General features: G+C 61.9%; 127 protein-coding genes, 1 tRNA gene and 1 pseudogene (1 of these 129 only partly in view). 72 read left to right on the top strand and 57 right to left on the bottom strand.

Annotation, left to right across the window (positions count from 1 at the left end):
* From BLS51_RS00620 to BLS51_RS00590, 7 genes are all read left to right on the top strand, one after another.
* Positions 1-438: the 3' end of a methyl-accepting chemotaxis protein gene (locus BLS51_RS00620; protein WP_090180044.1), read on the top strand. 1,182 nt of this gene lie to the left of the window's left edge; 438 of the gene's 1,620 nt are visible here — the last part of the coding sequence; the start codon falls outside the window, past its left edge; its stop codon occupies positions 436-438.
* Positions 439-567: 129 nt separating this feature from the next.
* A complete protein-coding gene (locus BLS51_RS00615; RefSeq protein ID WP_090180047.1) occupies positions 568-3,546 on the top strand; it encodes a sensor histidine kinase in 2,979 nt (992 codons plus the stop codon).
* Between the two features lie 2 nt (positions 3,547-3,548).
* Complete coding sequence (locus BLS51_RS00610; RefSeq protein ID WP_175472478.1) at positions 3,549-4,235, top strand: CPBP family intramembrane glutamic endopeptidase; 687 nt, start codon at positions 3,549-3,551, stop codon at positions 4,233-4,235.
* A gap of 76 nt (positions 4,236-4,311) precedes the next feature.
* Entirely contained in the window at positions 4,312-5,775 is a 1,464-nt protein-coding gene (locus BLS51_RS00605) for an alkaline phosphatase (RefSeq protein ID WP_090180053.1), read from the top strand.
* Positions 5,776-5,806: 31 nt separating this feature from the next.
* On the top strand, positions 5,807-7,198 hold the full coding sequence (locus BLS51_RS00600; protein ID WP_090180056.1) for an alkaline phosphatase: 1,392 nt from the start codon (positions 5,807-5,809) through the stop codon (positions 7,196-7,198).
* Between the two features lie 49 nt (positions 7,199-7,247).
* Positions 7,248-7,907, top strand: a complete 660-nt coding sequence (locus BLS51_RS00595; RefSeq protein WP_090180059.1) for a hypothetical protein — start codon at positions 7,248-7,250, stop codon at positions 7,905-7,907.
* 85 nt (positions 7,908-7,992) lie between these two features.
* Positions 7,993-9,339 carry an MATE family efflux transporter gene (locus BLS51_RS00590; RefSeq protein WP_090180064.1) on the top strand — a complete coding sequence of 449 codons (1,347 nt, stop codon included), beginning with the start codon at positions 7,993-7,995 and terminating at the stop codon, positions 9,337-9,339.
* On the opposite strand, the gene BLS51_RS00585 is transcribed toward BLS51_RS00590, so the two are convergent.
* From BLS51_RS00585 to BLS51_RS00570, 4 genes are all read right to left on the bottom strand, one after another.
* A complete protein-coding gene (locus BLS51_RS00585; RefSeq protein ID WP_090180068.1) occupies positions 9,336-9,746 on the bottom strand; it encodes a hemerythrin domain-containing protein in 411 nt (136 codons plus the stop codon). The genes BLS51_RS00590 and BLS51_RS00585 overlap by 4 nt on opposite strands.
* 16 nt (positions 9,747-9,762) lie before the next feature.
* Positions 9,763-10,044, bottom strand: coding sequence for a TehB family protein (locus BLS51_RS00580; protein ID WP_090180073.1), 282 nt, complete (start codon positions 10,042-10,044; stop codon positions 9,763-9,765).
* Positions 10,045-10,055: 11 nt separating this feature from the next.
* On the bottom strand, positions 10,056-10,436 hold the full coding sequence (locus tag BLS51_RS00575) for a group III truncated hemoglobin (RefSeq protein ID WP_090180079.1): 381 nt from the start codon (positions 10,434-10,436) through the stop codon (positions 10,056-10,058).
* Positions 10,437-10,509: 73 nt separating this feature from the next.
* Positions 10,510-14,040: a CHASE domain-containing protein gene (locus BLS51_RS00570; protein WP_090180082.1), complete on the bottom strand. Its 3,531-nt coding sequence runs from the start codon at positions 14,038-14,040 to the stop codon at positions 10,510-10,512.
* Between the two features lie 117 nt (positions 14,041-14,157).
* Between BLS51_RS00570 and BLS51_RS00565 the strand changes: the two genes are divergently transcribed.
* The 5 genes from BLS51_RS00565 to BLS51_RS00545 all read left to right on the top strand — a co-directional run bounded on the left by BLS51_RS00565 (position 14,158) and on the right by BLS51_RS00545 (position 19,777).
* Positions 14,158-15,867: a PAS domain-containing hybrid sensor histidine kinase/response regulator gene (locus tag BLS51_RS00565; protein ID WP_229207446.1), complete on the top strand. Its 1,710-nt coding sequence runs from the start codon at positions 14,158-14,160 to the stop codon at positions 15,865-15,867.
* Positions 15,868-15,951: 84 nt separating this feature from the next.
* Positions 15,952-16,359 carry a DUF2141 domain-containing protein gene (locus tag BLS51_RS00560; RefSeq protein WP_090180088.1) on the top strand — a complete coding sequence of 136 codons (408 nt, stop codon included), beginning with the start codon at positions 15,952-15,954 and terminating at the stop codon, positions 16,357-16,359.
* Positions 16,360-16,371: 12 nt separating this feature from the next.
* On the top strand, positions 16,372-17,841 hold the full coding sequence (locus BLS51_RS00555; protein WP_090180095.1) for a carotenoid oxygenase family protein: 1,470 nt from the start codon (positions 16,372-16,374) through the stop codon (positions 17,839-17,841).
* Positions 17,838-19,004, top strand: a complete 1,167-nt coding sequence (locus tag BLS51_RS00550; RefSeq protein ID WP_090180099.1) for a sensor histidine kinase — start codon at positions 17,838-17,840, stop codon at positions 19,002-19,004. Before BLS51_RS00555 ends, BLS51_RS00550 begins: the two co-directional genes overlap by 4 nt.
* A 44-nt stretch (positions 19,005-19,048) precedes the next feature.
* Complete coding sequence (locus BLS51_RS00545; protein ID WP_229207447.1) at positions 19,049-19,777, top strand: LytR/AlgR family response regulator transcription factor; 729 nt, start codon at positions 19,049-19,051, stop codon at positions 19,775-19,777.
* A 15-nt stretch (positions 19,778-19,792) separates the two neighbouring features.
* Here the strand turns inward: BLS51_RS00545 and purT are convergent, their stop codons facing one another.
* Positions 19,793-21,004, bottom strand: a complete 1,212-nt coding sequence (purT, locus tag BLS51_RS00540) for a formate-dependent phosphoribosylglycinamide formyltransferase (RefSeq protein WP_090180105.1) — start codon at positions 21,002-21,004, stop codon at positions 19,793-19,795.
* Between the two features lie 16 nt (positions 21,005-21,020).
* Positions 21,021-21,785, bottom strand: coding sequence for a DUF481 domain-containing protein (locus BLS51_RS00535; protein ID WP_090180108.1), 765 nt, complete (start codon positions 21,783-21,785; stop codon positions 21,021-21,023).
* A gap of 174 nt (positions 21,786-21,959) precedes the next feature.
* Here BLS51_RS00535 and BLS51_RS00530 point away from each other — a divergent pair, with 174 nt between their 5' ends.
* Positions 21,960-22,304: a DUF4124 domain-containing protein gene (locus BLS51_RS00530; protein ID WP_090180111.1), complete on the top strand. Its 345-nt coding sequence runs from the start codon at positions 21,960-21,962 to the stop codon at positions 22,302-22,304.
* On the opposite strand, the gene BLS51_RS00525 is transcribed toward BLS51_RS00530, so the two are convergent.
* Positions 22,291-23,196: a LysR family transcriptional regulator gene (locus BLS51_RS00525; protein ID WP_090180115.1), complete on the bottom strand. Its 906-nt coding sequence runs from the start codon at positions 23,194-23,196 to the stop codon at positions 22,291-22,293. The two genes, BLS51_RS00530 and BLS51_RS00525, sit on opposite strands and share 14 nt — an antisense overlap.
* A 92-nt stretch (positions 23,197-23,288) precedes the next feature.
* Here BLS51_RS00525 and BLS51_RS00520 point away from each other — a divergent pair, with 92 nt between their 5' ends.
* Positions 23,289-24,254, top strand: a complete 966-nt coding sequence (locus tag BLS51_RS00520; RefSeq protein WP_090180119.1) for an NAD(P)H-binding protein — start codon at positions 23,289-23,291, stop codon at positions 24,252-24,254.
* Here BLS51_RS00520 and BLS51_RS00515 read toward each other — a convergent pair.
* The 8 genes from BLS51_RS00515 to BLS51_RS00480 all read right to left on the bottom strand — a co-directional run bounded on the left by BLS51_RS00515 (position 24,216) and on the right by BLS51_RS00480 (position 31,825).
* Positions 24,216-24,566 carry a DUF3325 domain-containing protein gene (locus tag BLS51_RS00515; RefSeq protein WP_090180123.1) on the bottom strand — a complete coding sequence of 117 codons (351 nt, stop codon included), beginning with the start codon at positions 24,564-24,566 and terminating at the stop codon, positions 24,216-24,218. The genes BLS51_RS00520 and BLS51_RS00515 overlap by 39 nt on opposite strands.
* Positions 24,563-26,155 carry a PepSY-associated TM helix domain-containing protein gene (locus tag BLS51_RS00510; protein ID WP_090180127.1) on the bottom strand — a complete coding sequence of 531 codons (1,593 nt, stop codon included), beginning with the start codon at positions 26,153-26,155 and terminating at the stop codon, positions 24,563-24,565. The genes BLS51_RS00515 and BLS51_RS00510 overlap by 4 nt, the downstream gene beginning before the upstream one ends.
* Positions 26,152-26,400: a hypothetical protein gene (locus BLS51_RS00505; protein WP_090180131.1), complete on the bottom strand. Its 249-nt coding sequence runs from the start codon at positions 26,398-26,400 to the stop codon at positions 26,152-26,154. The genes BLS51_RS00510 and BLS51_RS00505 overlap by 4 nt, the downstream gene beginning before the upstream one ends.
* 18 nt (positions 26,401-26,418) lie before the next feature.
* Entirely contained in the window at positions 26,419-28,866 is a 2,448-nt protein-coding gene (locus BLS51_RS00500) for a TonB-dependent siderophore receptor (RefSeq protein ID WP_090180136.1), read from the bottom strand.
* Positions 28,867-28,957: 91 nt separating this feature from the next.
* Entirely contained in the window at positions 28,958-29,911 is a 954-nt protein-coding gene (locus tag BLS51_RS00495) for a FecR domain-containing protein (RefSeq protein ID WP_229207448.1), read from the bottom strand.
* Positions 29,908-30,417, bottom strand: a complete 510-nt coding sequence (locus BLS51_RS00490) for a sigma-70 family RNA polymerase sigma factor (protein WP_090180142.1) — start codon at positions 30,415-30,417, stop codon at positions 29,908-29,910. Before BLS51_RS00490 ends, BLS51_RS00495 begins: the two co-directional genes overlap by 4 nt.
* Before the next feature lie 69 nt (positions 30,418-30,486).
* The gene (locus BLS51_RS30490; RefSeq protein ID WP_090180145.1) at positions 30,487-31,290 is read right to left on the bottom strand and encodes a beta/gamma crystallin-related protein; all 804 of its coding nucleotides are present in this window, start codon (positions 31,288-31,290) and stop codon (positions 30,487-30,489) included.
* 76 nt (positions 31,291-31,366) lie between these two features.
* Positions 31,367-31,825, bottom strand: coding sequence for an Lrp/AsnC family transcriptional regulator (locus BLS51_RS00480; RefSeq protein WP_090180151.1), 459 nt, complete (start codon positions 31,823-31,825; stop codon positions 31,367-31,369).
* Between the two features lie 119 nt (positions 31,826-31,944).
* Here BLS51_RS00480 and BLS51_RS00475 point away from each other — a divergent pair, with 119 nt between their 5' ends.
* A complete protein-coding gene (locus BLS51_RS00475; RefSeq protein ID WP_090180156.1) occupies positions 31,945-32,229 on the top strand; it encodes a hypothetical protein in 285 nt (94 codons plus the stop codon).
* Here BLS51_RS00475 and BLS51_RS00470 read toward each other — a convergent pair.
* Positions 32,214-33,512: an NCS2 family permease gene (locus BLS51_RS00470; protein ID WP_090180161.1), complete on the bottom strand. Its 1,299-nt coding sequence runs from the start codon at positions 33,510-33,512 to the stop codon at positions 32,214-32,216. The two genes, BLS51_RS00475 and BLS51_RS00470, sit on opposite strands and share 16 nt — an antisense overlap.
* A 152-nt stretch (positions 33,513-33,664) precedes the next feature.
* Between BLS51_RS00470 and BLS51_RS00465 the strand changes: the two genes are divergently transcribed.
* Both BLS51_RS00465 and BLS51_RS00460 read left to right on the top strand, forming a co-directional pair.
* Complete coding sequence (locus BLS51_RS00465) at positions 33,665-34,633, top strand: MBL fold metallo-hydrolase (protein WP_090180166.1); 969 nt, start codon at positions 33,665-33,667, stop codon at positions 34,631-34,633.
* 39 nt (positions 34,634-34,672) lie between these two features.
* The gene (locus BLS51_RS00460; RefSeq protein WP_090180174.1) at positions 34,673-35,311 is read left to right on the top strand and encodes an FABP family protein; all 639 of its coding nucleotides are present in this window, start codon (positions 34,673-34,675) and stop codon (positions 35,309-35,311) included.
* Here BLS51_RS00460 and BLS51_RS00455 read toward each other — a convergent pair.
* Positions 35,308-38,043, bottom strand: a complete 2,736-nt coding sequence (locus BLS51_RS00455) for a PAS domain S-box protein (protein ID WP_139168623.1) — start codon at positions 38,041-38,043, stop codon at positions 35,308-35,310. The two genes, BLS51_RS00460 and BLS51_RS00455, sit on opposite strands and share 4 nt — an antisense overlap.
* A gap of 113 nt (positions 38,044-38,156) precedes the next feature.
* Here BLS51_RS00455 and BLS51_RS00450 point away from each other — a divergent pair, with 113 nt between their 5' ends.
* Both BLS51_RS00450 and BLS51_RS00445 read left to right on the top strand, forming a co-directional pair.
* Complete coding sequence (locus BLS51_RS00450) at positions 38,157-38,807, top strand: HAD family hydrolase (protein WP_090180182.1); 651 nt, start codon at positions 38,157-38,159, stop codon at positions 38,805-38,807.
* Between the two features lies 1 nt (position 38,808).
* Positions 38,809-39,981, top strand: coding sequence for a glycosyltransferase (locus BLS51_RS00445; protein WP_090180186.1), 1,173 nt, complete (start codon positions 38,809-38,811; stop codon positions 39,979-39,981).
* Here the strand turns inward: BLS51_RS00445 and BLS51_RS30485 are convergent.
* Positions 39,923-41,536: a methyl-accepting chemotaxis protein gene (locus BLS51_RS30485; protein ID WP_090285640.1), complete on the bottom strand. Its 1,614-nt coding sequence runs from the start codon at positions 41,534-41,536 to the stop codon at positions 39,923-39,925. The two genes, BLS51_RS00445 and BLS51_RS30485, sit on opposite strands and share 59 nt — an antisense overlap.
* Positions 41,537-41,829: 293 nt before the next feature.
* Here BLS51_RS30485 and BLS51_RS00435 point away from each other — a divergent pair, with 293 nt between their 5' ends.
* From BLS51_RS00435 to BLS51_RS00425, 3 genes are all read left to right on the top strand, one after another.
* Positions 41,830-42,612: a DNA/RNA non-specific endonuclease gene (locus BLS51_RS00435; protein WP_090180190.1), complete on the top strand. Its 783-nt coding sequence runs from the start codon at positions 41,830-41,832 to the stop codon at positions 42,610-42,612.
* The gene (locus BLS51_RS00430; protein WP_090180195.1) at positions 42,609-42,857 is read left to right on the top strand and encodes a hypothetical protein; all 249 of its coding nucleotides are present in this window, start codon (positions 42,609-42,611) and stop codon (positions 42,855-42,857) included. Before BLS51_RS00435 ends, BLS51_RS00430 begins: the two co-directional genes overlap by 4 nt.
* Before the next feature lie 101 nt (positions 42,858-42,958).
* Positions 42,959-44,671 carry a DUF4214 domain-containing protein gene (locus BLS51_RS00425; protein ID WP_090180199.1) on the top strand — a complete coding sequence of 571 codons (1,713 nt, stop codon included), beginning with the start codon at positions 42,959-42,961 and terminating at the stop codon, positions 44,669-44,671.
* Here BLS51_RS00425 and BLS51_RS00420 read toward each other — a convergent pair.
* Complete coding sequence (locus BLS51_RS00420) at positions 44,668-45,657, bottom strand: sensor domain-containing diguanylate cyclase (RefSeq protein WP_373994316.1); 990 nt, start codon at positions 45,655-45,657, stop codon at positions 44,668-44,670. The genes BLS51_RS00425 and BLS51_RS00420 overlap by 4 nt on opposite strands.
* Positions 45,658-45,665: 8 nt before the next feature.
* Positions 45,666-46,412 (bottom strand): sensor histidine kinase, encoded by a 747-nt coding sequence (locus BLS51_RS00415; RefSeq protein ID WP_090180209.1) that lies wholly within the window; start codon positions 46,410-46,412, stop codon positions 45,666-45,668.
* Positions 46,413-46,586: 174 nt separating this feature from the next.
* Here BLS51_RS00415 and queE point away from each other — a divergent pair, with 174 nt between their 5' ends.
* Genes queE through ldcA form a run of 5 tightly spaced genes read left to right on the top strand, consistent with a single transcriptional unit; the run spans position 46,587 to position 50,062 of the window.
* Positions 46,587-47,222 (top strand): 7-carboxy-7-deazaguanine synthase, encoded by a 636-nt coding sequence (gene queE, locus BLS51_RS00410; RefSeq protein WP_090180216.1) that lies wholly within the window; start codon positions 46,587-46,589, stop codon positions 47,220-47,222.
* Positions 47,223-47,672 carry a 6-carboxytetrahydropterin synthase QueD gene (gene queD / locus BLS51_RS00405; protein ID WP_090180221.1) on the top strand — a complete coding sequence of 150 codons (450 nt, stop codon included), beginning with the start codon at positions 47,223-47,225 and terminating at the stop codon, positions 47,670-47,672.
* Complete coding sequence (gene tadA, locus BLS51_RS00400; protein WP_090180227.1) at positions 47,662-48,144, top strand: tRNA adenosine(34) deaminase TadA; 483 nt, start codon at positions 47,662-47,664, stop codon at positions 48,142-48,144. The genes queD and tadA overlap by 11 nt, the downstream gene beginning before the upstream one ends.
* A 39-nt stretch (positions 48,145-48,183) precedes the next feature.
* The gene (locus tag BLS51_RS00395) at positions 48,184-49,128 is read left to right on the top strand and encodes an alpha/beta fold hydrolase (protein WP_090180883.1); all 945 of its coding nucleotides are present in this window, start codon (positions 48,184-48,186) and stop codon (positions 49,126-49,128) included.
* A gap of 10 nt (positions 49,129-49,138) precedes the next feature.
* A complete protein-coding gene (gene ldcA / locus BLS51_RS00390) occupies positions 49,139-50,062 on the top strand; it encodes a muramoyltetrapeptide carboxypeptidase (protein ID WP_090180232.1) in 924 nt (307 codons plus the stop codon).
* 116 nt (positions 50,063-50,178) lie between these two features.
* Here the strand turns inward: ldcA and infA are convergent, their stop codons facing one another.
* The 11 genes from infA to BLS51_RS00340 form a co-directional block, all read right to left on the bottom strand.
* Positions 50,179-50,445, bottom strand: a complete 267-nt coding sequence (gene infA / locus BLS51_RS00385; RefSeq protein ID WP_090180237.1) for a translation initiation factor IF-1 — start codon at positions 50,443-50,445, stop codon at positions 50,179-50,181.
* Between the two features lie 685 nt (positions 50,446-51,130).
* On the bottom strand, positions 51,131-52,240 hold the full coding sequence (locus BLS51_RS00380; RefSeq protein ID WP_090180241.1) for a tyrosine-type recombinase/integrase: 1,110 nt from the start codon (positions 52,238-52,240) through the stop codon (positions 51,131-51,133).
* Positions 52,241-52,501, bottom strand: coding sequence for an excisionase (locus BLS51_RS00375; RefSeq protein ID WP_090180245.1), 261 nt, complete (start codon positions 52,499-52,501; stop codon positions 52,241-52,243). It lies immediately after the preceding gene.
* Complete coding sequence (locus BLS51_RS00370; RefSeq protein ID WP_139168622.1) at positions 52,498-52,749, bottom strand: hypothetical protein; 252 nt, start codon at positions 52,747-52,749, stop codon at positions 52,498-52,500. The genes BLS51_RS00375 and BLS51_RS00370 overlap by 4 nt, the downstream gene beginning before the upstream one ends.
* Positions 52,746-53,111: a hypothetical protein gene (locus BLS51_RS29650; protein WP_175472476.1), complete on the bottom strand. Its 366-nt coding sequence runs from the start codon at positions 53,109-53,111 to the stop codon at positions 52,746-52,748. The genes BLS51_RS00370 and BLS51_RS29650 overlap by 4 nt, the downstream gene beginning before the upstream one ends.
* A 17-nt stretch (positions 53,112-53,128) precedes the next feature.
* On the bottom strand, positions 53,129-53,908 hold the full coding sequence (locus BLS51_RS30065) for a hypothetical protein (RefSeq protein WP_229207449.1): 780 nt from the start codon (positions 53,906-53,908) through the stop codon (positions 53,129-53,131).
* The gene (locus BLS51_RS00355; protein WP_090180253.1) at positions 53,905-54,147 is read right to left on the bottom strand and encodes a hypothetical protein; all 243 of its coding nucleotides are present in this window, start codon (positions 54,145-54,147) and stop codon (positions 53,905-53,907) included. Before BLS51_RS00355 ends, BLS51_RS30065 begins: the two co-directional genes overlap by 4 nt.
* On the bottom strand, positions 54,144-54,275 hold the full coding sequence (locus tag BLS51_RS30410; RefSeq protein WP_255369031.1) for a hypothetical protein: 132 nt from the start codon (positions 54,273-54,275) through the stop codon (positions 54,144-54,146). The genes BLS51_RS00355 and BLS51_RS30410 overlap by 4 nt, the downstream gene beginning before the upstream one ends.
* Positions 54,272-54,607 carry a hypothetical protein gene (locus BLS51_RS00350; RefSeq protein ID WP_090180256.1) on the bottom strand — a complete coding sequence of 112 codons (336 nt, stop codon included), beginning with the start codon at positions 54,605-54,607 and terminating at the stop codon, positions 54,272-54,274. Before BLS51_RS00350 ends, BLS51_RS30410 begins: the two co-directional genes overlap by 4 nt.
* Complete coding sequence (locus BLS51_RS00345; RefSeq protein ID WP_090180259.1) at positions 54,604-55,401, bottom strand: hypothetical protein; 798 nt, start codon at positions 55,399-55,401, stop codon at positions 54,604-54,606. The genes BLS51_RS00350 and BLS51_RS00345 overlap by 4 nt, the downstream gene beginning before the upstream one ends.
* Positions 55,398-56,309, bottom strand: coding sequence for a phage Gp37/Gp68 family protein (locus BLS51_RS00340; protein WP_090180265.1), 912 nt, complete (start codon positions 56,307-56,309; stop codon positions 55,398-55,400). The genes BLS51_RS00345 and BLS51_RS00340 overlap by 4 nt, the downstream gene beginning before the upstream one ends.
* A 14-nt stretch (positions 56,310-56,323) precedes the next feature.
* Here BLS51_RS00340 and BLS51_RS00335 point away from each other — a divergent pair, with 14 nt between their 5' ends.
* Complete coding sequence (locus tag BLS51_RS00335; RefSeq protein ID WP_090180268.1) at positions 56,324-56,953, top strand: hypothetical protein; 630 nt, start codon at positions 56,324-56,326, stop codon at positions 56,951-56,953.
* An 8-nt stretch (positions 56,954-56,961) separates the two neighbouring features.
* Here BLS51_RS00335 and BLS51_RS30480 read toward each other — a convergent pair whose 3' ends face one another.
* From BLS51_RS30480 to BLS51_RS00235, 22 genes and pseudogenes are all read right to left on the bottom strand, one after another.
* Positions 56,962-57,357, bottom strand: coding sequence for a DNA translocase FtsK (locus tag BLS51_RS30480; RefSeq protein WP_304529049.1), 396 nt, complete (start codon positions 57,355-57,357; stop codon positions 56,962-56,964).
* A gap of 21 nt (positions 57,358-57,378) precedes the next feature.
* Positions 57,379-58,272 (bottom strand): annotated as a pseudogene (locus BLS51_RS00330) (recombination-associated protein RdgC); the annotation flags it as partial.
* Between the two features lie 27 nt (positions 58,273-58,299).
* Positions 58,300-58,692, bottom strand: a complete 393-nt coding sequence (locus BLS51_RS30055) for a hypothetical protein (RefSeq protein ID WP_229207450.1) — start codon at positions 58,690-58,692, stop codon at positions 58,300-58,302.
* Complete coding sequence (locus BLS51_RS00320) at positions 58,689-59,150, bottom strand: DUF1367 family protein (RefSeq protein WP_229207451.1); 462 nt, start codon at positions 59,148-59,150, stop codon at positions 58,689-58,691. Before BLS51_RS00320 ends, BLS51_RS30055 begins: the two co-directional genes overlap by 4 nt.
* Before the next feature lie 31 nt (positions 59,151-59,181).
* Positions 59,182-59,781, bottom strand: coding sequence for a hypothetical protein (locus BLS51_RS00315; protein WP_090180272.1), 600 nt, complete (start codon positions 59,779-59,781; stop codon positions 59,182-59,184).
* Positions 59,778-60,482 carry a KTSC domain-containing protein gene (locus BLS51_RS29920; protein WP_217636417.1) on the bottom strand — a complete coding sequence of 235 codons (705 nt, stop codon included), beginning with the start codon at positions 60,480-60,482 and terminating at the stop codon, positions 59,778-59,780. Before BLS51_RS29920 ends, BLS51_RS00315 begins: the two co-directional genes overlap by 4 nt.
* 23 nt (positions 60,483-60,505) lie before the next feature.
* A complete protein-coding gene (locus tag BLS51_RS00300) occupies positions 60,506-61,915 on the bottom strand; it encodes a coiled-coil domain-containing protein (protein WP_090180277.1) in 1,410 nt (469 codons plus the stop codon).
* The gene (locus tag BLS51_RS00295; RefSeq protein WP_090180280.1) at positions 61,912-62,568 is read right to left on the bottom strand and encodes a lambda exonuclease family protein; all 657 of its coding nucleotides are present in this window, start codon (positions 62,566-62,568) and stop codon (positions 61,912-61,914) included. Before BLS51_RS00295 ends, BLS51_RS00300 begins: the two co-directional genes overlap by 4 nt.
* Positions 62,565-63,569 (bottom strand): hypothetical protein, encoded by a 1,005-nt coding sequence (locus BLS51_RS00290; protein ID WP_175472475.1) that lies wholly within the window; start codon positions 63,567-63,569, stop codon positions 62,565-62,567. The genes BLS51_RS00295 and BLS51_RS00290 overlap by 4 nt, the downstream gene beginning before the upstream one ends.
* Entirely contained in the window at positions 63,566-63,694 is a 129-nt protein-coding gene (locus tag BLS51_RS30405; protein WP_255369029.1) for a hypothetical protein, read from the bottom strand. Before BLS51_RS30405 ends, BLS51_RS00290 begins: the two co-directional genes overlap by 4 nt.
* Positions 63,691-63,828: a hypothetical protein gene (locus BLS51_RS29645; RefSeq protein ID WP_175472474.1), complete on the bottom strand. Its 138-nt coding sequence runs from the start codon at positions 63,826-63,828 to the stop codon at positions 63,691-63,693. Before BLS51_RS29645 ends, BLS51_RS30405 begins: the two co-directional genes overlap by 4 nt.
* Complete coding sequence (locus BLS51_RS00285) at positions 63,812-64,078, bottom strand: hypothetical protein (RefSeq protein ID WP_090180284.1); 267 nt, start codon at positions 64,076-64,078, stop codon at positions 63,812-63,814. The genes BLS51_RS29645 and BLS51_RS00285 overlap by 17 nt, the downstream gene beginning before the upstream one ends.
* The gene (locus BLS51_RS00280) at positions 64,075-64,431 is read right to left on the bottom strand and encodes a hypothetical protein (RefSeq protein ID WP_090180287.1); all 357 of its coding nucleotides are present in this window, start codon (positions 64,429-64,431) and stop codon (positions 64,075-64,077) included. The genes BLS51_RS00285 and BLS51_RS00280 overlap by 4 nt, the downstream gene beginning before the upstream one ends.
* The gene (locus BLS51_RS00275; protein ID WP_090180291.1) at positions 64,428-64,757 is read right to left on the bottom strand and encodes a hypothetical protein; all 330 of its coding nucleotides are present in this window, start codon (positions 64,755-64,757) and stop codon (positions 64,428-64,430) included. Before BLS51_RS00275 ends, BLS51_RS00280 begins: the two co-directional genes overlap by 4 nt.
* A 321-nt stretch (positions 64,758-65,078) precedes the next feature.
* Positions 65,079-65,426, bottom strand: a complete 348-nt coding sequence (locus tag BLS51_RS00270) for a hypothetical protein (protein ID WP_090180298.1) — start codon at positions 65,424-65,426, stop codon at positions 65,079-65,081.
* A gap of 210 nt (positions 65,427-65,636) precedes the next feature.
* Positions 65,637-65,804, bottom strand: a complete 168-nt coding sequence (locus BLS51_RS29640) for a hypothetical protein (protein WP_175472473.1) — start codon at positions 65,802-65,804, stop codon at positions 65,637-65,639.
* Positions 65,805-65,952: 148 nt separating this feature from the next.
* Positions 65,953-66,384: a response regulator gene (locus BLS51_RS30585; RefSeq protein ID WP_175472472.1), complete on the bottom strand. Its 432-nt coding sequence runs from the start codon at positions 66,382-66,384 to the stop codon at positions 65,953-65,955.
* 776 nt (positions 66,385-67,160) lie between these two features.
* A complete protein-coding gene (locus BLS51_RS00255; RefSeq protein ID WP_139168620.1) occupies positions 67,161-67,895 on the bottom strand; it encodes a tetratricopeptide repeat protein in 735 nt (244 codons plus the stop codon).
* Positions 67,896-68,446: 551 nt separating this feature from the next.
* Positions 68,447-68,755 (bottom strand): DUF3761 domain-containing protein, encoded by a 309-nt coding sequence (locus BLS51_RS00250; RefSeq protein ID WP_090180892.1) that lies wholly within the window; start codon positions 68,753-68,755, stop codon positions 68,447-68,449.
* Positions 68,756-68,774: 19 nt separating this feature from the next.
* The gene (locus tag BLS51_RS00245) at positions 68,775-69,485 is read right to left on the bottom strand and encodes a hypothetical protein (protein WP_090180312.1); all 711 of its coding nucleotides are present in this window, start codon (positions 69,483-69,485) and stop codon (positions 68,775-68,777) included.
* 77 nt (positions 69,486-69,562) lie between these two features.
* Complete coding sequence (locus BLS51_RS00240) at positions 69,563-70,039, bottom strand: hypothetical protein (protein WP_090180315.1); 477 nt, start codon at positions 70,037-70,039, stop codon at positions 69,563-69,565.
* A 15-nt stretch (positions 70,040-70,054) separates the two neighbouring features.
* Positions 70,055-70,801 (bottom strand): LexA family transcriptional regulator, encoded by a 747-nt coding sequence (locus BLS51_RS00235; protein ID WP_090180319.1) that lies wholly within the window; start codon positions 70,799-70,801, stop codon positions 70,055-70,057.
* 80 nt (positions 70,802-70,881) lie between these two features.
* Here BLS51_RS00235 and BLS51_RS00230 point away from each other — a divergent pair, with 80 nt between their 5' ends.
* The 10 genes from BLS51_RS00230 to BLS51_RS00190 all read left to right on the top strand — a co-directional run bounded on the left by BLS51_RS00230 (position 70,882) and on the right by BLS51_RS00190 (position 75,773).
* On the top strand, positions 70,882-71,127 hold the full coding sequence (locus tag BLS51_RS00230) for a transcriptional regulator (RefSeq protein ID WP_090180322.1): 246 nt from the start codon (positions 70,882-70,884) through the stop codon (positions 71,125-71,127).
* Complete coding sequence (locus BLS51_RS00225; RefSeq protein ID WP_139168619.1) at positions 71,114-71,743, top strand: hypothetical protein; 630 nt, start codon at positions 71,114-71,116, stop codon at positions 71,741-71,743. The genes BLS51_RS00230 and BLS51_RS00225 overlap by 14 nt, the downstream gene beginning before the upstream one ends.
* Positions 71,744-72,014: 271 nt before the next feature.
* A complete protein-coding gene (locus tag BLS51_RS00220) occupies positions 72,015-72,296 on the top strand; it encodes a hypothetical protein (RefSeq protein ID WP_090180329.1) in 282 nt (93 codons plus the stop codon).
* 79 nt (positions 72,297-72,375) lie between these two features.
* Positions 72,376-72,645 carry a hypothetical protein gene (locus BLS51_RS00215; RefSeq protein ID WP_090180332.1) on the top strand — a complete coding sequence of 90 codons (270 nt, stop codon included), beginning with the start codon at positions 72,376-72,378 and terminating at the stop codon, positions 72,643-72,645.
* A gap of 47 nt (positions 72,646-72,692) precedes the next feature.
* Complete coding sequence (locus BLS51_RS00210; protein WP_217636418.1) at positions 72,693-73,403, top strand: phage antirepressor KilAC domain-containing protein; 711 nt, start codon at positions 72,693-72,695, stop codon at positions 73,401-73,403.
* Between the two features lie 53 nt (positions 73,404-73,456).
* The gene (locus BLS51_RS00205) at positions 73,457-73,696 is read left to right on the top strand and encodes a hypothetical protein (protein WP_090180340.1); all 240 of its coding nucleotides are present in this window, start codon (positions 73,457-73,459) and stop codon (positions 73,694-73,696) included.
* 148 nt (positions 73,697-73,844) lie between these two features.
* The gene (locus BLS51_RS29125) at positions 73,845-74,051 is read left to right on the top strand and encodes a hypothetical protein (RefSeq protein WP_139168618.1); all 207 of its coding nucleotides are present in this window, start codon (positions 73,845-73,847) and stop codon (positions 74,049-74,051) included.
* Positions 74,048-74,389, top strand: coding sequence for a hypothetical protein (locus BLS51_RS00200; protein WP_090180344.1), 342 nt, complete (start codon positions 74,048-74,050; stop codon positions 74,387-74,389). Before BLS51_RS29125 ends, BLS51_RS00200 begins: the two co-directional genes overlap by 4 nt.
* Complete coding sequence (locus BLS51_RS00195; RefSeq protein WP_090180347.1) at positions 74,386-75,300, top strand: DNA cytosine methyltransferase; 915 nt, start codon at positions 74,386-74,388, stop codon at positions 75,298-75,300. The genes BLS51_RS00200 and BLS51_RS00195 overlap by 4 nt, the downstream gene beginning before the upstream one ends.
* Positions 75,297-75,773: a hypothetical protein gene (locus BLS51_RS00190; protein WP_090180351.1), complete on the top strand. Its 477-nt coding sequence runs from the start codon at positions 75,297-75,299 to the stop codon at positions 75,771-75,773. Before BLS51_RS00195 ends, BLS51_RS00190 begins: the two co-directional genes overlap by 4 nt.
* A 2-nt stretch (positions 75,774-75,775) precedes the next feature.
* Here BLS51_RS00190 and BLS51_RS00185 read toward each other — a convergent pair whose 3' ends face one another.
* Positions 75,776-76,189 (bottom strand): hypothetical protein, encoded by a 414-nt coding sequence (locus tag BLS51_RS00185; protein WP_090180354.1) that lies wholly within the window; start codon positions 76,187-76,189, stop codon positions 75,776-75,778.
* Between the two features lie 32 nt (positions 76,190-76,221).
* Between BLS51_RS00185 and BLS51_RS00180 the strand changes: the two genes are divergently transcribed.
* From BLS51_RS00180 to BLS51_RS00170, 3 genes are read left to right on the top strand one after another with little or no spacing between them, the layout of a single operon-like run.
* Positions 76,222-76,659, top strand: a complete 438-nt coding sequence (locus BLS51_RS00180; RefSeq protein WP_090180357.1) for a hypothetical protein — start codon at positions 76,222-76,224, stop codon at positions 76,657-76,659.
* Positions 76,656-77,270, top strand: coding sequence for a hypothetical protein (locus BLS51_RS00175; protein ID WP_090180360.1), 615 nt, complete (start codon positions 76,656-76,658; stop codon positions 77,268-77,270). The genes BLS51_RS00180 and BLS51_RS00175 overlap by 4 nt, the downstream gene beginning before the upstream one ends.
* A gap of 8 nt (positions 77,271-77,278) precedes the next feature.
* The gene (locus BLS51_RS00170) at positions 77,279-77,527 is read left to right on the top strand and encodes a hypothetical protein (RefSeq protein ID WP_090180363.1); all 249 of its coding nucleotides are present in this window, start codon (positions 77,279-77,281) and stop codon (positions 77,525-77,527) included.
* A gap of 4 nt (positions 77,528-77,531) precedes the next feature.
* Here the strand turns inward: BLS51_RS00170 and BLS51_RS00165 are convergent, their stop codons facing one another.
* Positions 77,532-77,855 carry a hypothetical protein gene (locus BLS51_RS00165; protein ID WP_090180366.1) on the bottom strand — a complete coding sequence of 108 codons (324 nt, stop codon included), beginning with the start codon at positions 77,853-77,855 and terminating at the stop codon, positions 77,532-77,534.
* A 30-nt stretch (positions 77,856-77,885) separates the two neighbouring features.
* Here BLS51_RS00165 and BLS51_RS00160 point away from each other — a divergent pair, with 30 nt between their 5' ends.
* The 14 genes from BLS51_RS00160 (at position 77,886) to BLS51_RS00100 (ending at position 89,443) form a co-directional block, all read left to right on the top strand.
* Entirely contained in the window at positions 77,886-78,332 is a 447-nt protein-coding gene (locus tag BLS51_RS00160; RefSeq protein ID WP_217636419.1) for a nuclease domain-containing protein, read from the top strand.
* Complete coding sequence (locus tag BLS51_RS00155) at positions 78,329-78,673, top strand: DUF1064 domain-containing protein (RefSeq protein ID WP_229207453.1); 345 nt, start codon at positions 78,329-78,331, stop codon at positions 78,671-78,673. The genes BLS51_RS00160 and BLS51_RS00155 overlap by 4 nt, the downstream gene beginning before the upstream one ends.
* Before the next feature lie 24 nt (positions 78,674-78,697).
* Positions 78,698-82,312 carry a DNA methyltransferase gene (locus tag BLS51_RS00150; protein WP_090285636.1) on the top strand — a complete coding sequence of 1,205 codons (3,615 nt, stop codon included), beginning with the start codon at positions 78,698-78,700 and terminating at the stop codon, positions 82,310-82,312.
* A complete protein-coding gene (locus tag BLS51_RS30050; protein WP_229207454.1) occupies positions 82,309-83,403 on the top strand; it encodes a YdaU family protein in 1,095 nt (364 codons plus the stop codon). The genes BLS51_RS00150 and BLS51_RS30050 overlap by 4 nt, the downstream gene beginning before the upstream one ends.
* Positions 83,390-84,169, top strand: a complete 780-nt coding sequence (locus BLS51_RS00140; protein ID WP_090180375.1) for an ATP-binding protein — start codon at positions 83,390-83,392, stop codon at positions 84,167-84,169. The genes BLS51_RS30050 and BLS51_RS00140 overlap by 14 nt, the downstream gene beginning before the upstream one ends.
* Entirely contained in the window at positions 84,166-84,387 is a 222-nt protein-coding gene (locus BLS51_RS00135; protein ID WP_229207455.1) for a hypothetical protein, read from the top strand. Before BLS51_RS00140 ends, BLS51_RS00135 begins: the two co-directional genes overlap by 4 nt.
* On the top strand, positions 84,375-84,791 hold the full coding sequence (locus tag BLS51_RS00130) for a hypothetical protein (protein ID WP_090180380.1): 417 nt from the start codon (positions 84,375-84,377) through the stop codon (positions 84,789-84,791). The genes BLS51_RS00135 and BLS51_RS00130 overlap by 13 nt, the downstream gene beginning before the upstream one ends.
* Before the next feature lie 77 nt (positions 84,792-84,868).
* Entirely contained in the window at positions 84,869-85,402 is a 534-nt protein-coding gene (locus BLS51_RS00125) for a hypothetical protein (RefSeq protein ID WP_090180383.1), read from the top strand.
* A 52-nt stretch (positions 85,403-85,454) separates the two neighbouring features.
* Complete coding sequence (locus BLS51_RS00120) at positions 85,455-86,216, top strand: hypothetical protein (protein ID WP_090180386.1); 762 nt, start codon at positions 85,455-85,457, stop codon at positions 86,214-86,216.
* 445 nt (positions 86,217-86,661) lie between these two features.
* Entirely contained in the window at positions 86,662-88,212 is a 1,551-nt protein-coding gene (locus BLS51_RS00115) for a recombinase family protein (RefSeq protein WP_090180390.1), read from the top strand.
* Positions 88,213-88,429: 217 nt separating this feature from the next.
* On the top strand, positions 88,430-88,573 hold the full coding sequence (locus BLS51_RS29635; RefSeq protein WP_175472471.1) for a hypothetical protein: 144 nt from the start codon (positions 88,430-88,432) through the stop codon (positions 88,571-88,573).
* A 117-nt stretch (positions 88,574-88,690) separates the two neighbouring features.
* Positions 88,691-88,764: transfer RNA gene (locus BLS51_RS00110), tRNA-Gly, on the top strand.
* 41 nt (positions 88,765-88,805) lie between these two features.
* A complete protein-coding gene (locus tag BLS51_RS00105; RefSeq protein ID WP_217636420.1) occupies positions 88,806-89,114 on the top strand; it encodes a hypothetical protein in 309 nt (102 codons plus the stop codon).
* Entirely contained in the window at positions 89,111-89,443 is a 333-nt protein-coding gene (locus BLS51_RS00100) for a hypothetical protein (protein WP_090180395.1), read from the top strand. Before BLS51_RS00105 ends, BLS51_RS00100 begins: the two co-directional genes overlap by 4 nt.
* A gap of 243 nt (positions 89,444-89,686) precedes the next feature.
* On the opposite strand, the gene BLS51_RS00095 is transcribed toward BLS51_RS00100, so the two are convergent.
* Entirely contained in the window at positions 89,687-89,959 is a 273-nt protein-coding gene (locus BLS51_RS00095; RefSeq protein ID WP_090180403.1) for a hypothetical protein, read from the bottom strand.
* A gap of 64 nt (positions 89,960-90,023) precedes the next feature.
* On the opposite strand from BLS51_RS00095, the gene BLS51_RS00090 reads away from it, so the two are divergent.
* From BLS51_RS00090 to BLS51_RS00050, 9 genes are all read left to right on the top strand, one after another.
* Complete coding sequence (locus BLS51_RS00090; RefSeq protein ID WP_139168617.1) at positions 90,024-90,572, top strand: helix-turn-helix domain-containing protein; 549 nt, start codon at positions 90,024-90,026, stop codon at positions 90,570-90,572.
* Positions 90,556-91,839, top strand: a complete 1,284-nt coding sequence (locus tag BLS51_RS00085; RefSeq protein ID WP_090180408.1) for a terminase large subunit domain-containing protein — start codon at positions 90,556-90,558, stop codon at positions 91,837-91,839. The genes BLS51_RS00090 and BLS51_RS00085 overlap by 17 nt, the downstream gene beginning before the upstream one ends.
* Before the next feature lie 11 nt (positions 91,840-91,850).
* Positions 91,851-93,275, top strand: a complete 1,425-nt coding sequence (locus BLS51_RS00080; RefSeq protein WP_090180411.1) for a DUF4055 domain-containing protein — start codon at positions 91,851-91,853, stop codon at positions 93,273-93,275.
* Positions 93,272-94,348: a structural protein gene (locus tag BLS51_RS00075; protein WP_090180415.1), complete on the top strand. Its 1,077-nt coding sequence runs from the start codon at positions 93,272-93,274 to the stop codon at positions 94,346-94,348. The genes BLS51_RS00080 and BLS51_RS00075 overlap by 4 nt, the downstream gene beginning before the upstream one ends.
* The gene (locus tag BLS51_RS00070; protein WP_090180418.1) at positions 94,345-94,572 is read left to right on the top strand and encodes a hypothetical protein; all 228 of its coding nucleotides are present in this window, start codon (positions 94,345-94,347) and stop codon (positions 94,570-94,572) included. The genes BLS51_RS00075 and BLS51_RS00070 overlap by 4 nt, the downstream gene beginning before the upstream one ends.
* A gap of 494 nt (positions 94,573-95,066) precedes the next feature.
* A complete protein-coding gene (locus BLS51_RS00065) occupies positions 95,067-95,870 on the top strand; it encodes a DUF6651 domain-containing protein (RefSeq protein WP_090180421.1) in 804 nt (267 codons plus the stop codon).
* 143 nt (positions 95,871-96,013) lie between these two features.
* Complete coding sequence (locus BLS51_RS00060; RefSeq protein ID WP_090180426.1) at positions 96,014-97,183, top strand: major capsid protein; 1,170 nt, start codon at positions 96,014-96,016, stop codon at positions 97,181-97,183.
* Positions 97,184-97,236: 53 nt separating this feature from the next.
* Entirely contained in the window at positions 97,237-97,701 is a 465-nt protein-coding gene (locus BLS51_RS00055; RefSeq protein ID WP_090180429.1) for a hypothetical protein, read from the top strand.
* A gap of 64 nt (positions 97,702-97,765) precedes the next feature.
* The gene (locus tag BLS51_RS00050; RefSeq protein WP_090180432.1) at positions 97,766-100,177 is read left to right on the top strand and encodes an FAD-dependent oxidoreductase; all 2,412 of its coding nucleotides are present in this window, start codon (positions 97,766-97,768) and stop codon (positions 100,175-100,177) included.
* Positions 100,178-100,222: 45 nt separating this feature from the next.
* On the opposite strand, the gene BLS51_RS00045 is transcribed toward BLS51_RS00050, so the two are convergent.
* Positions 100,223-100,801: a PEP-CTERM sorting domain-containing protein gene (locus tag BLS51_RS00045; protein WP_229207456.1), complete on the bottom strand. Its 579-nt coding sequence runs from the start codon at positions 100,799-100,801 to the stop codon at positions 100,223-100,225.
* Positions 100,802-100,907: 106 nt separating this feature from the next.
* On the opposite strand from BLS51_RS00045, the gene BLS51_RS00040 reads away from it, so the two are divergent.
* From BLS51_RS00040 to BLS51_RS00005, 8 genes are all read left to right on the top strand, one after another.
* Positions 100,908-101,423 carry a DnaT-like ssDNA-binding protein gene (locus BLS51_RS00040; RefSeq protein ID WP_090180442.1) on the top strand — a complete coding sequence of 172 codons (516 nt, stop codon included), beginning with the start codon at positions 100,908-100,910 and terminating at the stop codon, positions 101,421-101,423.
* Complete coding sequence (locus BLS51_RS00035; RefSeq protein WP_090180445.1) at positions 101,420-101,803, top strand: hypothetical protein; 384 nt, start codon at positions 101,420-101,422, stop codon at positions 101,801-101,803. The genes BLS51_RS00040 and BLS51_RS00035 overlap by 4 nt, the downstream gene beginning before the upstream one ends.
* Positions 101,803-102,204 carry a hypothetical protein gene (locus BLS51_RS00030; protein WP_090180448.1) on the top strand — a complete coding sequence of 134 codons (402 nt, stop codon included), beginning with the start codon at positions 101,803-101,805 and terminating at the stop codon, positions 102,202-102,204. The genes BLS51_RS00035 and BLS51_RS00030 overlap by 1 nt, the downstream gene beginning before the upstream one ends.
* Positions 102,201-102,620 carry a DUF4128 domain-containing protein gene (locus BLS51_RS00025; protein WP_090180452.1) on the top strand — a complete coding sequence of 140 codons (420 nt, stop codon included), beginning with the start codon at positions 102,201-102,203 and terminating at the stop codon, positions 102,618-102,620. Before BLS51_RS00030 ends, BLS51_RS00025 begins: the two co-directional genes overlap by 4 nt.
* Positions 102,621-102,690: 70 nt before the next feature.
* Entirely contained in the window at positions 102,691-103,881 is a 1,191-nt protein-coding gene (locus BLS51_RS00020; RefSeq protein WP_090180457.1) for a phage tail tube protein, read from the top strand.
* 144 nt (positions 103,882-104,025) lie between these two features.
* Positions 104,026-104,529 carry a hypothetical protein gene (locus tag BLS51_RS00015; protein ID WP_090180461.1) on the top strand — a complete coding sequence of 168 codons (504 nt, stop codon included), beginning with the start codon at positions 104,026-104,028 and terminating at the stop codon, positions 104,527-104,529.
* Positions 104,530-104,618: 89 nt separating this feature from the next.
* Positions 104,619-104,861, top strand: a complete 243-nt coding sequence (locus BLS51_RS00010) for a phage tail assembly chaperone (protein ID WP_090180463.1) — start codon at positions 104,619-104,621, stop codon at positions 104,859-104,861.
* A 35-nt stretch (positions 104,862-104,896) separates the two neighbouring features.
* A partial coding sequence (locus BLS51_RS00005) for a tape measure protein (protein ID WP_090285633.1) occupies positions 104,897-108,555 on the top strand: 3,659 nt, incomplete at its 3' end.

Below are 108,555 nucleotides of genomic sequence, written 5' to 3'. Positions count from 1 at the left end.
GTGGCGGGCGAGGTGCGCAACCTGGCGCATCGCTCCGCGGAAGCCGCCAAGGAAATCAAGAAGCTGATTAACGATTCGGCGGAACGCGTGGCCAACGGCGCCGAGCTGGCCGAGACGGCTGGCGCAACGATGAACGAGATCGTCGACAGCGTGAAAAAGGTGACGGCCATCATCGGCGCGATCAGCACCGCCAGCAGCGAGCAGGAACACGGCATCCAGCAAGTCAACACCGCGATCGGCGATATGGACAACGTGACGCAGCAAAACGCCGCGCTGGTCGAAGAAGCCGCAGCTGCTGCCTCCGCCATGCAGGCGCAGGCGCGCGAACTGGCGCAGCTGGTTGGCTCCTTCAAGCTGGACTCGGCCAGCGTGCAGCCCTTGCCAGCGCGGGTCTCGCTGCCGGCTCCGGACGACTTCGACCTGCGCCGCGCCGCTTAGACGCTGCAGTGGATCGCCGCAGATGGCTAGCCGCTGGCTTTGCATTTTTTTTGCAGTTGTCGTAGTTGTTGACGCATTTATAGTGTTGCTCTTCGGGTAAGATGGCGATTTAAATCTATCTGAAGTGACATGCCTCAGCCTCAACGCGTCAGTGTCTGCGCATTCCTGCGCACCGTCGTCTATTGCTTGCTCCTCTTCGTCACTTGCACCAAGGCGGCGACCGAGACGCCAAGAATCTCCCTGCACCACACCAGCTGGCTGCCTAAAGACGGCGCGCCGTCGTATGTCACATCGCTGGCGCAGTCGCCCGATGGCTGGCTGTGGGTTGCTTCGTCAATCGGCCTGTATCGGTTTGATGGTGTGCAGTTCGAGTCATTTCCCGTCAGCGGCACCGAGCAATTGCTGTACACCGACATCAGCAGCGTCAGGGTGCTGGGTAATGATGTCTGGGTTGGCTATCGATACGGCGGTGCTTCACTTATTCGCCAAGGGCATATCGCCAGGCACTATCCGGCAAATAAAGACGGACTGAATGGCACGACCTGGGATTTCACCAAGGATGCCAAAGGACAGTTGTGGGCTGCCACGTCGCGCGGTTTGTTCGCGCTGAAAGAGGATGGCTTTCATGCCGTGCCAGTTGACCTGGGCAGCCAGCTGGGTGTCATCCAGATGCTGTTCGACCAGCGCGGCGGTTTCTGGCTGCGCAGCCCGACCAGCGTCTATTACAGTGAAACCGGCGCGGCGCCATTCAAACTGGTGGCGGACAAGCTGGGCTGGGGTGGACTGATGCTGCATCCGGACGGCAGCGTGCTGGGCAATGATCACGGCGCTGGCGGCATCCGCCTGCTACAACCGCCGCAGACGGGCGCCGTCAAGGACTGGCGTCCCGCGCCCGGACCAACCGGCCAGATGGCCACCGACCGGGCCGGCCGCCTGTGGGATCTGCGGGCCGATGGCGTTGAGATGCTGAGTGCAGCGGCAGCCTCGCAAGGCCTCAGCTTCCAGCAGGGCTTGAGCGGCGAAACAGGCACTGCGATCCTGGTCGACAAGGAAGGCAATGTCTGGGTGGGCACCAATGGCGGCCTGGATCGCTTCCGCGAAAACAAGTTGACGGTCTATCCGGCCGTACCATCCCAGGCGCAGGCGCTGCCGCTTGCGGTCGGCAAGAATGGTGAGGTGTGGAGCGACAAGCAGGTGTTCGATAGCGCTGACGCGCCGCCAGTCATTTACGACAAGGCAGCGCCAACCTCCACCAATTTTACGGTGGCGGATTTTGTTGACGCGCAAGGACGTTACTGGACAAACAGCTTCGACGCGCTCAGCCGCATCGAAAGAAGCGCCGGGGGCTTTACGCGCACGGTGGTTCCACCGCCAGCCGGATTGCCGGAAGGCGGCAACATCCCCGGCCCCGGTCTTGCGGCCGACGCGGACGGCGGCATTTGGGCGATCTTCCGCGCCAATCTGTATCGCTACAAAGATGGCGAGTGGCAGCGTGATGGCGGTCGCAAGGATTTACCGAAAACCGGCTACACCAGCATCTATAGCGCGCCAAATGGCGTGCTGTGGTTTGGTACACGCAAGAATCTGATTTTTTCGCTGCGCGGCGCTGACTTGCTGGTCTATGATGAAAAGGATGGCGTCAATCTGGGCGCCATCAGCCAGTTCTATTCAGACGGGCCAACGCTCTGGGTCGGTGGTAATAATGGGCTGATGTTCAGCGATGGCCGCCACTTCTACAAAGTACAAGGCTACGGCCAGCAGCAGTTTCTGGGCACGACCGGCATAGCCCGTTCGGCTGACGGCGACCTGTGGCTGAACAGCGGAGCCGGCGTATTCCGCATTCCGCTGAAAGAGCAGCAGCATCTGCTGAAGAATCCGGCGTATCAGGTGCGCTTCGAGGTGTTGAATCATCAGGACGGTTTGCGCGGTGTGGCGGCGCAATCGGGTGGCCCAAGCTCGATCGTTTTCGCGCGCGGCAAGATATGGCTGGCGACGACATCCGGGGTATTCTGGGTTGACCCGGCTCATGCCGTGCTGAACAAGGTCAAGCCGACGGTGGTGATGAAGGATCTGATCGCCAACGATGTCCACTATGGCGCACAGTCCGGCGTGACGCTGCCGGCAGGAACCACCCGCGTGCGGATTGACTACACGGCATTGAGCCTGACCATGCCGGAGCGCATGCGCTTCCGTTACCGGCTGCACGGTGTGGATGAGTATGAGCAGGATGCAGTCAATCAGCGCTCGGCCGTGTATACCGAGCTTGGACCGGGCACGTACCGGTTCGAGGTTCAGGCATCCAATAATGACGGCGTCTGGAGCGACACCGGCGCGGTGATGGAGTTCTCCATTCAGCCGGCCCTGGTGCAAACGTGGTGGTTCAAAGCCGCAGGTTTTGGCATCTTGTTGCTGATTGTCTGGGGTGTGCACCGGCTGCGTTTGTACCACGTTGCAAGGCAGGTGCGGGTGAAGTTCGAGGAGCGCCTGGACGAGCGCGAACGCATCGCACGGGAACTGCACGACAGCTTGTTGCAATCTGTTCAGGGCATGGTGCTGATCATCAGTAACGCCGCGCAGCGGCTCACGTCGCCCGAGGAAAAAGCCAGCATCGATAAGGCGCTGGAGCGTGCCGAGCTGGCAATACAGGAAGGACGCGACCATGTTCACGCCCTGCGCCAGGCCGACAGCCCTGGCGAACTATTCGACCGACTTGCGTCGTTCGGCGCGCAGCTTGCGGAGCAGGGCGAATGCGCTTTCATTCCCGTGCTGAGCGGCGATCTGCGCCGCCTGAATACCATTGTCGGCGAAGAGGTGCGCGCCATCGGCAAGGAGGCGTTGGCGAACGCTTTCCGCCATGCGCAAGCGACGCGTATCCAGGTGGAGGTCCACTACGGCGCACGCGAATTCCAGCTGGTGGTGACGGACAACGGCCAGGGTATTCCAGACAGCGTGATGGCCGCTGGTGGCCGTGAAGGACACTGGGGCTTGAAGGGTATGCATGAGCGCGCCAAAAAAATCAATGCCGCGCTTGTATGTCAGTCAAGTCCGGAGAATGGGACGCGCTGGCTGCTAACCTTGCCTGCGCGGCTGGCTTACGCGGACCAATGAGCATGCTGAATTATCTGCTCGCGATCTATTTGTTGCTTGTGCTGCCGGCTCAGAGCTTGTGGGGCAGTCTGCGCACCGAATCCGACAAGCCACCGCGTTCATCGATGCGCCGCTATTGGTCGATGAGTTGGCAGGTGCTGGTGATGCTGGGTGTACTGCTGGCGGGTTCATGGCAAGCCGGCTATACGGCCAACGACCTCGGGCTTGATATCCCATTGTCGAACGCCGGCGTGTGGGGCCTGGGCTTTGCGATTTTGCTTTTTGCCGGACTGGCGATCGCCAGCCGCGTCATGGAGCGCCGCTATACGCCTGAGAAAATGCTGGACTATGAGCGCAAGCTGCTGGACTCGCCATTTCCCTGGCCACGGACGCGCGCCGAGATCGCCGCCTTCATCGCCAGCATGACGGTGATGACGGCCGGTTGGGAAATCCTGTATCGCGGCTTCATTCTACTGTTGCTCACGCCGTACACCGGGCTTCCGGCAGCGATCGCCATCTCGGCCTTCGCTTACGGCGTCGCGCATGGATACAAGTCGCCAACGCAACTGATCGGTTCTGTCATTTCCGCGTTCATCTTTACCTGTGCCTATGTGTTGACCCACAGCCTGTGGTGGCTGATCGTTATTCATGCGGGTTTTCCACTCGGTATGCTTCCGTCGGTGCTGCGCGCTTATCGCCGTCAAGGATAGCCAATCGGCAACCGTCATCGGCTTGTCATAAATGCTTGTTATCTTGCAAATCTTTATAACAAGCTGGATAGCCGACATGAACCGTAAGTCTCTTCTGATCGCTGCACTGAGCGCCGCTTTCCTGGCCGGTTGCAGCAGCAGCGATAACGATACGCCCGCCACCACCACGCCAACCACGCCACCTGTGGCGGCCGCGCCGAAGAACGTCATCTTCTTCCTCGGCGACGGCATGGGCCTGACCACCATGACCGCAGCGCGCATCTACTCGGTCGGCGAGGACGGCGAGCTGACCATGGACACGCTGCCTGAAACGGCCTTCGTCAAGACCTTCTCCAACGACGCCCAGGTCACCGACAGCGCGCCTTCGATGGCAGCTTACATGACCGGCGTGAAAATGAACAACGAAGTGATCTCGATGTCGCAGAACACCACCGCCATCGATCCGATCAACGATGCCGCCGGCAACAAGCTGGGCAACAACTGCGGCGCCAGCAACGGCACCGCCGCCACCACGCTGCTGGAACTGGCCAAGACCGCCGGCCTCGGCACTGGCGTGGTCAGCACCGCGCGCATCACCCACGCGACGCCAGCCACGACCTATGCCCATATCTGCCACCGCGATCTGGAAAACGACATCGCCGCAGCGCTGGTGCCAGGCGGCGCCGGCTACAACAGCGCGCTGGGCACCACCGGCCTGGACGTGATCGTCGGCGGCGGCAGCCAGTTCTTCAAGCCGGTCAAGGACGGCGGCAAGCGCGCCGACGGCCGCGACCTGATCGCTGAGCTGAAAGCCAAGAGCTACGCCTACGCCAGCACCGGCACCGAGTTTAACGCCATCGACGGCACCAAGACCGACAAGCTGCTGGGCCTGTTCACCGCCAGCCACATGAGCTATGACCTGGACCGCGACGCAGCCAAGGAACCAAGCCTGGCCGAGATGACCACCAAGGCCATGGATGTATTGGCCCGCAACAGCAAGGGTTACTTCCTGATGGTGGAAGGCGGTCGCATCGACCACGCGCTGCACGAAACCACCGCCAAGAAAGCGCTGCAGGACACGGTCGCCTTCGACAACGCCATCAAGGCCGCCATCGCCAAGGCCAAGCTGACCGACCCGACGCTGGCCAACACGCTGATTGTCGTCACCGCCGACCACGACCACACGCTGGTGCTGAACGGCTACGCCAAGCGTACCGGCAAGACCACCGCTGCCAACGCCGGCGTGCTGGGCGTGGTGAAAAACTATGTCACCGGCGCGGTCGACAAAGACCTGGACGGCGCACCGTATTCGATCATCGGCTTCGGCAACGGCGAGAACCGCACCCAGGGCAGCCGCGCCAGCCAGGCGTCGCTGGACGAGAGCGTCACCGGCGCCAATCTGTACCACCAGGAAGCGGCGATCCGCGTCACCGCCGGCAATGAAACCCACGGCGGCACCGACGTGTTCCTGGGCGCCATCGGCAAAGGTTCGGAGACGTTCACCGGCACCATCGACAACACCAAAGTGTTCTCGCTGGTGAAAACCGCAGCTGGCCTGTGAGTCGCTGCATACTTTAAGAACGGAATAACACATGAAACGTACTCTCGTAGCCGCCGCGCTGGCGCTGTCCTTCACCCAGGCTGCGTATGCAGCGGGTGAGGCCAAGAACATCATCTTCTTCCTCGGCGATGGCATGGGCCCGTCGACGATCACTGCCTCGCGCATCTATAAATATGGCGAAGCCGGCAGCCTGACCATGGATACGCTGGAACGCACCGCGCGCATCAAGACCTACTCGAACGACGCGCAAACCACCGACAGTGCACCGTCAATGGCCGCCTACATGACCGGCGTGAAGATGAATAACGAGGTCATCTCGATGTCGCCGGAAACCGTCGCCACCAGCCCGGGCAAGGACGCCAACGGCAACCTGGGCGTCAACAACTGCGCCGCCACCAATGGCGCCAGCGCCACGACCATCCTGGAACTGGCCAAGGCCAAGGGCAAGGCGGTCGGCACCATCACCACCACCGAGCTGACCCACGCCACGCCGGCGACGGCCTGGTCGCACATCTGCAACCGCAACGCGCAGTACCATATCGCCGCGCAGCTGGTGCCCGGCGGGACCGGCTTCAACAGCGCGCTGGGTGATGGCGTCGATGTGCTGATGGGTGGTGGCCGCAATCACTTCACGCCGTACAGCGCCACCAACACCACCGGCCGCGCCGATGGCCGCAATCTGCTGACCGAGCTGGCCGCCAAGGGCTACACCGTGGCCGCCAACAAGGCCGAGATGACTGCCGCCACCGGCAAAAAGTTCATAGGCCTGTACAGCAGCAAGAGCCACCTGGAATATGAACTGGACCGCAGCGCCACGCCGCCACTGGGCGAGGGCGCCAGCCAGCCTAGCCTGGCCGAGATGACCGTCAAGGCCATGGACCTGCTGTCGTCCAACACCAATGGCTACTTCCTGGTGGTGGAAGGCGGCCGTATCGACCACGCGCTGCACGGCACCAACGCCAAGCGCGCGCTGAGCGACACCATCGCCTTCGATGACGCCATCAAGGCCGCGCTGGACAAGGCCAAGCTGACCGACCCGACGCTGGCCAACACGCTGATCGTCGTCACCGCCGACCACGACCACACGCTGGCCTTCAACGGTTACGGCAAGAAGGGTAATCCTATCCTGGACATCAACCGTGGCTACCGCGACAACCAGCCAAGCAAGGATGCCGACGGCAATACCTACACCACGCTGGTGTTCGGCAACGGCCCGAACCGTCCGAACACCCGCGCCAGTCTGGACAGCGCAACCGTGCTGGCGGATAACTATCTGCAGGAAACCGGTGTGCGCCTGGCCAGCGAAACCCATGGCGGTGGCGACGTCAAGCTGTTCGCCACCGGCGCCGGCGCCAAGCCGTTCAAGGGCACGCTGGACAACACCAAGGTGTTCAGCCTGCTGAAATCGGCCTTCGGCTTCTGATGACAGAGGGGGCGGGCGCTGCCTGCTCCCTGTTTACTTAAAGAGTTGTATGAAAAAACTGTTACTGCTTGCAGCCACGTTGAGCGTGGCTATTTGCGCTTCCGCCACCGATCTGGACCTGAAGATCGCCTACTACAGCAAGGTCGTCACGCCGGAAGGCGTCACCCGCGAAGCGCGGTACGAAGAGAAAATGCTGCGCCGCGCCGGTCACGTCTGGACCATGCGCGTGCTGCCGGCCCATGCCGCCCATGATGACCACCAGTCCGGCGCGCACAAACACTTCAACCACGTGGTGCTGGCGCGCCATGTGATGCAGGAGGGCGCCAAGACGCGCATCGCATTTATCGATGCGCACGACAAGGACGTGGTATCCATCCCGCCAGCCGAATATGGCAACGTCAGCTTCGACGGCTCCTGGGATCACGCCTACTATCTGCTGGACAGCAAACGCCTACAGACCATGAAGCTGTCGTCGCGCGCTTCGACCGTCGCTGGCGCCCGCTGGCGCGAACGCGAAGACAAGAGCCTGTTCGAGCGTGTGCTGTGGGACGAGCAGCGGCAGATCCCGCTGGTCATCGAAAGCGGCGACAAGGCGGGCACCTTCGTCAATCGCGTGGAAATCGCCGTACAGCCCGGCCTGACCCGCGATTTGCCGTGGCAAAAGCTGAAAGGCTATTCGCAAAAAGAGTATTCTGACTTTCTGGATTGAAACTTGATATAAACTACGGCCAGTTGGCAATAATTTATATCAAAATTTCATGTCTTCCTCCCGAACGCTCGTCCAGACGCCCCCGATGTTCAACCTTGCCTGGCCCCTGCTGGTGGAATTGGGGCTGGCGATTGCTTCCAGCATCATCGGCACCGCGCTGGCCTCGCGCATTTCGGATGAAGCGGGCGGCGCGTTTGCGATCGCCAGCCAGGTCTCGGCCGCGCTGTTCATCCTGTTTCGCATCATTGGCGCCGGCGTCAGCGTGGTGGTCACACAGAATATCGGCGGCGGCCAGCGCGAGGCGGCCAACAAGGTCGCCCGTGCGGTGGTTGGCGCCAGCACCTGGCTGGGCGCGGTCACCGCGCTGATTGCGATGGCCGGCTCGCACGGCCTGCTGCATCTGCTGAATACGCCGGCCGAGGTATTCCCGCTGGCCGCGCCTTTCCTCATCGCGCTTGGTCCGGCCATGCTGTTCGACGCATGGAATGCCTCGATGGCCGGCGTCATGCGCGCCCATCTGCGCACGCGCGATACGCTGGTGGTGCTGATCATCATGCATGTCAGCCATCTGCTGCTGGCGCTGCCGCTGATGTATGGCTGGGGACCAATACCCGCACTGGGCTTGCCTGGCTATGCGGTGGCGCTGACCATCAGCCGCATGGTCGGCCTGGCACTGCATTTGGTGATGTGGCGCGTCCACCTGGGCATTACGCTGGTACGCGAGGACTGGTGGCGGCTGCCGCGTCGCGAGCTGGCGGCGGTGCTGCATATCGGCTTGCCGGGCGCGGCCGAGAACATCGCCTGGCGCCTGGCTTTCATGGTCAGCGTGGCGACGGCGGCGGAACTGGGCGCCAAGGCGCTGGCAACGCAAGCTTATGTGCTGCAGCTGATGGGCGGTGTCATGATGTTCAGTATCGCCACCGGGCTGGCGGTGGAGATTGTGGTCGGTTATCTGATTGGCGCGGGCAAGCTGCGCGAGGCGCACCGTGTCGTCAAACGCTCGCTGGCGCGCGGCCTGATGGTGTGCCTGCTGATCGCTGCCTGTGCGGCCTTGCTGGGCCAGTGGCTGCTGGGCTGGTTCACGCAGGATCAGGAGATTCTGGCCGCCGGCGCCACGCTGCTGTGGATCACCGTGATACTGGAGCCGGGCCGCACTTTCAACCTGGTGGTGATTAACGCGCTGCGCGCGGCCGGCGACGCGCGCTTCCCGGTGATGGCCGGTGCGTTCTCGATGCTGTTCGTGCTGGCAGGTGGCAGCTGGCTGCTTGGCGTGGTGCTGGGCTGGGGCCTGCCCGGTGTATGGATCGCCTACGCGGCCGACGAATGGATACGTGGCCTGATCATGTGGCGCCGCTGGCAAACCCACGCCTGGGTGCCGCACGCGCGCAGCTCGCGCAAGCGCTTGCGCGACCCACTGGTGATCGAAGGCTAGATCGCCTCGATCGCTGGATAGAACTCGCGGTCCTCGCGTTTCATGCGCTCATACAGCGCCTTGAGCACCCGATTGGCTTCGACGCGGAAGGTTTCCGGTTCCGCCGCCAGCAGGCGTGGCGTATTCCATTTGTTGGCGAAGTCCAGGTAGTTGCCGGCGATGCCTTCCATCTCGTCGCGGTATTGCTGGCTCATGCCGGCCATGGTGCGGTTGCCACTGGCTTCCAGCGCTGGATACAGCACACGATCCTCCACCGCCAGATGCAGGCGGATAGTGCTGCTCATCGCGACGATGTTGTGCGAGATATCCGTGGCGTGTTCGATGATGCCACGCTGGACCAGCTGGCGCAGGTTGGCGATGGCGCTGAGGATGTCGATGTGCTGATGTTTGAATTTGTCGATGTTCATGCTGCTGCTCCTTGGATTAGCGGTGGAAGTCCAGTTGAAAACGTACCGGACCGACCACCTGTACTTCGTGTTCGACATGCGGTTCGACGACACCGTGGTGCTCGGGCGTCAGCAGCACTTCTTCCGGCGGCACGCGCGGATCGGTGATGCGGTATATCAGGCTGCCTTCGAGGATGCGGATGCGCGCCCAGACATCGTCGGCGGTGGTGTGGCCGCGCTGGATGGCGGCTGGCACGCTGTCCTGGGTGAAGACAGGGGTGCTTTTGTAGAAAACGGCGTTTTCGGGGATGGTTTTCATGGCGTTGCTCCTTATGTTGACGAGACTTTGACTTCGCCGAAGAAGCCCAGTTGCAGGCTGGCGGCGATGCGGCGCGCGACGACCTGGAATTCTTCCGCGTCGGCCGGCGCGAACAGGCGGCTGGTGGTGGCGACAAACAACTCAAGCCAGCGCTGGAAATGCTCTGGCTTGATTCCATTCAGCAGCATGTGCTTGCCAAAGACATTGCCCTGGAAATTGCGGCTGCCGACCATCACGGTGGACCAGAAGTCGACCATGCGGGCCAGGTGCGGGTCCCAGTTGTCGCCAATGGCGGCGTCGAAGACCGGACCCAGGTCGGGATCGGCGCGCACGCCGTCATAGAACTCGTGGACCAGGGTGGCGATGGATTCTGTGGTCAGTGACAGGGACATGGCTTCGGGCTTTATTAAAGATATATGTGAAATACTACATTAAATTTCCACTGTGTGCACGCAACGGTCAAATTTAACCGGCGGTGGCGGCGTGTTGGGCGGGCGGCAGGTTGCGCGCGATCACCCGCAGCATTTCATCGACGTCGATCGGCTTGGCGATGAAATCGTTCATGCCGCAGCTGATGCAGTGTTCGCGCTCGGACGCCAGCACGCCGGCGGTCATCGCAAGTACCGGCAGATGCAGCCCGAGTTCGGTACGGATTTTGGTGGTGGCTTCAAAGCCGTCCATCTCCGGCATTTGCACGTCCATCAGCACCAGGTCGTAGCGGTGCGCTTCGGTGCGCAGATGGTCGACCGCGGCGCGGCCGTTGTCGACCGCCTCGATCAATGCGCCAGCGTGCCCCAGCATGGTGGTGGCGACCAACTGGTTGACTGGATTGTCTTCCACCAGCAGGATGCGCACGCCGTCGAGGCGCTGGCTGGGGGGCGTGCTCATTGCCGGTGCGGCGTCGCGCGTGCAGGCATGGGCCTGTTGCAGCGTTTCGGCCAGGCGCGCGCCGGTCACGGGTTTGAGCAGCACCGCGTCCGCAGCCTGCGCACCGTCGGTGTGCAGCAGCTTGCCCTGGCCGAAGGCGCTGATCATCAGGATCACCGGTGCCTTGGCGATGGCGTCATCGGCGCGGATCGCCTGCATAACAGCCAGGCCATCCATGCCTGGCATATTCCAGTCGACCAGCACGCCGTTGTAGCGTGCGTCGCGGCTGCGCAGCAGCGCGAGTGCCTGCTCGCCGGTGCTGGCGCTGTCACAGCTCCAGCCGCGCGCGCGGATGCTGCGGCACAGGTAGTCGGCGCTGGTTTCGTCATCGTCCACCACCAGCAGATGCTGCACGGGGGCGATGCGTTCGTGCGCTGTTTCCGTGCCAGCCTCCAGCGGCACGGTGACACTGAATGTACTTCCCACGCCGTGCGTGCTGCGCACGTCGATGCTGCCGCCCATCAGCGCGACGATGCGGCGTGATATGGCCAGTCCAAGGCCAGTGCCGCCGAAGCGTCGCGTCATCGAGGCATCAGCCTGGGAGAAGGGCGCAAACAGCTGCGCCAGACGGTCGGCGGGGATGCCGATGCCGCTGTCGCGCACCGTGAAGCGCAATGTGGCCGGCGCCTCGGCGAGTTCCACCAGCACCGACACCGAGCCCTTTTCGGTGAACTTGATGGCGTTGCCGACCAGGTTGACCAATACCTGCTGCAAGCGGTGGCTGTCGCCCACCAATGCTTGCGGCACACCCGGCTCGACGCCGATCGCCAGTTCCAGGTCTTTTTCGCCAGCGTTGACGGTCATGATGGTGGCGATGGCCTCCAGCATCGTGGACAGCTGGAACGGCGCCGGCGCCAGTTCCATGCGGCCGGCTTCAATTTTCGAGAAGTCCAGTACATCATTGAGGATGCTGAGCAGCGAGTTGCCGGATGAACGTATCATCTCGACATACTTCAACTGCTCGGCTGATAGCGTGGTGTTGCCCAGCAGGTGCGCCATGCCCAGCACCGCGTTCAGCGGCGTGCGGATCTCGTGGCTCATGTTGGCAACGAACTCGCTCTTGGCGCGGCTGGCCGCTTCCGCCAGGTCGCGTGCGGCGATCAGCGAGCTTTCCGACTGGCGTAGCGCACCAGTCATCTGATTCGCCAGCGCGGTAGCGTAGGCCTGGCGTGCCGTCAGCGCACGCACCACGCCAAAAAACAGCAGGCTGATGATCACGCCGGCCAGCAGCACGATGTGCGATTTCTGCCGGTCGATGGAGTTTTCAAATTCCGGTTGCGACGAGAAGCGCAGCGTCCATTGGTGATGCAGCAGTTCCAGCGGCATGCTGCGTTGGTAGGGATTTGGATACTGCTGCGGGTCTGCTGGCGATCGGTCACTGGCAAATAGCAGTGAAGCCGGCGTCGCTGCCGCGCCGTCGAAGATCTCCAGGCGCACCGTGTGATCGGCAGGGCCGAGCAGGTCGCGCATCAACTCGTCGGCGCGGATCGGCGTGTAGGCAAATCCTTGCAGCGCAGCGATGCGTTGCGCTGGCGTGGATTCCGGCGTCAGGTGCTTGTCCCTGGCGTAGACCGGGAAGTACATCAGAAAGCCGGGCAGGCTGGCGCGCTGTTCATCCTGCACCAGTACCACCTTGGCGGTCAGCGCCGGCGAGCCGCTGCGCGCGGCCTGCAGCAGTGCCGCCCGGCGGGTCGGTTCGGACATCATGTCGTAGCCGAAGGCGCGCAGGTTGCGGCCGGCGAAGGGTTCCAGGTACATCACCACCACCGACATGCCGGGGTCCTGTCCATGGTTGTTGTGCCAGATATGGAAGTCTTCGTAGCCCTGGTCGCGGATGTCCTTTTCGGTGACGGCGCGCTGGTCGGCGCGCAGGAACCTGCCGTAGCCCAGTCCCATTACGCCGGGGAAGTTGTGTGGCAAATCCATGGCTTCGGCAAAGTCGCGCCACTGGTCGCGGGTCGGGTCCTGCTGCGCCTTGAACAGCGCCTGCGCGCCACGCAGGCCGGATTCGTAGAGCGTCATGCGGCGCGCGATGCGCTTGGCAATGTCGGCGCACTCTGCCTCGAACTGCTCCTGCGCGCGGCGTTCGGTGCTGGCGGACAGCAGGTGCCACACCGCCACTGTCAGGCCGACGCCGATCAGCAGCGTGCCCCATTGCGCCGCACTGTAGCTGACCGCGTCGTCGCCGGCGCGCTTGCGCTCGCTGACATCGGCGCACAGCACCATGGCGATCAGGCTGCACAGCATGATGAAGCTGGCCAGCGCGATCAGCGCGTCGTTCAGCGTGCCGACCGCAAACGGCCCGCGTCCATTGATGGTGCCCAGCACCGCGCCGCCAGCCGCAATCATGCACACCATGCTGGCGCCGCGCAGGCCGTGGCGGTAGGACGACCAGGCAATCGCCAGCACGAACAGGTAGGGCAGCCATCCCAGGCCATCGTCAAACGAGTAGCGGCGGCCGAACACCAGGTAGGACAGCAGCACCAGCGCCAGCAGCGAAGCGCCGATTTCCAGCGCGCCGCGCCAACTCCAGCGCGGCAGGCGGCGCACGCACCAGACAATGATGGCCGGACCGACCAGCAGCACGCCGGCGGTGTCGCCGACCCACCACGTGAGTGCTACCGCGCCGTAGGACGACAGCGGGACCAGGCCACACAGCACCAGCGTGGTGCTGCCGATACCGGCGCTGACCGCGCACATGGCCATCGCCACGAGCGCGAATTTATACACATTCTGCTGTTGGCCGATGGGACCTTTGACATCGAAATAGCGCCGTACCATCCACGCGCCCGACAGCCCCTCCAGCACGTTGCCGAAGGCGATGCACAGCGAGGCAAAGATGGCATTGCCGTGCAGCGTGACGCCGTTGCCATAGAATGTGGTGAGGTTGGCGATCAAGGCTCCCACGAAGATAGCTGGCCAGGCGCGGTAGCCGATGACCAGCAGCGCGGCAAAGGCGATGCCCGACGGCGGCCATACGGGCGTCGCATTGGTATGCGCGAACGCCAGCAGCAGGCTGGCGTGGGCGGTCATTGCATAGCACAGCGTAAGCAGCACAAGCGCGCGCATGGCGATGTTCTGTGGTTGTCAACGATGAGCCACTATATCGTAAATATTGTCATAATGGTTTGGCATTCAGTGCCGTGGCGGGTTATATTTTCTCATCCTGTTCATAGCGAGTTAACCTTGTCCCTGCCTTCCAACGATACCTTGATCGTTGCTGTGTCGGTGATGTTTGCCGCGCTGGTCGGCTTGCTGTCTCTGGTCAGCAACGCCCGTCAGAAAGCCGGGCGCGAAAAAGCGCAGCAACGCACCGAAGAAAGCCAGCGGCGCGCCCGCGTGCTGGCCGACACGCTGCCGTTGCTGATCGCCTATCTGGATCGCGAACTGCGCTACCGCTTCGTGAATGCCCATTTCCGCACCCAGTTCGGACTCGATCCGGATGCCATGTTGGGAAAAACCGTCAGTGAGGTGTTCGGCCTCGGCGCCGATCCATGGCTGGACGATCTGCGTTCGGCCCTGGGCGGTCGTCGCTTGCATTTCGAACGCGACTTTCAGGGTGCCGAGGGCGTGCGCCACTTCCTGGTTGACCTGGTGCCGGATGTGGCACAGGATGGCAAGGTGATAGGCTTCTACCTGACTGCGATGAATATCACGGACCGTAAAAAGAGCGAGCAGCGCGCCGAAGCTGCCAGCCGCGCCAAGAGCGAGTTTGTCGCCAACATGAGCCATGAAATCCGCACGCCGATGAATGCGGTGCTGGGCGTGGCTTACCTGTTGGAGAATACCCCTTTGAGCCAGGCACAGAAGGAATACGTCGGCATGATACGTTCCTCCGGCCAGGGCCTGCTGGGCATCCTGAACGATGTGCTGGATTTTTCCAAGATCGAGGCCGGGCGCATGGAGCTGGCGCCGCAGACCTTCTTGCTGGCCGAGGTGCTGGACGCTGTCTCCAACGTCATGGCGGTGCACGCCAATGCGCGCGGCATCAGCCTGGCGATTGGCGTTGATGACGGCGTGCCGCCGATACTGGTGGGCGATGCCCTGCGCCTGCAGCAGATCCTTATTAACCTGGTGGGCAATGCGGTCAAATTCACCGAGCGTGGCGGCGTGTCTGTGCGCGCGCAACTGGATGGTGCGGTACAAGGCGGCGTCGCCTGCGTGCGCTTCGCGGTACGCGATACCGGCATTGGTATGGACAGCGAGCAGCAAGCACGTTTGTTCTCGGCCTTCAATCAGGCTGACGCCTCGACCACCCGCCGCTTCGGCGGCACCGGGCTGGGACTGGCGATCTGCCGCCGCCTGGCGGAATTGATGGGCGGCGGTATCACGGTGCGCAGCACGCTGGGGACGGGCAGCGAGTTCATGGTGACGCTGCCGTTTATCGTGGCCGAGGAGGGCGCAGAGGTCGAACATCCCGCCTGGCAAAGCTCGACGGCGGACGGCTGGACAATGCCAGCGGTGTCGCCGGTTGCCGAGCCGGTGCCGCCGGCCGAAGCGCCGCCACGGCTGCAGGGCGTGCGTCTGCTGCTGGTCGAAGACCATCCGCTGAACCAGGTGGTGGCGCGCGGCATGCTGGAACACGCCGGTGCGCAGGTGGACGTGGTGGAAGACGGCCAGTTGGCGGTCAACCGCCTGCGCGAGCGTGCCGCTGACTATGACATCGTACTGATGGACGTGCAGATGCCGGTCATGGATGGCTACGAGGCCACACGCCAGATCCGCCATGTGCTTGGGTTGACGCTGCCGGTATTGGCCATGACGGCTGGCGTGATGAAGGCCGAGCAGGATCAATGCACCAGCGCCGGCATGAACGATTTCATCGCCAAGCCGGTCGACGTGGAGCAGATGCTGGACACCATTTCGCGCCACTGGGACGCAGTTCGCACCCGCTAGCAGCAATTCGTCGCAAGCCGGCACGGCGCCTGCGGGCCGTGGATAAAGTGGCATCACACTTTCATCCACATACAGGAGCCCACGATGTCCCGACTGATCTTCGCCTTGCTGTTTTCCGCCGCCTTGCCGTCCCACGCCGCCGACCTGGCTATCCGCATCGATGGCGTGGCCAGTGCGGAAGGCGAGATCAAGATCGCCCTCTACAACTCGGCCGACACCTTCCTCGGCAAGCCGCTGCGTGGTGTGGCCGCCCCGGCGCGCCAGGGTACGGTGGACGTGGTGATCGCTGACCTGCCGGCCGGTGATTACGCTTTCGCTGTCTATCACGACACCAACAACAACGGAAAAATGGACCGCAACGCGATGGGCATGCCGACCGAAGACTATGCCTTCAGCAACAACGCCATGGGCAAGCGCAGCGCGCCACGCTACGAGGATGCACGCGTCGCGCTGCCCGAAGGCGGCGCCACCGTCACCGTCAACCTGCGCTGAACGGAGGCCGCCATGACCAACCGCCGCCAATTCCTCAGCTTTGCCGCGCTGGGCCTCGCTTCGACGCCGGCGCTGGCCGACAGCCTGACCTACCAGAGCTTCCACGCCGCGCTGGAGCAGAACGCACGCCTGTCGGTGTACGCGGACCACAGCGGCGACCTGGCCGGCCAGGCGACAGTGCTGGGCGCCTTGCCGAAAGACCTCAGCGGCGTCTTTTACCGCAACGGGCCGGGGCGTTTTGAACTGGGCGGCGAGCGCTATCACCACTGGTTCGACGGTGATGGCTTTGCACAGCGCTGGCAGATTGGCGACGGCAAGGTAAGCCACATCGGTCGCTTTGTCGCCACGCAGAAGTTTGTCGACGAGAGCAAGGCCGGCCAGTTCCTGTATCCCGCCTTCGGCACCTATGTGGACCGCAAAGGGATGAAAAATAACGATACGGTCAATGTCGCCAACACCAATTTGCTGCCGCTGAACGGGCGTCTGTATGCGCTATGGGAAGGCGGTTCGGCGACCGAAATGGACCCGCAAACGCTGGCCACGCGCGGCATCAAGACCTGGCGTAGCGACCTGAAAGCCATGCCGTTCTCCGCGCATCCGAAAATGGACCCGGATGGCGGCCTGTGGAACTTCGGCACCGCGCCCGGCTCGAACAAGCTGATTATCTATCGACTCAACGCGCAAGGCGAGGTGACGCGCACCGCCATGCTCCCGGTGCCGCAACTGAATATGGTGCACGACTTCGTGGTCAGCGGCCGCCACCTTATTTTCCTGGTCGCCCCGTACGACCTGGGCTCTGAAAGCGATACCAGTTTTGCCGACCGCATGCACTGGGCCGGCAAGCGCCGTCCGCTGCGCGCGGTGGTGATCTCCAAGGATACATTGACGCTGCGCCAGGTATTCGAGCTGCCGGCACGCTCTGTCTTCCACCTCGGGAATGCCTACGAAGACGGCGCCTGCACGCGTCTGGACGCCGTGCTGCACGAAGGCGACGCCTTGCGCAAGGTGGCGCTGCCGATGCGTGGCGACAGCCGGATGGTCGGCGATAATCCATCCAGCACGGTGCAGATCACGCTTGATTACGCCAGTGGGCAGGCGCGCGAGGCGCGGCTGTTCGGTGTCAGCGAATTCCCGCGCGTGATGCCGCAGGTGGTGTCGTCGCGCCATCGCAAGCTGCTGGTGCTGGGCGCCGCCGGCCGCGAGCTGATACTCGACAGCGTGAACCTGATCGATACCGACAGCGGCAAGGTGGATGGCTATACTTTCGGCGCCGGCTGGCAGGTGGAAGAGCATGTGCTGGTGCCGCGTCGCGGCGCACGTTCGGAAACCGACGGTTATGTGGTCGGCGTGGCGCAGGACACGCGCCGTGCCCAAAGCGTGCTGACGGTGTTTGATGCGCACAACATCAAGGCCGGCCCGATGGCGTTGGCGCGGCTGCCTTATCGCGCGCCTGTTTGCTTTCATGGTAACTTCCAAGCATGACTGAACAAAAATGCACGCCGCCGATGGCGCACCCGCTGGAATTGATACCGTTTTTCCGCCGCTGGCCGCAATCCTGGCCGCGCGATGTGCTGTACACCGTGGTCTGGAGCTGCCTCATGGGCCTGGTGTTCACAGCGCTGGAGCTGTTGTTCACGCGTGGCCACGTGCGCCTCGCCGAGGCACTCTGGCCGATGCTGTTGATGTCCAACCTGATCGGCGCAATGATCCATGGCGGGTCGTTCGTGGCCAATCGTCTGCTGGGCGGCTGGCCACGCCGCGCGCGGGGATTGCCACGTGTGCTGTTCAGCATGTCGCTGATGGCGCTGAGCGTGTTTTTTGGCGTCGGCGTCGGAAACCTGATCTGGAGTGGTGCCGATCCTTTCCTGTTGCTGACCCGGCACGGCATGTGGTTGCAGCTGCTGGTCGTGGCTGCCATCGTTGGCCTGCTGTTGTTCATGGTGCGCAGTGCAGCCGAGCGGCGCGCGGCGCTGGCGGTGGCGGAGGCGCAGCAGAAGGAATTCGCCGCCGCCAGTGCGCGCATGCTGGCCGAGGTACGGCTGCGCGCCTTGCAGGCACAGATCGAGCCGCACTTCCTGTATAACACGCTGGCGAATGTGGTCAGCCTGATTGGTCCGCAGCCGGCCAAGGCGCAGAATATGCTGGAGCGTTTCATCGATTATCTGCGCGCCAGCCTGGCGGCCAGCCGCAGCGAGGAGGTGACGCTGGCCTCTGAATCAACCTTGATCGCCGCCTACCTGGATGTGCTGGCGGTGCGCATGGGGGAGCGCCTGCGCTATCGCATCGACTTGCCTGATGAACTGCGCCAGTTCCGGATCGCGCCGATGCTGCTGCAGCCGGTGGTGGAAAACGCCATCGCCCATGGTCTGGAACCGAAGGTGGAGGGCGGCGAGATCACGCTCAGCGCGCGTGTGGAGGGCGAACATGTGGCGATCCGCATCAGCGACACCGGCGTGGGCCTGAACGAGAATGCGCCACGCAAGCCCGGCGGCGGTGTAGGCCTGAGCAATCTGCGCGAGCGCTTGCGCAGTTTGTATGGCAGTGCCGCTAAGGTAGAATTATTGGAAAATCAACCCTGCGGCATGACGGTGCGCCTGATGCTGCCTTTGAATGCGAGTCCGACATCGAATCCTTCCGTGCCCTGATCGCAGATGACGAAGCCCATCTGCGCGAATACCTTGAAAGCCAGTTGAAAACCGTTTGGCCCGAGCTGCGTGTGGTCGCCCGCGCCGCCAACGGCCTGGAAGCCTTGCGCATGATCGACGAGGAGGCGCCGGATGTGGTGTTCCTCGATATCCGCATGCCCGGCCTGACCGGGCTGGATGTCGCCAGCAAACTGGCCGGCGGCCCGAAGCCGCCGCACATCGTGTTTGTCACCGCTTACGACCAGTATGCGTTGGAAGCGTTTGAGCATTCGGCGGTTGACTATCTGCTGAAACCTGCGAACCTGGAGCGGCTGGAGAAAACCGTCGGCAAGCTGAAAGCGCGCCTGAAGCCGGCCGGCGACGACGCGCCTGCACCGGTAGCGGCATTGCAGGCACTGTTGGCCCAATTGACGGCTGGCGGCACCGTTGCCGCGCCTGCACCTGCGGCGCCGTTGCACTGGATACGCGCCTCGCATGGCGAGGAAACCCGATTGATTCCGATCGAAGAGGTGATTTACTTCCAGAGCAACGACAAGTACACCAGCGTGTTCGTCGCGGATGGTGAGAGCCTGATACGTACGCCGATCAGCAAGCTGCGCGAGCAGCTCGACGAGCAGCAGTTCTGGCAGATACACCGCAGCGTGATTGTCGCCGCCCGCCACGTGGCAGGCACAAAGCAGGACTTCCGCGGGCGCTTGATGGTGCAGCTGAAAGGCCGCCCGGAACAGCTGGTGGTCAGCCGTAACTACGTCGATCTGTTCCGGGGGATGTGACGGGCTGGGGGCCGCTTACTTGACGATGACCGGCTTGACCTTGGACGCCGCCAGCTTGGCGTTCACGCGGGCGGTGTCGACGTCATCGGCGGTTGCCAGTGCCACGCCCATGCGGCGGCGGGCGAACGATTCAGGCTTGCCGAACAGGCGGATATCGGTATCCGGCACGCGCAGCGCATCGGCCACGCCTTCAAAGGCGATGCCTGCCGCTTCGTGCTGGCCGTAGATGACCGCCGACGCGCCTGGCGCCTTCAGCGCCACGTTGACCGGCAGGCCGAGAATGGCCTTGGCGTGCAGTTCGAATTCGCTTTGCACTTGCGTCGCCATGGTCACCATGCCGGTATCGTGCGGGCGCGGGCTCACTTCCGAGAACCACACCATGTCTTCCTTGACGAACAGTTCCACGCCGAACAGGCCAAGGCCACCCAGGTCGCCAGTGACTTTGCCGGCGATGTCGCGCGCGCGTTCCAGCGCCACCGGGTCCATGCGGCATGGCTGCCAGGATTCCACGTAGTCGCCTTGCACCTGCACGTGACCGATAGGATCGCAGAACTGCGTTACGACCTTGCCGTCTTCGCCCAATGAACGCACGGTCAGCAGCGTGATTTCGTAATCGAAGTCAATGAAGCCTTCAACGATTACGCGTCCCGAATCGACGCGGCTGCCAGCGGCGGCGTAGTCCCAGGATGCCTTGACGTCAGCAGCGGAATCCACTTTCGACTGGCCTTTGCCCGACGACGACATCACCGGTTTCACCACGCATGGGAAGCCGACAGCGGCAGCGCCGGCTTGCAGTTCTTCCAGGCTGCTGGCGAAACGGTATGGCGAGGTGGCCAGGCCCAGCGTTTCGGCGGCCAGGCGGCGGATGCCTTCGCGGTTCATGGTCAGCTGTGCGGCGCGTGCGGTTGGAATACAGGTGATCTTCCCAGCGGCTTCCAGTTCCGCAAGCGTGTCGGTGGCGATGGCTTCGATTTCCGGCACCACCAGGTCCGGCTGTTCCTGCTCGATCAGGGCTGCCAGCGCGGCGCCGTCGGTCATGTTGATGACGTGGGCGCGGTGTGCCACCTGGTGGCCGGGTGCGTCAGGGTAACGGTCAACCGCGATCACTTCCACGCCCAGGCGCTGCAGCGCGATGATGACTTCCTTGCCGAGTTCACCGGAGCCGAGCAGCATGACTTTGGTGGCGGTTGGGGAAAGCGGCGTACCGAGAGTGCGTGGAGTGTTCATTGGATCGTTAGCTAAGTTAGAAAGAATAAACCAGTGTGACCGATGTTTGCGTGTCGGTGTTCCTCTTGTCGGCCGGGACATTGGTGTCGTTGCGGACGTTGAAGGCAGCCTTCATCTGCATGGTGCTGTTGATTTTGGTGCGCACAGCCGTTTCGGCGATCGAATGCGTGTTGTCGGTGCCGCGTTCAACGATCAGGTTCTGGCTGAATTGCGCGCTGTCGCTCAGCTTCCATTTCAGCAGTGCTGCGCCGCGAATGGTGCCGCCGGTTTCCACCGTCTGTACATTGCCTTCGGTGCGCACACCACGGAAGTAGCCAGGACCGATTTCCACGTCCAGCGTGTGCGTGTCCGACTGGTAGGTCTGGGTGCCGTAACCGATGCCGATGGTGGAGTAGCGGGTGTAGGCGCCGAAACGGTCGTCGACGTGGGTGGCCAGTGCGAACAGCTTGCCGTGATCGTCGTGCAGCAGCTTGTAGCCGGCTTTGGCCGACATCGAGTAGCGCTGGGCGGAGCGTTCGCGGACTTTCTCGCCGTCGTCGTTGGTGACTTGCTCGTCCTTGAAGTAGCCGGCGAGAACGTATTCGTTGCTCCACTTTGACGTTTCGTGCTTGGCGTCGATCTTGCCGGTAACCGAAGTGCCGACCGTGTTGCCGGAGGTGGAGATTGCGCCCAGTTCGGCGGAAGTGTTCCAGCCGTTGGCGTTGACTGGGTCTAGTGAATCTGCCGCTGCTGCGTAGCTGTGGGCTGCCGCCAGCGCGGTGAGGATCAGGAGAAATTTCATAGGCAGATGGAGCGGAGCCGTGCAACGGCACCACATATCGTGATACGGAAAGAAGGCGTTATTGTACCCGACATAGGGTGAATATGCCGTATTTTAAGGGTGTGCGAGGCCCCGCACAGACCGGGGCATCTGCCAGGGCGATGATGGAGGCTCTTATCAAAGGGGGCATCGATCATGAAATTCATCCTGTGCGCGGCACTGGTCGCGGTGACTGGCGTGGCCGGTGCCACAGTCAATAGATGTGTGGACGCGGACGGCCAGGTACTGCTGACGGACACCGAATGCCCGGCGGGTAGCCGCGCCGAGGAATACGTCGAGCGCGTTCCTGTGGCGATGACCAGCCAGGTGGCTGCCGCGTCGGCGCCACGCAGCCGCTGGGCCAGTTTGCCGCGCCCCCTGGTGCGCAAGACTGTCAGTACCGATGTCGCCACCTTGCAGGCCGCGCGCCAGAACCTGTTGCTGCAGGACGAAACCAGTAAAGAAACCAGCAAACAGCGTCGCCTGCTCAGTGCCCGCTGATGTAGTCATCCAGTCCTGCTGCCAGTGCGGTGTAGACCGCCGCGCAGGCGGGATTGCTGCGCAGGTTCTCATGCATGGCCAGCCAGGTGTCGAGCGCGATATTGAGCAGGTCAGGTGCAATGCGCACCAGATCCGGGTTGCGCTGCGCCAGCCGTACCTGACAGATGCCGATGCCGAGTCCTGCGCGTATCGATGCCAGGTGAACCAGGTCGCTATCGCTACGTAGTGCATAGCTGACCGATGACAAGTCGCCAAGCAATGGCTGTAGCTTGCGAGTAAAGGCGTTCTCCCTGTCGATGCCGATCAGCGCATGTTGCGCCAGTTGTTCCCAGGTCTGCGGCGTGCCGTGCCGCGCCAGATAGTCACGCCTGGCGTGAAATCCCAGTTCGATATTGCCGATGCGGCGCGCCACCAGCACGTCCTGCTCGGGGCGCTGCATGCGCACGGCGATGTCGGCATCGCGGCGCAGCAGGTTTTCGATGCGGTTGGAGACCGCCAGTTCGATGGTGACGCCGGGATGGGTGGCGCGTAGCCTGGACAGGATGGGCGGCAGCACTTCCACGCTAATGACTTCACTCGCGGTGACGCGCACAACGCCCTTGATCGGCGCATCCTCACGTCCCATGCCCGATGCGGCGCGTAACAGTGCCGCCGATGCCGAGGATAGCGTTTCCGCATACGGTTGCAATGCGTGGGCGGCGTCGGTGGCGATGAAGCCGGTTTGCGAGCGGGTGAACAGGGACAAGCCGAGCGCCTGTTCCAGCGCGTCGATATGGCGGCCGACGGTGGGCTGCGTCAGGCCCAGCGCCCTGGCTGCGCCGGAGAGCGAGCCTTCCTGTAGCACGGACAGGAAGGAACGGTACAAATCCCAGTTTGGCTGGTTGGTAGTCATACGAAATTGTATAGTGACTATGCGGCTTTCGGTAATTTTCTTTTAATGCGGACGGCGCCACACTTCCTCCATCGACAATCAAGGAGGATGACATGGACAAAGTGGCTTTGGTATTGGGCGCAACGGGCGGTGTGGGTGGTGAGGTGGCGCGCCTGCTGGTTGCGCGTGGTTGGCAGGTGAAAGCTCTGCATCGCTCGCCTGCGCAAAAAAGCGGCGGTCTTGCGTGGCTGGCGGGCGATGCGATGGTGCGCGACGATGTGATGAAAGCTGCCCAAGGCGTGCAACTGATCGTGCATGCAGTGAATCCACCGGGCTATCGCAACTGGGGTCAGTTGGTGCTGCCCATGCTCGACAATACCATCGCGGCGGCACGTGCCAGTGGCGCGCGCATCCTGTTGCCGGGGACTGTCTACAATTACGGGCCGGACGTGTTCCCGCATATCGCCGAGGATGCGCCGCAGCGGCCCGTCACGCGCAAGGGCGCGATCCGGGCCGAGATGGAGAGGCGGCTGGAGGATTCCGGCTTGCCGGTATTGATCGTTCGGGCCGGTGATTTTTTTGGGCCGAAGGCTGGCAATAGCTGGTTTGCGCAAGGATTGGTCAAGCCGGGCAGGCCAGTGACGGCGATCAGCAATCCCGCAACGCCAGGCGTGGGCCATCAGTGGGCATATTTGCCCGACGTGGCGGAAACAATGGTGCGGCTGGTGGAATGCGGCGATGCGCTGCCGGTGTTCGCCCGTTATGCGATGCAGGGACATTGGGATGCGGATGGCACGCAGATGATTGGTGCGGTCGCCCGTGTCGTTGGCAAGCCAGGGTTGCGCGCCACGGCGTTCCCTTGGTGGCTGACAACCGTGGCGGCGCCGTTTGTGACCGTGTTCCGCGAATTGCGCGAGATGCGCTATCTGTGGCGCCAGCCGGTGCGCTTGTCGAACGCGCGCCTGCTGGCAATGTTGGACAGCGAGCCGCACACGCCACTCGACGAGGCAGTGCGAAGCACGCTGGTGGGGCTGGGCTGTTTAGGACCAGACCAGGCCAGCCAGGCCGGCGAGGCTTAGCGCGCCGGCAGCAGTGGCCAATGGCGCCACGCGGGCAGGCCAGTACGGCAGCAGGCCGGCGGCCAGCAGCGCGCCGATGGTCAGCATGCCAAGCCAGGCGACGAAGCCGGCGCCAGCGCCCCATAGCACCACGCTGGGTATGATGGCCAGTGCCAGCAACAGCGTGCCGACGGCGCGCAGCAGGCGGCGTTTGCGCGGTGGCGCATCGCCGCCGTACACCTGGCGGTGGTGGCGGTCGATTGCCAGCGACAGCGCGGTCATGCCGGTAAAGCACAATCCCAGGGCGGTCAAGACGATGATGGCATAACTCATGATGCAGCCTTTCTCATGGCGGTGGCGCCGGACATCTTGCGCTGGCCGACGCGGGTAGCGGCGAAGGCAAGCAGTGCGCCCATGGCGATGGCGGTCAGTTCGACGGCGGCGCGTTCCGTGTCGCGCTGCGCCAGATAGCCTAGCACATGCTGGCCGGTGGTGACGACATTCAGCAGCGGCAGCAGCACGCACAGCGCTGCGCCGGCCCACAGTTGCTCGCGCCAGGCCTGGGCCACTGGCCGCACGAACGCGTGCGCCAGCGCCGCCAGCCAGATGCCGAAGAAGGCTGCGACCTCCCACTCGTGCCGCTCCACCAGATCCGGCGGCAGCAGACGGTTGGACCACAGGAAGCCGATGCAGGCCAGCGACAGCCCGGCGATGGTGGCCACGTTCAGCACGTCGATCAGGCGATAGACGCGCTGCGTGGCGGCGCCGAATTCGTTCAGTGCCTTCTGACGGCGCTTGACCATGAAGAGGATGGCGCCGGTCGCCATCATCGCGGTTCCGGCCATGCCGGCGACAAAGTAGACCCAGCGTATCACCGCACCGGCAAAGTGCAGCCGATGCAGCTCATCCAGTGTGGCCATGGTGGCGCGCGCGCTATTCGGTGGTGCACGGTGCGGCATCTCGGTTTCCATCAGCGCGCCGGTGATACCGTTGAACTTCATCACACCGCGCTTGCTCAGCAGATTGCCTTCCTGTGTGTCCGGCGTGTTGGTGCTGTAGACGTCCACCGTCATCTTCGCGTCGCCCGGATGATTGACCACCACCGCGTAGGCCGGCGTGCGGAAGGTGGTTTCCGCCAGTCGCACCAGCGGATCGAGCGGCGTCAATACGGCCGGCTGGCCGGACGGCTTGTTCTCGGGCCCATACTCGCGCACATGCGCCGGCTCGCCGGTGCGTAGTTGCTGCGCCCAGGAGACGGCCGGCATGTAGGTGGCCCAACTGATCGACAGCCCGCTGTAGACGATCATGAACAGGAAGGGCAAGGTCAGCACGCCGGCCAGATTGTGCGCGTCCAGCCAGGAGCGCTGGCCCTTGGCAGGGCGGAAGGTGAAGAAGTCCTGGAAGATGCGCTTGTGCGTGATGACGCCGGAAATCAAGGCTACCAGCATCGCCGCTGACGCCACGCCGACGATCCACAAGCCGACCGTGCCTGCGTGCAGTTCATGGTGGAAGGTGACGAAATGCGTTCCGCCGAGCGTGTCGCGCACTGTGCTGGCATGTTCCGGCATGGCGGCGCCAGTGGCGGCCGACAGGTGTGCGTCCTCGTAATAGCCTGTTTGGTTCAGCCAGAAGACCTGGAACTCCGCTTCGCCGGCGCGTGGCCACAGCTCCCACATCTTGCTCTTGGCGGCGTGCTGCTCCAGGTAGCGCAAGCCGTGCTGGAGTTGCTGCGCGTGATCCAGCGGCCCGGTGAACGCGGCTTGCTGATGCTCCTGCACCTGCTCCGGGCGCATCCAGTCCGAGATCGGATGCACGAACACGCTCAGCGTGCCGGTGAGGAAAATGGCGAAGGCCAGCCAGCACACCAACAATCCAGTCCAGGTGTGCAGCCAGGCCATGCGCTGGCGCAGGCCGCCGGTCATGACGACGCTCCCACCACTGCGGTCAGTACGGCGAAGGCAAAGCTGGCGCCCAGCAGCCCGGTCCAGGCGCGGCGCGTGCTGCTGGTGGCGAAGGTCCAGATGATCGCCGGCGCGTACAGCGCCAGCCCAAGCAACGCGCCGCCCAGCATGGCGTCGCTGCCCGGTCCATTGAATGCCGACAGCAGCGCTGCGGCGGTGGAGGCAAACAGGTAGCCGCCAAGAATGGCGGCGGCAATGCGGTTCATGGCTGCCCTTGCATCAGGTTAGCGGAAGCGGTAGTTCAGCGACACGGTCACATTACGCGGGTCGCCGTAGAAGTTACCGTTTCCGGATGAGTAGTAGCTTTTATCCAGGACGTTGTTGACGTTGACCGTGGCCGACAGTTCCTTGCTGATGCGGTAGCGCGCCATCAATGCCAGCAAGGCGTAGCTTTGCTGGGTGAAGCGCTCACCGTTCGGACCGACGCCATCCTGGTAGATGTCGCCTTGCCAGTTGATGCCACCGCCGAGCGTCAGGCGGTCCAGCTCATAGCTGGTCCACAGCTTGAAGTTGTTCAGCGGCTGGTTGGTTTGCAGGCGCTTGCCTTGCGGGTCCTCGATGCGCGAATGGCCGTAACCGGCGGTGACTTGCCAGCCGCGCTGGATCTGCCCGGAGACTTCCACTTCAAAGCCTTTGGCAGTGGCGCCCTTGATGGTGTGGTAAGCGGTGGAGCCATCCGGCAGCACCAGCTGGTCGGCATCCATCTCGGCCAGGTTATCCTGGCGCATATGGAATAGCGAAACGCTGGTGCTGAGCAGGCCGTTGAGCAGATCGCCCTTGATGCCCAGTTCCGCGTTCTTGCCTTCCAGCGGATCGATGACGCGGAAGTTGCGGTCGCGGTAGGTCTGTGGCAAGAAGATGCCGGTGTAGCTGGCGTAGGCCGACCACTGTGGCGACAGCGTGTAGACCAGGCCCGCGTAAGGCGTCGCCTTGCCATTGGTTTTCAGCTCGTCGCTGACGGTCGGCGCATCCCAGGTGACGCTTTCCGTGGTGCGCTTCCAGTTGGAGATGCGCGTGCCAAGGATGACGGACAGCTCGTCGGTCGGACGCAGGCGCAGCGAGCCATACCCGGCGAACTGCTTTTCTTTCTCGGTATAGCTGCCGCTGATGGTGCCGACATAGTTCGGCGTTGGCGAATTGCCGTTCCAGGTAAAGAAGTTGGGCACCGTGGCGTCATAGCCGGGCAGTATCCACGACGGGTAGCTTGGGCCGGTGTTCTTCATGTCCGACGCGCTGATGCCGACCACTACTTCGTGCTTGCGGCCGAAGGCTTCAAACGGGCCGTTGGCGAAGGCGTCGATGGTCAGCTGTTCCGGTTTGCTGTTCCATTTGGTCTGCCACAGAGACAGGCCGGCGCCGGTCTGGCGGTCGAGCGAGCCACGGGCGGCATAGCCCTGCACCGCATCGTACTGGTTGGCGGCGTAGTTCACCGCCACCTTGGCGGTCCATTCGTTGGCGAAGTAGTGTTCCAGCGTGGCGAAGCCCAGGCTTTGCTTGCGGATGTAGTAGCTGGAGCTGGACGCACTGTTGATCGAACGCGGGAAAGCGGTCTTGGTGCCGTCACTGTAGTAGGCGGCGAAGCCACGGCTGGCGCCATCGAGCTTTTCGTTCTGGTAGCTGAAGCCGGCGCTTAACAGCGTCGATGGTCCAAGATCCGCCTCGACGATGCTGTAGAACAGTTCCTTGTCCTGATGGTAGCGGTCGATATAGGAGTTGGCGTTCTGCTGCGCTACCACCACGCGGCCGCGTACATGCTTGTCGTCGCTGAGCGGCGCCGACACGTCGGCCTGCGCGCGGTACTTGTCCCAGCGGCCGCCTTGCAGTTCGGCTTCTGCACGCAGTTCGCGCGACGGGCGCTTGCGCACCAGGTTGACGGCAGCGGCAGGGCTGCCATTGCCGCCCATCAGGCCGGCCGCGCCACGCACCACCTCGATGCGTTCGTAGATGCTGGCGTCAAAGCCGGCTGGCTCCACCAGCTTGGTGGTCGGGATGCCATCGAACATATAGGTGTCGATGGCGAAGCCGCGCGAGAACATCTGGTCGGTCTCGCGGCTGGCGGACGAGTGTTCCAACGTGATGCCGGTGGTTTGCGCGACCACGTCCTGCAGCGTTTCCAGGCGCTGGTCTTCGATGCGCTGGCGGTTCATCACACTGACCGCCTGCGGCGTTTCGCGGATTGACAGCTCTAATCCCGTTGCGCCGGTGCTGCGGGCCTGGTTCGGGGCGCCGTCGGCCACTCCGTGGACTTCCACCTGTGCCAGCGTAGCCGGAGCGGCAGCCGTTGCAGCGGCGGTGCTGGGGCTGGGCGCGGCGCCAGGTTTTTGCAGCGTCAGCGTGCCATCAGTGCGGGTGACCAGTACCAGGCCGCTGCCTTCCAGCAGCCGTTCCAGCGCTGCGCGTGGCGTATAGCTGCCATGCAGCGCGGGGCTGTTCAGGCCCGTGGTCAGCGCGGGATCGAAGGACAGTGACATGCCGGCGCCGACCGCTACGCTGGACAGCGTACGGCCCAGCGCCCCCGCTGGAAGCTGGTAGCTTTGCTGCGCGGCGGCTGGCGTTTCGGCGGCGATCGCGGTGACGGCGGCATGGCCGGCCGCCAGCGTCATGCTGAACAGGGCAATGCGGACAGCGCGCGCCAGGCGGCGCTCGGACGGGTTGGGGCGGTGGGCTGGCATTCCGGTTACATCCTTTCGGTGGCAGATTGTAGGTGTCTGCCTGTATGCCAGCCGGGATGCAAAAAAGTATCAGCGAAATCGAAAAATATGTTCAATCGCGTGGAATCAGCGTGATCCAGTAGCCGCGCAGGCGCTGGACGGCGTCGACCGGGTAGGTGGAAACCAGCATGTCCAGCGTGCGCTCGCTGTCGGCCACCGGGAAGGCGCCGGACACGCGCAGGCCCGCCACCGCCGGATCGACCCGCACCAGGCCATTGCGGTAGCGCGACAGCTCGGTCGCCAGCTCGTCCAGGCGCATCTGGTCGGCCAGCAGCATGCCGGTGGTCCAGGCGGTGATGGCGGGATCGGCGTCGCGCGCAGGCGCCACATGGCGCTGGTTGAAACGGGTCTGGCTGCCAGCGTCGATCACCAGCGCATCGCCTGGGGCATCGGCCGGCGTTACGCGTACCGCGCCTTCCAGCACGGCCAGGCCGGTGCTGCAGTCGTGGCGGCGCACGTTGAAAACGGTGCCCAGCGGTTGCAGTACGCCTTCGTCGGTGGCCACACGCAGCGGCCGGACGTCGGCCGCGTGGCCGCTGCGCACCAGGATTTCGCCGTTGCGCAGCACGATCAGGCGTTCGGCGGCACTGAACCGTACGTCGATAGCGCTGGCGGTGTTGAGCGTGATCGTGGTGCCATCGGCCAGCGTCACCGTGCGGTGCTCACCGACTGCGGTGTGGATATCGCCGGCCCACGGCTGTGATTGCGCATAGCGCCAACTGGCCCAGCCGGCTGGCGCCATCAGCATCAGTGCGACGATGCGTGTGATGGCGGCGCGGCGCGTGGCGGCTGGTGAACGGTTCAATACCGGCATCGCCACCTGGGGCGGCAAGGCGCCGAATTTATCCAGCAGGCGCTCGGCGCGCTCCCACGCCAGCGCATGCTGCGGATCGCTGCTGCGCCACGCTTCACAGGCGGCAAGGTCGGCGCTGCTGGCGCCGTCCTGCAGGCGCACCAGCCATTCTGCCGCCTGCTCCAGCGCCTTGGGTGAAACCCTGGCATTCACTGCGGGTTCTCCATCATGATCAGGCATTGCAGGAAGGCCTGCTTCATGTAGCGCTTGATGGTAATCAGCGACATGCCCAGTTGCGCGGCGATGTCCGCATACGCCATGCCGTCAAGTTGCGCCATCAGGAAGGCTTGCTTGACCTTGGGCGGCAAGGTATCCAGCATGGCGTCGATTTCGTGCAGGGTTTCGAGGATCAGCAGGCGCTGTTCCGGCGACATGGCGACCGGCTCGGGCAGGGCGGCCAGCGCCTCCAGATAGGCGCGCTCCAGCGCCTGGCGCTGATACCAGTTGACCAGTACACCTTTGGCGACGGTGGTGAGGAAGGCGCGCGGCTCATGCAGGCCGGCCAGGTCGGCGCGGCCCAGGATGCGGGTGAACGTGTCTTGCGCCAGGTCGGCCGCATCGCTGGCATTTCCCAGCTTGGCAGACAGCCAGCGGTGTAGCCAACTGTGATGGTCGCTGTACAGGGCAGTGAAGTGCGGGTGCGTTGCGGCGGCCGTCATTATTTTGAGAATGGGAATTATTCTCATTCATTTTACATGAGCTCGACAGCCGCCGCAAGCGAGGAAAATTTACAGGCGCGGTTCGCCGGTCTTGGCGTTGACGGCGATGCTATTCCCCGGCGGCGTGCTCATTTGCACGTGGTGGCGCACGCCGCGATAGTCATAGCTGACGTCCCAGTATTCCGGACGCGGGTTGCTGACGTTTTCGCAGCGCTGTACGTCGCGGCTGTAGGTGTTGTTGCGGTTGGCGACGTTGTTGCCGACTGCCGCGCCGGCAATCGCGCCGCCGGCGGTGGCGATATCGCGGCCGCTGCCGCCACCCACCTGGTGGCCGAGGATGCCGCCAATCAGCGCGCCGGCGATGACGCCACCGGCGTTAGGACGCGAAGGCTCGCTGACCTGTTGGCGCTCGACCCAGCAACGGCGTTCAGGCGTGCCGACCACCGCGCGCACGTCTGCCACCGGCACCTGGACGATGCGCTCGCTCGGGCGGCGGCGCCATTCATAGCTTGGCTGGGCGATCGGTGGCGGCGCTTCGTTTTCATAGCGGTCGCGTACCTTGACCGGGCGCACCGACGAGATGCGGTTGTTCAGGCCCATGCCGCGCAGCGAATCGTAGCTGCCTTTGCGCAGCACCATGCACTGGCCGCGGAAATTGGCGTCTTCGCAGACTTCCCATTGGCCGCGATCGACAACCACGGAAGAGGCGCGGTCGTTGTAGCCGATGCGTCCGAGGTCGCGTACCTGGGCGTTCGCGGTGTAGGCGCGGCCACGCCAGCCATCGGCCTCGTAGAAGGTGATTTGAGCCAGGGCGGCCTGCGAGGCCAGGCCAATGGCAGCTGCTGCCACAGCGAATTTGATGGTTTTGTTCATTGTCTTCTCCTGATTGGATGAAACTGGAGCATGAACTTTTTCACCGATGCAATCTGTACGCAAGCGTACATAGTGTTCAGGGTTCGACCGAATGGGCGCGCTTCAGGCAGCGCAGCACGAAGGTGGAGCGGCTGTGCTTCAGGCCCGGCAGCTTGTAGAGCTTCTTGCGCAGGAATTCCTCGTAGCCGGCGGTGCCGGCTACCGCCACCTTGATCAGGTAATCGTAATCGCCGGTCAGCAAATAGGCTTCCATCACTTCCGGCAGCTTCGCCAGCGCCTGGCCGAATTTTTCGAAGATGTCGTCGTCATGCCGGTCCAGCGTGACCTCGATGATGACGGTGTCCGGATAGCCGAGCGCCGTCTGGCTGATGAGGGCCGTATAGCCTTCGATCATGCCGCCTTCCTCCAGCGCGCGCACACGGTTCCAGCAGGGTGTGGTGGAGAGGCCGACTTTTTCGGCCAGCTTGGTATTGCTCAGGCGGCCGTCATTGCGCAGTTCGCGCAGGATGCGGCGATCCAGTTCGTCGATGTCCATAGTCGTCCAGGATAAATGTTCTGCATATTTTACATGGTCGAGAATGATCTGCTGCAAATGGATGAAATTGGCGTAAATTCAGGAAGCCTATTTTTCAGCTTTCTGGCTATGCTATCAGCATGGATACTACTCAAAAAAGCTACCGATTCTGCATCGAGCCGGATGCGCCGATCGCTACACTGGAGGCCGCGCTACAGGTGGTGCGTCGCCTGGATATCGAACTGCGCGCGCTGCGTACCACCAGCACGCCGTATGGCATGGAGGTGCAAATGCGGCTGGCGGCGCCGGAGGAAGATATTCTGACCTTGTGCCGCATGCGGCTGCACAATCTGATCGGCATCCTGCCTATCCGCGAGATGCCGACCCTGGTAGTGAACAACAGCCTGCGTCAGGCAGTGACGTAGGTGTATTTGACCAAGAAGACGATGGCGATGACCCACACCACCGGCTTGACCTGGCGCGCCTGGCCGGTCAGCAGTTTCAGGCCGGCGTAGGTGATGAAGCCGAAGGCGATGCCGTGTGCGATGGAGTAGGTGAAGGGGATGATCAGCGCAGTGATCGCGGCGGGCACGCTTTCGGTGGTGTCGCTCCAGTCGACCTCGATGAAATCGCGCAGCATCAGGCAGGCGACAAACAGCAGCGCGGGCGCGGTGGCGTAGGCTGGCACCACGCCGGCGATCGGCGCGAAGAACAGCGCGGCCAGGAACAGACCAGCCACCACCAGTGCGGTCAGGCCGGTGCGGCCGCCAGCCTGCACGCCAGCGGCGCTTTCCAGGTAGGCGGTGGTGCTGGACGTGCCGAGCAGCGAGCCGGCGACGATGGCGGTGCTGTCGGCCAGCAGCGCCTTGTTCAGGCGCTCCATGCGGCCGTTGACCAGCAGGCCGGCGCGCGAGGCCACGCCCATCAACGTGCCGGTGGCGTCGAACAGCTCGACCAGGAAGAACACCAGCACCACGTTGAACAAGCCCATATGCAGCGCGCCGTTCAGGTCCAGCTGGAACAGCGTGGGCGTGATCGACGGCGGCAGCGAAACAAAGCCGTGGAAGGTATTCCCGCCAAAGAAGAAGCTCAACGCCGTCACTGCCACAATACCGATCAGCAGCGCGCCCGGTACTTTCAGGCGGTCCAGCGTGACGATCAGCAGGAAGCCGAAGATGGCCATGATGGTGTGCGGGTTATGCATATCGCCGACGCGCACCAGCGTTTCCGGATTGGCGACCACCAGGCCGGCGCTTTTCATGGCGATCAGCGCCAGGAACAGGCCAAGGCCGACAGTAATCGCCACCCGCAGCGACGGCGGAATGCCGTTGACGATGTGCTCGCGCACCTTGAATACGCTGACAACGATGAATAAACAGCCTGAGATGAACACCGCGCCCAGCGCGGTCTGCCACGGCACGCCCATGCCCAGCACCACGGCATAGGCGAAATAGGCGTTCAGGCCCATGCCAGGCGCCATGCCGATCGGATAGTTGGCGTACAGGCCCATGATGATGGTGCCCAGCGCAGCCGCAAGGCAGGTGGCGACAAACACGGCGTCCTTGGGCACGCCGGCGTCGCCGAGAATGGCGGGATTGACGAAAATGATATAAGCCATCGTCAGGAAGGTGGTGACTCCTGCGACAACTTCGGTACGGACGTTGGTGCCGTGCTCCGCGAGCTTGAAATAGTGTTGAAGTGACGGCATGCGCGTGCTCCTGCTAATACATCAAGGGCGAAGAATAGCACGGATGGATGCAACACCCGATGGTGTCAAAAGTACAAAAAGATGTGATAATGAAAAAATAGTTGTATTAGTTGTATATCGCATTCCAAAAATAATATGAGATTACAGTCAATATGAAGGCCCGTATCTGGGGCGCGCGCGGTTCGCTGCCGGTCGCGCTGAATTACCGTCAGGTGCGCGCCAAACTGGTGACCGCGCTGGAAGGCGCCATCGGCCGCAACCTGGATACGCCGGAAAAGGTCGCGGCTTATGTCGACCATGAACTGAGCTTCGACGTGCGCGGCACCTATGGCGGCAATTCGAGCTGCGTTGAAGTTGAGGCCTGGGACGCGGACGCGGTGCACGAGCACATCATCCTCGACCTGGGCTCGGGCGTGCGCCCGCTGGCCGGCGCCAAGCTGGCGAAGTATGGAGCGGGCAAGCCGCAGACCTATCATGTGTTCATGTCGCACCTGCACTGGGATCACATCATGGGCTTCCCGTTTTTCACGCCGGCCTATATTCCAGGCAACCGCATCATCATCTATGGCTGCCACACGGAGCTGGAGGCGGCGCTCCGCCGCCAGCAGGAGCCGATCAGCTTCCCGGCGGCCTTCGATCAGCTGGCCGCCAGTATCGAGTTCGTGCAGATGACGCCCGGTGTGCCGATACAGGTGCGCGATGTGACGGTGACGGCGAAGCTGCAACTGCATGCTGGCGATTCGTATGGTTATCGGCTGGAGCAGGGCGGCAAGGCAATGATCTACAGTACCGACTCCGAGCACAAGCTGGATGACGCGGCGGAGCGCGTGGCCTTCGTCGACTTTTTCCGCGACGCCGACCTGGTGATTTTCGACGCCATGTATTCGCTGGCCGACGCCATTTCGGTCAAGGCCGACTGGGGCCATTCCAGCAGCGTGGTGGGGGTGGAGCTGTGCCAACTGGCAGGTGTACGCCAGCTTTGCCTGTTCCATCATGAGCCGTTTTTCGATGATGCGCGCATCTCGCGGGTGCTGGCGGAGACGCGCCGCTACGCCGAGGTGACTGGCGAGACGCCGCTGGATATCGTCTCTGCCTATGATGGGATGGAAATTACGCTGTAGCCGCCCTTATAATATGGCACCGCAATCACAGGACCAGGCATGACCGAGTTTTCCAACGATATCTACACCGAACCGCATCCCATCGATGTCAACACCCTCAACAACCTGGGGCCGCTGGCGCCGATGGCCGGCGTCTGGAAAGGTGAGCGCGGCCTGGACATCAAGCCGAAGGCCGATGGCGCGCGCAAGCAAGCCTACGTCGAACGCATCGAGCTGTATCCGATTGACCCGGTGACCAATGGCCCGCAGCTGTTCTACGGCCTGCGCTACCTGATTATCGTGAACAAGCCGGATAACGTCAAAACCTACCACGAGCAGGTCGGCTACTGGCTGTGGGAGCCGAAGACCAAGACCGTGATCCAGACGCTGGGCATCCCGCGTGGCCAGATCGCCATGGCCTCGGCCGTGGTGGAGCCGGATGCGAAAGAGTTCGAGCTGGTGGCGCGCCTGGAGTCGGACACGTACGGCATCCGCTCCAATCCCTTCCTGGAATTCGGTTTCAAGACCACCGAGTACCGCATCAAGGTCACCATCAATGACGATGGCACCTGGGGCTACGAGGAAGACACCGTGATGCTGCTGCGCGGCGAGGAGGAATTCCACCATCGCGATCGCAACCTGCTGCACCGCGTGGCAGAGCCGGTGCCGAATCCGCTGGCCAGCGGCGTGCCGGCTTAATCGGCGACGACGTAACCGTCGCGGCCATTGCGCTTGGCCGCGTAAAGTGCGCTGTCGGCGCGGGCCAGCAATGCCGCCGCCGATTCTTCATCGCCTTCATGCAGGGCAATCCCCATGCTGGTGGTGACGCGGCGCGGCCTGCCTTCCAGCGTGAACGGTGGGTGCATGGCGTCGACGATCTTGGCCGCCAGCCGCGCCGCTTCCTCGGCATTGTCCACTTGTTCGAAAACGATGACGAATTCATCGCCGGCCAGCCTGGCGACGCTGTCCGACGCGCGCACGTTGCCGATCAGGCGCGTGGCAAATTCTTTCAGTACCAGATCGCCGGCGCCGTGGCCACTGGTGTCGTTGACTTCCTTGAAGTGGTCGATATCGAGATAGGCCAGCGCCACCGGCTTGCGGTTGCGCCGCGCACGCACGATGGCCAGCTGCAGGATCTCTTCGAACATCAGACGGTTGGCGATGCCGGTCAGACTGTCGATACGCGCCAGTTGCTTCAATTTTTCTTCGATATCCTTCATGCGGGTGGTGTCGTGCGTCAGCGAGTAGATGCCCAGCACCTCGCCATCCGCGCCCAGCTCCGGCACGAAGGTCGTCTCCAGCGTGTGCTGACTGTCGCCGACGCGCGCCCTCAACTCATAAGTCACCATTTCACCGCGATAGGCCCGGTCCAGGTGCGGCTCCGCCGTGTAATAGTGATCGGCGCCGATGCCTTCGGACAGATGGCGTCCCATCAGCGGCTGCGGATCGATGCCGAACCAGTGCTGGAAGGTCGCATTCAGGAACAGGAACTTGCGCTCGCGGTCCAGGTAGGCGATCAGCACCGGCAGGTTATCGGTCAGCAGCTTGAGGCGCTTTTCACTGGCTGCCTGTTGTAGTTCGGCGTTTTTGCGTTCGGTGATATCCACCGCCAGCATGTAGAAGCCGGCCACTGTGCCATCGGCGCCGAGGTCCGGCACCAGGTCGCCCATCATCTGGCGCATCACGCCTTTGTGCATGCCTTCGCGTTCATAGTGCACGCGCTGTCCGCGCAACGCCGCTTCGCTGTGATGCGCCAAGCTGCCGGCGAACTCGGGACCCAGCACTTCGAAGATGGTCTTGCCCAGCATATTGCGCGGATCGTGTCCCAGCAGCGTGCGGAAATGCTCGTTGCTGAAGCGGTAGCGCAGATTACGGTCGATATAGGCGATCAGCGCCGGGATGCTGTCGGCCACCGTGCGCAGACGCTTCTCGCTGGCAGCGATCTGTTGTTCGTACAGCACGCGCTCTGTGATATCGCGCAGGAAGGCGGTGGCGTAATAGGCGCCGTCGTGACGCAGGGCGCCGATTGACAACTCAATCGGGATCTCGTGACCGTCCTTGTGGATGGCGGTCAGGCGCACGCGCGAATTGACCATCGGCCCGGCGCCGCCAAGCGCGAAATACATCATGCCGGAGCGATGCGCATCGCGCTGTTGCGGCGGCACGATCAGTTCAGCGATGTCGCGGCCGATGGCTTCCTGATGTGTGTAACCGAAGGTGCGCTCGGCGGCGGCGTTCCATTTGGTGACGGTGCCGTTGTTCTCGCAACTGACAAAGGGATCTGGTGCACGCTCCAGGATATTGCTGATCAGGGATTCGCTGTCGCGGATTGCTTTCTGCGAGGTTTCGCGCTCTGCCATCAGCTCATGGAAGGCGGCGCTCAACTCGCCGATTTCGTCGGCGCGGCGCAGTTGCAGCACGCCGATATCGGCTGCGCCGCTGCGGATGTCGTTGATATTGCGGTGCAGCCGCCCCAGGGGCTTGAGCAGTACCTGGATCGCCAGCCATGCCATCAGGCCGGCGATGGCGGCGAAGATGGCGGCAGCCAGCATGGCGTGCTTGCGCATCTGTATCATCGGCGCGAAAGCTTCGTCCACCGGGAAGCGCGCGCCGATGATCCAGCCGGTTTGCTGCAAGTGCTTGTAGGAGTAGATGCCTTCGCTGCCATCCTTGTTGACCGCCTCGGTCCAGCCCTCGAAGCCGCGCAGCGCCATTTCGGTGGCGCGGTTGTAACCGGGACGGGCGTTGATGTGCTCCAGCAGCCGCTTGGGATTTGGGTGGTGCAGCAGGATGCCGTCCTTGGTCATGATGAACAGGAAGCCAGTCTTGCCCGGTTTTTGCTCGGACAGCTGTTCAAGAAACACAGCGTTGGTCAGGTCGATGCTGCCGCCCAGTAGCATGGCGGTGCGGCCTTGCTGGTCGCGCACCGGTTGCAGGATCATGATCGATGGCAGGCCGGTCAGCACGCTCTTATAGGGCGGCGAGATAACGGTCTTGCCGGCGGCAAGCGCGTTTTCCAGGAAGGCGAGGCTGCGCGGATTGAGCGCTAGCGCGGCTGCCGCGTGATCTCCCTGCGTGTTCAGCAGCGTGCCGCTGCGGGTGAAGATGTGCAGATTGAGGAATTCCTTGCGCGCCACCTGATGGCGTTCCACGAAGGCTTGCATGACGGCGGGATCTTCGCCAGCGCTCAGCGGCATGGTGTCGGCCAGACTGGCCAGCAGCACCTTGCGCGCGGCCAGTTGCGCATCCACCTGGGCGGCGGCCGAGGACAGCAGCGCGTATTGCTGGTTGCCGATGACGCTGCGCATATCGCGTTCCACCAGCAGCAGCGCAACCAGGGTGACGATCAAGGTGGCGGTCAGCACCAGCATGACCACCACGCCGGTCATGCGGAATTTGAGGCTACGCGGTAGCGTTGCAAAAACGGCCATGTTGCGGTGGGTGGGCTGCGGTGAATTGAGTATGTCACACCCAACCAGCAGGTACAATGCGCGCTGCGGTAACGCCACAATCGGCGCGCCGTTCTTTACAAGGAATGCGGATTATGCTGCGGGCGATTTTGTGGGATAACGATGGCGTGCTGGTGGACACCGAACAGCTGTTTTATGAGGCCAACCGGGACTTGTTCCAGCCCTTTGGCCTGGAGCTGAGCGCGCAGCATTTCTTCGACTGGTATCTGGCCGATAATTGCGGCGCGTGGCATTTGCTGCAGCCCCAGCTTACCGAGTCGCAGATCGAGGCGGAGCGCAGGGCGCGCAATGTGCGCTATGCAGCGCGGCTGGCGGCCGAGCATATTCCGGCGATCGATGGGGTGGCCGAGGTACTGGCCGCCTTGTCGCCGCACCTGCGCATGGGCGTGGTCACCAGCTCCAATGCCGATCACTTCGACATCATCCACCAGCGGCTTGACCTGCGCCGTCATTTTGAATTCGTGCTGACGCATGAGTCCTACACACATAGCAAGCCATCGCCGGAGCCTTACCTGCTTGGCCTGGAGCGGCTTGGCGTCGGTGCCGGCGAGGCGCTGGTGATCGAGGATTCGCCGCGCGGCCTGCAAGCGGCGACGGCGGCCGGGATTCGCTGCATCATCCTGCGCAATGCACTGACGCGGCATCACGACTTTCCGGGCGCCTGGCGCGTGGTCGACACCATGGCGCAGGTGCGGGCGGAAGTCGAAGCGCTGATGGAGGTCTGACGTGGCGCATATCCATTTGTGCTGGGAACTTGGCGGCGGCCTGGGACATGCGGGTCGCCTGAAAATGCTGGCGCAGGCGCTGCTTGCGCGCGGCCACCGCGTCACGCTCAGCCTGCGCGACCTGATGCACACGCATGCCTTGCTGGCAGACCTGGACGTGCCCAAGCTGCAAGCGCCCGTTTGGTTGCACGAGACAGTGGGATTGCCGCAGTCTGCCAATCTGGCGGAGATCCTGTTCCGCTGCGGCTACCTGGAGCCGTCGGCGCTGTGCGGCATGGTGGCGGGATGGCGCGATATGTTCACGTTATTGCAGCCGGATCTGGTGGTGGCCGATTTCGCACCGACCGCTTTGCTGGCCGCACGCTGCATGGGCTTGCGCAGCGCTTCGGTCGGCAATGGTTTTAACAGTCCGCCTGCTGGCGCTCAATTGCCGTCGTGGCGTGATGTGCCGGCGCAGCGGCTGGCCGATTCCGAGGCGCGCATGCTGGCGACAGCCAACGCTGTGCTGGCGGAGTATGGCGCGCCGGCATATGCCAACGCGGCGGATGTCTTCCTTGGCGATCAGCCCTTGCTGTGCACCTGGCCTGAACTGGATCACTGCCAGCGTGCGGATGCAAGCTGGTTCGGCCCGAGTTTCGTCAGCACTGGCGGCGTCGCGCCGCAATGGCCGGAGGGCGAGGGCGCCAGGGTGTACGCTTACCTGAAAGCGTCGCACGCGGCGCATGGCGCGGTGCTGCAAGCACTGGTGGATGAAGGTTGCCGCGTGCTGGCGTATGTGCCGGAGGTCGCCGGCGGCGCGCAGCCGCCAGTGCTGAGTGATCGCATTCTGTATGCCGAAGCGCCGCTGGCATTGGCGGCAACGCTGGCGGAGGCCGAGCTGTGCGTCTGCCATGCAGGCGAGGCCACGCTGGCGCAATCACTGCTGGCCGGCGTGCCGCTGCTGATGCTGCCATCGCACGTGGAACAGTTCCTGAGCGCGCGCAGCGTGGCTTTGTCCGGCGCGGGCTACAACGCCGCGTTGCCGACCGCCGATTGGCGCGCGGCAGTGCGCTTGCTGCTCAACGATGCGACTTACCGCAATGCGGCGCGCGCTTTCGCAGCGCGCCATCAGGGATTTAAACAACAGCAGATGAACGCGCAGCTGGCAATGCTGCTCGAACAGCAGCTGGTTTAGCGGCGCGGCCTTCGCCGTGCAGCTTGAATATGCTGACCGCATCGACCAGGTGCGTAGCCTGTTCCTGCATCGTGACCGAGGCCGCCGACGCCTGTTCAACCAGCGCCGCATTTTGCTGCGTGGTCTGGTCCATCTCGGTGATGGCGCCGTTGATGTGTTCAATGCCGGTCAGCTGTTCCTGGCTGGCGGTGGCGATCTCGCCCATGATATCGGTCACGCGGCGCACGCTGGCGACGATTTCCTCCATCGTGGCGCCGGCCTGGTCGACCAGGCGCGCGCCAGCATCGACCTTGTCCACCGAGTCGCCGATCAGTTCCTTGATCTCCCTGGCCGCCGCTGCCGAGCGTTGCGCCAGGTTGCGCACCTCGGTGGCCACAACGGCAAAACCGCGTCCCTGTTCGCCGGCGCGCGCCGCTTCCACCGCCGCATTCAGCGCCAGGATATTGGTCTGGAAGGCGATGCCGTCGATGACGCCGATAATATCGACAATCTTGCGCGACGAGGCATTGATCGACGCCATGGTGTCGACCACCTGCGCCACCACGGCGCCGCCTTTGCCGGCCACTTCGGAGGCCGACATCGCCAGCTGGTTGGCCTGATTGGCGTTGGCCGCATTCAGCTTGACGGTGGACGTCAGTTGTTCCATCGATGATGCGGTTTCTTCCAGCGAACCAGCCTGGCGCTCGGTGCGCTCGGACAGGTCCAGGTTGCCAGCGGCGATTTCCGCCGATGCCGTGCCGATGGAGTCTGTGCCCTTGCGGACCTCGGAGACGATGGAAATCAGGCTGGTGTTCATCTCCCTCAACGCGGCCGACAGCTGGCCGACTTCATCGCGGGTACGGATCTGGATATCGGAACTGAGATCGCCGCCAGCCACCGTGCGCGCCACGCGCACCGCATAGCCAATCGGGCGCACGATGCTGCGGGTGACGTACCAGCCTGCGAACAGGCCGAGCGCGGCGCCTGCGATACCCAGCATAATCATCAGCGCACTGGAGGTGGTGGCGGTGTGCGCGGCGTGTTCGCCAGAGTCCCGCATCAGTTGCGCCTGAAAGTCGATCAACTTGTCCAGCGCTGCGACATACGCCGCTTGCGCCGGGCGCACTTTATGTAGCAACAGGGCGGTGGCGGCTTCCTTGTCGCCGGCCTTGACGGCAACGATCAGTTGATCGCGCAATGGAGAGTAGGCGGCGCGCGCCTCATTCAATTCTTTGAACAGGGCCAGCGCCTTGGGTTGGTGCAGCACGCCGCCCAGCTGGTCGAGCAACTGGCGGATTTCCTTGCTGCGTTGTTCGATCGATGCGTATTCGGCGCTGGTTTCACTGGCGTCGATCAGCAGCAGATCGCGCAGGCTGCGGGATTGCTGGGCGACGCGATCCTTGACGTCACTCAGCAAGCCGATTTTCATGTACCGGTCATCGATCGTCAGCTTGATTTCATCGCTCGTGGCGCCCAGGCCCAGCGCGCCAACCACCACGACCACGACCAGTAAAAGCGTGCTCAACGAGAAGGCAATGGTAAGACGATGGCCGATCTTCAGATTAGAAATATTCATGATTCATTTTTACTTAAGTTGCCAGTGAGAATGTAAAGTGTAAACAAGCCAGCCATGCAAACACAGCAATATTCCTTAACAGAATGAATATATTTGCGCTGGCAGCAACAGCTTGCAGATGCGTAGCCACACAATGTATAATTACAATCAGTGTTGCAATACATGAAATACAAAAACATTGCCTTGGTAGGGCTGGATGTTTGAGAGGGCTGGCGTTCGATTGAGCGCCAGCCCTTTTTGTTTGCCTGTGGCTCCGCTAGAATGCGGCGACCTTTTGTTAGCCTCAGGGAATCATGCATCTGATACAGCGCACCGTGGCCCTTGCCACGCTGGCTGGCGGCCTGTTCGCTGCCAGCCTTGCCATTGCCGGCGAATGCCCGGTTCATTATGTCGATGGCCGTCTGCCGGAGATCCGCAACAGCAAAATGACTGCCGCCACTACCGAGCTATGCTATGGCGTGTTTGGCGTCATGCACTCGGGTATCACGCGCACGCCGCTGTGGTCGGCCGAGCATCTGACTGCGGACAACCTCAAGTCGGCGAAGAATCTGTCGCGCGAGAACTCCTTCCACCCGGAATCGCGGCTGCCAGCCAGGGCGCGCGCCGAATTGTCCGATTACGCCCGTAGCGGCTACGACCGTGGCCATATGGCGCCGAATGGCGACATGCCGGACCGCGCCAGCCAGCACGAGAGCTTCACGCTGGCCAATATGGTGCCGCAGGACGCCGATGTGAACCGTCACATCTGGGCCGGCATTGAGGGTGTGGTGCGAAAGATGGCGCAGAAGGAGGGTGATCTGTATGTGATTACCGGCCCGGCTTTCATCGGCGGCAATCTGCAGAAAATCGGCAATGTGCTGGTGCCAACGCATTTGTATAAACTGGTGTACAGCCCGCGCCAACGCGCCGGTGCCGCATTTTTCATCGAAAACCGTGCCGATGCGCCCTATGAAACGCTGAGCATCGCCGAGCTGGAGGAGAAGATCGGCATCAACCTGCTGCCCTCGCTGACGCCGGCGCAAAAACAGCTAGCGCTGCGCCTGCCCAACGTCAGACAACGCAAGGACAAGAAATGAGCAAATTCATCCCCTACAAGAATGAGTCGGACGTGTTGCACGTCGGCGGCCTGACCATTGAAAACCGTCTCGACCGCATCACCATCAGTGGCGATATCGACCTGACCGCCGATAAAGCCGGCCTGGCCGACGCCCAGGCACTGAGCCGACTTCTGGCGGATGTGGTGGCAAAGCTGGAAGCCCAGACGCTGCCAGACCAGTTGCCGCCACCCGCCAATGTCACTGTAGCTAACCCATTTGCATGAGCTGTTGCGTATCGGCATCTACCCAGCGCCATCGTTAGAGTAATTCCGCGAGGAAAGTGCTATGCTTCAAAGACATTTTTCCCTCTCTTTAAGATCGCGCAATGAGCCTGACTACCGGTAATAACTCCATCGATTCGCTGATCCTGTCCAGCTGGAACTCCAAGGCCGGCCAAGCCGTCACCTTGACCTACAGCTTTCTGACGCGGGTGCCTGCGGACGCCTCGACGGACGACGCCAGCGGCTTTGCGGCGATGACTGCGGTGCAGCAAGCGGGTGTGCGCACGGCACTGGCCACTTGGGCGGCGGTGGCCAACATCACGTTCAAGGAAGTGTCCTCCAACGGCGATATCCAGTTAGGCACTAATGACCAGGGACGAACCAGCAGCGGCTACGCCTATTTGCCCGATGGCCGCAACCCTACCGCGCTGTATCTCAACAATGCTGGCTCGTACAACTCGAATTTTGACGCCGGCAAGTTCGGCCTGTCGGTGCTAATCCATGAACTGGGCCATACGCTGGGCCTGAAGCACCCTGGTAATTACGATTCCACCGGCGGTGACATAGAGGGGCCGTTCCTGCCGACCGCTACTGACAATCTCGACTATACGCAGATGTCGTATAACGAAGGTTCGGGCTTTGATCTGAACGGTTTATATGGCAGCACGCCGATGCTGTATGACATCCAGGCCATGCAGTACCTGTATGGCGCCAACATGAGCTACCACACCGGCGACGATACCTACAGCTTCGTCAGGAGCTCTGCGTTGCAATCCATCTGGGATGCGGGTGGCAACGATACGCTGGACTTCTCGGCTTGCACCAACGCCACCGTCATCAACCTGAATGCGGGCACGTTCAGTTCGACCTCACCGGGTTATAACAATATTTCCATCGCTTACAACGTCACCATTGAGCGCGCCATCGCCGGCAGCGGCGGTTCCACCATCTACGGCAATGCGGCAGGCAATGTGATCACCGGCGGCGCCGGCAATGATGTGATCTACCTCGGCGCCGGCAGCGACGTGGTGCGGGGCAATGGCGGCACTGACACCGTGGTGTTTTCCAAGACGCTGTCGTCGTATGAGCTGGGCGGCACGCTCGGCAGCTTGAGCGTGACCGGCGAGGGCGTGGACAGCCTTACCGGTGTCAGCAAGCTGCAATTCAGCGACGCCACCATTCAGCTGTCCAGCTATGCGGCGCTGGTTGCCGGCACTGCCGGCAACGACGTGTTCGTCAGCACTGTCGGCAACCAGATCATTTCCGGCGGCGCCGGCCTCGACACGCTGGCACTGACTGGTAGCGAAAGCAGTTACCGGCTGAGTGCCACCGGCTCAGCGGTGACGTTGACCGACCTTGGCGGCAAAGGCGGCACCGATTTGCTGACCGGTGTTGAACGGCTGACCTTCAGTGATGGTGCGTTCGCACTGGACACGCTCGGCAATGCAGGCTCCATCTACCGCCTGTACGGCGCGATGTTCGACCGCGGCCCGGATAAGGTCGGGATGGGCTTCTGGATCGGTGTGCTTGATCGGGGTGTCAGCCTTACCTCGGTTGCCAGCGGCTTTGTCAACAGCAATGAGTTCAACGAGCGCTACGGCGCGAATGCCAGCAATACCACCTTCCTTACCGCGCTGTACAACAACGTGCTGCATCGCGCGCCGGACGCCGGCGGCTTGCAATTCTGGGAAACCGCGATGACAAGCGGCGCCACGCGCGCAGATGTGTTGATCGGTTTTTCGGATTCTGGCGAGAATATCGGCGTGATGGCAGAGGTTATCGGCGCCGGTATTTCCTTCACTCCCTACCTCGGTTAATCCGTACCCGGCAGGCTGATACGGTTGCGGCCCATGTGCTTGGCGCGATACAGCGCCGAGTCGGCCGTCGCCACCAGCTGGCTGGGATCACTTTCCGGCGCCGCCAGCGCGGTCGCCGCGCCGATGCTGACCGTCACCACATGCTGCTTGCTGCCCAGGTTGGGCAGGCGCAGCTGCTCCACCCGGCAGCGGATGCGCTCGGCCACGATGGCTGCGCCTTTCAATGACTGGTTGGGCAGGATCACCGCGAATTCCTCGCCGCCATAACGCGCCACCAGGTCATTGGTGCGCATCTCGCTCGACACGGCGCCGGCTATCCGTTGCAGGCATTCGTCGCCGCCCAGGTGGCCGTAGGCATCGTTGTATTGCTTGAAGTTGTCGACGTCCACCATCAGCAGCGATAGCGGCTGCTGGTTGCGCAGCGCACGTTGCCATTCGGCGCTCAGCGTGTCGTCGAAGCAGCGGCGGTTGGCGAGGCCGGTCAGGCCGTCACGCGTCGCCAGTTGTTGCAGCGCCACCTGGGCACGCTTTTCATCAGTGATGTCGCGCAGCGTTTCCACCACCGCCACCAGCTTGCCGTCGCTGTCGACGATCGGGCTGGCGTCGGCGGCAAGATAGCGCCGGCGGCCGACGCGCGGCATGTCGCACCAGTTTTCCGCGCGCAGGTTGTTGTCGGTCTCACTGCGGCGCGCGTGCTGGCGGTAGAGCCGATGCAGGTCGGCAGCGCTGCCCTGGATGACCAGGTCTGCCAGCGTCGGGCGCTGCTCGTCGTAGAAACTCTTCCAGTGGTCCGAGGTCCCCAGCACTTCCCACGCCGCCGTGCCGGTCAGCCGCTCGCAGGCGCGGTTCCAGATGATCACCTTGCAGTTGGTGTCGATGACGAAGGTGGGGATCACCAGCAGTTCCATCAGCTTCAGCGCAAAGCCGTGCTGCTGATCGGCTGGCGTGTATTCCATTACGTGCTGGATGTGAGGTGTTCCTGTCATGGCGCGCCTTATTGAGGAAGAGGGAAATCCATGGTCAGCGCGGTGCCGGCGCCGGGTGAGCTGTCGATATTGAAGCAGCCGCCGGCTTCGGCGACACGCTGGGCGATGCCGCGCAGGCCGTGTCCGCGACGGCTGCCGCGCAAGGCTTGCGGCTGCGGCAGGCCGACACCGTTGTCGCGCACGGTCAGGCTCAGGCTGTGACCATGACGGCACAGACCGACGCACACTTCGGACGCTTGCGCATGGCGCACGATATTGCTTAAGGATTCCTGCAGCACACGGTAGACCACGTTGCCGACGCCGCCAGCCGGCGCGCTGGCGAAGGCATCTGGTCCGGCTTCTAGCCGGCAACGGATACCGCTGAGTCGCGAAAATTGCGCAATCTGTTGCTGCACTGCGCCTTCCAGGCCGGATTCCAGCGCTTCCGCGTGCAAATCGTGGACAATGGAACGCAAGGCGCGCGTGGCTTGCAGCGTACGTTCTTCCAGCTGTGCCAGCTGAGGTCGCAGGACGGGGTGCTGACAGCCTAGTATGTTGGCATCGAGCCCGAGGGCCAGCAGGTGCTGGCCGAGGTCGTCGTGCAGGTCGCGGGCGATGCGGCGCCGTTCGGCATCGCGCAGTGATTGCTGGCTGGCCGCCAGGCGCGCGATCTGACAGCGCGCGTCGGCCAATACGCGCTGCGTCGCGATGCGCTGGCGCCACCATAGCAGTAGACAGGCGGCGCCGGCCAGCATGCTGGCGCTGGCGAGAATCATGTCAACTTCGAGCAGGGGCGGCGCGTATCTCACGGTGTTCCTCCCAGGATGGACCCACAAGCCACCTTAGCCCGCTTACTCCTGGGAAGCATTGCGGAAAGTCAACTTTTACGGCTGCTATCCGGAAATGTATGGCGTGGGATATAATTGAAGGTTGTCCTATCAGGAACTATTGTGACTTACAGCATCAAAGAGATTTTCTACACGTTGCAGGGAGAGGGCGCCCACGCGGGCCGTCCGGCGGTGTTCTGCCGCTTTTCCGGCTGCAACTTGTGGACCGGCCGTGAAAGCGACCGCGCCAGCGCCATTTGCCAGTTCTGCGACACCGACTTTGTCGGCACCGACGGCGAAGGCGGCGGCAAATTCAAGTCGCCGGAAGAACTGGCCGCGACCATCAACGCGCTGTGGCCGGAAACTTATAGCGCCAGCAAGTATGTAGTGTTCACCGGCGGCGAGCCGCTGCTGCAGTTGGACAAGCCGCTGATCGACGCCATGCACGCGGTCGGCTTTACCATTGCGATTGAAACCAATGGCACGCTGCCGGTGCCGGAAGGCGTGGACTGGATTTGCGTCAGCCCGAAAATGGGCTCGGAACTGGTGGTCAAGAAGGGCAGCGAGATCAAGGTGGTGATACCGCAGACAAACCAGGACCTGTCGGTTTACGAACAGCTGGATTTCGAGAATTTCTTCGTGCAGGCCATGGACGGCCCGCTGGCCGCCTTCAATCTCAAGCTGGCCATCGAAACCTGCAAGCGCAACCCGAAGTGGAAGCTGAGCTTGCAAACCCATAAACTTTTACAGATACCATAAATGTTAACCATCACCCGCAAGCTGGAATTCGACGCCGGCCACCGTATTCCTGATCACAAGAGCCAGTGCCGCAACCTGCACGGCCACCGCTACACGCTGGAAATCACGCTGACCGGCAACATCATCGATGTCGAAGGCAATTCCGACAACGGCATGATCATGGATTTCTCCGATATCAAGGCGCTGGCCAAGGAGCACCTGGTCGACGTCTGGGATCACGCCTTCATCGTCTACGAGAAAGACAATGCCGTGCGCGATTTCCTGGCTAGCCTGCCTGACCACAAGACCGTGGTGATCGACCGCATTCCGACCGTGGAAAACCTGGCGCACGTGGCGTTTGGCATCCTGAAAGCGGCTTACAAGGACCGTTACGGCACCGGCCTGCACCTGCACAAGCTGGTGCTGCACGAGACGCCTAACTGCTGGGCTGAAATCACCGATGGCGTCTGACGCCTACATGCGCCTGGCGCTGGAACAGGCGCAACAGGCGTGGAACCTTGGCGAGGTGCCGGTGGGTGCCGTCGTCGTCAAGGATGGCGTAGTCATTGCGGTCGGCTGCAATCAGCCGATCGGCAAGCATGATCCGACCGCGCATGCGGAAATCGTCGCGTTGCGCGCGGCTGCTGGAAAATTGGGCAATTATCGCCTGCCTGGCTGCGAGCTGTATGTGACGCTGGAGCCGTGCGTGATGTGCTCCGGCGCCATGCTGCACGCGCGCCTGGCCAAGGTGGTGTTTGGCGCAGCCGATCCGAAAACCGGCGCCTGCGGCTCGGTGGTCAACCTGTTCGAACAGGAACAGCTGAATCACCACACCGAAATCGAAGGCGGCGTGCTAGCCGAGGAATGCGGCGCCATGCTGAAGAATTTCTTTGCCGCCCGTCGCGCCGCAGCGACAGCCGCCCGGCGCGCCGCGCAGGATTAAATGGTATGCTGAATCCCAGGTTCGATCTGGGAGATGGTCTTGGCTACCGCACATGCAAACGGCATCACGATTGCCTATGAAACCAGCGGCAATCCACTCGATCCGCCAGTATTGCTGGTGATGGGGCTGGGCATGCAGCTGATCGCCTGGCCGCAGGACCTGATCGATGGCCTGGTCGAGCAGGGCTACTATGTGATCCGCTTCGACAACCGCGATGTCGGGCTCTCCACCAAGCTGCATCAGCACAAGCGCCCCAATCTGCTGTGGGCCTATCTGAAAAACCTGGCCGGCTGGAAGCAGGCCGCTCCCTACACACTCAATGATATGGCCGACGACGCGCTTGGCCTGCTGGATGCGCTGGGTATCGGCAAGGCGCACCTGGTTGGCGTGTCGATGGGCGGCATGATCGCGCAGATCTTCGCCTCGCATTACGCCGCACGCACACTGAGTCTGACCTCCATCATGTCCAGCAGCGGCCGCCGCGGCTTGCCCGGCCCGACGCCGGCGGCGCGCAACGCGCTGATGCGGCCACCGGCCGATCCCGGCAACCGCAATGAGGTGATCGAGCGCAGCATCGCGGTGTTCCGGCTGATTGGCAGTCCAGCGTTTCCGGCGCCGGAGCGTAGCTTGCGCGCGTCGATCGAGCGGGCGCTGGACCGCAGCGTCAGCCCGGACGGCATGGCGCGGCAGCTGATCGCCATCGTCGCTTCGGGCGACCGCACGCCGCTGCTGCGCAAGATACGCTGCCCGTCACTGGTGATTCATGGCGCTGCCGATCCGCTGGTGCCGGTGGCCTGCGGCATCGACACGGCGCAAGCGATACCGGGCGCGCGCCTGCACGTCATCGAAGGCATGGGCCACGACCTGCCAGCGCAGTTGATCGAGCGCCTGCTTGCCTTGCTCGACCAGCACCTGCGCGGTAATATGACGCCGGAACCTCCTCCGCTGACCCAGCATCGCGCGGGTAGCGGCACACATCATTGAACGAGACATTTTGAGCACATCGAAAATCGGCATCGCGATTGCAGCGCCCAGCGGCCGCCCACCGGATAACGACGCCTTGCTGCAAGGCGTGCAGCGCCTGGAACAGCAAGGCTTCCTGGTCCACAATTACTATGACGACGACAAGAGATTCCAGCGCTTCGGCGGCACCGACGCCTGGCGCCTGGCGCAGCTGAACGCGGCGGCGTCGGACCCGGCGGTGCAAGTGGTGGTCGCGTTGCGCGGTTCGTATGGCATGTCGCGACTGCTGCCGTCGATCAATTTCCAGAAGATGGCCGACAGCGGCAAGCTGTTTGTCGGCTACAGCGATTTCACCGCCTTCCAGATGCCGCTGCTGAAGCAGACCGGCCATATCAGCTTCGGCGGGCCGATGATGTGCGATGACTTTATCCGTCCCGAGCCGGTGGAATACACCATGCGGCAGTTCTGGGACTGCCTGCGCGGACCTGTGCACACGGTGCGCGGCACGGTGGCCGAGGGCGGGGCGGACAATCCGGTGGTCGACGTCAGCGGCAAGCTATGGGGCGGTAACCTGGCGATGATGGTCAGCTTGCTCGGCACGCCGTATTTCCAGGCGCTGGACGGTGGCATCTGCTTCATCGAAGACATCAGCGAGCATCCATACCGGATCGAGCGCATGGTGCTGCAACTGTTCTACGCCGGCGCGCTGGATGGCCAGCGCGCGCTGGTGCTGGGGGATTTCTCCGGCTACAAGCTGAATCCGATGGACAACGGCTACGACTTCGAGGCGATGCTGGTTTATCTGCGCGAGCGCCTGCCCATCCCCGTGCTGACCGGCCTGCCGTTCGGCCACATCAAGGAGCGGGCGACGCTACCGTATGGCGGGATGGCGCATTTGCTGTCGGATGCGCGCGCTCTGACGCTGACGATCAGCGATTATCCGACCTTGCGTTGACTTCGACGCGCAACGCCCGCACTTCGCGCGCGAGGGCGTCGACGTTATGCGCGAGCGACTGGATCACAAAAAGCCCGAAATGGATGTGTTGATGGTGACGCCGGCAAACACCAGCTTCAGCGCCTGTTTCGGAAAGCTGGGCGAGAGTTCGCGGCTCTAGGCGAGTCAATATGACGGAAAGTGATCCGGCCCTTGCTGAGATCGTACGCGGACAGTTCGAGAGTGACGCGATCGCCGGCCAGAATACGGATGAAATTTTTTTTCATGCGGCCTGCCGTGTAAGCAATGAGATTGTGGCCGTTTTCCAATTCGACGCGGAAGCGGCTGTCGGGGAGGATGTCCTGCACAACGCCTTGCATTTCGATGAGTTCTTCTTTTGCCATGACTTAGATCTCCGGTACGAGGTGGATTTGTCGAGCTTGCTCGCCGAAGTCTGAGTTGGCGAGCTTGTACGAGACCAACTTGTGAGCCAGCGTGCCTGCTGGCTGCGCTTCAACGAAATCACGTATGTTGGCCATGACGTCATAGCCACCGGCATCCGGCCTGATCTGGCCAATACCTTTTAACCTGCTAAACCAATGGATAGTTCCTGTATGTGTACTGATATGCTGCTCCTGGCTGTGTATGAATGATCCCAACTCTACAGTAGAGCCATAGGTCGAGAATCGGACAGGAATCGGCGAGGCCTAGACAGGAAGGAAACAGGACGGTGGCAAAATACAGGGATGGGAGGGCTAGTGTACAGTAAAAAGGGGGATTAGCCTAATTAGGGTGGAATCTCTGCCTGCAGAGCACAGCCAGTGGTCCGACTCATATTGGTCGCGCGGATGCGATATCCCGACTCCGAGCGCTGCCCGGTGTTACCCAACAGGTCTTGATAATTACGGTGCTATACAGTGGTTGATAGTGGGTGCTGTATAATACTGCGTTTCCGCCTAACGGCATGATTTAATTCAAAAAAGTCCAAGTCTATAATGCTATCTACAGCATTCGTCGGGATTTTTTATAGCGCCTTTAGGTAAAGGCGGTCTGAGGTTTTTTCGAAAATTCGTTGAATATTTTTCGATATCACCTCACCGCAACCTTCGTCCAGCCCTGGCCCCGCAGATCGTCGTATTTCTCTGTCATGCTAGCAGTTTTGTGGCCCAGCAGAGCCTGCGCAAACTCAGGGCCATACTGCTCTCGATACAGTCTCTCTGCCAAACTTCGGATCTCGTGGAACGTCGGTGGCGTCCTGCCTTCCGATGCCTCAATGCCTGCCGCAACCCGGCCTGCTGTGAACGCTGTCGAAATACCATTGCTGGCGAACCGATCACCAGGTTTCGCGCTGGCGACGTGCTTTGCGTGGTGAATGAGGTAAGGCGTACGTATGCCATCCTTGCAAGCCGCGACAGCTTCACCGATCGAGAGATTCACCGCGTTCAACCGGATGTTGAGGTCCAGTGCCAGCCTGACGCGACCTTGTCCTTTGCCTTGGATGACATGGAGCATGCCGTCGCAGGCATCTGCGAACTTCATCCCGGCAACGTCGTCGCGGCGCTGTGCTGTTACCAAGGCAAGGTCCATGGCGCGGGCCAGCCAGGCAGGCACCTCTTTTCGAATTGCCTGGTACTGTTCCAGTGAAAGCCGCTCGCGTTTTACCGTACGTGATGGCGTGTAGGTCGCTTTCACTGGATTCCGCCCCGGTTCGATAAGCCCCTGCGTTTCCGCCATTCGAAAGACATCGCTCAGGCGCGCGCGCAGCCCCATCGCGGTAGCCGCGCCTGTGCCTTGCTCCACAGCGGTTAGGTAGGGTGCGATATGTGCCGTCGTCACATCCCTCAATTTGCGCCAGGCGAAGCCTGCTTCGGCGATCCTCCTCAGGTACATGGTGCACGACCGCAGTGTCGCCGCTGCCGGAGCTGTTTCGCCTTGCTTTAACCATAATTCGTTATAGATCGGCAGCCAATCGATTAGCGTGTAGTCGGACTTGCCGAGCACCCAGTCGGCGAGAGGAGTTGGCTTGATCGTCGCCAGCGCGGCGTTTGCGGCTCGTGCTTCGGAAAAAGCGTGCGCTTTGTCGTGTCCGAGCCCTTTGGATTTACGACTTTGCGGATTGATGAAGTAATAATAGCCGGCACTGTTTTGGTAGAGATTGGGCGGGAAAGCGCGGTTCTTTGCTAGTCTTGCACGAGCCATTTAGTTTGCCTTGTACACCGCATCGTGCTTGACGCGCCAGATGCGGCCTATCTTCTGTGGCTGTGGCTGGATGTGGCCTTGGCTCACCCAGCGCAGCAGCGTATTGTCGTGTGGCACCTTGGAGAAATTGAGCTTGGCCCATTCTTGCAAAGTGATGAAGCGCGCCTGCATACCAGGCGCTGGGCGCTGTGCCGTCGGCTGGCGCTCCAGTTCAAGCATCAATTCGGCGATGCGGCGGCGTTCTTCCTGGCTGTACATCATGGTGACGTCTCCTTTGGTAATGGCCGCGCCATCTTCAGCTGGTCCATGGTTCGGGCGATCTCGTCCGGATCGAGCGTGAGCGCCGATTTTCGCGGCGCGAGCAGGGTGTGCAGCTGGTCGACCTTCGCCGTCAGCGTCTCGATGGCGTGCAGCACGTCTGCGATGGACGGATCGAATGACTGCACGAGGGTGAGCGCGGGCGTGCGCGACGCCGGCGGCTGCCGACGCTGGTCTGGGTGCAGCATCATGCACCTCCTGTCGGTGCCGACCAGGCCTGATAGGCGCTGCCCGGTTGGCCAGGCTCGTTGCTGCCAGTGCAGGCCCTCCGGTGGTCAGTCGCACGCGGGCAGCGCTTATTGCCGCAGGTCGGGCATAGCACCATGCGGCAGTCGTCCAATGAGACCGGCCGGCAGGTCGCGCACCAGCATGCTACTTCTGGCAACGCGCGCGGACGGGCGCCGCCGAAGTCGATGCTGGCCAGCGGCGCGGCCTGCGCGGCCTTCATCCAGAACACCTCGACTTCGAGCTCCAGCACCCGGCGCTTCAGCGCGGCATTGTCGCGCGCTTGGCTTTGCAGATCGTGCGCCAGGCGTTCGCGTGGCCAAGTCATCAGAAAGTTGTACAGACTCACGCCCCACCGCCTTCCTGCTGGTGGTGGGCGGCTAGAGCGGCGTCTCGAAGCTCACGCACGGCATTGGCGCATTGAAGGCATGCCGTGCGATATGCGCCATTCGTGCCGTCGGCTTGCTGGTCGCAGGCTTGGGCAGCTCGCTCCAAGGCGAGTGCCGACGCGCGCTGGCCAGCTGCATACAGGGTCACCGCCTGGAACTGCACCAACATGGCCCGCAGCGCCATGACGCTGCCGAACACGATCTGGTCCTTGTCGTCCTCGCGCGCGCCGACGTGGTCGTACCACTGTTTGGTCGTCCAGCTGACGCGCTCGGCCAGCTTCTGTTGCTGCGCTTCGCTCAGTGCCTCACCCTGCACCGATTGCGCTGGCGCGGCATCAGCCGGGGCGGATGTGGGCAACGGTGAGTGTTTCGGCTTTGCGGCCTGTTTGGCGCGGATCTGCTCGACCTTGGTCCAGATGCGCGCCAGCTCCGTTTCGGCGTCCGCGTGCATGTCCAGGTTGTTCGCCAGGCACAGCGCCGCCAGCGTCACCATCACGCCGCCGACCTCCTGCGCAGGCTCGCCGACAGGCCGGCCGTACACGTAGTCCACCAGCTGGTGCGCCTCGCTGGACGTGCAGCCGGTCGACTGGACCAGCTCCAGTGCCTCTTCCAGGAAGCGATGATTGCGCTCTTCGCGGTCGCCGGCGATCATCTCACCGAAGCAGGCCAGCATCCACGGCTGCACCCGCTCTTGGAAGGTCGCGCCGGCGGCACCGATCTCTAATTTCTCGCTCATGTTGCTTCCTCAATAATCGTTATGTCACACGGCCGCACCGGCTCGGCGCTGCCCTCCAGGTAGACCACCATTTCCTCATCACCCTTGTGGTGGCAGAAGCCGGCGATGAACTTCTTGACGCCGGCGTGTCGCACCGGTCGGCACAGCTGCTTGGCGCGGTGAATGCGCATATCGTGCTGCTCGGCCAGGTCGCGTGCGGTAGGCTTCTTGACCTCTTCTGCAGTGGCGCGGGCGTTCATGCCGGCCACCAGCAGATCAGGTTAGCCAGCGCTGCCGCGCCGTAGAGCAGGGCGATCAGCTGGAATGCGCGCCGCCGGGCGTGCGGGTCGCTCGGCAACGGGGCTTGCAGGTCTTCATCGTATTTCATGATCTGCCTTTCTTCTTTTTGAGATAGGGGCGGTCGCTGCCGAATGCTGGCTTGCTGCACGGTGCCAGCGCCACCTCGGGAACTACCAGCGATTCGACCAACGCTTGAAACTGGCTGCGGCTCACCACGCCGAAGTTCTCGCCTTTGAAGCGGATCACATCCCCGGCAGCCACGCCATGCACCTGGCCAGTTAGGATTGAGCGCAATCTGTCGCGCTCGGTCTCGCGTGCAGCGGCGATTGCGCTGCGGCCCACGGTAGTTTGTGCCAGCGCCAACACTGCGACCATTGCGCAGTTTGTGCGCTCGCTGTCGATCAGCATGCGGCCGATCATGATGCCGCTCGCTTAAATTCGATCACCCATACGAATGGATTCGCCGCCCAGCTGCCGGCGCCGTTGATCGATTCCCACAGGTGCTTATAGCGCTTGGCGTAGGTATCGCAGTCAACGCAATCCACATCCTCGATGACGCCGCCATTCGGCCCTAGCGCACGATGCAGGCGCGTGCCGCCGCAGCGGTCGCACAGCGTCCAGTCTGCCACTTCGCGTTCGCTATCGAGGCGCTCGCAGCCTTCCGCGTCGGCGTCGGCTTCGCTGATGTCGTTCAGGCGCTCAACACGCACGCCCGTGATTTCCAGCTCGATGCGGCAAGCCGCACGCGGCATGAAAATGGCAGGGCGCTTGTACCAGCCGGGCAGCGCACCGCCGCGTCCGGTCGCCAGCGGCACGTCAGGGCTGTCCGCGTCGTACTGGTAGCGGCGGCCGCACTCGACGGTCATGTCGATGAAGTGCCATTCGTCGCGGCGCTTCTTCTCGCTGTAGCGAGTCATCCATCGGCCGTAGGCGTAGAAGGTCTCCCGCACCCGCAGGCGGTCGTCTGGCTCGCCATATGGACAGAAAATCTCTTCGCTGAGGTACGCACCGCCGCCAACCGCTTCGGCACTGAAGCGCGCCGGGGCCGGCCCGCAGTCGCGTGGAATGCGGAAGCCATCGAATTCAATGCCTGGGGCGCCGCCATCGACGTAATTCAGGCCTGGCAGCTTCACAACGCGCCGCGTCTGCGACTTGCTGTCGTCCAGCAACGCTCGCACCATCGGCGCGCTGAAGAGAATAGGGCGCTCTTTCATTTGGCCTCCGGGAAACCGTTGTGTTCGAGGCCATCCAGCAGTCGGCCGGCGGCGCGCTTGCCGACGCGCGCCATATGGGTGCCGTCTTCGAAGTGGTGCCACTTTGGGCGGTCGGTGAAAGGTGCTGCGCCTTCCACCACCAGTACCTTGCCTAGCACGCTGCGCTCAGGCTTCGCGGCCAGCCATTCACCGTGCTGCTTGAATAGGAACGGCACGCCGGCGTTACGGCACTGGTCTCGGATGCTGCGCACCCACTCGGGATGCATCGGGCGTGCGCCGGCGCCGCTCTCGCCGCCGACGATGACCCACCAGTTGCCCAGGTACAGGCCGATCTGGTTGAATCCCGGCACCTTGGCGAAGTCGACCGGGCCCAGCAGCGGTTCCATGCTCAAGAACTTGACCCTGGCGTCCAGCTGCAGCAACTTGGGAATGTCGCGGTTGGCCTCGGCCTGGCTGGTGATCGTCGCCCCCAGCCACACGTTGGGGTAGAGGCGGTCGAAGTCGAACGGCACCGGCAACATGTTGCCGGCGTTGCCGATCCGCTTTGTCAGCAGCAGCCAATCCAGATTCGGCGTCGCCTCGATCAGGCGGAACAGATCCTCACGCCATGCCGGGTCGACCTCGTTGTCGAACACGTCGGCCAGGCTGGCGCAGAACACGCGTTGGCGGTGGCCGTGCGCCGCGTAGAACTCGGCGTGCGCAGCGTTCCATGCAAGCGGTTTGCGCCAGTTGGCGGCGCTGGTGCGGCGGCGCGGCGCGCCCGGACCCCAGTTCACGGCCGTGCCGCCAGCGCACCGCGCGTTGCGAGCCTCTGCGTAGCAGTGGTCGCAGCCCGGGCCGACTTTGGTGCAGCCTTCCCACGGATTAAGCGTGTGATCAGCCCACTCGATCTTTGTGTTTTCGCTCATGCTACAATTTCCTTATGAAAACATTAATTGAATTCTTCGACCCGCCGATCATGCGGCTGTGCCTTATGATCTTCATCGGTATGGCCGCTTTGGCCGGGTACAACTGGATTCCTTGGTCCTGCTTAACCGCATCGGATTGGGCCGCTTGGGTGGGTGCGATTGGAACTGTTGGCACATTGATCGGCACCATCTGGCTTGCTACCTCAGCCGATCGCAGAAGACTGCACGAGGAGGCCTCGCGTGCAATAATTTCGGCCCATGCGCTGCATCTTCGGATCACATCCGCATGGGAGGTCGTTCGCAAAGCGATAGAAAGTCTTGAGAGCGAGTCCATACAAGGATTTAAGTACCAGCAGATAGCTGAAACGATTATCGATACAGCCCTCTGGACGGACGAAGAGGTTTTGCCATTGCTGATTCTGCCCCGCAACGTGGCCGCAGAACTTGTTGCCACTCGTGACACACTCCAGCATTGCGTCCGACTCCTCCAGTCTGGCAACCCGAATAAACTCATGAGTCCGGAGCGTTCGCCGGAAATCGAGCAGGTTACGATCCGCTATCTCAGGCAGGTAAACGCAGGCCTTGATATGGTTTCGAGCGAGTGCCAAAAATATCTGCGCAGAACTATGCACGTCGAGTTTTGATGTGCCCGTCACTGCGGACTCCTACAAATAAGAAGCTCGCGGTTGCCATTCGACTGCATCGGGCCGACAACTTTTCCTTCCATCGCCTCCAACAGCCGCGCCGCACGGTTGTAGCCGACGCGCAGGTGGCGCTGCACCAGCGATATTGACGCGCGCTGGTTGGCGCGCACCACAGCCACGGCCTGTTCGTACAGCGGATCGGTAGTGCTGCCGTCGCCGGGCGGCCCCTCGGCGCGAGCGCCCAGTTCCACCGACCTGCCGCTGACTGTGATTGTCGCGGTGACGCCATCCTTGGCCAGGCCTTGGTGCAGGCGGCGCGCGGCGGCCAGCGCGGTGCCGTCATCGACGATGCGCTGCTCGCGTACCGGCTCGTCGCCCTTGGCGTGCGTGCGCGGCGCCGGCATCTTCTGCTCGCCGGGCGCTTCCATCACCGCCTCGCCGCCCAGCGCTTCCACCACGTCGGCCAGCAGCTTGGCCAGCTCGCCGGTCATCAGCATGAAATCGCCGTCGAAGCGCTCTTCGTCGTTGCGGCTGGTGATTTCGCGCTCGGTCAGCACGTCCAGCGGCTTGACCGACTTGACGGCCAGGCTCTCGTCAAGCACGAAGCTAATCTTGCTTTCCCAGGTCATGGCCAGGCGCGTGCACTGCTTGCCGGCGTCGATATGGCGGCGCACGTCGGCCGGGTCCAGGGTGTGCTTCTTGTATGCGACTTGCGCCTTGCTCTCGCCGGTGGCGCGCAGCGTAGCGTCCTGGTCGACCGTGAAGCCGGCCGGTGCCTCGTCTGTGGCCAGCCACTCCGTCATCACACCAACCGGCGAGCGCTGCACGCGCAGGCTTTCCAGCGGCATGCGGTCGACCGCCTTCAGCAACAGCTTGATCGCCTCGTCGGCCTTGGCCGGGCTGGCCGCGTCCACCACCAGCCAGCCGCCCACCGGATCGATCCAGCAGAAGGTCTGCGCCTTGATGCTGAACGCGCGCGGCAGCAGCTCGTCCGCGACGCGCTCCTTCAGTTCCTTCATGGCCTTCTTGCCGGGCGCGAAGCCTTGGGCCTCTTCCATCTCCAGCGCGCGGGCGGCTGCCACCTGGTTGATGACGGTTGACGGCAGCAGCTTCTTCTCGGTTTCGAGCTTGAGCAGCATCTGCTGATTGACGGTGTGCACCAGGCCGCCACCCGGGCGCGGCGCGGACCAGCCTTGGCGCAGCAGTTCGTTGCTGCTGGCGGGCGCGAAGGCCTGCGAAGCGAGGGCTACTGCCAGCGCGTCGGCGGTCATCGCCCACGGCGCAGGGAGGCGGTAAATCTGAAGGTTGCGAAAGAACATGAGGAATCCTTGTGTATGACTGGCCGGTTATTCCGCGCGCGGCGCGACGTCGGCTTCGGTGACGGTGTACCGCTGCACGTTTTTGACGGTGTAGAAGGTTGGCGGTGCATGCTTGGTGATCCAGCCCGCGAGGAACTCGCTCAGCTCTTGCACGGCATTCGTGCTGACGTCTGGGTAGTCCTCACCGTATTCGCCCGCGATGTCGTATGCGCGTTCACCCATCGTCTCGATGATGTCGTCGACGTCGATCAGTTCTTTTGGCTCCGGGTGCATCGCTTCGGCGCGAAACACTACCGCACCCACCTCAAGATCATGGTTGCCGATGAGGTCGTCCAGCGTGCGCGCGTTGAAGTTCTCTTCATCGACGGACCAGCATTCCTCGGCCGTCGGCGCGGCGTTGTTTTCGGTTTGGGCATTCATGTGAACCTCAGTAGTTGATTGATTACTTCGTCCAGGTCTTGCCTGGTGTATCTGGTCAAAATGCGCCGCAGCACCACGTCCACGGTCGCGTTGTACAGCTGTTCAAACTCGATCTCATCCATCAGGCCGAAGCTGATACTCTTCGCCTCCAGCCTGACCTCGCTCCGCAGGTTCACCGTCGACTCGTAGAATCCGGCCAGGATGATCAGATCCTTGCGGAAGCGCTCTTTGTTCTTCGCGACTGGCATGCCTTGGTAGGTCAGGCCGTCGCGCGGTTCCCACTGCTCGAAAGCGAAGTCCAGCAGCGCGAAGTACTTCTTATGAAACTTGTAATTCCTGACCCGCTTAAAGTCGGCGTGGGTCAGTTCGCCGGCCTTCATTTTCTGGATGAAGGCCGCCGCAGCCTCGTCGTGTGGCACGAGGATGTTGGAAACCTTCATCAGTACGATGTCGGTCAAGGCGGTCCCCCGACCATGCTGTAGTAGCCCATCAATCCTCCCCGTCGCAGCAAATGCTCCGCACGCCGTTGCTGCGCAGCAGGTACGGTTCGCCGTTCGGCTTGAACTGCGAGCCGCTGTAGCGCTGGCCGCTCGGCAGCGGCTGGCCATAGAAGCGCTCGTGGTATGCCAGCGCTTCGCCTTGGATGCGCGCCATCAGCACCTCGGTGCCGACACGGCGCGCCCACACCCACTGCGGCCCGTCTTCGGTGTCATGAATCGACAGGGTGAACCAGCCCTCGCCGGCGGGTGGCTCGCAGAACCAGTCACGGACGTGGCCGGCCTCGTGCTCGTAGTAGGCGATGTAGGCCGGATTGGTGTCGGCTTCGCTTTCGAGAGAGTCGAACTTGTACTCTAGGCCCTGCGCGAGCATCCAGGCGGCGTAGGCTTGGTGATCCTCTTCGAAGTTGGGCAGTTCGGGATGCCACCACCAGCCGTCGTCATCGCGCTGTTCGTGCGCTGGGTAGATCAGCGCCGCAGCGGCGGCTTGTTGGCGCTGGAGTCGGCCGCGCGTGCGCAGATGCATCTGGCCAAAGAACAGGATCAGCAAGCTGGCGCAGATCAGCAGTGCAGAGATGTTTTGGTTGCTCATGCCACGCCGCCCAGGTCAGCCACACTGATCACGATGCCACGGCAGTACACGATGCCGTCTTCCATAATTTCGAAGGTGGCGTGAGGAATGTCGGTACGGTAGGTCCAGCTGGTGTCTTCTTCTTTGGCCCAGAACGCATCGACTGCGCGGACGTGCTGCACGCGGGCGGCGTAGTCTTGCAGGCCCTCGTCGTTGTCGATGTCCTCGCGGTAGGGCAGCAAGCCCTTGGAATCGATCAGGGCGGTACATGGCGCGCCGCGCTCGTCGTTGATGGCGCCGCGCAGTTCCATCAGATCGTCGCTGGCGCCGAAGATCACCACCAGGCCTGCCGCTTTGGCCTGGGCCTGCTCTTCCGCCGACAGGTCAAACGGGTACTCGCGGCCGTGCAGCGCCACGGCCAGCGATTCCTTGGTCAGCGCCGACGTGGTTGCCACTGGCACCGCCGACGGCACGCCCAGGTTCTTGTACGGGTATTTTTCCTTCGCTGGCTGGATGTGCGCGATGAAGTGCTTGCCGATTGATTCTGCGCCGGCGAAGGCATCATAGTCCGCCTTCGAGAACTGGCTGTAGTGGTACACGTTGCCTGGTTCTCCCTTTGCGAAAAACTGGACGGCCAGCACCTGGGCCGCCGGATCGTGGCCGATGGCGTGGATTTTGGAAGAAGCGACTTTCATCAGCGGGATGGAATTTGCGGTGTGCATGGTGTTCTCCGTGTGGTTGGTGGTTATGCTGCGTTGCGCAGCTCGCTGCGCAGGGTGGCGATATCGATGACGACCAGGCGGTCGAGCAGCGCGGCCAGCGGCAAGTTGGCGCCGGCGGCCAGCAGGTTCAGGAACTCGATGTCCTGCTGCACCTCGCGGTCGGCGGCATCGAACAGGCCGGCCGTGGTCGCAGTGGCGGCCGGTGCCGGCACAGTGCGCAGCGGCTGGTCGTTGTAGAAGCTGGCGGTGCGGTGGACGTCGGCGACGCCGCCGCCGGGAGCCGTTCCCTGCGTGCTGGTGCGGTCCTGCGCCGCCAGATAGTTGGCTTCCGCGATGGCCGACGCTGCTGCTTGCTGACGCGTGGCGCCGACTGCGGCCGCCTTCTGATCCAGCTGCGCCTTGGTCGCGGCGTTCACGCGGTCGCGCTCGGCCTTCTCGGAAGCGGCTTTCTCTTCGGCGGCCTTGCGTGTCTCCTCGGCAGCGCGCTCGGCGTCAGCTGCGGCCTTCGCGGCAGCCAGCTCAGCCAGCTGGCGGTCGATTTCCGCTTGTGCAAGCCGGTTCTTCTCCGCCTGGGCATCCGCTTCAGCCTTGAGCTTTGCGGCAGCCTCTTCGCGTTCACGCAGCGCTGCTGCCTCTTGCTCAGCGGCGAGCGCGGCCAGTCGGTCAGCCTCGGCTTTCTGCTCGGCCGCAATGCGGTCCGCTTCTGCATCAGCCAGGCGCTTGCGTTCAGCAGCAGCCTCACGCAGCTGCTGCAGTTCTGCTCGCTCGGCGGCGATGCGTTTAGCTTCGGCTTCGCCGGCAGCGGCCGCTGTCTGCGCGACCGTTAATTTTGCTATGGCGTCGGCGTGGGCCAACTTCGCCGCATCCAGCAGCGTGCCGAAGTCGTCGCCCGGTTCGTCCGCGTCCAGCGCGGTCAGCATGGCGCCGATTTCTGCCGAGGTCTTGCCGATCGCCTGCAGCGGCAGTTCGCGGATCGCCACCAAGCGCTGACGGAGTTCTTCCTGGCGCGCGGCCTCGGCCGCCTTCAATTCTTCCTTGCGCTTTTTCTCCGCCTCGATGGCGTTATGGAATTTCGCCTCGTACGGCGCCACCGCTTCGACCAGGTCCCTGTACCGGGTGTCCAGCAGCTTGCCGATCTGGAGGATTGGCGCCTTCCGGTCGGCGCGGGCCTTTTCGCCAGCAATGCGGACATCGTCGCGGAAAGCGGCGCGGTACTTGATGCACACATCCATGCCGGCCGTGGTGCTAGCGTCCGGCGTGATGGCGTCGGCTTCCAATTTCAGCGCGGCCAACTTGTCGTTGAAGGGCTTGAAGACCTCGGCAACGTACTTCGCCGGGTCCAGGGTAATCAGTTGGCTGGCCGCCGGCACGCCGGCACCAGCTTGGATTGCAACGGCGCCAACTGCTTCGTTTTCTGCTGGGTGGTTGTTCATGCTGCTTCCTTGTATTTGAATAGAATTTCTCGGTCGGTGACGCGGCGCTCGAAAGCCGAGAGCTCTAACACCATCGCGTCAATAAACTCGTCATCGCGCATCACGCGCTTGATGTACAGGTCCGTGCCGGCGTTCGCCAGGTCCGGCACGTACATGATGAAATCGCACCACTTGCGAGCGGTGATCCACATGCCGCCCTGCATCTGGTGCATGTATTCGGAGAGGTCGCCGGTTTCCATGATTTCGGCGATCTTGATGCTGTCGATTGGCGCCTTGATTTCGATCAGGCCATCATCGTCAACGAAGCCGTCAGTGGAGTAGCCGAACAGATCATCATCAGTCAGCACCAGCCCCGCCTCGGTCGCCATCCTTTCCGTGTGCGCCTCATAGGCCATCCGCGCTAACCGTTCCATCTCATGGCCGCGATCAAGCACCCAAGCCTTCACTGGAGCGCCATACGGCTTTCCGCTGATGCGCTCAATCGCAAGGTCGGCGGCATATTTGTCAGATGCAATCGACGGGTCGCCTGCCTTACGCTTTCCGGATGTCCGGGTTAGCTTTGACAGCGCGTCGGCGAAGCAGGATGCCGTAATTACGCCAGCGCGGGCCTGGTGCCACTCGGGCGTTCCTTGAGCACATGCGATGAACTTCACGGCGCACCTCCAGACTTTTCAGCCCGGGCGAGCAGGGTGTCAAAGTGCGGCGCCAGAGTTTCCTGCGTAGCCTTCGACAAGCCATTCCAGCTTGCCTGGAAGACTTCTACGCCTTCGGCAGCGATGATTTCCATGTCGGCCAGGATCTCGCCTGCAGCGGTTGACAGGGCCGGTACTGCGGGCTTCTCGGCTGGCTGTGCGGCCTTGAAAGCTTCGCCGCGAGCGGCGACCGCAGCCTTGAAGGCGTTGGACGCGGTTGCATCCTTTGCTTCGTTGATGGCCTTTACGCCGGCTTTCCATACGGCGGTGAGATCGTCGGCTGTTGGCGCAGCGTTGGCCCGCGCCACCCACTCCTCCGCAAGCGCGGTCACCGCCGGTTCGCCAGTCTCGTCGTTGCGCAGCTCTTCGGGCATATCTTCGATGTCCTGGCTGAACATGTCGGATGCGCCGGTGACGGTGAGCGTCATCGCAACATGCGCCCGTTTCGATGCCATTTTCAGCACGGTGTTCGCCTGGTCGGCGGCCTCGGTGCGGATCTGAATTACTTTGTAGACGCCACGATCCCCCTTGCCGAACTTCAGTCGCCGCATGGTCTCCGGTGTCAGATCGAATTCCTCCGTGCAGATGGCCTTGCGCCACTTGTACTTTTCCTCGGCAGACGAGCATTCGCCAACGCCTTCGCCCAGCACGATGCCGGTGGTCTGGTGCGTGCCGACGCAGGTGACGCGGCAGCGCGCAACGCCTTCACCACCCAGGTCTTCGACGCGATAAGACGGCGCGATGCGGAAGGCGACGCAAAGGACTTCGGCACCAGCCTTGTACAGCGTCGGTTTCGGCGTGCCGGGAATCTTCCCGTAGTGCACGCCTTCCTTCATCACGGCGCGCATCACTTCCTGCACTAGGTTCACGCGTTCGCGGATTTCGGCGGCGGAGTAGCGGTGCATTTCGGCGGCCGTCAGGCCGGCCACCTCGCGGGGCGGCAATTCGACTACTGCATTCATTTCATTCTCCGGTTCAGGTTGTTTGCTTCGTTATTCAGTAGCGCCAGGCGCAGCGCATGTGCTGGGCGGTGGCCGGCGCGGTAGTTGCGCAGCGCGGCCACCGCGACGTGGGCGAGGGCGGTCACTTGTCCGACTTGCCTCGCCAGGCGGCCAGCTCGCGCGCCGCGCTTTCTTCCTCGGCGCGCTGGCGGTCCGCGTAGATCACCAGCAGCACCGCAATGGCAGCGGCCGTTAGAATGAAGTCACGGAGTAGCTTCACGGTGCACCTCCTTCTTGCGGCGAGCCATCAGGCGGTCACGCTTGAGCTGGATCGCCGCCTCCATCTGCGTGCGGCGCTGCGCCGGCGGCACATTCAGGCCTTCCATCGCAATCTCGTAGCACCGCAGTTCATGGGATGTCATCTGTGCGTTGTCGGTGAACAGCGTCAGGATTCTCCGGCACGCCACTTCCGCATGCGATGGCGCGGTGCTGGACAGCTGCGCCAGGGGCCCGCAATCGCTGGCATTCATTGGCGCACCCGAATGAACACGCCTAGGGCGCCAGCGTCATATGCCGCGTCCTGCAAGGCATGCGGATTGCCGATGGCGGTGTAGCTGCGCGACTTGTCGTCGCCATCCTTCACGGTGACGGTGTAGGTCAGGCCGAACTCTCGCGCGGCGAGTTGCGGTGCCACGCTGTTGCGGTCACGCCCGGGGATCGGGTAGCGGCTCACGTGGCTGCCGGCTGGCGCCGACTCTGGCGCGTCCAGGTTGCCGGCCATCAGCGATTCAGTCAGGCCCGAATCCTGATAGGCGAAGGCGAGGGCGGCGAATACAGCGAGGCGCGAGTTGCGGCCGGCGGTGATGTGCGTGACGGTGCTCATGCTGCACTCGCAACAGGATTGGCGACCGTCGCTTGGAACGTGACGTTGATGCCGTGCTGCAAGCGGCGTGACAGCTCGGTATGGATGCGCTTGTTGATGTTGTCCATGGCCTTGTCGACGCTGGCGTTGACGTCCAGCTTGCGCATCACCTCGACGGTGACCGCGTCGGCCACGGCGCCGCGCGCCTGGTTTTTCACTTCAGCGACCCACTGCGTCATGTTCTGCGCCACCGCAGCGCGCAGCATCTCGACAGCTTCCTTCTCGACCTTCGCTTTTGCCTGGTCGAGGATCGAGCGCATCTGTTGCTCAGTCAGTTCGATCTGCATCCCGCTCTCCTTGTTGACTTCGTTGTTGGCCGGCTTTCACCATGTCCGGCATGGGCTTGTGTGCGATCAAGCTCGCATGTGGTGCTTCGGTACTGGCGCGTTCGGCGCGAGGCGTACTGACGCATTCCCTACTGATTCACCACACAGCAGCGTGCTGGGCTCGAAACCAGCTCGGTGAAGGCCACGATTTGTTTGCGCCCAGCCTGATTCCGGGTTCATCGCTGTCCGGAGGGTGTCGTCGACTTACGTGGCATCAGCGCGTGTCCATCCACGCCGACGCTGCTGTGTGGTTCCCGCGCTTACCCGGCGCGGGACGGCCATTCAAACGACGCAGTGCAGATCAAACACCGCACGCTCGGCACGGGCTTGCGCCTGGTCCATGGCGCGAGCGCGGACTGCTGCGCGATCAACTGCCCACGACATCTGTTTGAACTGCTCCGGCTTGATCAGGGCGGAGACGTTGATGTTGTGGCCAGCCAGCGTGACAGCCTCGACGCTGCAACCGTCGTCCTCATCCGCGAAGCCATACAGGTCGAGATGGAGGTCGTCGTGCAGGTAGTTGCACATGAGGCAGATCAGGTCGGCGGGCACGGCCGGCTGAGTGATCGCGGGCTTCGCTGGAGTGACAGCGCGAGCGGCGAGCAGGGCGGCGGCGACTGGGGCGTTCATGGTGATCAGCCTTTCACCGGTTGTTGTGCTGCGAAGGCCGCGTCACCGCGGTGAGTTGCTTCTGCGAGGGCTTTCAGTTCTGCTGGGGACATTTCGTTCTCCATCGTGTTTGGTGCGTCGATGGAGAAATAATAGCAAAGCTATTTTATATATGCAATAGCGATGCTATTAATTATTTGCGTAGAGTTGCTATTTGTTGAGAAATTGGAATTAGAAGGGCGGTTCTGTCGTCTCGACTGGCGGAACCATACGCCGCCAGTCGATCTCATCCGTATTGATGTGCTTGATGATGTTGGTGGTGTCGAAGTGCGCGAAGCTGCGCGAGAAGCCGCCAATGCGCGGTGACAGCAGCATCATGGGCAGGGTAACCGCATTCATGAGGGCTCTCATCAATATGAGGGGTGAGCTGGTCGTACAGCAAGCACGCACGTGCAAGAGCCTCGTTTAACATCTTTTTTGCAGAGTGCAATGTCTTCGTCTCAGAGCACGAGGCTGCGCAAACGTAACTCGATACAGTGCACAGAGACTAGTCTCGCGAGAAAAATCTGGAAGGGCCGATCGACTGAATAATTGATTCGACGCTTGCGGACTTTGAAAGGTATTTATCAAAGCCAGCTTCGAATGCAGCTTGTTGGGATGCAGGAGAGTCATATCCCGAGTGTGCGATCAACAGTAGATGGCAAGAATGGGGAATGGCCCTGGCGGCCCTCGCAAATTCGAAGCCATTCATTTTCGGCATGTCTAGATCAGAAATGCACACGTCGGGATTGAACGCTGTTATGCCAGCTAGCGCTGCGCTTGCAGAATAATGGCAGCTGACCTCATAGCCTAGGACTGTTAGCAAGTCGTGCAAAATGTTCGCAACATCTTCATTGTCATCGAGAACGATGACGCGACGCGGGCGTTCGCCCAGAAGTTCTACGGACCCGCCTGCAGGTTGGGGTGTGGCTGGCTGCATAAAATTCCCTTTCGCCCCAGTGGAATGGCACTGAGCGAGGGGAGAGCAGTCAGCCCCTTGATTGTAGTGCATTTTAGTCACTGGTCGTGTTCAGTACAGGGATATTATCGGGCCAGTATGGGAATCGCCGATGCGCGGCGACACCAAGATGATGGGGAGGGTGGGGAAGTAGTGTTGCGCTTCGGCGATTAAGCGCGCGCCAGGTGCCGGGTATGTCTGGTCGGGATTGACGAGGACTGCGGCGAGGGGGATGCCATCGACGGTGATGACTGCGGCTTGGTGTTGCATTTCAGCATTATGCCACAGCTATGTCTGCGCCTCTCGCGGGCTTGGCTTGTTTATCGATGATCCCCTATGCTTCCGCAAGCCAGCTTTACTTTGTAGTGCGTTTGGGCAAATTTGCGAACGCGACCAGTCGGCGTGAAATCACCTCGTATTGTGCAAGCTGACAGCTTGCGTCCCCCTGCGTCACATCCTCGCCTAGCTCATAATCTGCAGTCTCTCTCTCTCGCTTCATTGCGTATAGCGCATCTGCAATACTTTTGCCATCTCGAGAAGGATGTTTTTTAAAACGATTGATGAGGATCCTATGCGTCCCGACGTCCATAGGATTGGCGGGAGGGCACTCGTCGACTAAGCACAGTGCTCTGTGCATTGCCGCGTAATATGTCCGTGAAACGCTATTCCGCCAGTCAATTTCGTTAGCGCCACCGCTAAGCTCCTGGGCAAATCTTAGAAAGTCTTGATGGGATACTGTCATGTCGCTGTCTGATAAATTAACCCAGATACATTTCTACAGGATGGCAGACGATAGAAAAAAGCTCCAGTCCCGTATTTTCAAAATTCTTATTCAATTCATCATATATGTATAGATTGCATTCGGCACATTGTTCATGATTAGCTTTTATATAATAACGTGTGATGAATTCGCCGCTCGCAAAGCTTTTCCGCCTTTGGTGCCTGACCTCATATCCGAAATCCCTCACAGCCCGTCGACTTACCAACAAGCGCGCAAGAATGTCCTCCTGCGTGAAATGCAATTCTTCCGCAGCGCGCTTTAGTTGGATAACGTCTACCATTTTTTGGGTAAGCGATAGTTTTACATCTGCTCGGTGCACTTGATCTATTTCGTTAAAATGAGTTATCGTTAAGTCGAACTGCCCAACCAACCATGGCAGTTCGACTGCCTGAAATCTGACATCGGCATCTAATGGCCATCGAGTGACGGCGTCCCCCATTAAGGTCAGGCCCTCTTCATAATTGCCAAACGAAAATAACACAGAAACAGCGTTTAGAAAACCGACAATTGAGTCGTCCGCTTGATCGGTGCATTTTTTAAGTGCCGCCCGCGCCTCTGACTCTGCTTCGGTGCGCTGGCCCAGCTGCTCATACACCATTGAACGAAGTGCTGACGCTGCGCCACCGTGTATGGCGTTGCGAGCACTGAGATTTTGCAGTCTAACGTTGATTTGGTGGAGGCGAGAGGTGTCTAAATCAAAACCAAGAGCCATAGAGCGCACCTCGTTCCAGAGGCCTTCTAATTCTAAGTGAGGTATTGGAGCTGACATAGTGGTGGTTGTAAACTTTCTGAAATCGGCCTAGAATTTGTTCAGGGTAGGCGGGCCGGCGATAACCGGCCCGCTTTCCTTAGGTCACAGTATGCCGATTTGATGCAGAGCCAAAAGCAGCCCCGAAATGGCAGCAATACACTTGGCAACATCAATCGTTATACTCACCTTTGTTGCTGGCACTTTTGCTTTCATGAGTTAGACCTCGGTGAAAGCTCGTGCGCACGAGCTGTTAGCCCGATGTACTTATAAAGCGCCCTTCCATGGCGCCCGTGGCAGAAATCTGCAGCTCCCCACCACGCCGCGGCGACCGTCCGGTCTATGCGGTTCGGAAGCAAAGTTTCGCTTGTCCGGGCCATCCGGCTGCGGGGCTACGCTTTACCGCCTACACAGCATGCCTGCCGTGTTCCCAGGTGCCCCTGGGATTCTTGTCCCGCGCATCGGATGGTGCGCGGGCTCATTTCTCGCAAATAGCCTTCCAGTGATCTTCGAACTTACAACCAGGCTGAGACGCCACCATGGCCGGAGCAGGTGCCACGCCGGCTCTTACTGAAGCTGTAGCTACCATCCCGACACTTAGCGCTGGCGCCGGCCGGCACCTTGCCGTCGACGCTCTTGGCCGGGGAGTGGACATCCTGGCCAGCCTTGTTGCGGTAGTGGCCGTGCGTTTGCAGGTCGGCTTCGTTTGGCTCGGCTTTCTTTGGGGCGGCTGGCGCGGTAACTGGCGCGCGATCCGGTGGCGCCAGCTGGGCAAGCGCGGGCACAGTCAGGGCCGCGAGAAGGAGCGTAGCTAGAAGTCGCATGTTCATGGCGGTCAACTTCCTATGGCATTGTAATTTTCGTGCCATCTTTGAAGATTATCGCCTCAGGCACAAATTTGGTGTGATACTTTCCCTCTTCAAGATTTGCAAGGGATTTGTGGGCCTCCATGAACTGATTGTAGTCGCGGCTTCCTTCCCAGATCTTCGACTCACCCACCTCGATGCCGTCGTCAAAAGAGAAGCCGACACGTCCCTGTTCTTTATCGAAAATATCATAAAAGTGCACAGTTCCCTTGACCCCAAGAATCGGCTTCGCACCTTTGTTTTCGATGCCTAACTTGAATTCCTGTCGATCCCCGTATTGCCCTGCGCGCGGATTGCTCGGTGCCAAAGTCTTAGAAAGTACGGTTACGGTCACCAGTCCTTGAATTTGTTTTTGGATCTCCGCCTGCTCTGCAAGTAACTTTTTCTTAAGAGCCTCCTGCGCCGCCTCTTCATCCTTGCGCGCCGCCGCCCATTTATTCTGCTCTTCGATGGCACCCCCAATTGTGAGCCCTGGGGTAATGAGAGTTTCCTTACCAAACGCCTGTAAAAACTTTGCGCGAACGAGAAAAGCCGCCACGGTCTGCCTATCGGTCTCACTCAGTTGCTGCAAGGGTTGCTTTAGTTCCGTCTCCCATTTATCTGCATCCGCTGGAATTGCTGTGGACTTTGGGTTATGGCAGGCGGAAAGGGCAAATAGCACGGCAATGCACACGGCAAAATTCTTCATACTGTCCTCGCTGTGGTGATGAGTAGATTGTATGAAAAATTGACAACTGGAAATCTATCCAATTGTTGCAGATTTGGCTATCGATTATCGCAAATAGCCTTCCAGTGATCTTCGAACACTTCACCGCGTGCTCGCGCGAGTCGTGATGACTCGGACGGCATCGGAATTTCGGGATTTGCCTGACGGATTGTTGCCAAGACCTTGTTATACGCAATTTGCTTGTCGAGTATTGCGATAACTTCCTCGTGCGACTCCTCGCCCAGCATGCCAGCGCCTTCAAGGTAGATGATCCTATTGTGCGGACCTGCGATAAAGCGCTTAAAGCCACCGTAGCCGCCCATGCCATTTTTGGCATTCACTTCGCCGCAATGCCAACTCTCCTTGCCTATGCGTTCGTGCCGGAATTGTGCGCTTGCCGGATCGTTCAGCTGGTCTGCTACCAGTTGCCGCGTCTTGGGGAAAACAAACCAATCATCATACTTTGCTGCGATGGTGAATCCAGCGGCCACCGTAGCAAAAGCGGTAGCAGCAGCGACAAGGGCAACTCGATTCATTAACCCTCCAATGCCTTATAGGCGGTCGCGGAAATTCTTCGGTGTGAAGTGCACAATGCGCCCGACAACGATGCAATCCGATCCCCGGCAAGGCACTGGCTTGAACTCTGGATTGTCAGATGCGAGATACCATTCACGGCGCTCGTAGAGAAGACGCTTGATCACCGCTTGGCCTTCGTAGTTCATGGCGAAGACGCCACCATTTTTGCGAACCTTATCGCCCGTGTTTACTACCGCTATGTCGCCTTCGTACAGCAATGGCTGCATGCTGTCGCCCTTGACCTTCACGGCAACGAGCGCTGCCGGGTACAGATCATTCTCCTCCAGCCACTGGCGAGGCACATGGTGTTTCCCACCGTCATAGTCTAATGGTTCCAGAATGACGCGATCTACACCAGCCTGCACGTCGATGGAAACCATGCGGATTTCAACGCTGGGTACCGCATGATCGTCGTCATCCGTGACCGAGCGCGCACCAGGCATTTCGCCTGCAGCCTGAGACGCCTCGTTGATCTGAGCCGCGATAGTGGGGCTGAAGTCGACCACAGCTACCCCGAGGCCGCGCGCGAAGGCGGTAGCAGCTTTGATGTTCAGTGGGCGCCGTGCGAGGAGGTATTGGGAAACCATTCCCTGAGTACCCAGCTCGAACTGCGAGCCGAACTCCGACTGCGAAATCTTCGGCTCGCGTCTATCGAACAACGCCTTGAGACGATCTGCATCGGCGATCTGCCATTGTTCTAGGGGCTTGGGGTCTGCTTTCATGCGCGGAGTATAGCAATGCTATTAATTGTCGCAACGAGCAATGCTATTGACTTATGTAATAGCGGTGCTATTATTGCGCCATGGACCTGAAAAACTACTTCTCAAGCTCGGACACCACCAAGGCTGCCTTCGCTCGTTCGATTGGTGTCTCGTCAGCGCTGCTTCATCAGTGGATCGAAAAGATCCGCCCAGTCGCCCCTCAACATTGCCCACAGATCGAGGCGCAGACCAGTGGAGCAGTTACTCGCGCCGACCTTCGGCCAGATGACTGGCATTTGATCTGGCCCGAACTCGCCACTACCGGAGAACCCCATGAACATCAATGACCCTCGCGATGAAGCGATCCTCTCGCTTGTCGCTTCAATTCGGCAAAGCGATACAAATCGTAACGCTATCGAATTGGCGAATCGCGCCGAGGCGATAGTGCGCTGCACCCAGGGTGCGCAGAAGCTGGCGGCGCAGCTCAATGAAGCCATGGCGGAAAAGGCTCGGGCCGACAGCATCGAGTCGGCGCACAAATGGATGAAAGAACACATGCCGAAATCGGTCTCGACCTTCGGCGGCAGCGACGGAGTGTTCGGTTGGACCGGCACCGACGCCGCTGGCAATCGCGTGACCTGGAAGGTTGAGCCGCCAGCGGCGGCTGTAGTGGGCGAGGGCAATGCGCCGAAGTCGTCAACTGAAACAATGAAGGCTTTCGCCGATTTCGCACCGACCGTGACCGCCGCAGCCGAGAAGCGCTTCGCAGCTGATCCGTTCGCGCGGACGTTTGAGGTGTTGCCCGGCGAGGACGCGATCACGATCAAGCTATATCCGCGCCTTGGTTCCGTCCAATATCTAGTCAGCGCCACAGGGCCACGGTCGGCTGCGATCAAAGTCGAAGCGGCTCTACCGAAGTTCGTCCAGGTTGAACGCCTGGCCGAGTGCGAGCCCGGATCGTAAGCATGTAAATCGTTAGCCCGGACATCTCTTGAATGTCCCATAGGCGGGCATGCACCTCCGCCACACGACCATCGCCATAAGTGATGAGGTCGCCGACAGATGGTGTCGGTGCCTTTAGAGGCCAGCCAGAAGTAGGTTTGTCGTCGATTTGAAGCTGGACCTTGTACGAAATAGTGTCGTCTGCCATGGGAGATCCCTTCGTAAATTGTTGTTGGGGAATAGCAATTTAACACGATGGAATCTCCCGCCCGAATATTTGAAAGGAAGCTTGATGAGCAACCACGAAACCCTGGCCGCCGCGCTGTTGGCCGCATTCAACCTGGATGCCGACAAGGCTGATCCAGCAGTCGTTGCCGGCGCTGCCGCTGGCGTGCTCGTGGCGCTGCAAGAGCCGCTGCTGACCGAGCTGCGCAAGCAGACCACGCTGCTGGAAGTGCTGGCGAAGCAGGGCGACCGCGCGTTGCACGTCGGTATAAACGGCACCGCATACGGCATCACCTCGGCCGCCGCAACCGTTGCGACCGGCGCTGCCGCATCCGGCCTGCCGGGCTGACAAGCACCACCACCAAATTCGCACGACCTGAATCATTTGCATCACCTGAAAGCCTGAATCACTTTTATAGGAAACCACCATGAACACCAAGATGCCGAAACCCCGCGTCCTCGTCGCGAAAGCACTTTTTAACGAGGATGAGTACCGCGACTTCAGCCAGGCCTGCGCCGATGCCGGGGAGTCGCAAAGTCGGACGCTGCGCGGTTTGGCGAACGACTGGGCGGCCCGTTTTCGCAATGATAAGCAACGCCGCGCGCAGGCGGAATGGCCTAAAGCCGGCCAGAACATGGCCATGTTGCTGCCTGGGCGCGCGAACTTCGCGCAGCCGCGCCACCACATGCGCATGTGAATCCTCGGCCAGCCAGTCGCCTACGCCGCCAACGTAAAGGAGCCACCGTGAACCTGACCAGAAACATCGCACCAACCATGAGCAGCCGCTTGATCGCGGAACTGACAGGCAAGCGCCACGACAACGTGCTGCGCACTTGCCGCGATCTACGCGCTGCTGGGGTGTGTCCTCAAATCGAGGAGACCCCATACAAGCACCCGGCCAATGGCGAGACCTACACCGAGTACCTGCTGGAAAAGCGGGACAGTCTGGTGCTGGTGGCGCGGTTGTCGCCGGAATTCACCGGCGCCGTGGTCGACCGCTGGCTCGCGCTGGAAGCCGCCGCAACATCGCCGGCCGTTCCAGCGCTTCCCGACTTCACCAACCCTGTGACCGCCGCGCGCGCCTGGGCGGATGAAGTCGAGAAGAAGCAGGTGCTGGAGCATCAGCTGGCCGCCGCCGCGCCGGCGCTGGAGTTCGTGGACCGCTACGTCGACGCGTCCGGCCTGCTCGGTTTCCGCCAGGCGGCCAAGGTTTTGAAGATCAAAGAGAACACCTTCCGAGAGTTCCTGCTGGAGAAGGGCATCGCCTACCGCCTCGGCGGCGAGCTTGCGCCGCGCGCGGAGCACCTGAACGCGGGCCGGTTCGAGGTTAAGGCGGGCGTCTCGAAGCATAACGAACACGCGTTCAACAGCATGCGCTTCACGACGAAGGGGTTGCACTGGGTGGCCGGCGAGTTCGCCAAGCACCAATTGGCCGCGCAATTGCACCACCACTGAATCCGGGATGCCGTGCCCCGACGAGCACGGCGACATAAAAAATGGAGAACCCAATGTCATTAGCAGCAGAAGCCCAACCGGGCGCCCCAGCTTTCCTGGACACCCTGATAGCAAACCTGAAACTGAAGAACGACGCCGACCTGGCGCGCGCCTTCGAAGTTGCGCCACCGGTGATCAGCAAGATCCGCCACCGCAAGCTGCCGTTCGGCGACAGCATGATCCTGAAAGCGCACGAGAAGTTCAACTTCGCCGTCGCCGACATTCGTGCGGGCCTGGCTGGGAAAGCGACTTAAGGCGCGCAGACAAAAAAATGGCCGCATTTACACGCGGCCGAATATTAGGGTTGCTACGCGGAAAATCTTAACACGATTGCGCTAAGGAAATCTTACTTTGCGGAAGTTGGTTGCGCCAACGCAACGAACGAGTCTACCAGAGGATCACATGTCCACAACTACACAACATGGACCGGCGCCAGCACAGACTGGCACGCCGGAAGCCACCGCCTTGCGCAAACTTGGCGATTGGCGAGAAAAAGACCGCGCGCACCTGGCGCAGAAGGCCGACCGCGACGCCCAACGCGCCGAGTACCGCGCCCGTCAGGACCTGCGCGGTGCCGCCGACAAGCTGAGCGGGAGCGGACAGCCATGACGATCACCGTTTTTCCACCGAAAGGCAGCCGCTCGCACGCGCTGCTGGTCGCCCTCCAGCAGGGCCCGGCCACATTCTATCAAGCCTGCGAGCGCGCCGGCTTCGACATCGAGGACTCGCGCCTCGAAGAAGCGCTGCGCCACATCTTCGACCACATGATCGGCGGCAATGTACGCCTGGTCGGCATCACGTACCACCTGACCGCTGAGGCGCGCACTGCGCTGGGCGAACTGCAGCCGACGCCATACTGCGGACAGCTTGCCGGGCCAGCATATCGCGGCATTCCTCACCCGACGACCGTCTACATCACCCGTCGTCCGGAAGGAGCGCGGGCATGATCGCGATCGATCTGTTCGCCGGCGCCGGCGGATTTTCTACGGGCGCGCAGATGGCCGGCGTTGATGTCGCGTGGGCTGCCAACCATTGGCCGGCGGCCGTAGAAATTCACTCGCAAAACCATCCCCACGCCCAGCATGCGTGCCAAGACCTGCACCAGACCAACTGGCGCGACGTGCCGGCACATGACCTGCTGATGGCGTCGCCGTGCTGCCAGGGTCACAGCAAGGCACGCGGCAAGGAAAATGGAAACCCGCAGCACGACGCCAGCCGGTCGACCGCGTGGGCGGTTGTTTCGGCTGCCGAATATCACCGCCCCGAATTCCTGCTCGTTGAGAACGTGCCGGAGTACGTATCGTGGTCGCTGTATCCGGCGTGGTGCTTGGCGATGGAGGCGCTGGGGTACAGCCTCACTCCGATGATCGTCGATGCCGCTGATCACGGCGCGCCGCAGCACCGCAGCCGCCTATTCATTGCCGGCGTGCGCGCGAAGCATCCGTTGTGGCTGGATGTGCCGAAGCGCGCGCACATCCCGGCCAGCAGCTTCATCGATTTCGGTGCCGGCAGCTGGCAGCCGATCGAGAAGCCGGGCAGGGCGGCGGCCACGCTCGAGCGTATCGCGGCCGGCCGGCGCGCGCACGGCGATCGGTTCATTTCCAGCTACTACGGCAACGAGAGGGGCGGTCGCTCGATTGCACGGCCGATCGGCACCATCACCACACGCGATCGCCACGCGATCATCGATGGCGCCCGCATGCGGATGCTGTCCGCCCAAGAGTGCCGCGCGGCCATGGGCTTCCCCAGCGATTACATCTTGCCATCGGCGCACCGCGACGCTGTCCACATGCTGGGCAACGCCGTGTGCCCTCCGGCGGCGCGCGACATCATTCTTGCCATGAGGGAGGCGGCGTGAACGGCGCGCAACTCGCGTTCGACTTCGGCGCGCCGACGGCCGTTGCGCCGGTGAGCCGGAACTGTGTTGCGCGCGATGCAGAGGAGGGAGCGGAGGCGCGTGCCTACTGGCGGGTCGGCATGGTCACGAGCATGCCGCTGTGGGCGGAGGTCCAGGACAGCACGCAAAAGTATACGCAGATGCTACCAGGCGTGGTCGAGGGGATAGACGGCGACCGCGCAGCGGTCCGTATCTACGCGGCACCGGAGTATGGCTACTGGCTGGAAGACTATCCGATCCACAAGAAGCTGGCCGTGAATGTGCCGCTGCGCGACCTCGGTCGCTACGCCCTCAACGCGGGATTGGAGCGCGTGGTTGCCGCCGGTCTGCTCGCAACTGGCGATGCCGCGTTGGCCGCCGAGGTGCGTGCACATCACCGGAACGCGATGTCGGGCTTCACGCACGAGCGTGAGATGGGGCTGGTGGCTGCGTGAAGTCAGCGTTCATCAGCAATATTGTAGACCTGGCGCAGACGGATAGCCGCAGGATTCACGCATTCCATGCAGGCGCCCCAATCACCTCCGCGCACTGTCGAGATACTCCAGTTGCAGCCCATCTCGTCGCGCGCGTGCCAATAGACGCCGCCAAATACCGCATCGGCGCAGTCGGCGCATTGGTCGGCTGCCTGGTGAATCAGGTTTTGCAGTTGATCTTTTGTGCGGATTGGTCGGCCGTCAGCACCAATTTGTGCCTCCAGGTGCTGCCGTGCGTCGACTTCAGCGTCGGCTCGATCTTTAAAGCTGATGAGGGACGAATCGGATTTCACCAGAGAAAACGAGGCGTCGCGGCAAGTGATTACCCAGTTCCATCGTCCCTTTTCGTTTTCAACTGTCTGTATCGCAATGTCCATTTCGCCTCCATTGTTAGAAAGGCAAATATATCATGATCTACGACCTCTCCCGCGCGGAGCGCCAGCACCGCGCCATTGCCAACGAAAAGCCGGGCCCGGTGCTGGAATCGAAGCGCTGCGCCTGCAGCAAGGCCTCGCCGGCAAAGGTGTTGGCACAGTACGGCAAGTGCCACGGCTGCCAGCTGGCAGACCGCATCGCCACGCTGCACGACGGCGACTTGGAGATCCTGCGCCACATGGTCGGCGCCACCGATCACCACCCGCGTGCGCGATGGGGTTTCCGCAACGAATACCTGGTGAACCGCCGCGACCTCCCATCGATGGAGCGCTTGGCCGCCGCTGGTTTCGTGCGCGCCGGCGCCGAGCTGCTCCAGCTGCAGTACTTCCACGCCACGGTCGCCGGTTGCAAGCTGGCCGGCCTGTCAGCGAAGCGCACTGAAGTGGCGCTCTCGCTGGGAGCGCGGCCATGACGGTCAAGTCGCAAACGGCAGTCGTCTACCAAGGTGGTCGGCGCCGCTGGTTCTCGCTGGCGGCAGCGTGCCGCGCTGAAGCGTCCAGCATTGCCAATAAATTCTGCGACTGCGAGGAAGGCGACCAAGTAACGCCGCCGATCAACTGCCGCTTGCACGCTGACCCAGTGCGCCGCGAGCGTCTGCTCAAATGGCTGGCCGCCCGACTACTCCAGCAGCACCAGGTCGAGCCTGTCGTCGTTGCCGCGCCGGAGCAGCGCGCACTCGCTGCGTGTCGCGAACTGGTTGCTGCTGGCGCCGAGGTCAAGCGCTTGTCGAAACTGATCGGCGAGGGCATCGGCAATTGCCCGCTGCTGCTGGACCCTGCCGAATATGGCCCGAAAGGTCCGGCAACTCACTTGTCGAAAGCCTACGCTGCCGAAGAGATTGATAACGACCACTCCTACGGCACGCACAAGGAATGGCTTAGCCGCGCCGAGGTGTTGGAAATCCTGAGCGAGTGCCCGCACTGCATGGCTGCGCATCTGGCGATCCAGGAGCGTAAAGTCGCACGGCAGCGGCTGGGCCGGGCGCGCCGTGCGGTGTCGATGATCGGGAGGGCCGTACCTTGAACACTCGGATGCTATCGATCGACGATCCACGGCGCAGCATCACCTATACCGTCGATATCCCGATGGATATGGGGCCGTTTCACTACTTTGCGGCCGCTGCTCGAATTCTGGTTGCCGAACGTGAGGCTGAACTAGAACGATTCGCCATCTCGGGCGCCATGCCGCGCGACCTGTGCGTCGTCGTCTCGCAGTTCATCGCTATCACGCCGGGCGCTTCGCTGGGCCTGGCTGTACAGCAGCCGTGGAGGGTGAATTAATGGCTCACTGTTTGAAGAATGCAGCCACCGATACCACAAGTGCTAGGAGCGATACAAAGGCGGCGAAGAGGGCGGCTCGGGCTGACGTGCCTGACGTTTTTGCCGATTCAACTGCTGCAGTTGCTGAGACTTCCGCCGCGTCTGCATTACGTTTGGCGATCTCCAAGTGTTTGCGCTCAGCGGCGTCACGCGCGGCTGTTTCGAACTCGTCGATCCACTCTTGGATATACGGGCCATTCTCGTTAAAGGCAAAGCTTGCGACATTTCCGCGCGCCCAGTGGATGCCCATCTCGTCGCATCGGGCGCGCATGCGGTCTCGTTGGTGCATTCGAACTCCTTTCGAAATGGAAATCTTAGCATGATGCGCCGCTCCCCCATAAAGCCCGGCACCGCGCCGATGAAGCGCACCGCGTTCGCGCGCGGCGAGCGCATCGAGGCCCGCGAGGTGACGAAGACCATCACCAAGGCCGCGCGCGGCCGCAGCCTCAGGACCAAGGGCCCGAAGATGACGCCGATCCGGAAAGCGGCGCGTGGCCAGGACTGCACCATCGTCCTGCCGGGCGTCTGCAACCGCGACCCAGCAACGTCCGTCCTCTGCCACAGCAACGAGCTGGCGGATGGCAAGGGCATGGGCCTGAAGGCTCCGGACACGGCGGCGGCGATCGGTTGCAGCGCCTGTCACGACGTGCTTGACGGCCGCCGGCCGCGCCCGGCATGGCTGACGAAGGACATGGTGCTGGCGGCATTCCGGGGCGGCATCGAGCGCACACACCAATTTTTACGCACGAAGGGATTGATCGAATGATGCAGAAGCGATTGCAGGCGCTTGGCCGCCTGAAGGTCGGCGCCATGAACAAGACGGAGCAGGCCTATGCCGCGCTGCTGGAGCGCCGGCGCGCGGCCGGAGAGATCCTCTGGTTCAAGTTCGAGGGCCTGAAGTTTCGCCTGGCGGACAACACGTTTTACACGCCGGATTTCGCGGTGATGCTGGCCAGCGGCGCCATGGAAGCGCACGAGGTCAAAGGCGTCTGGCAGGACGACGCCCGCGCCAAGATCAAGATCGCCGCCGATATGTACCCGTTCCGCTTCCTGGCCATCAAGGCGAACCGGAAGACGGCCGGCGGCTGGGACATCGAAGAATTTTAACAATACAAACTACACGGACAAAATATGAGCGCATTTAGCACTGAAGAACAAAAACTGCTGGTCCAGGCCGATTACGGCCAGTTCCTGCGCGAGAAAATCAAACTGGCGCAGAAGAAGGGCTTCGACGTGCCACTGGAGCAGATCCACCCGGGCCTGAAGCCGCACACGCGCGACATCGTGCGCTGGGCGCTCGCCGGCGGCCAGCGCGCTATCTTCGCGTCGTTCGGCCTGCACAAGACCAGCACCAATCTGGAAGTGATGCGCCAGATCGGCATCCACCGACCGGGCGGAGTCCGCGGCATCGTCGCGCCGCTGGGCGTGCGGCAGGAGTTCTCGCGTGAGGTTGCGAAGCGTTTCACCGGCGGCCAGGCGGTCGACCTGCGCTTCATCCGGACCGACGCCGAAATCGATGACCCGGCCACTATCTACATGACGAACTACGAATCGGTCCGTGAGGGCAAGGTCGACGTCAGCAAGTGGCGCGCGGCCGGCCTGGACGAGGCCAGCGTGCTGCGCAGCTACGGCAGCAAAACCTATCAGGAGTTCCTGCCGATGTTCGAGGGCGTCGAGTTCAAGTTCGTCTACACGGCCACGCCAAGCCCGAACCGCTTCAAGGAGCTGATCCACTATGCCGGCTACCTGGGCGTCATGGACACTGGGCAGGCGCTGACGCGCTTCTTCCAGCGGGACAGCGAGAAGGCCGGCAATCTGACCCTGTATCCGCACAAGGAACATGAATTCTGGCTCTGGGTGGCCAGTTGGGCGGTGTTCATCCAGCGCCCGAGCGATCTTGGCCACTCGGACGAGGGCTACGACCTGCCGCCGATCGAGGTGCGCTACCACGAGGTGCCAAGCAACTACGAGACTGCTGGCGCCGAGAAGAACGGGCAGGGCCTGTTGATCCCGAACGTGGCCATGGGCTTGTCCGCTGCCGCCGGCGAGAAGCGCGACAGCATGGGTGCGCGCATTGCCAAGGTCGCGGAGATCATCGCGGCGGATCCGGAGGATCACTTCATTATCTGGCACGACCTGGAGGACGAGCGCCACGCCATCCAGGCGGCGATCCCGACAGCAGTGAGTGTCTGGGGCACCCAGGACATCGACGAGCGCGAGCAGCGTATCGCTGACTTCAGCGACGGCAAGTTCCCGCTGTTGTCGACGAAGCCGATCATCGCCGGCTCCGGCTGCAACTTCCAGGTGCACTGCCACCGCGAGATCTTCGCGGGCATCGGGTTCAAGTTCAATGACTTCATCCAGGCGATTCACCGCGTGCAGCGCTTTCAGCAGACGCATCCGGTGATCATCGACATCGTGCACACCGAAGTCGAGCGCAAGGTGCTGGCCGACCTGCAGGTGAAGTGGCAGCAGCACGACGAGATGCAGGCCAAGATGAGCGAGATCATCCGCACCTACGGCCTCGACCAGCTGTCGATGCAGGATTCGCTCGCGCGTACGATCGGCGTGCAGCGCCAGGTGGCCGTCGGCGAGCATTTCCACGTGGCGCACAACGACTGCGTGCTGGAGGCGCTGGAGCAGCCGGAGAGTTCCGTCGGCATGATCGTGACCTCGATCCCGTTCGCCAACCATTATGAATACTCGCCGAGCTACAACGATTTCGGCCACACGCAGGACAATGCGCAGTTCTGGCGCCAGATGGACTTCCTGACGCCGCAGCTGCTGCGCATCCTGCAGCCGGGCCGTATCTACGCTTGCCACGTCAAGGACCGCATCCTGTTTGGCAACGTCACCGGCGCGGGCATCCCGACTGTCAGCCCATTCCACGCGGAGGCGATCTTCCACGCCCAGCAGCACGGTTTCGACTACATGGGCATGATCACTGTCGTGACCGACGTGGTGCGCGAGAACAACCAGACCTACCGCCTTGGCTATTCCGAGGTCTGCAAGGACGGCACGAAGATGGGCGTCGGCTCGCCGGAATACGTGCTGCTGTTCCACAAGCCGCAGACTGACCGCTCACGCGGCTACGCGGACGTGCCAGTGACGAAGGCCAAGCCGCTATGCGCCGATGCCGCCACTGGCGCGGCCGTGCCGTTCGACCGCAAGCTTGCGCCGATCCCGGGCACTGGCTACAGCGTGGCGCGTTGGCAGGTGGACGCTCACGCATTCTGGCGCTCCAGCGGGGACCGACTGCTGGGCGCGGCCGAATTGGCGGCATATGGCCCGGGCAAGCTGGCCAAGCTGTTCACCGAACTGTCGCTGACGAATGTCTATGACTACGAACTGCACGTCGGCACCGGCGAGCAGATGCTGGCCAACAACGCGCTGCCGGCGACCTACATGAGCCTGGCGCCGGGGAGCAGCGACCCGATGGTTTGGCACGACATCGTGCGCATGCGTACCCTGAACGGCGAGCAGTCGGCGCGCGCGGTCGAGAATCACGTGTGCCTCGCTCGCGGCTCACTGGTGCTGACTCGACGTGGCTTCGTGCCAATTGAGCGGGTCGTCATCGGCGACGAAACCCTGACTCACCGGGGGCGCTGGCGCAAGGTGCTGGTGGTTGCAAACACCGGCGTGCGCCCTGTAGTCGACCTGCGCGCACAGGGCGTTGGTTCGCTTACGCTGACTCCGGAGCACAAAGTGTGGGCACGGAAGTCGGACTGGGTGAGGGCGCGTGACGGCGCAATTCGTGCGGCCCCGTCGTGGATTGCCGCAGAAGAGTCGGTGGGTGGCTATGTCAATCTCCAGTTGCCGCCGGTCGAAGATGCGCTCCTCGATGAGGCTGAGTGCTGGCTGGTCGGGCGCTGGCTCGCCGACGGGCATGTTGGGACTCGGGGTGATTTTTATGTGAGCATCGGACCCGATAAGCTTGATGATTTTATGCGGCAGGCAGGGGCACGTGCGGGAACGAGCCGCGTCGGCACCGCAGTTCAAATCCGTCTCAAAGGGCTGACGGACTCCATGAAGGTGATGCTGCAGCGCTGCGGCAGTGGTGCAGGAGGGAAGCAGGTCCCTGTCGAGTTACTGGTATTGCCGCTGGAGAAGGCTCAAGCCGTTCTTGCCGGCTACCTGAGTGGAGACGGACATTTCCTGCCAGAGCGCAATCGCTGGGTCGCATCCAGCGTGTCGCGAGCCTTGCTGCTGGGCGTCGCCATGCTCGCGCAGCGTGTCCACGGTACGGTAGCAAGCGTCTACGCCGGGCGCGCAGCAGGCAAGACTACCATCCAGGGGCGTGAGGTGAACGTCCGCGCTGATTGGATTCTCGCCTTTGACATTCCAGGCACTCGCCGGCAAAAGCACCTCATTCTCGATGATGGAGCCTGGAAGCTTGTTCGTAGTGCGGCACCTGCGGGCACCGCCGAAACCTGGTGTATCAAGGTGGACGAAGATGAGAGCTTCACCGCCGAAGGCTGCATTGTCGCGAACTGCCCGTTCCAGATCGATATCGTGGACCGCTTGATCAACCGCTACACCAACCAGGGCGACGTCGTCTACGACCCGTTCCATGGCCTGGGCACGGTCGGCGTGCGCGCTGTCAAGCTGGGCCGCCGTGGTGCTGGCTCGGAGTTGAATGCCGGCTACTTCCGCGACCAGGTGCATTACCTACAGCTGGCCGAGCGCGAGGTGAGCATGCCTATGTTGTTCGATATGGTGGCGCTGGACATGGAGAACGAGAAGTGAATTATTACCCGTTTCACATTGGCGATTTCCGCTCCGGCACCGTGCACATGTCCCGGCTGGCGCGCTGGATCTACCGGGACATGATGGACGTGTACTACGACTCGGAGAAGCCGCTCACGCTGGATTTCGAGGCGCTGTGCGACCAGATTGGCGTGGAGTCAGCGGAAGAGCGCACCGTGGTCCAGAAGCTGTTGCGCTTCAAGTTCGCTCAGACAGAGGATGGCTACCGCCACGACATCTGCGATGCGGTGATCGCGGAATACCGCGTGAAGGCCGAGACTGCAAAATCCAACGGAAAGTTGGCGGCCGCTGCGCGCTACAAGGGTGGCGAATACATGGCGGCACCAGGGTCGCTCTATGCTGTCCGCATAAACCCGGACTGGGTGAAGGTCGGTATCAGCGCGAACATGCGAAGCAGATTGAACCAGCTGCGCTCGAAGTACGGCAAGCAAGTTGCGATGATCCACCAGGTGCCCGTATCGCACATGGGCAACGCGGAAGCAGAGTTGCTTCAGATTTACGAAGAGACACGTAGCGGCGAAGAAGTGCCGGTGCCCGTCGCATCAGAGCATCAATTGAAGTCGCATATGGATCAGATAGGTGTCGCATACACAGTCGCATCCGTGTCGCATAGCGGATCGCATACTAACCAAGAACCAATAACCAATAACCATATTAAAACCTCTTCGTCGGAACAAAGTCCCGACAAGCAGGCCGGCGCTGATCTGGATGCCAGCAAGGTCGAGAAGAAGCCGAAGCACACCCCCGAAGACGAAGCATGCGCGCAATGGGTCTTCGATCGCATCCGGAAAAGCAACCCCGACCACAAGCCGCCGAACATCGGCTCCTGGGCTGGCGACGTGCGCCTGATGCGCGAGCGCGACGGCCGGACGCACCGAGAGATCTGCGAGCTGTTCGGCTGGGCTCAGGACGACGATTTCTGGCGTTCGAACATCCTCTCGCCGGCGAAGCTTCGCGAGAAGTGGGACCAACTGACGATCAAACGCGGCACGCCGCAGAAAGGACAGAAACATGGCAACTTCGCCTCGCAGGATTACCGGGCAGGAATCGCTCCCGATGGCTCGTTCTGACGGCCGGCCGCGCTACTTCAGCGCGCTGCTGGAGCGCTGCGAGCAGCACGGCGAGTTCACGTCGATGCTGCTGGCTAGCGGCTGGTCGACCTGCGTTGCGTGCGCCAAGAGTTCGGAAATGGCCGCAGCAAACGCCGGAAACGAGGCCTGGCGCCGCGAACTGTCCGCGAGGGAGTGGGAGGCTCGTCTCGGGCGCGCGGCGATCCCTGAGCGCTTCGCAGACCGCCGTCTCGACACGTACCGGCCAACGTGCCCGGAGGGCCAGCAGGCGCTCCAGGTGGCGCAGCGCTACGCCGATAACTTCGGCGCCGTTCGCAAGGCAGGTGCTTGCCTGATCTTTTGCGGCGACATCGGCACCGGCAAAACTCACTTGTCTGTCGGCATCGCGCATGCGGTGCTGGAGCAGGGCGGTCAGGCCGTGTTCACCTCGGTGCGTGCCGCCGTGGGTGCGGTCAAGGAAACTTGGGAGCGCGGAGCTGCGAAGACGGAACCGCAGGTCCTGCGCGAGCTCATCTCCCCCGATCTGCTGATCCTCGATGAGGTCGGTGTGCAGTTCGGCAGCGACACCGAAAAGCTGATCATGTTCGACATCATCAACGGCCGCTACGAGTCGCGCCGGCCGACGATCATCATCAGCAACCTGGCGCTGGGCGAGCTGGAGAAGTACCTCGGCGCGCGCGCGGTCGACCGGCTGCGCGAGGGTGGGGGCAAGGTGGTGGTGTTCGACTGGGAATCGTATCGTGGTCGACGGGAGGCGCTAGCATGAGCAAGGACGACAACAAGGCCGTGGTGACGCTGATGCCGCAGGCGGAGAAGAATGCGCGGCGCGCCGAACTGGAAAAGACCGCACGGCACTTCCGCGACAACATCGACCTGCACCGCGAAATGGCGACGCTGCTCGCGCAGATAACCCGCGCCAAGTACCTCGCGCTGGTCGAGCAGGGCTTCAGCGAAGACCAGGCGCTGAGCCTGTGCCGGAGCTGACCATCGGCGCCATGTACCTGAACCCGCTCGCGCGCTTGGCCAGCAAGCAGCTGGTCGGCCAGGAGGAGGGCGACAAGACCGCGCTGCTGGTGCTGATCGCGCTCGACGCAGCCAAGCGCGGCGAGGCGCCGGCCAGCCTGGCCAACACGCTGACCGAGCACCTGCTGACCAGCGCGGCGGTCTGGTCGCAGCAGGGCAATCGCCGGTTGTACGAGGTGGCGGTCAAGGCGTGGACTGCGTTGCTGAAGGCGTGTGCGCGTCCGACGGAGCTGCTGGACCTGACCACCGGCGAGTACGCGGCGATCCGGCTGGCGATCAGCTACTACGTGCGCGCGCTGCCTCATCTCGAAGTCGGCGCGCTGGCGGCCGGCTATGCGAAAGCGCTCCAGCAGCTGCGCGGGTGATGACGTTGTTATCTCGACAGTCTAGCGCTCCGGAAATTACTGTGTTAACGTCCAGTCACACACCTTGGAGCACGACAATGGGCTTTGCCGACCGATACCTTCACGCCGTCAATTCGACTGACCTGCGCGACGACGAGCACCACCACGCCACTGATGCGCTTTGCGCGGCGGCGCTGGCCGACACCGCCGGCGCCGGCATTGGTGCGCTACTGTCGCGCGTGAAGTACGCCGACGGCACGCAGCACAAGCTGTTCGAATCGGGCAGCGCCAACCTTGCGCAGTTGCTGCGGATCTGGACGGTGCGGGTGATCGAGAAGGGCCGCGAACGGAAGTGGGTCAAGATCGGCAATGCCTGGGACGGGCAGGCAGCAGAAGCTTTATACCGCCGCGTGGCCGAACGGTCACTGGCGCACTGGCTGGATGGCAAGTGCCCGGCCTGCTCGGGTAGCGGCAACACGCCGGACCGCCGCATTTGCGTTCCGTGCAAAGGTAGTGGCAAGAGCGAGGTGAGTGGCCAAGGCTTCGAGCGCGAGCGCGTGCTTGACATGGTCAGCGAACTGGAAGGGCTCCTCCATGCGCATAATGCACGTGCTGCTGGGAAATTGCGATAACATTACGGAATTCACGCGGCGTTAGTTTTAGGTTCTGATATCAGATCATCTAATGGATTCCTCCTATTTTCAGAAGTTCTATGAGTTCGAGCTCGAGCAACGGAATGTTGCAACCTCAATGGTGAACACGCCCCTAGTGGCTTTTACAGGGCTCGCTAGCGGTACATCAATCATCGTGGTCGATTATCAATACGCCAAATCATGGGGCTGCTACTTGTTCTGCGCATTTATTGCCATAACTGTCGCAGCACTTCTCGTTGGGATTTACTACATGGGCCGGTCGTTGATCGTTGAGTCGTACCAGAAGCTACCGAATCTCAAAGCACTCAAAGAGCACAGTGATCGGCTTCGCGAGTACTGGTCAAAACAAAACTTGCCTGATGACGAGGCGAGCAAGAAAGCATCAGTTGATTTTCAGGAATACATGAATGATCAGTTTGCTACAGCGGCATCCTGGAACAGTCGAATTAACGTGGGGCGCGGAGCTAGGCTCCATCGGGCCCTAATTTCCGCTGCAATAGCAGCTGCGGCGCTTGTCCCATCTGCTGGCCTGTACGTTTATAATAAAGCATCAGCTACAGACAAAGCCTATAATGTTAAGGTGCTGGATGGTCAGCCGACTAATTCTATCCAAATATTTGCGGAGCCTAATATGTCTCAAAAATCGAGTGGTCAAAACGGCCCTACCCAGAATTCTTCCCCGAATCAACCAAGCCCCCAGCCTTCGGCCCCGATTGCAAAGCCCGTTGGCCCTGCAAACGAGTTTTTCAAGAGCACGACCATTCCAGACCGCTTGGTAAAAAAGGATAAATAGCGATCGGCGTGAGTTGCGCGCCTTGCGATTTCGAGTTGACAATCCGTTTTTTGTACGTTAACGTCGCCGCTACACACTCACTGCGTGTCGTAATGCAGGCTTTAAGCCTCACCGCTAGCAGCGATTCAAGGCTTGCACCAATCCATTGATGCTTGCGCTCGTGTCTACCGCTCACCCCACAGATAGCGCCGGAGTTCAAACCCGCGATATGTATAAGTTGCGTTGCTTGATAAATCTCAAGTTCCGACCTATTACTGATGATACAGTTCTCTTGTGGACATTCGAACGTATCAATTCTGCCTCGCTGCGAAAGCCCTTGCCGCCACACACGGCAGATACTTCGCAGGCGCATTTCTCTTCGAGAACGGCGTAAGCATCGAAATTGCCCTGGCGACACTAGCGCGTTGTGCTATCGTGCTCCACGACCAGCAGATCGGGGTGCCGCATGGCGAACAAGACCAACCAGGGGCCGGCCGGCACGCGTGTTAGGCAAGGTGTTGCTCTGTACATGCGCATGTCGACAGACGGACAGATAGGATCGATTCCGACGCAACGCATAGCGCTGACGGCCTATGCGCGACGCCACCGCATGGAGATCGTGAAGGAATACACCGATTCAGGGAAGAGCGGTTTGACGATCAAGCAGCGGAAGGGCTTGCTGAGCTTGATCCATGACGTCACTAGCGGTGCAGGAGTTCCCTTCCAGGCGGTCCTTGTGTATGACGTCACGCGATGGGGGCGATTTCAAGACCCTGATGAGAGCGCTCACTACGAATTTATTTGCAAAAACGCAGGGATCAAGATCCTCTACGTCGCCGAGCAGTTCAACAATGATGATTCGCTCGCAAGTCTGATATTGAAGACAGTAAGTCGCGTGCGCGCAGCCGAAGATAGTCGGGAGAAATCTGCAAAGGTCGTCGCCGGTCAGGCGCGGCTGGCGAGGCAGGGGTTTAAGCAGGGCGGCCCGGCCGGTTATGGTCTGCGACGAGTGTCGTTGGAAAAAAATGGCAACGTCCGCCGCGAGCTAGCGAACGGCGAACGCAAGTCGGCGCTGACCGACCGGGTGGCGCTTGTTCTCGGGCCGGAACACGAAATTGCCGTGGTGCGTAGAATCTACGACTGGTACCTCGCTGGCGATTTGCAGGATGCCGCCATTTCGCGGGCGCTCAATGCTGAAGCAATTCCGACGGAATATGGACTTGGTCGTACTTGGACCGCTCCCATCGTTCACAGGATTCTGACAAGCGAGAAATACATCGGAACCGCGATCTACAACCGGACCACGCAGAGAATGCAGACCGTCGCGGTGCGTACGCCAGAGAGCTCCTGGATCCGGAAGCGCAATGCGTTCCCGGCACTCATAGACGTTGCCACGTTCCAGCGCGCCCAAGAGCTTCGCCGATGCCGAGGGCGAGGCATCCCCACCGAAGTCCTGCTAGACATGCTACGCATGCTCTACCGGGAAAACGGGAAGGTGTCGACTGACCTCATCAATCAGGATCCCCGCGTGCCCAGTGCGACGACATTCACCAACAGGTTCCAAAGTTTGACAAAGGCGTATTTCCTTGCGGGCGTCGCGCCGCACCCGCGCGGAGTACGTCATGTTGAGAAATACAGGAAGACGGAGGCGGTGAGGTCGAGGATATTCCTGGAAATCTGCGAGTGCGTAGTTGCCGCAAACGTCAGCCTCGAACCAGGCCACAGCAGAAATACATTCGTTCTAAATGGTCGCATTCAGGCCCAGGTGATCGTAAGTCGGGCGGAGCGATTCAATCGCAGCGCAAAAGTAAACCGGTGGTGCTTCCCAATCGATAAGCGATTGGGCACTCAGTTTCTGATAGCCGTGCAGCTGGAGCCGGACGACACGGGAGTGCGGGCAGTGTATCTGTTCGACCTTGCATCGATTGACGTGCCGGTCCTATTGATGCGCGAGGAAAGGCCAGACGAGTTTATTGATAATCACTACCCTGACCTGGCTGCGATTTTCGGGTATTGACATGAGCTATCGAGTACGTTAACGTGCAGTCTTACACACTCACCGCACTCGTAATGCAGGCCTTGCGCCTCACCGATAGCAGTGATTCGAGGCTAGCACCAACATCGTTTGATGCTTTCGCTCGCGTGTACCGCTCACTTCGCAGATAGCGCTGGAGCACAAACCGAACCGCCCTCGTGGCGGTTTTTCTATTCCGCGCCTGATTTGCGAGGCTGCCATGGAATCTGTTCCAACATCCTCTGACTATCTTGCCCGCATCCGCTGGGTGCGCATGTGCATGGCGCTGCTGGTGCTGCAAGATGATTTCGGCGTGGCGCGTGAGATCGCCGCGACGATGCCGCGCAAAGGCGCGCGTTGGTAAGAATTCGCCGCACCTGCGTTAATCCCGAAGCCACGGCAGAGGATGAGACCGCAGGGCGGCAATATGCAGCACCAGTTTCAACGCGGTTCAGGCCTGGGCGATCCCGGGCGCCGCAGTGCGGGCGTAGCTCAATGGTAGAGCTGCCGCCTTCCAAGCCGATGACGAGGGTTCGATTCCCTTCGCCCGCTCCAGGTTCTCCCGTTCATCCCTGATGGACCTTCGCCGCCTCCGGGTGGCTTTTTTATTCGAGGTGGCCATGGCCAAATTCCGCAAGAAACCGGTGGTCATCGATGCCATCACCTTCGACGAGCTGATGCAGCACGGCCGCGAGAACACCGCGCACGTCGGAGACACATCGCTGCCTGGTGACTTCGTCTACCAAGGCTGCCAGGTGGTCCGTGAGAACGATGCCTCGTACATCGTCCTGACACTCTCAGGCAATCACACCATCACGCCGGGCGTTGTGCTGGTGACTGGTGTTGCTGGTGAGCTGTATCCGTGCAAGGCCGACATCTTCGGCCAAACGCACGAGCCGGCATGATCATGCGCGACATCGTCTCGCCACACCAGATCTACCCGGCGCTCCAGGCGCTGCTCGGCCTGCCTGATCACTGCGTCTCGTTCGAGCTGCGCGTCGCGGCTGAAAAGTTTGGCGTCACCGTCACGTGCGAGCACTACGTCGCGCTCGACGCGCCAGGATTGAAGCAGCTGGAGTCGGTGCTCAGCGAGTACGAGCTGGTGCGCAAGCCGGCGCCCGCTGTGGGCGATGGCGCCGAATTCCAGGTTGTCGACTTCGATGCCTGGATGCGCCAGCGCACCGAGCGCGCGCACGCCGAGTTCATGACCCGCACCTCGCGGTTGCCAGCGTGAGCATGCTCGCCATCATGATGATCCTATGGGGTGTTGACCGCCCCGCGCCGGTGCCGCGTGCACCGGACTCCCCGAACATGGCCACCTGGCCATACAAGTAACACGTGCGGGCCGTCCATCGCGCTCCAGCGGGCGGGCTACGAAAAGCGGGCGCAGATCGCTGACGAAACATGACCGGGTGGCTCCGACCTCCAGGTGCAGACAATCGCACCTGGAGGTGTCAGCCCGGAGCGGGCGGCGACATCAATGAGCGTGACGTTCGTACAGCGTCACGCTATCGGGATCTAGCAGTTGTTCGCGAAGTTTTGCGTAATTTACGCAGTGGTGGCTGAACCCACCCGGAGATTTCAGTGTCAGCATTAAGTCGCCGTCCGCATGCAGGTGCGCAGATCCCTCGTTTAGCTTGAATTGCACACCCACCACTGCGCTCAAGATTAAGGCGCGTTCGTTGGCGGTAAAGGCATGTGTGAATCCCCAAGGCATATCGACCTCTTGCAGTGATACCAGGTAGCTCATGTTCTCTCCGTGATGACGGGCGCGCTGAGGGGCGCGCGAAATTACATGTTACCAGAGGGCAACCATGGGTCGAAAGTCATCCCTGACAGAAAAGCAGTGGTCGGAGATCGAGCGGCGCCTGATCCAAGGTGAGACGGCGAGGGGACTGGCCCGTGAGTTTGGAATCTCGGAAGCCGCAATTCGCAAGCGCTTTGGTACGCAGACGAAACAGATTAAAGACGTTGCAAATCAAATGGTTGCGGCTGAAACGGCGTTCGCCGCTTTGCCGATAAGTGCGCAGATAAGTGCGCGCACTTTGGCCGATGAGCTTAAAGAAGTGTCGATGCATCTGGCCAAAGCGGCCAAGTACGGCGCCGCAACCGCGCACCGGTTGGCCGGCATCGCACACGCCAAGGTTGCCGAGATTGACGACGCAGCGCCGCTCGATGATAAAAGCCGCATGGCCCTGGGCGACATCGCCGTGCTGACCAAGATGGCGAACGGCTCCGCTGAGATCGGCCTGAATCTACTGAAGGCGAACAAAGAGGTGCCGGGTGCCGACGATGTGCCGACGCCGGTCCAGATCGTGATCGGCGTGAAGGATGCGGCGAAGCGTGATGACACCCCAGCTTGAACTGAACATCCCGCAGGCAGCGTTCCTGAACCTGCCGCACAAGTACAAGGCCTACGTAGCCGGCTTCGGCTCAGGCAAGACCTTCGTCGGCTGTATCGGCATGTGCATGCACTTTTGGCAGTGGCCGGGCATCAGCCAAGGCTACTTCGCACCGACCTACCCGCAGATCCGCGACATCTTCTATCCCACGATGGAGGAGGTCGCGGACAAGATGGGGCTGCGCATCAAGGTTAAGCAGGGCGACCACGAGGTGGAGGTATATCAGGGGCGACTGTATCGCGGCACGGTCATCTGCCGGTCGATGGAGAAGCCGGAGACGATTGTCGGCTTCAAGATCGGCCACGCGCTGATCGACGAGCTGGACGTGATGCCGATGAAGAAGGCCGAGACGGCTTGGCGCAAGATCATCGCGCGGATGCGCTACAACGTACCCGGGCTGTTGAATGGCATCGACGTGACGACCACGCCCGAGGGCTTCAAGTTCGTCTACCAGCAGTTCGTGAAGGCGCTGCGCGACAAGCCGGAGCTGGCCGCGCTGTATGGGCTGATCCAGGCCAGCACGTTTGACAATGAACTGAACCTACCGGCGGACTACATCCCGTCGCTGCTGGCTAGCTACCCGCCAGCACTGATCGACGCGTACCTGCGGGGCAAGTTCACGAATCTGACCAGCGGCAGTGTATATCCTGACTTTGACCGAGTGCAGAATCGCTCGACTGCGATCATCCTGCCTGGCGAGCCGCTGCAGGTGGGGCTGGACTTCAACGTGCAGAATATGACCGCATGCATCAACGTGGTCCGCGAGGGCCTGCCGCTCACGCTGGCCGAGCGCGTGAAGGTGCGCGACACGCCGGCCATGGCGCGGATATTGAAGGAAGACTTCAAGGATAAGGGCCACCAGGTCAAGATTTTCCCGGACGCGTCCGGGCAGAACACCAGTAGCAAAAACGCCAGCGAATCGGACCTGTCGATCCTGCGCGCGGCCGGCTTCCAGATCGAGGTCGACCACTCTAACCCAGCAGTGAAAGATCGGGTCAACGCGTATAACGCGATGATCCTGAACGCCGACGGCGTGCGCCGCTGGAAGATCAACACCGACACCTGTCCGACGACCACCGAAGCGTTGGAGCAGCAGGTGTGGGGCGCTGACGGGCAGCCTGACAAGAAATCTGGCCATGACCATCCGAATGACGCAAATGGGTATTACCTCGTGAAGCGGTACCCAATCGTGAAGCGCGAAACCTCGGTGACTTCGCTTCGCATGTAACAAGGAACTCCATGGTCCACGCCGTCCGCAAACAATCCGATGCAGCCGCAGCGCTGAACAAGCACTGCGCGCTCATCGATGCGCTGCTGGGCGGCACCGACGCCATGCGGGTCGCCGGCAAGACCTACCTGCCGCAATGGCCGGGCGAGGATGATAAGTCGCACGAGACGCGCCTAGCCGTGGCCACGCTGTTCCCAGCCTACCAGCGGACCATCGAGGTGCTGGGCGCCAAACCATTCAGCAAGCCGGTCACGTTCGGCAAGGATGTGCCAGCGAAGATCCAGACGCTGTGCGAGGACGTCGATCGCCAAGGCCGCAACCTGCATGCCTTCCTTGCAGAAGTGGGGCAGGAGGCGCTGGGCTACGGCTTCTCCGGCATCCTGGTGGACTACCCTGCGACCAAGGACAAGGACGGCAGGGCGCTGTACGTGACCAAGGCCGACGAGGACGCCGCCGGCGTTCGGCCATACTTCGTGCAGATCCACCCGCGCAGCATCTTGGGTTGGCTGTCCGACAAATCTGGCCTGACGCAGCTGCGCCTACTGGAGAGGGTCGAGGTGCCGGATGGCGAATTCGACGTCGAGCTGATCGATCAGGTGCGCGTGCTGCGCCGTGGCGCGTGGGAAACCTGGCGCAAGACCGAGAATAAAAGAGACGATGACTGGGCTGTGCACGAGAGTGGTGTGACCACGCTCAAGGGCATCCCGTTCGTGCCGGTCTACGGCAACCGCCTGGGCTTCATGATGGCCCGGCCGGCGCTGCTGGAGCTGGCGCATGCCAACGTCGAGCACTGGCAGAGCAAGAGTGACCAGCAGAACATTCTGCATGTCGCCCGGGTGCCGATCCTGTTCGGCAAGGGCTTGGGTGAGAACGAAATCGTCGTCGGCGCTGGCACTGCCGTCAAGGCCGACCACCCTGACGCCGATTTGAAATTCGTGGAGCATAGCGGCGCCGCCATCGAGGCCGGCCGGGTGTCGATCCTCGACTTGGAGGACCGCATGCGCCAAGCTGGCGCCGAGCTGCTGGTGATTAAGCCCGGCAACATCACCGAATCGCAGACTCTGGCCGACAACGAGCAGGGCGCTTGCGCGCTCCAGAAGGTCGCCGAGAACATCGAGGACGCCGCCGACCAGGCGCTGCAGTTCATGGCGGACTTCCTCGGTGAGCAGACCGGTGGCCATATCACGCTGTTCAAGGACTTTGGCGCTGCGACGCTGGCAGAGGCCAGTGCCGAGCTGCTGCTCAAGACCAACCAGGCCGGAAAGCTGTCTGACGAGTCGCTGCACGAGGAATTCCAGCGGCGCGGCATCATCAAGCCCGACACCGACTGGGAGACTGAGAAAGAGCGCATCGACCGCCAAGGCCCGCCGCCTGGCACGATGGACGATGAGACCACACCTGGAAAACCAGCGAAGCCTGATCCAGAAGAGCCATGATCGACCCGCTGCTGAACCACGCCGTCCGCCACCAGGTGGACATGGCCGGCTACGGCAACTTCGTGCTGGCGAAGATGATCCGCATCCTGAACCTGACGGATGCGGACCTGATCGGCGCGTTGAATGCTGCGCTGGTCGACGTGGATGCGGACTCGTTCAAGGTGCAGCGCCTGGACTCACTCCTGAAGTCGGCACGTGAACTGAATGCGCAGGCCTACGCCGCGCTATACGAGGGCATGACCGACGAGTTGCGCGCCTACGTCGAGTACGAGGGCCAGTTCCAGTACGACCTGTACAAGCACGTCGTGCCGGTCGACTTCAGCATCGGCGCCATCGTGCCGGAACAGGTCTACGCCGCCGCCGTGGCTCAGCCGATGCAGGGCCGCCTGCTGAAAGAGTGGGCGACCGGCCTTGGTACCAACCGCCTGCAGCGCATCAAGGACACCATCGCCGTGGGCTATACCCAGGGCAAGACCACCGCCGACATTGTGCGGGAGATTCGCGGCACCAAGGCGTTGAACTACGCCGACGGCCTTCTGGATACCAGCCGGCGCGAGATCGATGCGGTCGTGCAGACGGCCCTGAGCCACACCGCGCAGATCACGCGAAACCAGTTCTACAAGGATAATCTCGACATCCTCGGCGACGAGATGTGGGTTAGCACGCTAGACGGCAAGACGACGCCAGATTGCCGCGCGCGGGACCACCTGCTGTACACGCCGGTGGACCACAAGCCGGTTGGTCATAGCGTGCCGTACCGCGCTGGGCCGGGGCGATTGCACTGGCGCTGCCGGTCCACCTCGATAGCGCTGCTGAAAGGGCAGAAAACGTTGTACGGTCAGCGCTCGGCCGCCGGCGGCCCGGTCGATGCGAATCTGACCTACAACGACTGGTTGAAGGCGCAGACCGAGGAGGCGCAGGACGAGATCCTGGGCAGGGCCAAGGGCATGGCGTACCGCGAGGGCGGCTACAAGGCGGAGGTCTTCACCAACGACCGGGGCCGCACGCTGACGCTGAAGCAGATGGCGGAACGTGACCGTAAGGCATGGAAGGGCGGTATACTCCCCGGATGACCCTACACCTCGTTCCGCCGGCCGCCGCGCCGGAACAGCCCAAGCTCAAATCCCGGACGGCCAGCAAGCCGGCTGAGATGCTGCAATGCCCGCGCTGCTCCGGGCGAGAGTTCATCGAAACGGTAATCGGCGCCATGATCCAGGCGCGCAAGTTGAAGGGCGGCACGCGGCAGATTATGTGCGTGGGTTGCTTGCTGAAGGGGGAGCGAGTCGTCGTCGTGTGAGGTTGTTTCGTTTTGGAAATTCCAATATCATGGGACATGTTTTCCTAAACGGGTGCTCGATGATAGACTCAAAGCAGTTTGCGGATTTTCTCTCGCGTGAAATGAAGGAGGTTGATCCTCCAGAGATAGTCGATTTCCGACAATCTGGTCACGAAATCTCATTCGCGGTTCAAGGTGCTCCAAGGAGTGTATCCATTGCTGTTGATGTGTTTCTGTATAGAGGTACTGAATATATCGAGGGATCGAATCGCTGGATCACCGTCAACTATAAAGTGTCGCATGTGGTGGGCGGGACGCGCAGTTCGCTGAGCTGTCAGCTATACCCGTCACCATACTAAAAATTTCGCAGCAACCGTTAATTCTTCGCTGATTTTCACATATAGGCCGCCCGGGCAACCTGGCGGCTTTTTTTATTGCCGCGCGCGGAGCAGCAAGCGAACCGCCGGCCACTCCGGGCAGCAAGCCCTCAACCCTCCTGAACAGAAAGTTCAACCATGAAACTACTCCTCGACGACAAGGGCAACGCGGTCCTGCGCAGTGGCAAGCCGGTGTATGTCAAAGACGACGGCACCGAGATCGAATTCGATGGCGCCCAGGCCTTCACCAAGATCGGCCAGCTGACCGGTGAGAACACCGACTATAAGCGCCGCTTTACCGAAGCGGAAACGAAGCTGAAGGGCTTTGAAGGCATCGAAGACGGTGAAGCAGCACGCAAGGCGCTGGAAACCGTCAAGAGCCTGTCCGTCGGCGACCTGAAAACCGCCGCCCAGGTGCAAGAGATCAAGGACGCTGCGAAGCGCGCTGCTGAAGAGCAGGTTACGGCGGCCGCGAAGGCCAGCACCACGCAAATCCAGGAGCTGACCGCCACGCTGGATAAGCGCACCGGCGAGCTGAACAACCACATGATCGGCGGCGGCTTCACCGGCTCGAAGCTGCTGACCGACGACAAGCACGCGAGCCGCCTGGCCATCCCGGCCGAGATGGCGCGCGCGTACTTCGGCAACAACTTCAAGGTGGAAGACGGCAAGCTGGTCCCATACGACAACAGCGGCAACAAGCTGTACTCGCCGAGCCGCCCGGGCGAAGTCGCGGACTTTGACGAAGGCCTGGAACAGCTGGTGCGCGCCTGCCCGTTCAAGGATCAGATCCTGAAAGCCAGCGGCGCATCCGGTGGCGGTGCATCGAGCGGCGGTACTGGCGGTGCCGGCAGCAAGCAAATTTCTCGCGTCCAGTTCGAGGCCATGGGCGTGCAGGAGCGCGCGGACGCAATGAAGGCCGGCACCACCATTTCCGGCTAACACCAGCTCCATCCGACTATCGCGCCAAGCCTCTCTGTATCGCTGGAGGGGTGATTTGGCTGATTGGCCTCTGCTTCACACATTCAACTCACCCCAACAGGCTCGCATCGGCGGGCTTTTTTCATTTCTGAAAGGCGAAACTTATGACTACCCTGACTTTGAACGGCCTGGTTCCGGACATCTATGCGGCGATGAACGTCATCGCACGCGAGAACGTGGGCTTCATCCCGGCTGTGTCGCGCGACTCGACTGCTGAGCGTGCGGCGCTGAACCAAGTCGTTCGCTCGCCAGTTGTCGGCGCGATGGCAGCTGAAGATCTGACCAAAGGCGCGTATGCTGCGGACGCTGGCGATCAGACCATCAACTACGTCGATATGACGATCAACAAGCAGCGCTCGGTTGCATTCGGCATCGATGGCGACGACACCATGCGCCTGCAAAGCGCTGGCACTTATGCCAACGTGAATCAGCAGCGTATCGCCCAGGCGCTGCGCACGCTGACCAATGAAGTCGAAACCGATCTGGCCACCACCAGCCTGAAGCTGAGCCGTGCTTACGGCACCCCGGGCACGATCCCGTTCGGCACTGCTGGCGACCTGTCCGACTTTGCCCAGCCGAAGAAGATCCTGAAGGACAACGGCGCGCCGCTGTCTGACCTGCACATGGTGCTGGGTTCAGCCGCAGCCGCTAATCTGGAAGGTAAGCAGGCCGGCCTGTTCCGCGTGAACGAAGCCGGCACCGACGAGCTGCTGCGTCGCGGAGCGATCAGCCTGGTCCAGGGCTTCGATCTGCACAACTCCGGCGCGATCGGTGATCTGATCACCGCTGGTACCGCAGCGGGCGCCACCACCAACGCCGCTGGCTACGCGAAGGGCGCTACCCTGATCAACCTGGCGGCGGCTGGTACCGGCACCCTGCTGGCGAACGACATCGTGAAGTTCGCAGGTGACCCGAACCAGTACGTCCTGGCGGCAGGCGATAACAGCACGGCTGATGGCGGCCAAATCCGGCTGCAGGCGCCTGGCCTACGCCAGGCCATCCCAGCAGCAGCGACCGGCATCACCGTGGTGGGCGCTACCGTACGCAACGCGTTCTTCCAGCGCGCGGCAATCCAGCTGGCGACCCGTGCGCCGGCCATGCCACAAGGCGGCGACTCGGCGGACGACGTGATGATGGTGACTGACCCGATTTCGGGAATCACCTACGAGTTCTGCATCTACAAGCAGAAACGCCAGGTCCGCTACGAGGTCAACCTCGCATGGGGCACCGCCGCGCCGAACCCGCACCTGGGTGGCCACTTGATCGGCGGCTAAACCATCACCCCACCCGGCGGCCAGCACGGCGCCGGGCAATTTGCGAGAACACCATGACCACCATCAAGATCAAAGCATCCCACCCCACCCAGGGCGAGTTCGTCGTCATCGAGAAGAAAGACTTCGATCCAGAAAAGCACGAACTGCTGGACGGCGAACGCCTGGGCAGTACCTCTGGCGACACCGGCGACGGCGTGCCAACGCTGGCCGAACTGATCGCCAGCCGCAACCAGCTGCTGGCGCGCAACGACGAGCTGGACAACCTGGAACTGCTGCTGAACCAGCGCGGCACCGCACTGGATGATCGCGAGCAGCAGGTGCATCAGCGCGCCGGGGAACTGGAGGAGCGTGAGCAGGCCCTGGCCGCACGCGAATCGGCCGTCACCGAGCGCGAGCTGGCCAATGCCAACGAAGCGCAGCGCCTGGCCGACGTGGCCATTGCCCAAGCGGCCAAGGCAGCCGAGAAGCCAGCCGGCACCAAGAAGGCGGCCACCGCCGCCAGCGACGACACGAAGTAATCGTCCAGCACCACCACCGCCCGCTGCGCGCGGGCTCTTTCCAATTCCGCTGCCGAGATAGCCAATGCCCATCACCACCACGATCAAAGTCGGCGAGTCCGCAAAGACCATCACCCTGAACGAGGGTAAGGTGCTGCTGCTGACCGGCGCGGCGAATTCCGCCGGCGTCGCCTACCAGCTGGACCTGGTCCGAGGAGGGACCAACTCGGTTAAATCATGGACCGTCGGCGCCGGCGCGCTGCCCCAGATCGGCCCGTTTGCATCAACGCAGAAGGTGATGATGACCTGTTCGGCAGGGAGCATCAGCGCAACGGTTGGTGAAGCCTCTCCGACCGCACCACAGTTCGACGTCAGCAGCAGCGGCGATTTGCTGGGCTTGAAAGGACCGGGCGCTGGAAACACCGGCTCGGCCGCGTTGCGCACCGCTGACCGCACCGCTGCTGCAACCCTGCGCGCCGATATCGTGATCTACGGTGCAACGTTCGCCGGCGTGATGGCGGCATGCACAGCGGCGCAGTCCGGCGTGTCTGTGCTGCTGATTTCGGAGAACGGTCGGCTCGGCGGGATGATGACCGGCGGCTTGGCTCGCGTCGACTACCGTGGCTTCAATCCGCGCACCTGCATGAATGTGATGACGATGGAGTTCTTCCGTCGCTGCGCTGCGGTGTACGGTATGAGTCTCGGTGATTTTGGCATGGATGCCATTAGCCCATACGCCGTTGAGCCTAAAGTTGCTCTGGCCGTGCTTCGCGACATGTTGAACGAATATCAAGTGCCGGTGTTATTCAACTTCCGTGTGACCGCCGTGAACAAACAAGCTGGCGACATCCGTTATTTGGACTTGGCGCATCGCCTGGACGTGACGCGCACGAAGCGCGTATTCGGCCGTATGTTCGGGGAAGGCAGCTACTCGTCCAACTTGCTGATCCGCGCCGGCATCAGTTTCACCTACGGCCGCGAAGCGAATGCGACGTATGGTGAAACCTTCAACGGTGTGCAGCCGTCGTTTGCGCATACCGGAAACCCCAGCGCCTATGTCATTGCCGGCAACGCTGGATCTGGTCTGCTGCCCTATATCGACCCCGCACCACTGGAAGCTGCTGGCACGGCGGACAATCGCCTGCAAGCATTCTGCTACCGCCTGGTTATGACCAACGATCCAGCGATCCGTTTGCCGGTACCCGATCCAGCAACCTACAGTCCGCTCTGGTACGAGGTGCTGGGGCGCAGCATGGCAGCGGCGCCAGCGTCTTACCAGACGCTCGACCAGATGTTTTATCGTGCCGCAATCCCGCTGGGCGGGGTCAAAAAGCAGGACTGGAACAGCAACGGCTCGTACTCCACTGACTTCGCGGGCGGTAACTTTGGTTATGTCACCAACGACTACGCGGCCCAGGATCAGATTGTCCTGAACCACACCAACTATACGCTGGGCCTGTTCAAGTTCCTTCGCGAGGATAGCCGCGTCCCAGCAGCACTAAAAACCTCTCTGGCTGACTGGGGTTTCTGCTCCGACGAGTTTGTGGAGGACGGCACCGCTGGCTTGTCTCCTGAGTTGTACGTTCGTGAAGCAGCCCGTATGGTTGGCGACTACACGATGACCGAGTCGAACTACAACAAGGTCGCAGTCCCAGCATATCCAGTAATAAATGCGAACTATGCGATGGATTCACACATCTGCAGCCGCCGCAACGTCAGCGGCTTGGTCCGCAGCGAAGGCGGCCTCTCGTCGGTCAACGTCCCAGTGGGCTACTACGGGATTGAGTATCGCTGCATGCTGCCCAAGGCCAACGAATGCGGGAACTATGCCAACTTCTGCAACGGCATCAGCGTGTCGCACACCCTGTTCGGCTCGGCGCGCATGGAGGTGACGTTCGGCTCCCTGGGCGAGGCGGCCGCTACGGCGATGGTGTTGGCTATCAAAAACAAAATGCGCCTGCATGATATCAACCCAGCCGATATCCAGGCGGCAGTTCGGCCTTACGCGTTCGATGCCGCCCGGGTTCTGACGCTGAATAATGGCGCCATCAACACTGGTTCCGCTAATTCGTTCGGCAAGATCACGACGAGCGGGCCTGGCACAATCCCGGCCGCCGGATGGTCAACTGCGGTATTCCCGCCGGAGTTTTACGGCACGAATATGTGGAACGAGGGAAATGGCAATAAGGGAGGCCGCTTTATCCAGTTCCACCCAGCGTTCGCATCCGCCGGTCGTTACCGCATCATGCTCAACGCGCCGGGCACCACCAACGCGCAGCGTAAGTGCCGCATCGATGTCCAACACGCCGATGGTCTGACCACGTTCTACATCGACCACAAGTTCGGCGAATGGCATTTCCGTGATCTGGGCGTGTGGCGCTTCCTGAACGATGGCAGCTGCTACATCAAGATCACCAACGCCGGCGACCCAGCCGATCCGGGCTCGGATGCTGGCCTGATGAGCGTCGACGGCGTGGCTTGGAGTCCCGTTCCCTAGTGCGATTTCTAGCCTCAACCGGCGCCGTTGTGGCGCCGGCGGAGATCACGCAGCAGTGCGTTTGCGACGAGCAGCGAAGCCGAGGATGCCTAGGCCAGCGAGCAGCATTGCGTAGGTTTCTGGTTCAGGAATTGGGAGAATTGTCTCGTTTAACCCCTGAAATCCTGGAGCGTATGCCGAGCCAAGGTGCGGGCCTCCGGTGTAATGATCGCTGCTATTTCCCGTATAGGCATATGCATACCAGTTGATTTCGGTCAGCGCAGAAGTGCTCGTATCAGAGACTATGAAATGCCCGGTTTGACCTGGCTCTACCCCTTTGTAAGTGAAGCGATCCACCCAGTTGACGTTGAAATCGACTGTGCTTCCGTTTTCCGTGAAATGACTGAAGTGCGTCATATAACCGGTAGTCATGCCGAGAGTGCTGTTGGGGTTGGTTGCATTCGGCAGGGACACTCCGAACAAATAGATTTGCCATAAATACCCTAGATTGTTGGTGACTGAGAAATCGTATGTCCAGTTCCCAGTTGTTCCACTAACAGTGTAAGTGAAATCGATAGGTGCAGCTTTCGCTGCTCCAGTTGTTAAGCCAACAGCAAGGATTGCAGCGCGGATGAGCCTTTTCATTTGAAATCCCCTGAAGCGTTGTAAGGAAAATAATTCTACACCAAGTGATTGCTTATATGACATCGAATTGTGGCGTCGATATTACTTGCTTGATCGTGAGGTCTCCATGCTAGTAACCGAAACCGGCCGTGGCCTCCCTAATGCCGAAAGCTACGCCAGCGTGGCCGCCGCCGACGCGCGATGCGTCGCCATGGGCGTTACAGACTGGGCGCCGCGCACCGAGCCTGAAAAGGAAGTCGCGCTGCGGCGCGCCACGCAGTTCATGCTGGCCAACTACCGCCAGCGCTGGGCCGGGCGCCGCGTCTACCAGGCGCAAGCGCTGGACTTTCCGCGCTACGACGTATGCGTGGACGACTTCCCGGTGCGCAGCGACGTTGTACCGGCCGAAGTGGTCAACGCCTGCATCGACCTGGCCGTGCGCGCCGCCGATGGAACCGCGTTGCTGCCGGATCTGGACGTGGGCAACAACCAGATCAAGCGCGACAAGACTGGCCCCCTGGAAACTGAGTACTTCGAGAACAACACCGACGCCAGCTCGCGCTTCGTCGCCATCGATGCGGTGCTGGAGCCGTTCTTTGGCGCAGCTGGTGGCGCCGGAATGATGAAAGTGGTGCGGGGATGACCGACTACACCAAAGCCGCTGCCCGCGCCGACGCCTCCCTGCGCCGCAAGGGCGGGTTGGTCACGCTGCGCCGCGTGCTGGAGGCCGACTACGATCCCGGCACCGGTGGTCCTGTGCCCGGCACCGGTGGCGAAGTCGACCTCGAAGGCACCGGCGTCAAGCTCAACTACAACCAGGACGACATCGACGGCACGCTGATCAAGCAGGGCGACCAGCAGCTACTGCTGTCGACGCTTCAGCGCGACGGCGCGACCATGCCGCTGCCGACCACGGCCGATGTGGTGCTGATCGGCGCCAAGGTGTACACCATCGCCAACGTGATCAACCTGGAGCCGACCGACGTCAGTCTCCTGTACACGCTCCAGCTGCGAGGTGTCTGATGGCAGGATCGTTCTCAGCCGACATTTCCAAGTTCATCACCAAAACCGGCGCGAACATCGACCAGGCGCTGCGCCAGACCGTTGTACTGGCTAGCCAAGGCGTGGTACTAAATACTCCTGTGCTGACCGGCCGACTGCGCGCGAATTGGCAGTTTGGCCGCGTGCTGCCAGGCGGCGAGGTCGACGGTGTGGACACCTCCGGTGCCGCCACCATCGCCAAGATCGCCGGCCAAGTCACCAGCCTGAAGGCGGGCGGCGAGTGCTGGATCGTGAATAACCTGCCGTATGCCGGCGAGATCGAGTATGGCCACAGCAGCGTGAAGGCGCCATCAGGCATGGTACGCGTCACGCTGGCCGGTCTGCCGGCGGCAATCGAACAGTATGTGCGAGGACTTCAATGAGCCATGACATCGCCCGCGCGGCCATTGAGACGCGGCTGACGGCCTGGGCCAAGGCACGCACGCCGGCGCTGCCATGCGCCTTTGGCAACACGGCCTATACGCCTGTCACCGGCCAGAGCTACTTGCAGGGCGACCTGCTGCCAGCCAGCACGCTGAACCCAAGCCAGGGCGGCGCCCACCGGCGCTACATCGGGCTGCACCAGGTCAGCGTCCGGACGCCAGCGGGGAAGGGTACGACCGAGTCTGCGGCAATCTCGAAGGCGATCGAAGAGCTATTTCCTTGCGCGATCACGTTGCAATACGGCGGCATCAATGTCCACATCGACAACACGCCGTCGGTCGCCGCCGGACGGCCAGATGGCAGCTTTTGGCTGGTGCCGGTCACCATCAAGTACCGGGTTGAGGCCTTCGACTGAGGCTTCCCCAACACCACTTCCAACCAAGCGCCTTCGGGCGCTTTTTTTACGTCCGAAGAAAGGCACTCTCATGGCAATTCAAACTCAAGTTCTGACCAAGGTCATTCGCAAGAAGGAGGCCGCGTTCGGAACGCTACCCGGCGCGGCCGGCGCGCGCGAGTTCCGCAAGGTCAGCGATTCCATCGCCCTGAAGAAGAACAAGATCCAGTCCGCTGCGATCCAGACCAACGCCCAGCGCCCGATGGCGCGCCACGGCGGCCGCACGGTCGACGGCAACATCGGCGTCGAGCTGGCGCTGGGTCTGATCGATTCCGAGTTGGCGTCGATCGTTCGCCGCGACTGGACGGCTGTGACGCCGTTGGCCGGCCTGACTATCGTAGCTACGGCAGCTGATGATGACGAACCAGGCTACTTCACTCGCTCCGCCGGCTCGTTCATTGCTGATGGATTGGCACTGGGCATGTTGATCAAACCGAGCGGCTTCACCGCCGGCGGTGCTGCAAACAACGACAAGCTGCTGACCATCATCGGCCTGACCGCCACCAAGCTCTCCGTGGCTGAGCCTGTGGTTGCCGCCGCCAGCGCGTCCGGCATCGGCATCACCGTGCCAGGTAAGGTGACCTACATCCCCGAAACCGGCCACACCAACGACAGCTATACCATCGAGAAGTGGTACACGGCCGTCGCCGAGTCGTACCGCTTTACCGGCCAACGCGTCGCCTCGATCAACATTGGCCTGGCCGCCGACGACAAGGTTTCAGCCGAGATCGCCTACATGGGCCAGGACCGCCAGAAGGCGACCGCTGCCTACTTCACCAACCCTGCGGCGCCGGGCGGCGGCGACATGCTGGTAACGCCTTCGGGCCTGGCCATCATCAACGGGAAAGCGTCGAAGGTCTGCACGAACTTCAGCGTCGACATCAACGGCAACGCCTCGGTGGGTAAGGTGGTCGGCTCCAACGTCACTCCGGACGTGTTCATGGACATGATCGACGTCACCGGCCAGATCAGCGTGTATTACGAGAATGGCGAGATGGACGACTACTTTGACCAGGAGCAGTCGATCTCGCTGATCAACCGCCTGGACGACGGTATCGGCGGCGCCTTCGTGATCGCCATGCCGTACGTGAAGGTGTTCGGCGGCAGCGAGTCGGGCGACAAGGAAATCATCCGCCAGTACGACTTCACGGCGGCGCCGAATGCGGCCGGCACCGGCGCAGGCAAGTCGACCATCCTGCTTCAAGATACAACCTTGATTTAATAGCAACATGACTTTCGCCCGGCCGCGCGCCGGGTTTCTTTTTTGGCGCAAGCCACCCCAGCACCGGCCCGTCCGCTGTCTCCATTCGCGTGGAGCGGCGGGCGTGCGCGGGCATTTATCTACCACGCGAAGAAAGGTAACACCATGGAACTGAACACTACCACCCAAACCACCACCCTGAACGCTGCGGTCGCAATTGCGAGCGTGCCTGCGGCTGCCGCTGGCATCGACTTCGACGCGCTGGTCGCCACCGGCGCAGCGCCGATTGCGAAAACCCATACCGTACCGGTGCTGTTCGATGATGATGGCAACCAGAAGGCTGGCATCGAGATCGTCGGCAAGAACAGCGAGCAATACCGCAGTGTCATCCGCACCACCTCGGTCGTCGCCATCAAGCGCAGCCAGACCAAGAAGCAGCAGATCGACGGCAAGACCGACACCGGCGCCGGCCAGCTGTACGACCTGGGCGAGGACCGCAACCTGAAGATCGCTGTCGCCGTCACCGTCGGCCTGCCGGGCTTTGTTTCCGGCGGTCAGCCGCTGGCGGTCACCGAAGCGAACGTCACCGTGCTGCTGAAGAAATTCCCGACCTGGGTGGATAAGATCATCGCGGCGCTGGAAGTTGACGCCGATTTTTTGACGATCTAAAGCAGCAGCTCGTCGAGCACGCGGAGGCATCGCTCAAGCTGAGCGCGAAGCAGAAGGACGGCCGCACGCTGCGCTGGCACCTGGAGAAGGTGCTGGAGCAGACGGGCATCGCCCCTCCGCAATTGGACATCCCAGCAATCCCGCATGAGCTGGTGCACGTGTGGGGTTACTTCTGCGAGCTAAGCCGCAAACGCACCAACGGTGGCCTTGCCGCCAATCCCATCTCCGACGAGCAGATCATGGCGTGGGAGCGGCGCCAGGGCTTCTGCCTGACGCCGTTTGAAGGCGAGTGCATCGACGCACTCGATGAAGTTTTCCTAAGCAACCAGTAAGCCGCCCGCGAGGCGGCTTTTCTTTTGGGCCATCCATGACCGTTGATATCGCCACCCTGGGAATTCGGATCGATTCCCGCGAAGCGCTAACCGCCGCCCAGTCGCTGGAGCGCATGCGCGATTCGGGGGCGCGTGCCGAGCAGCAGGCTGCCAGCCTCGACGTGGTGGCGCGCAAGCTGTCGCAGGCGCTCCAACTGCTGGGCGTCGGCGCCGGCGTGGGCGCGATCATCCGGATGGCTGACGAATACGCGAAGTTCAATGCCCAGATCAAGCTGGCCACCCAGTCGCAGCGCGAATATGCCGCCGCCGTCGATGACGTGCGCCGTATCGCCAACACCGCGCAGCAGGATCTTGCCGCCACCGGCACCTTGTACGCGCGGATCGCCAACGGCACCCGCGAGCTGGGCGTGCAGCAGAAGCAGGTCGCCGCGATCACCGAAACCGTCAACCTGGCGCTGAAGGTATCCGGCGCCACGGCCGCTGAATCGGCGTCGGCGCAGCTGCAGCTGTCGCAGGCCTTCGCCTCCGGCACGCTGCGCGGCGAAGAGTTCAATGCGGTGAACGAAGCAGCACCGCGCCTCATGAAGGCGCTGGCCGACGGCATGGGCGTGCCGATCGGTGCGCTGCGTGAAATGGCGTCCGAGGGCAAGATCACCTCGCAGATCATGTCGAACGTGCTGCCGAGTGCGCTGCAGCAGTTGCGGGAAGAGGCGAAGCAGGTCCAGACCATTGGCGGCGCCTTCACCGTGCTGAAGAATAGCGTCATGGAGTTCATCGGCACGCAGGCTCAGGCCAGCGGCGCCGTCATGGCGCTGACGACCGGCATCGAAGCGCTGGCACGCAACCTCAACCTCCTGGCCGGCGTTGCTGGCACGGTCACGGCCGTCGCGGTCGTGAATTGGCTCACCGCCTGGACCGTGAAGACCTACGAGCACATTGCGGCCATTTACGCCCAGGTCGCGGCGGCCAACGCCGCGCGCGCGGCCACGATTGCCATGGCCGAGGCTGAGGTGGCGAGCACTGCCGCTACCACGGCCAGCTTGGCCGCCACCCAATCCGCTATCGTTGTCGCTCGCGAAGAGATGGTGGCTCGCCTCGCTGTAGCAAATGCGAACATTTCTGCGGCCCAGGCCACCATCGCCAATACGGATGCAAGCATTGCTCAGGCCCGGGCGGCAATCGCTGCGTCCAGCGCTGCCGGCGCACTGAGCACTGCGCTGCGTGTGTTGCGCGACTCGACCCGTGAGTTGAATGTGCAGGAGGCACTGCGCCGTGGCCTGCAAGCCGATCTGGCGATCGCCGAGCAGGCGCGCGCGGCAACGCTGGCTCAACTGGCCATCCTCGGCCAGCAGCAGACCCGCGTGAGTGCGCAGGTCACTGCCGCGACGGCCGCGCAAACGGCTGCTCAAACGGCGCTGACGGCCGCGAATGGTGCCACGGTTGCATCGGTCGGCCTGCTGAGCCGTGCCGTCGGCTTTCTGGGCGGGCCTGTCGGCGCCGTTATTACGCTGTTGGGCCTCGCTGCGACCGCGTGGTCGGTGTGGGGGCGTAATGCCGAAGAGGGCAACAAACAGGCTTCCGAGTCGTTCGATGAGGCCCATGCGCGGATCGTCAAAGGCTTGGATGAGCAGATTGCCAAGAACGAGCGCCTGATCCAATTGCAAAATGGCGGCATCAGCAAAACCAAGGCTGAGCGTGACCTGCCTATCGTGGAGCAGCTGAGCAAAGCCTCCAAGTTGCTTGACGACATCAATAGTCGCGCCGGTGATTTTGCGCCCGGCAAGGGCAAAAGTAACGACGACATCCTATTCGCCCGCGAGAAGGTGCTGAAGAGCATCATCGAACTAAACGAAAAGATGCAGAAGAGAGATGCTTCCGACGATGCCGCTGCTGCATTTGGCCCTGCCGCTCAAGCGCTCGCTGCGGTACGTGAACGCTTGACCGGCGTGAACAAGCAGTACCTCGACGACCTGAAGGCGCTAAAAACTGCTCGCGACGCGAACGCCATCGGCGAGAGGGAATACATCACCCTGGTGTCGAAACTGGCCACCGAGACCTGGAACGCCTCCGACGCCGGCAAGAATTGGGCTGCCACCAGTAAAGCGCAGGTCGATGCTCGCCTTGAGGCAATTAAGTCAGGCATCGCTCGCGAGAAGAATTTGCGCGACGAAGGTGTGGCGCGCGTGTCCGAACTGAACCGCCAAGGTTTGGCGTCCGACACGGAGGTGTTCAATGCCAAACATGCGGCTGCCTTGGCTGCTGGCAAAGATGCCGCTGCGGTTTTCGATGCCGAAATCGCCGCGCTGGCTGCATACAATGGCAAGGACGCGGCGGAACGCATCGCCAACAACGCCAAGATCAAGGATCTGGGTGCGCAGCGCACTGAAGCCCTGCGCTCGTCTCTGGTGGCCGCTGAGCAACTGAGCAACGCCTACGCTTACGACAAAGACAAGCCGGCGCGTGAAGCTGAGGCGACCAGCCGTAAAGAGATTCTCGCAATCAATGATCAGATCGACGCCACCGAGCGCCAGATCGCCGCCTACAATAAATTGCCTTCAGCCGTGACCACCGCTGCGGTTGCGCAACTGGAAGAGCAGAAGGTCGCGCTGGCCGGGATCGAGGGCAGCGAGAAAGCGATTGCTGACATTGACGCGAAGATTGCGGCATACGGCCGACTGGCGGCTGCGCAAACCACGCTGCAAGGGCTGGATACTGGTACTGACGTGGCGAAAGCCGAACAGCTGCTGAAGATCCTGCAAGCGGTGGATGATGCTGCGCGCCAGGCCGCGCAAGGCATGGAAGATTCGTTTGGCCGCGTTGGCGCCGCTATCGGCGGACTGACCACGGCACTCACCGGGTACGCCGTCCAGCAGCAAGCAATCACCGCGCAGCTCGCCGCAGTCAAGGCCGATCCGAAAAGCAGCGCGCAAAAAATCGCTCAGGCAGAAATTGCGGCCGCGAAGGCATCGGCGCAAGCGCAGATCAAATCGTACGGCGACATGGCAGGTGCCGCGAAGGGCTTCTTCAGCGAGAACTCGAAGGGCTACAAGCTGTTGGAGACGACTGAAAAGGCCTTCCGTGCTTACGAGATGGCCATGGCCCTGGAGTCCATGGTCAAGAAAATCTTCTTCAAAGAAGGCGAGGTGGCGGCAAACGTCGCCCTGAACGCGACGAAGCTCAGCGGTGAGGCAGCGACGACCGGCGCCTCGGTGGCGTTGGCGGGCACCGAGGCCAGCGCCTGGGGTATCACCGCCGTCGTCAAAGCGATGGCATCCCTGCCATTCCCACTGAACCTCGCCGCTGGCGCGGTGACCCTGGCCGCTGTGCTTGCACTCGGTGCCAAGGTGATGGGCGGAACGGGCGGCGGTGGCTTTGATGTTGCAAAGGATCGACAGGAGAAGGCCGGTACCGGGACGGTGCTGGGCGACGAGTCGGCGAAATCGGAATCGATCAGCCGCTCGATCGAGAACCTGGAGAAGTACGCCAACGTCGAGCTGAGCCACACCCGCGACATGCTCTCGGCGCTGGTCAAGATCCGCGACACCATCGGTGTCGTCGCGGCCATGGCTACTCAAACTTCCGGTCTGCGCGCTACCGCTTTGGACGAGAAAAAGTATGGGGTTGGCAGTTCCTCCGGCGTTCTTGGCATCGGCGCAAGCAGCACCACCATCCAGGACTCGGGTATCAAGCTGAA

This window comes from Duganella sp. OV510 (assembly GCF_900100205.1).
GTDB lineage: Bacteria > Pseudomonadota > Gammaproteobacteria > Burkholderiales > Burkholderiaceae_D > Rugamonas.
This window is presented reverse-complemented; position numbering and strand designations above follow the sequence as displayed.

What these genes read in the sequence shown, in the direction of transcription:
- BLS51_RS00580 (WP_090180073.1), bottom strand. Translation starts at nt 10,044, where the DNA reads ATGAAAACCATCCCCGAAAACGCCGTTTTCTACAAAAGCACCCCTGTC.
- BLS51_RS00055 (WP_090180429.1), top strand. Translation starts at nt 97,237, where the DNA reads ATGACCACCATCAAGATCAAAGCATCCCACCCCACCCAGGGCGAGTTC.
- BLS51_RS00550 (WP_090180099.1), top strand. Translation starts at nt 17,838, where the DNA reads ATGACTGAACAAAAATGCACGCCGCCGATGGCGCACCCGCTGGAATTG.
- BLS51_RS30480 (WP_304529049.1), bottom strand. Translation starts at nt 57,357, where the DNA reads ATGCCGGCGCCGCGCACGCACGCCAAGGGCGACGAGCCGGTACGCGAG.
- BLS51_RS30410 (WP_255369031.1), bottom strand. Translation starts at nt 54,275, where the DNA reads ATGAAATACGATGAAGACCTGCAAGCCCCGTTGCCGAGCGACCCGCAC.
- BLS51_RS29125 (WP_139168618.1), top strand. Translation starts at nt 73,845, where the DNA reads ATGTCCACAACTACACAACATGGACCGGCGCCAGCACAGACTGGCACG.
- BLS51_RS00420 (WP_373994316.1), bottom strand. Translation starts at nt 45,657, where the DNA reads ATGACAGGAACACCTCACATCCAGCACGTAATGGAATACACGCCAGCC.
- BLS51_RS30490 (WP_090180145.1), bottom strand. Translation starts at nt 31,290, where the DNA reads ATGAACAAAACCATCAAATTCGCTGTGGCAGCAGCTGCCATTGGCCTG.
- BLS51_RS30485 (WP_090285640.1), bottom strand. Translation starts at nt 41,536, where the DNA reads ATGAATATTTCTAATCTGAAGATCGGCCATCGTCTTACCATTGCCTTC.
- BLS51_RS00095 (WP_090180403.1), bottom strand. Translation starts at nt 89,959, where the DNA reads ATGAGCTACCTGGTATCACTGCAAGAGGTCGATATGCCTTGGGGATTC.
- BLS51_RS00170 (WP_090180363.1), top strand. Translation starts at nt 77,279, where the DNA reads ATGCTATCGATCGACGATCCACGGCGCAGCATCACCTATACCGTCGAT.
- BLS51_RS00315 (WP_090180272.1), bottom strand. Translation starts at nt 59,781, where the DNA reads ATGAGCAACCAAAACATCTCTGCACTGCTGATCTGCGCCAGCTTGCTG.
- BLS51_RS00040 (WP_090180442.1), top strand. Translation starts at nt 100,908, where the DNA reads ATGCTAGTAACCGAAACCGGCCGTGGCCTCCCTAATGCCGAAAGCTAC.
- BLS51_RS00490 (WP_090180142.1), bottom strand. Translation starts at nt 30,417, where the DNA reads ATGACGGCCGCCGCAACGCACCCGCACTTCACTGCCCTGTACAGCGAC.
- BLS51_RS00585 (WP_090180068.1), bottom strand. Translation starts at nt 9,746, where the DNA reads ATGAACATCGACAAATTCAAACATCAGCACATCGACATCCTCAGCGCC.
- BLS51_RS00425 (WP_090180199.1), top strand. Translation starts at nt 42,959, where the DNA reads ATGAGCCTGACTACCGGTAATAACTCCATCGATTCGCTGATCCTGTCC.
- BLS51_RS00035 (WP_090180445.1), top strand. Translation starts at nt 101,420, where the DNA reads ATGACCGACTACACCAAAGCCGCTGCCCGCGCCGACGCCTCCCTGCGC.
- BLS51_RS00160 (WP_217636419.1), top strand. Translation starts at nt 77,886, where the DNA reads ATGATGCGCCGCTCCCCCATAAAGCCCGGCACCGCGCCGATGAAGCGC.
- BLS51_RS00345 (WP_090180259.1), bottom strand. Translation starts at nt 55,401, where the DNA reads ATGAAAGAGCGCCCTATTCTCTTCAGCGCGCCGATGGTGCGAGCGTTG.
- BLS51_RS00370 (WP_139168622.1), bottom strand. Translation starts at nt 52,749, where the DNA reads ATGATGCTGCACCCAGACCAGCGTCGGCAGCCGCCGGCGTCGCGCACG.
- BLS51_RS00340 (WP_090180265.1), bottom strand. Translation starts at nt 56,309, where the DNA reads ATGAGCGAAAACACAAAGATCGAGTGGGCTGATCACACGCTTAATCCG.
- BLS51_RS00070 (WP_090180418.1), top strand. Translation starts at nt 94,345, where the DNA reads ATGACCCTACACCTCGTTCCGCCGGCCGCCGCGCCGGAACAGCCCAAG.
- BLS51_RS00025 (WP_090180452.1), top strand. Translation starts at nt 102,201, where the DNA reads ATGAGCCATGACATCGCCCGCGCGGCCATTGAGACGCGGCTGACGGCC.
- BLS51_RS00165 (WP_090180366.1), bottom strand. Translation starts at nt 77,855, where the DNA reads ATGCACCAACGAGACCGCATGCGCGCCCGATGCGACGAGATGGGCATC.
- BLS51_RS00220 (WP_090180329.1), top strand. Translation starts at nt 72,015, where the DNA reads ATGAGCAACCACGAAACCCTGGCCGCCGCGCTGTTGGCCGCATTCAAC.
- BLS51_RS30585 (WP_175472472.1), bottom strand. Translation starts at nt 66,384, where the DNA reads ATGCAGCCAGCCACACCCCAACCTGCAGGCGGGTCCGTAGAACTTCTG.
- BLS51_RS00435 (WP_090180190.1), top strand. Translation starts at nt 41,830, where the DNA reads ATGCATCTGATACAGCGCACCGTGGCCCTTGCCACGCTGGCTGGCGGC.
- BLS51_RS00290 (WP_175472475.1), bottom strand. Translation starts at nt 63,569, where the DNA reads ATGAATGCAGTAGTCGAATTGCCGCCCCGCGAGGTGGCCGGCCTGACG.
- BLS51_RS00500 (WP_090180136.1), bottom strand. Translation starts at nt 28,866, where the DNA reads ATGCCAGCCCACCGCCCCAACCCGTCCGAGCGCCGCCTGGCGCGCGCT.
- BLS51_RS00245 (WP_090180312.1), bottom strand. Translation starts at nt 69,485, where the DNA reads ATGAAGAATTTTGCCGTGTGCATTGCCGTGCTATTTGCCCTTTCCGCC.
- BLS51_RS00430 (WP_090180195.1), top strand. Translation starts at nt 42,609, where the DNA reads ATGAGCAAATTCATCCCCTACAAGAATGAGTCGGACGTGTTGCACGTC.
- infA (WP_090180237.1), bottom strand. Translation starts at nt 50,445, where the DNA reads ATGGCAAAAGAAGAACTCATCGAAATGCAAGGCGTTGTGCAGGACATC.
- BLS51_RS00610 (WP_175472478.1), top strand. Translation starts at nt 3,549, where the DNA reads ATGCTGAATTATCTGCTCGCGATCTATTTGTTGCTTGTGCTGCCGGCT.
- BLS51_RS00115 (WP_090180390.1), top strand. Translation starts at nt 86,662, where the DNA reads ATGGCGAACAAGACCAACCAGGGGCCGGCCGGCACGCGTGTTAGGCAA.
- BLS51_RS00615 (WP_090180047.1), top strand. Translation starts at nt 568, where the DNA reads ATGCCTCAGCCTCAACGCGTCAGTGTCTGCGCATTCCTGCGCACCGTC.
- BLS51_RS00480 (WP_090180151.1), bottom strand. Translation starts at nt 31,825, where the DNA reads ATGGACATCGACGAACTGGATCGCCGCATCCTGCGCGAACTGCGCAAT.
- BLS51_RS00090 (WP_139168617.1), top strand. Translation starts at nt 90,024, where the DNA reads ATGGGTCGAAAGTCATCCCTGACAGAAAAGCAGTGGTCGGAGATCGAG.
- BLS51_RS00255 (WP_139168620.1), bottom strand. Translation starts at nt 67,895, where the DNA reads ATGGCTCTTGGTTTTGATTTAGACACCTCTCGCCTCCACCAAATCAAC.
- BLS51_RS00520 (WP_090180119.1), top strand. Translation starts at nt 23,289, where the DNA reads ATGGACAAAGTGGCTTTGGTATTGGGCGCAACGGGCGGTGTGGGTGGT.
- BLS51_RS00015 (WP_090180461.1), top strand. Translation starts at nt 104,026, where the DNA reads ATGGAACTGAACACTACCACCCAAACCACCACCCTGAACGCTGCGGTC.
- BLS51_RS00045 (WP_229207456.1), bottom strand. Translation starts at nt 100,801, where the DNA reads ATGAAAAGGCTCATCCGCGCTGCAATCCTTGCTGTTGGCTTAACAACT.
- BLS51_RS00140 (WP_090180375.1), top strand. Translation starts at nt 83,390, where the DNA reads ATGGCTCGTTCTGACGGCCGGCCGCGCTACTTCAGCGCGCTGCTGGAG.
- BLS51_RS00230 (WP_090180322.1), top strand. Translation starts at nt 70,882, where the DNA reads ATGGACCTGAAAAACTACTTCTCAAGCTCGGACACCACCAAGGCTGCC.
- BLS51_RS00195 (WP_090180347.1), top strand. Translation starts at nt 74,386, where the DNA reads ATGATCGCGATCGATCTGTTCGCCGGCGCCGGCGGATTTTCTACGGGC.
- BLS51_RS00155 (WP_229207453.1), top strand. Translation starts at nt 78,329, where the DNA reads ATGATGCAGAAGCGATTGCAGGCGCTTGGCCGCCTGAAGGTCGGCGCC.
- BLS51_RS00450 (WP_090180182.1), top strand. Translation starts at nt 38,157, where the DNA reads ATGCTGCGGGCGATTTTGTGGGATAACGATGGCGTGCTGGTGGACACC.
- BLS51_RS00205 (WP_090180340.1), top strand. Translation starts at nt 73,457, where the DNA reads ATGTCATTAGCAGCAGAAGCCCAACCGGGCGCCCCAGCTTTCCTGGAC.
- BLS51_RS00235 (WP_090180319.1), bottom strand. Translation starts at nt 70,801, where the DNA reads ATGAAAGCAGACCCCAAGCCCCTAGAACAATGGCAGATCGCCGATGCA.
- BLS51_RS30065 (WP_229207449.1), bottom strand. Translation starts at nt 53,908, where the DNA reads ATGAGCGAGAAATTAGAGATCGGTGCCGCCGGCGCGACCTTCCAAGAG.
- BLS51_RS00120 (WP_090180386.1), top strand. Translation starts at nt 85,455, where the DNA reads ATGGATTCCTCCTATTTTCAGAAGTTCTATGAGTTCGAGCTCGAGCAA.
- BLS51_RS00380 (WP_090180241.1), bottom strand. Translation starts at nt 52,240, where the DNA reads ATGGCTCGTGCAAGACTAGCAAAGAACCGCGCTTTCCCGCCCAATCTC.
- BLS51_RS00270 (WP_090180298.1), bottom strand. Translation starts at nt 65,426, where the DNA reads ATGAACGCCCCAGTCGCCGCCGCCCTGCTCGCCGCTCGCGCTGTCACT.
- BLS51_RS00225 (WP_139168619.1), top strand. Translation starts at nt 71,114, where the DNA reads ATGAACATCAATGACCCTCGCGATGAAGCGATCCTCTCGCTTGTCGCT.
- queD (WP_090180221.1), top strand. Translation starts at nt 47,223, where the DNA reads ATGTTAACCATCACCCGCAAGCTGGAATTCGACGCCGGCCACCGTATT.
- BLS51_RS00215 (WP_090180332.1), top strand. Translation starts at nt 72,376, where the DNA reads ATGAACACCAAGATGCCGAAACCCCGCGTCCTCGTCGCGAAAGCACTT.
- BLS51_RS00185 (WP_090180354.1), bottom strand. Translation starts at nt 76,189, where the DNA reads ATGGACATTGCGATACAGACAGTTGAAAACGAAAAGGGACGATGGAAC.
- BLS51_RS00530 (WP_090180111.1), top strand. Translation starts at nt 21,960, where the DNA reads ATGAAATTCATCCTGTGCGCGGCACTGGTCGCGGTGACTGGCGTGGCC.
- BLS51_RS00065 (WP_090180421.1), top strand. Translation starts at nt 95,067, where the DNA reads ATGAAACTACTCCTCGACGACAAGGGCAACGCGGTCCTGCGCAGTGGC.
- BLS51_RS00350 (WP_090180256.1), bottom strand. Translation starts at nt 54,607, where the DNA reads ATGATCGGCCGCATGCTGATCGACAGCGAGCGCACAAACTGCGCAATG.
- BLS51_RS00595 (WP_090180059.1), top strand. Translation starts at nt 7,248, where the DNA reads ATGAAAAAACTGTTACTGCTTGCAGCCACGTTGAGCGTGGCTATTTGC.
- BLS51_RS00510 (WP_090180127.1), bottom strand. Translation starts at nt 26,155, where the DNA reads ATGACCGGCGGCCTGCGCCAGCGCATGGCCTGGCTGCACACCTGGACT.
- BLS51_RS00075 (WP_090180415.1), top strand. Translation starts at nt 93,272, where the DNA reads ATGATCGACCCGCTGCTGAACCACGCCGTCCGCCACCAGGTGGACATG.
- BLS51_RS00175 (WP_090180360.1), top strand. Translation starts at nt 76,656, where the DNA reads ATGACGGTCAAGTCGCAAACGGCAGTCGTCTACCAAGGTGGTCGGCGC.
- BLS51_RS00085 (WP_090180408.1), top strand. Translation starts at nt 90,556, where the DNA reads ATGACACCCCAGCTTGAACTGAACATCCCGCAGGCAGCGTTCCTGAAC.
- BLS51_RS00050 (WP_090180432.1), top strand. Translation starts at nt 97,766, where the DNA reads ATGCCCATCACCACCACGATCAAAGTCGGCGAGTCCGCAAAGACCATC.
- BLS51_RS00280 (WP_090180287.1), bottom strand. Translation starts at nt 64,431, where the DNA reads ATGAGCACCGTCACGCACATCACCGCCGGCCGCAACTCGCGCCTCGCT.
- BLS51_RS00475 (WP_090180156.1), top strand. Translation starts at nt 31,945, where the DNA reads ATGGATACTACTCAAAAAAGCTACCGATTCTGCATCGAGCCGGATGCG.
- BLS51_RS29640 (WP_175472473.1), bottom strand. Translation starts at nt 65,804, where the DNA reads ATGAATGCGGTTACCCTGCCCATGATGCTGCTGTCACCGCGCATTGGC.
- BLS51_RS29650 (WP_175472476.1), bottom strand. Translation starts at nt 53,111, where the DNA reads ATGACTTGGCCACGCGAACGCCTGGCGCACGATCTGCAAAGCCAAGCG.
- BLS51_RS00250 (WP_090180892.1), bottom strand. Translation starts at nt 68,755, where the DNA reads ATGCGACTTCTAGCTACGCTCCTTCTCGCGGCCCTGACTGTGCCCGCG.
- BLS51_RS00275 (WP_090180291.1), bottom strand. Translation starts at nt 64,757, where the DNA reads ATGCAGATCGAACTGACTGAGCAACAGATGCGCTCGATCCTCGACCAG.
- BLS51_RS00060 (WP_090180426.1), top strand. Translation starts at nt 96,014, where the DNA reads ATGACTACCCTGACTTTGAACGGCCTGGTTCCGGACATCTATGCGGCG.
- BLS51_RS29635 (WP_175472471.1), top strand. Translation starts at nt 88,430, where the DNA reads ATGGAATCTGTTCCAACATCCTCTGACTATCTTGCCCGCATCCGCTGG.
- BLS51_RS00415 (WP_090180209.1), bottom strand. Translation starts at nt 46,412, where the DNA reads ATGATTCTCGCCAGCGCCAGCATGCTGGCCGGCGCCGCCTGTCTACTG.
- BLS51_RS00355 (WP_090180253.1), bottom strand. Translation starts at nt 54,147, where the DNA reads ATGAACGCCCGCGCCACTGCAGAAGAGGTCAAGAAGCCTACCGCACGC.
- BLS51_RS00180 (WP_090180357.1), top strand. Translation starts at nt 76,222, where the DNA reads ATGATCTACGACCTCTCCCGCGCGGAGCGCCAGCACCGCGCCATTGCC.
- BLS51_RS00020 (WP_090180457.1), top strand. Translation starts at nt 102,691, where the DNA reads ATGGCAATTCAAACTCAAGTTCTGACCAAGGTCATTCGCAAGAAGGAG.
- BLS51_RS00535 (WP_090180108.1), bottom strand. Translation starts at nt 21,785, where the DNA reads ATGAAATTTCTCCTGATCCTCACCGCGCTGGCGGCAGCCCACAGCTAC.
- BLS51_RS00135 (WP_229207455.1), top strand. Translation starts at nt 84,166, where the DNA reads ATGAGCAAGGACGACAACAAGGCCGTGGTGACGCTGATGCCGCAGGCG.
- BLS51_RS00335 (WP_090180268.1), top strand. Translation starts at nt 56,324, where the DNA reads ATGAAAACATTAATTGAATTCTTCGACCCGCCGATCATGCGGCTGTGC.
- purT (WP_090180105.1), bottom strand. Translation starts at nt 21,004, where the DNA reads ATGAACACTCCACGCACTCTCGGTACGCCGCTTTCCCCAACCGCCACC.
- BLS51_RS00470 (WP_090180161.1), bottom strand. Translation starts at nt 33,512, where the DNA reads ATGCCGTCACTTCAACACTATTTCAAGCTCGCGGAGCACGGCACCAAC.
- BLS51_RS30055 (WP_229207450.1), bottom strand. Translation starts at nt 58,692, where the DNA reads ATGAATGCCCAAACCGAAAACAACGCCGCGCCGACGGCCGAGGAATGC.
- BLS51_RS00080 (WP_090180411.1), top strand. Translation starts at nt 91,851, where the DNA reads ATGGTCCACGCCGTCCGCAAACAATCCGATGCAGCCGCAGCGCTGAAC.
- BLS51_RS00560 (WP_090180088.1), top strand. Translation starts at nt 15,952, where the DNA reads ATGTCCCGACTGATCTTCGCCTTGCTGTTTTCCGCCGCCTTGCCGTCC.
- BLS51_RS00600 (WP_090180056.1), top strand. Translation starts at nt 5,807, where the DNA reads ATGAAACGTACTCTCGTAGCCGCCGCGCTGGCGCTGTCCTTCACCCAG.
- BLS51_RS00575 (WP_090180079.1), bottom strand. Translation starts at nt 10,436, where the DNA reads ATGTCCCTGTCACTGACCACAGAATCCATCGCCACCCTGGTCCACGAG.
- BLS51_RS00285 (WP_090180284.1), bottom strand. Translation starts at nt 64,078, where the DNA reads ATGAATGCCAGCGATTGCGGGCCCCTGGCGCAGCTGTCCAGCACCGCG.
- BLS51_RS00100 (WP_090180395.1), top strand. Translation starts at nt 89,111, where the DNA reads ATGATCATGCGCGACATCGTCTCGCCACACCAGATCTACCCGGCGCTC.
- BLS51_RS00200 (WP_090180344.1), top strand. Translation starts at nt 74,048, where the DNA reads ATGACGATCACCGTTTTTCCACCGAAAGGCAGCCGCTCGCACGCGCTG.
- BLS51_RS00150 (WP_090285636.1), top strand. Translation starts at nt 78,698, where the DNA reads ATGAGCGCATTTAGCACTGAAGAACAAAAACTGCTGGTCCAGGCCGAT.
- BLS51_RS00525 (WP_090180115.1), bottom strand. Translation starts at nt 23,196, where the DNA reads ATGACTACCAACCAGCCAAACTGGGATTTGTACCGTTCCTTCCTGTCC.
- BLS51_RS00125 (WP_090180383.1), top strand. Translation starts at nt 84,869, where the DNA reads ATGGGCTTTGCCGACCGATACCTTCACGCCGTCAATTCGACTGACCTG.
- BLS51_RS00465 (WP_090180166.1), top strand. Translation starts at nt 33,665, where the DNA reads ATGAAGGCCCGTATCTGGGGCGCGCGCGGTTCGCTGCCGGTCGCGCTG.
- tadA (WP_090180227.1), top strand. Translation starts at nt 47,662, where the DNA reads ATGGCGTCTGACGCCTACATGCGCCTGGCGCTGGAACAGGCGCAACAG.
- BLS51_RS00505 (WP_090180131.1), bottom strand. Translation starts at nt 26,400, where the DNA reads ATGAACCGCATTGCCGCCGCCATTCTTGGCGGCTACCTGTTTGCCTCC.
- BLS51_RS00605 (WP_090180053.1), top strand. Translation starts at nt 4,312, where the DNA reads ATGAACCGTAAGTCTCTTCTGATCGCTGCACTGAGCGCCGCTTTCCTG.
- BLS51_RS00240 (WP_090180315.1), bottom strand. Translation starts at nt 70,039, where the DNA reads ATGAATCGAGTTGCCCTTGTCGCTGCTGCTACCGCTTTTGCTACGGTG.
- BLS51_RS00375 (WP_090180245.1), bottom strand. Translation starts at nt 52,501, where the DNA reads ATGATGTACAGCCAGGAAGAACGCCGCCGCATCGCCGAATTGATGCTT.
- BLS51_RS29920 (WP_217636417.1), bottom strand. Translation starts at nt 60,482, where the DNA reads ATGCACACCGCAAATTCCATCCCGCTGATGAAAGTCGCTTCTTCCAAA.
- BLS51_RS00570 (WP_090180082.1), bottom strand. Translation starts at nt 14,040, where the DNA reads ATGCGCGCGCTTGTGCTGCTTACGCTGTGCTATGCAATGACCGCCCAC.
- BLS51_RS00455 (WP_139168623.1), bottom strand. Translation starts at nt 38,043, where the DNA reads ATGGCCGTTTTTGCAACGCTACCGCGTAGCCTCAAATTCCGCATGACC.
- BLS51_RS00300 (WP_090180277.1), bottom strand. Translation starts at nt 61,915, where the DNA reads ATGAACAACCACCCAGCAGAAAACGAAGCAGTTGGCGCCGTTGCAATC.
- BLS51_RS00555 (WP_090180095.1), top strand. Translation starts at nt 16,372, where the DNA reads ATGACCAACCGCCGCCAATTCCTCAGCTTTGCCGCGCTGGGCCTCGCT.
- BLS51_RS00030 (WP_090180448.1), top strand. Translation starts at nt 101,803, where the DNA reads ATGGCAGGATCGTTCTCAGCCGACATTTCCAAGTTCATCACCAAAACC.
- BLS51_RS00460 (WP_090180174.1), top strand. Translation starts at nt 34,673, where the DNA reads ATGACCGAGTTTTCCAACGATATCTACACCGAACCGCATCCCATCGAT.
- BLS51_RS00590 (WP_090180064.1), top strand. Translation starts at nt 7,993, where the DNA reads ATGTTCAACCTTGCCTGGCCCCTGCTGGTGGAATTGGGGCTGGCGATT.
- BLS51_RS00515 (WP_090180123.1), bottom strand. Translation starts at nt 24,566, where the DNA reads ATGAGTTATGCCATCATCGTCTTGACCGCCCTGGGATTGTGCTTTACC.